The 89,227-nt window shown below is 60.5% G+C and carries 80 protein-coding genes, 1 tRNA gene and 2 pseudogenes; 39 read left to right on the top strand and 44 right to left on the bottom strand.

Features of this window, described 5'->3' with window-relative positions; all coding sequences use genetic code 11:
• Positions 1 to 205: 205 nt before the first annotated feature.
• From nadA to HX875_RS23180, 3 genes are all read right to left on the bottom strand, one after another.
• Complete coding sequence (gene nadA, locus HX875_RS23190) at positions 206 to 1,264, bottom strand: quinolinate synthase NadA (protein WP_177046069.1); 1,059 nt, start codon at positions 1,262 to 1,264, stop codon at positions 206 to 208.
• A gap of 219 nt (positions 1,265 to 1,483) precedes the next feature.
• Positions 1,484 to 3,058 carry a lactate dehydrogenase gene (locus HX875_RS23185; protein WP_256348157.1) on the bottom strand — a complete coding sequence of 525 codons (1,575 nt, stop codon included), beginning with the start codon at positions 3,056 to 3,058 and terminating at the stop codon, positions 1,484 to 1,486.
• Between the two features lie 128 nt (positions 3,059 to 3,186).
• The gene (locus HX875_RS23180) at positions 3,187 to 4,473 is read right to left on the bottom strand and encodes an OmpP1/FadL family transporter (protein ID WP_177046067.1); all 1,287 of its coding nucleotides are present in this window, start codon (positions 4,471 to 4,473) and stop codon (positions 3,187 to 3,189) included.
• Positions 4,474 to 4,855: 382 nt separating this feature from the next.
• Between HX875_RS23180 and HX875_RS23175 the strand changes: the two genes are divergently transcribed.
• Complete coding sequence (locus HX875_RS23175) at positions 4,856 to 6,814, top strand: hybrid sensor histidine kinase/response regulator (RefSeq protein WP_177046065.1); 1,959 nt, start codon at positions 4,856 to 4,858, stop codon at positions 6,812 to 6,814.
• Here the strand turns inward: HX875_RS23175 and HX875_RS23170 are convergent.
• Complete coding sequence (locus HX875_RS23170) at positions 6,780 to 7,706, bottom strand: LysR family transcriptional regulator (RefSeq protein WP_177046063.1); 927 nt, start codon at positions 7,704 to 7,706, stop codon at positions 6,780 to 6,782. The genes HX875_RS23175 and HX875_RS23170 overlap by 35 nt on opposite strands.
• A gap of 108 nt (positions 7,707 to 7,814) precedes the next feature.
• Between HX875_RS23170 and lldD the strand changes: the two genes are divergently transcribed.
• The 5 genes from lldD (at position 7,815) to pstB (ending at position 12,855) form a co-directional block, all read left to right on the top strand.
• Positions 7,815 to 8,957 carry an FMN-dependent L-lactate dehydrogenase LldD gene (gene lldD, locus HX875_RS23165; RefSeq protein WP_177046061.1) on the top strand — a complete coding sequence of 381 codons (1,143 nt, stop codon included), beginning with the start codon at positions 7,815 to 7,817 and terminating at the stop codon, positions 8,955 to 8,957.
• Positions 8,958 to 9,127: 170 nt separating this feature from the next.
• Complete coding sequence (gene pstS, locus HX875_RS23160; RefSeq protein ID WP_177046052.1) at positions 9,128 to 10,144, top strand: phosphate ABC transporter substrate-binding protein PstS; 1,017 nt, start codon at positions 9,128 to 9,130, stop codon at positions 10,142 to 10,144.
• A 67-nt stretch (positions 10,145 to 10,211) separates the two neighbouring features.
• Complete coding sequence (gene pstC / locus HX875_RS23155; RefSeq protein ID WP_177046050.1) at positions 10,212 to 11,207, top strand: phosphate ABC transporter permease subunit PstC; 996 nt, start codon at positions 10,212 to 10,214, stop codon at positions 11,205 to 11,207.
• Positions 11,204 to 12,076 (top strand): phosphate ABC transporter permease PstA, encoded by an 873-nt coding sequence (gene pstA, locus HX875_RS23150; RefSeq protein WP_177046048.1) that lies wholly within the window; start codon positions 11,204 to 11,206, stop codon positions 12,074 to 12,076. The genes pstC and pstA overlap by 4 nt, the downstream gene beginning before the upstream one ends.
• Positions 12,076 to 12,855, top strand: a complete 780-nt coding sequence (pstB, locus tag HX875_RS23145; protein ID WP_177046046.1) for a phosphate ABC transporter ATP-binding protein PstB — start codon at positions 12,076 to 12,078, stop codon at positions 12,853 to 12,855. The genes pstA and pstB overlap by 1 nt, the downstream gene beginning before the upstream one ends.
• A gap of 119 nt (positions 12,856 to 12,974) precedes the next feature.
• On the opposite strand, the gene HX875_RS23140 is transcribed toward pstB, so the two are convergent.
• From HX875_RS23140 to HX875_RS23055, 18 genes are all read right to left on the bottom strand, one after another.
• Positions 12,975 to 13,050 (bottom strand) — tRNA-Lys (locus tag HX875_RS23140).
• Positions 13,051 to 13,113: 63 nt separating this feature from the next.
• The gene (gene queC, locus HX875_RS23135; protein WP_177046044.1) at positions 13,114 to 13,791 is read right to left on the bottom strand and encodes a 7-cyano-7-deazaguanine synthase QueC; all 678 of its coding nucleotides are present in this window, start codon (positions 13,789 to 13,791) and stop codon (positions 13,114 to 13,116) included.
• A gap of 1 nt (position 13,792) precedes the next feature.
• Positions 13,793 to 14,440, bottom strand: coding sequence for a 7-carboxy-7-deazaguanine synthase QueE (gene queE, locus HX875_RS23130; protein ID WP_177046036.1), 648 nt, complete (start codon positions 14,438 to 14,440; stop codon positions 13,793 to 13,795).
• Positions 14,441 to 14,604: 164 nt separating this feature from the next.
• Entirely contained in the window at positions 14,605 to 15,438 is an 834-nt protein-coding gene (gene ybgF, locus HX875_RS23125; RefSeq protein ID WP_177046034.1) for a tol-pal system protein YbgF, read from the bottom strand.
• 6 nt (positions 15,439 to 15,444) lie between these two features.
• Complete coding sequence (gene pal, locus HX875_RS23120) at positions 15,445 to 15,945, bottom strand: peptidoglycan-associated lipoprotein Pal (protein WP_003209827.1); 501 nt, start codon at positions 15,943 to 15,945, stop codon at positions 15,445 to 15,447.
• A 55-nt stretch (positions 15,946 to 16,000) separates the two neighbouring features.
• Positions 16,001 to 17,281, bottom strand: a complete 1,281-nt coding sequence (tolB, locus tag HX875_RS23115) for a Tol-Pal system beta propeller repeat protein TolB (protein ID WP_032881902.1) — start codon at positions 17,279 to 17,281, stop codon at positions 16,001 to 16,003.
• A gap of 17 nt (positions 17,282 to 17,298) precedes the next feature.
• On the bottom strand, positions 17,299 to 18,372 hold the full coding sequence (gene tolA, locus HX875_RS23110) for a cell envelope integrity protein TolA (protein ID WP_177046032.1): 1,074 nt from the start codon (positions 18,370 to 18,372) through the stop codon (positions 17,299 to 17,301).
• Positions 18,372 to 18,824 (bottom strand): protein TolR, encoded by a 453-nt coding sequence (gene tolR / locus HX875_RS23105; protein ID WP_161635741.1) that lies wholly within the window; start codon positions 18,822 to 18,824, stop codon positions 18,372 to 18,374. The genes tolA and tolR overlap by 1 nt, the downstream gene beginning before the upstream one ends.
• 23 nt (positions 18,825 to 18,847) lie before the next feature.
• Entirely contained in the window at positions 18,848 to 19,543 is a 696-nt protein-coding gene (gene tolQ / locus HX875_RS23100) for a protein TolQ (RefSeq protein ID WP_003209819.1), read from the bottom strand.
• A gap of 1 nt (position 19,544) precedes the next feature.
• Positions 19,545 to 20,000, bottom strand: coding sequence for a tol-pal system-associated acyl-CoA thioesterase (gene ybgC, locus HX875_RS23095; protein WP_177046030.1), 456 nt, complete (start codon positions 19,998 to 20,000; stop codon positions 19,545 to 19,547).
• A 139-nt stretch (positions 20,001 to 20,139) separates the two neighbouring features.
• Positions 20,140 to 21,198: a Holliday junction branch migration DNA helicase RuvB gene (gene ruvB, locus HX875_RS23090; protein ID WP_071484352.1), complete on the bottom strand. Its 1,059-nt coding sequence runs from the start codon at positions 21,196 to 21,198 to the stop codon at positions 20,140 to 20,142.
• Complete coding sequence (gene ruvA, locus HX875_RS23085; protein WP_010169952.1) at positions 21,199 to 21,810, bottom strand: Holliday junction branch migration protein RuvA; 612 nt, start codon at positions 21,808 to 21,810, stop codon at positions 21,199 to 21,201. It abuts the gene before it with no gap.
• A gap of 115 nt (positions 21,811 to 21,925) precedes the next feature.
• Positions 21,926 to 22,450, bottom strand: a complete 525-nt coding sequence (gene ruvC / locus HX875_RS23080; protein WP_003209812.1) for a crossover junction endodeoxyribonuclease RuvC — start codon at positions 22,448 to 22,450, stop codon at positions 21,926 to 21,928.
• A 170-nt stretch (positions 22,451 to 22,620) separates the two neighbouring features.
• On the bottom strand, positions 22,621 to 23,367 hold the full coding sequence (locus tag HX875_RS23075) for a YebC/PmpR family DNA-binding transcriptional regulator (protein WP_010169954.1): 747 nt from the start codon (positions 23,365 to 23,367) through the stop codon (positions 22,621 to 22,623).
• A gap of 151 nt (positions 23,368 to 23,518) precedes the next feature.
• Positions 23,519 to 25,294, bottom strand: a complete 1,776-nt coding sequence (gene aspS / locus HX875_RS23070; protein ID WP_177046029.1) for an aspartate--tRNA ligase — start codon at positions 25,292 to 25,294, stop codon at positions 23,519 to 23,521.
• A 108-nt stretch (positions 25,295 to 25,402) separates the two neighbouring features.
• The gene (locus tag HX875_RS23065; protein WP_003209804.1) at positions 25,403 to 25,624 is read right to left on the bottom strand and encodes an FmdB family zinc ribbon protein; all 222 of its coding nucleotides are present in this window, start codon (positions 25,622 to 25,624) and stop codon (positions 25,403 to 25,405) included.
• Positions 25,625 to 25,833: 209 nt separating this feature from the next.
• Positions 25,834 to 26,187 (bottom strand): ribbon-helix-helix domain-containing protein, encoded by a 354-nt coding sequence (locus tag HX875_RS23060; RefSeq protein WP_177046026.1) that lies wholly within the window; start codon positions 26,185 to 26,187, stop codon positions 25,834 to 25,836.
• 214 nt (positions 26,188 to 26,401) lie between these two features.
• Complete coding sequence (locus HX875_RS23055) at positions 26,402 to 26,875, bottom strand: Dps family protein (RefSeq protein ID WP_003209800.1); 474 nt, start codon at positions 26,873 to 26,875, stop codon at positions 26,402 to 26,404.
• A 428-nt stretch (positions 26,876 to 27,303) separates the two neighbouring features.
• Here HX875_RS23055 and HX875_RS33020 point away from each other — a divergent pair, with 428 nt between their 5' ends.
• On the top strand, positions 27,304 to 27,906 hold the full coding sequence (locus HX875_RS33020) for a cold-shock protein (protein ID WP_177046024.1): 603 nt from the start codon (positions 27,304 to 27,306) through the stop codon (positions 27,904 to 27,906).
• Between the two features lie 83 nt (positions 27,907 to 27,989).
• Here HX875_RS33020 and HX875_RS23045 read toward each other — a convergent pair whose 3' ends face one another.
• Positions 27,990 to 28,196 carry a SlyX family protein gene (locus HX875_RS23045; RefSeq protein WP_169386128.1) on the bottom strand — a complete coding sequence of 69 codons (207 nt, stop codon included), beginning with the start codon at positions 28,194 to 28,196 and terminating at the stop codon, positions 27,990 to 27,992.
• Positions 28,197 to 28,199: 3 nt separating this feature from the next.
• Positions 28,200 to 28,625 carry an HIT domain-containing protein gene (locus HX875_RS23040; protein ID WP_177046022.1) on the bottom strand — a complete coding sequence of 142 codons (426 nt, stop codon included), beginning with the start codon at positions 28,623 to 28,625 and terminating at the stop codon, positions 28,200 to 28,202.
• Positions 28,626 to 29,508: 883 nt separating this feature from the next.
• Here HX875_RS23040 and HX875_RS23035 point away from each other — a divergent pair.
• A complete protein-coding gene (locus HX875_RS23035) occupies positions 29,509 to 30,780 on the top strand; it encodes an OprD family porin (RefSeq protein WP_177046020.1) in 1,272 nt (423 codons plus the stop codon).
• Positions 30,781 to 30,971: 191 nt separating this feature from the next.
• On the opposite strand, the gene HX875_RS23030 is transcribed toward HX875_RS23035, so the two are convergent.
• Together HX875_RS23030 and HX875_RS23025 are read right to left on the bottom strand one after the other, a co-directional pair.
• On the bottom strand, positions 30,972 to 31,814 hold the full coding sequence (locus HX875_RS23030; RefSeq protein ID WP_177046018.1) for a mechanosensitive ion channel family protein: 843 nt from the start codon (positions 31,812 to 31,814) through the stop codon (positions 30,972 to 30,974).
• Between the two features lie 135 nt (positions 31,815 to 31,949).
• A complete protein-coding gene (locus HX875_RS23025; protein WP_093205682.1) occupies positions 31,950 to 32,435 on the bottom strand; it encodes a YajQ family cyclic di-GMP-binding protein in 486 nt (161 codons plus the stop codon).
• A gap of 125 nt (positions 32,436 to 32,560) precedes the next feature.
• Here HX875_RS23025 and HX875_RS23020 point away from each other — a divergent pair, with 125 nt between their 5' ends.
• Genes HX875_RS23020 through HX875_RS23010 form a run of 3 tightly spaced genes read left to right on the top strand, consistent with a single transcriptional unit; the run spans position 32,561 to position 36,142 of the window.
• A complete protein-coding gene (locus HX875_RS23020; RefSeq protein WP_177046015.1) occupies positions 32,561 to 33,478 on the top strand; it encodes a putative 2-dehydropantoate 2-reductase in 918 nt (305 codons plus the stop codon).
• A 46-nt stretch (positions 33,479 to 33,524) separates the two neighbouring features.
• Entirely contained in the window at positions 33,525 to 35,561 is a 2,037-nt protein-coding gene (locus tag HX875_RS23015) for a sensor histidine kinase (RefSeq protein ID WP_177046014.1), read from the top strand.
• 2 nt (positions 35,562 to 35,563) lie between these two features.
• Entirely contained in the window at positions 35,564 to 36,142 is a 579-nt protein-coding gene (locus HX875_RS23010; protein ID WP_177046012.1) for a cob(I)yrinic acid a,c-diamide adenosyltransferase, read from the top strand.
• 156 nt (positions 36,143 to 36,298) lie between these two features.
• On the opposite strand, the gene HX875_RS23005 is transcribed toward HX875_RS23010, so the two are convergent.
• The 3 genes from HX875_RS23005 to secA form a co-directional block, all read right to left on the bottom strand.
• Complete coding sequence (locus HX875_RS23005; protein ID WP_177046010.1) at positions 36,299 to 37,243, bottom strand: Nudix family hydrolase; 945 nt, start codon at positions 37,241 to 37,243, stop codon at positions 36,299 to 36,301.
• Between the two features lie 153 nt (positions 37,244 to 37,396).
• The gene (gene argJ / locus HX875_RS23000; protein WP_003209777.1) at positions 37,397 to 38,614 is read right to left on the bottom strand and encodes a bifunctional glutamate N-acetyltransferase/amino-acid acetyltransferase ArgJ; all 1,218 of its coding nucleotides are present in this window, start codon (positions 38,612 to 38,614) and stop codon (positions 37,397 to 37,399) included.
• Positions 38,615 to 38,735: 121 nt separating this feature from the next.
• Positions 38,736 to 41,471: a preprotein translocase subunit SecA gene (gene secA / locus HX875_RS22995; RefSeq protein WP_177046008.1), complete on the bottom strand. Its 2,736-nt coding sequence runs from the start codon at positions 41,469 to 41,471 to the stop codon at positions 38,736 to 38,738.
• A 305-nt stretch (positions 41,472 to 41,776) separates the two neighbouring features.
• Here secA and HX875_RS22990 point away from each other — a divergent pair, with 305 nt between their 5' ends.
• Positions 41,777 to 42,232 carry a DUF721 domain-containing protein gene (locus HX875_RS22990; protein WP_177046006.1) on the top strand — a complete coding sequence of 152 codons (456 nt, stop codon included), beginning with the start codon at positions 41,777 to 41,779 and terminating at the stop codon, positions 42,230 to 42,232.
• Between the two features lie 60 nt (positions 42,233 to 42,292).
• Here HX875_RS22990 and HX875_RS22985 read toward each other — a convergent pair whose 3' ends face one another.
• Positions 42,293 to 43,771 (bottom strand): helicase HerA-like domain-containing protein, encoded by a 1,479-nt coding sequence (locus HX875_RS22985; protein ID WP_177046004.1) that lies wholly within the window; start codon positions 43,769 to 43,771, stop codon positions 42,293 to 42,295.
• 196 nt (positions 43,772 to 43,967) lie between these two features.
• Here HX875_RS22985 and HX875_RS33225 point away from each other — a divergent pair.
• Positions 43,968 to 44,999, top strand: a pseudogene (locus HX875_RS33225) (HAMP domain-containing protein); the annotation flags it as partial.
• A 93-nt stretch (positions 45,000 to 45,092) separates the two neighbouring features.
• Positions 45,093 to 45,857 (top strand): methyl-accepting chemotaxis protein, encoded by a 765-nt coding sequence (locus HX875_RS33220; protein ID WP_371318589.1) that lies wholly within the window; start codon positions 45,093 to 45,095, stop codon positions 45,855 to 45,857.
• Positions 45,858 to 45,867: 10 nt separating this feature from the next.
• On the opposite strand, the gene HX875_RS22975 is transcribed toward HX875_RS33220, so the two are convergent.
• Complete coding sequence (locus tag HX875_RS22975; protein ID WP_177046000.1) at positions 45,868 to 46,068, bottom strand: hypothetical protein; 201 nt, start codon at positions 46,066 to 46,068, stop codon at positions 45,868 to 45,870.
• An 86-nt stretch (positions 46,069 to 46,154) separates the two neighbouring features.
• Positions 46,155 to 47,003, bottom strand: a complete 849-nt coding sequence (gene purU / locus HX875_RS22970; protein WP_177045998.1) for a formyltetrahydrofolate deformylase — start codon at positions 47,001 to 47,003, stop codon at positions 46,155 to 46,157.
• Positions 47,004 to 47,354: 351 nt separating this feature from the next.
• Between purU and mvaT the strand changes: the two genes are divergently transcribed.
• Complete coding sequence (mvaT, locus tag HX875_RS22965; RefSeq protein ID WP_005790963.1) at positions 47,355 to 47,729, top strand: histone-like nucleoid-structuring protein MvaT; 375 nt, start codon at positions 47,355 to 47,357, stop codon at positions 47,727 to 47,729.
• A 90-nt stretch (positions 47,730 to 47,819) separates the two neighbouring features.
• Here mvaT and sbcB read toward each other — a convergent pair whose 3' ends face one another.
• Positions 47,820 to 49,247, bottom strand: a complete 1,428-nt coding sequence (gene sbcB, locus HX875_RS22960) for an exodeoxyribonuclease I (RefSeq protein ID WP_177045996.1) — start codon at positions 49,245 to 49,247, stop codon at positions 47,820 to 47,822.
• Positions 49,248 to 49,436: 189 nt separating this feature from the next.
• On the opposite strand from sbcB, the gene HX875_RS22955 reads away from it, so the two are divergent.
• The 6 genes from HX875_RS22955 to HX875_RS22930 are packed head-to-tail and all read left to right on the top strand — an operon-like array spanning position 49,437 to position 56,089.
• Positions 49,437 to 50,129 carry an RDD family protein gene (locus HX875_RS22955; RefSeq protein WP_177045994.1) on the top strand — a complete coding sequence of 231 codons (693 nt, stop codon included), beginning with the start codon at positions 49,437 to 49,439 and terminating at the stop codon, positions 50,127 to 50,129.
• The gene (locus tag HX875_RS22950; RefSeq protein ID WP_177045992.1) at positions 50,126 to 51,106 is read left to right on the top strand and encodes a stage II sporulation protein M; all 981 of its coding nucleotides are present in this window, start codon (positions 50,126 to 50,128) and stop codon (positions 51,104 to 51,106) included. The genes HX875_RS22955 and HX875_RS22950 overlap by 4 nt, the downstream gene beginning before the upstream one ends.
• Complete coding sequence (locus HX875_RS22945; RefSeq protein WP_177045989.1) at positions 51,093 to 52,619, top strand: DUF4129 domain-containing protein; 1,527 nt, start codon at positions 51,093 to 51,095, stop codon at positions 52,617 to 52,619. Before HX875_RS22950 ends, HX875_RS22945 begins: the two co-directional genes overlap by 14 nt.
• Positions 52,616 to 53,773, top strand: a complete 1,158-nt coding sequence (locus tag HX875_RS22940; protein WP_177045988.1) for a DUF4350 domain-containing protein — start codon at positions 52,616 to 52,618, stop codon at positions 53,771 to 53,773. Before HX875_RS22945 ends, HX875_RS22940 begins: the two co-directional genes overlap by 4 nt.
• On the top strand, positions 53,770 to 54,750 hold the full coding sequence (locus HX875_RS22935; protein ID WP_177045986.1) for an AAA family ATPase: 981 nt from the start codon (positions 53,770 to 53,772) through the stop codon (positions 54,748 to 54,750). The genes HX875_RS22940 and HX875_RS22935 overlap by 4 nt, the downstream gene beginning before the upstream one ends.
• Positions 54,751 to 54,757: 7 nt before the next feature.
• The gene (locus HX875_RS22930; protein WP_177045983.1) at positions 54,758 to 56,089 is read left to right on the top strand and encodes a DUF58 domain-containing protein; all 1,332 of its coding nucleotides are present in this window, start codon (positions 54,758 to 54,760) and stop codon (positions 56,087 to 56,089) included.
• Between the two features lie 27 nt (positions 56,090 to 56,116).
• Here HX875_RS22930 and HX875_RS22925 read toward each other — a convergent pair whose 3' ends face one another.
• Together HX875_RS22925 and HX875_RS22920 are read right to left on the bottom strand one after the other, a co-directional pair.
• A complete protein-coding gene (locus tag HX875_RS22925) occupies positions 56,117 to 56,476 on the bottom strand; it encodes a PilZ domain-containing protein (protein ID WP_177045981.1) in 360 nt (119 codons plus the stop codon).
• 225 nt (positions 56,477 to 56,701) lie between these two features.
• Positions 56,702 to 57,076 (bottom strand): tetratricopeptide repeat protein, encoded by a 375-nt coding sequence (locus HX875_RS22920; protein WP_177045979.1) that lies wholly within the window; start codon positions 57,074 to 57,076, stop codon positions 56,702 to 56,704.
• 175 nt (positions 57,077 to 57,251) lie between these two features.
• Here HX875_RS22920 and pyk point away from each other — a divergent pair, with 175 nt between their 5' ends.
• Positions 57,252 to 58,703, top strand: coding sequence for a pyruvate kinase (pyk, locus tag HX875_RS22915; protein ID WP_177045977.1), 1,452 nt, complete (start codon positions 57,252 to 57,254; stop codon positions 58,701 to 58,703).
• Between the two features lie 196 nt (positions 58,704 to 58,899).
• Here the strand turns inward: pyk and HX875_RS22910 are convergent, their stop codons facing one another.
• Both HX875_RS22910 and HX875_RS22905 read right to left on the bottom strand, forming a co-directional pair.
• A complete protein-coding gene (locus HX875_RS22910; RefSeq protein ID WP_177045975.1) occupies positions 58,900 to 59,649 on the bottom strand; it encodes an enoyl-CoA hydratase-related protein in 750 nt (249 codons plus the stop codon).
• Between the two features lie 30 nt (positions 59,650 to 59,679).
• Positions 59,680 to 60,612 (bottom strand): iron-sulfur-binding ferredoxin reductase, encoded by a 933-nt coding sequence (locus tag HX875_RS22905; RefSeq protein ID WP_177045973.1) that lies wholly within the window; start codon positions 60,610 to 60,612, stop codon positions 59,680 to 59,682.
• Between the two features lie 299 nt (positions 60,613 to 60,911).
• On the opposite strand from HX875_RS22905, the gene HX875_RS22900 reads away from it, so the two are divergent.
• The 6 genes and pseudogenes from HX875_RS22900 to HX875_RS33215 all read left to right on the top strand — a co-directional run.
• Positions 60,912 to 62,435, top strand: coding sequence for a fumarate hydratase (locus tag HX875_RS22900; protein ID WP_003214142.1), 1,524 nt, complete (start codon positions 60,912 to 60,914; stop codon positions 62,433 to 62,435).
• Between the two features lie 231 nt (positions 62,436 to 62,666).
• A complete protein-coding gene (locus HX875_RS22895; protein WP_177045971.1) occupies positions 62,667 to 64,433 on the top strand; it encodes an ATP-binding protein in 1,767 nt (588 codons plus the stop codon).
• Complete coding sequence (locus HX875_RS22890) at positions 64,427 to 65,752, top strand: sigma-54-dependent transcriptional regulator (protein WP_177045969.1); 1,326 nt, start codon at positions 64,427 to 64,429, stop codon at positions 65,750 to 65,752. Before HX875_RS22895 ends, HX875_RS22890 begins: the two co-directional genes overlap by 7 nt.
• Positions 65,753 to 66,038: 286 nt before the next feature.
• Positions 66,039 to 67,358 (top strand): MFS transporter, encoded by a 1,320-nt coding sequence (locus HX875_RS22885; protein ID WP_177045967.1) that lies wholly within the window; start codon positions 66,039 to 66,041, stop codon positions 67,356 to 67,358.
• A gap of 123 nt (positions 67,359 to 67,481) precedes the next feature.
• Entirely contained in the window at positions 67,482 to 68,099 is a 618-nt protein-coding gene (locus HX875_RS22880; RefSeq protein ID WP_177045965.1) for a flavin reductase family protein, read from the top strand.
• Positions 68,100 to 68,116: 17 nt separating this feature from the next.
• Positions 68,117 to 68,194: pseudogene (locus HX875_RS33215) on the top strand (outer membrane lipoprotein carrier protein LolA); the annotation flags it as partial.
• Here the strand turns inward: HX875_RS33215 and HX875_RS22875 are convergent.
• Complete coding sequence (locus HX875_RS22875) at positions 68,190 to 68,435, bottom strand: hypothetical protein (RefSeq protein WP_177045963.1); 246 nt, start codon at positions 68,433 to 68,435, stop codon at positions 68,190 to 68,192. The pseudogene HX875_RS33215 and the gene HX875_RS22875 overlap by 5 nt on opposite strands.
• 43 nt (positions 68,436 to 68,478) lie before the next feature.
• Positions 68,479 to 68,820 carry an antibiotic biosynthesis monooxygenase family protein gene (locus HX875_RS22870; protein ID WP_177045961.1) on the bottom strand — a complete coding sequence of 114 codons (342 nt, stop codon included), beginning with the start codon at positions 68,818 to 68,820 and terminating at the stop codon, positions 68,479 to 68,481.
• 327 nt (positions 68,821 to 69,147) lie between these two features.
• On the opposite strand from HX875_RS22870, the gene HX875_RS22865 reads away from it, so the two are divergent.
• Positions 69,148 to 70,077: an AraC family transcriptional regulator gene (locus HX875_RS22865; protein ID WP_177045959.1), complete on the top strand. Its 930-nt coding sequence runs from the start codon at positions 69,148 to 69,150 to the stop codon at positions 70,075 to 70,077.
• Between the two features lie 135 nt (positions 70,078 to 70,212).
• Here HX875_RS22865 and HX875_RS22860 read toward each other — a convergent pair whose 3' ends face one another.
• From HX875_RS22860 to edd, 4 genes are all read right to left on the bottom strand, one after another.
• Positions 70,213 to 71,682 carry an ATP-binding protein gene (locus tag HX875_RS22860; RefSeq protein WP_177045957.1) on the bottom strand — a complete coding sequence of 490 codons (1,470 nt, stop codon included), beginning with the start codon at positions 71,680 to 71,682 and terminating at the stop codon, positions 70,213 to 70,215.
• A complete protein-coding gene (locus HX875_RS22855) occupies positions 71,672 to 72,403 on the bottom strand; it encodes a response regulator (protein ID WP_010169994.1) in 732 nt (243 codons plus the stop codon). Before HX875_RS22855 ends, HX875_RS22860 begins: the two co-directional genes overlap by 11 nt.
• Before the next feature lie 141 nt (positions 72,404 to 72,544).
• Positions 72,545 to 73,501 carry a glucokinase gene (locus HX875_RS22850; protein WP_177045955.1) on the bottom strand — a complete coding sequence of 319 codons (957 nt, stop codon included), beginning with the start codon at positions 73,499 to 73,501 and terminating at the stop codon, positions 72,545 to 72,547.
• A complete protein-coding gene (gene edd / locus HX875_RS22845) occupies positions 73,498 to 75,324 on the bottom strand; it encodes a phosphogluconate dehydratase (RefSeq protein ID WP_177045954.1) in 1,827 nt (608 codons plus the stop codon). Before edd ends, HX875_RS22850 begins: the two co-directional genes overlap by 4 nt.
• A gap of 221 nt (positions 75,325 to 75,545) precedes the next feature.
• Here edd and gap point away from each other — a divergent pair, with 221 nt between their 5' ends.
• The 7 genes from gap to HX875_RS33340 all read left to right on the top strand — a co-directional run bounded on the left by gap (position 75,546) and on the right by HX875_RS33340 (position 84,555).
• On the top strand, positions 75,546 to 76,547 hold the full coding sequence (gap, locus tag HX875_RS22840; protein ID WP_003214117.1) for a type I glyceraldehyde-3-phosphate dehydrogenase: 1,002 nt from the start codon (positions 75,546 to 75,548) through the stop codon (positions 76,545 to 76,547).
• A 193-nt stretch (positions 76,548 to 76,740) separates the two neighbouring features.
• Positions 76,741 to 77,259, top strand: coding sequence for an RNA polymerase sigma factor (locus HX875_RS22835; RefSeq protein WP_177045946.1), 519 nt, complete (start codon positions 76,741 to 76,743; stop codon positions 77,257 to 77,259).
• A gap of 61 nt (positions 77,260 to 77,320) precedes the next feature.
• Positions 77,321 to 78,289 (top strand): FecR family protein, encoded by a 969-nt coding sequence (locus tag HX875_RS22830; protein ID WP_177045944.1) that lies wholly within the window; start codon positions 77,321 to 77,323, stop codon positions 78,287 to 78,289.
• A 118-nt stretch (positions 78,290 to 78,407) separates the two neighbouring features.
• Positions 78,408 to 80,987, top strand: coding sequence for a TonB-dependent receptor (locus tag HX875_RS22825; RefSeq protein ID WP_177045942.1), 2,580 nt, complete (start codon positions 78,408 to 78,410; stop codon positions 80,985 to 80,987).
• 131 nt (positions 80,988 to 81,118) lie between these two features.
• Positions 81,119 to 81,727: a biliverdin-producing heme oxygenase gene (locus HX875_RS22820; protein WP_177045940.1), complete on the top strand. Its 609-nt coding sequence runs from the start codon at positions 81,119 to 81,121 to the stop codon at positions 81,725 to 81,727.
• A 165-nt stretch (positions 81,728 to 81,892) separates the two neighbouring features.
• Positions 81,893 to 82,294 (top strand): YbaN family protein, encoded by a 402-nt coding sequence (locus HX875_RS22815; RefSeq protein ID WP_177046072.1) that lies wholly within the window; start codon positions 81,893 to 81,895, stop codon positions 82,292 to 82,294.
• Between the two features lie 122 nt (positions 82,295 to 82,416).
• Positions 82,417 to 84,555, top strand: a complete 2,139-nt coding sequence (locus HX875_RS33340) for a methyl-accepting chemotaxis protein (RefSeq protein WP_177045938.1) — start codon at positions 82,417 to 82,419, stop codon at positions 84,553 to 84,555.
• A 122-nt stretch (positions 84,556 to 84,677) separates the two neighbouring features.
• Here HX875_RS33340 and HX875_RS22805 read toward each other — a convergent pair whose 3' ends face one another.
• Positions 84,678 to 85,241, bottom strand: coding sequence for an NAD(P)H nitroreductase (locus tag HX875_RS22805; RefSeq protein ID WP_177045936.1), 564 nt, complete (start codon positions 85,239 to 85,241; stop codon positions 84,678 to 84,680).
• A 139-nt stretch (positions 85,242 to 85,380) separates the two neighbouring features.
• Between HX875_RS22805 and HX875_RS22800 the strand changes: the two genes are divergently transcribed.
• The 3 genes from HX875_RS22800 to HX875_RS22790 are packed head-to-tail and all read left to right on the top strand — an operon-like array spanning position 85,381 to position 89,004.
• Entirely contained in the window at positions 85,381 to 86,808 is a 1,428-nt protein-coding gene (locus HX875_RS22800; RefSeq protein ID WP_177045934.1) for a di-heme oxidoreductase family protein, read from the top strand.
• Between the two features lie 31 nt (positions 86,809 to 86,839).
• Positions 86,840 to 87,904, top strand: a complete 1,065-nt coding sequence (locus HX875_RS22795; RefSeq protein ID WP_177045932.1) for an imelysin family protein — start codon at positions 86,840 to 86,842, stop codon at positions 87,902 to 87,904.
• Between the two features lie 2 nt (positions 87,905 to 87,906).
• A complete protein-coding gene (locus HX875_RS22790; protein WP_177046071.1) occupies positions 87,907 to 89,004 on the top strand; it encodes a DUF1513 domain-containing protein in 1,098 nt (365 codons plus the stop codon).
• Positions 89,005 to 89,227 lie beyond the last annotated feature (223 nt).

Raw genomic sequence — 89,227 nt, 5'->3', positions numbered from 1 at the left:
CCGGTTTAGCCGCGACGGGGCAGGGACGCCCCGTCGCGGCGGCCCGCGGAGCAATCCCGGAGTGAGGGAACGCCGAGCCTAGGCGAGGCGCCGACAGGCGGGGCAGAGCGTTTTGGTTACTTTTGCGCTTTTCAAAAGTGACCCGCTGTAAGAGCGGAACCAATAGCGGCCGTTACCGAAGAAACGGATATGTACCCAACCCAGATCAAGCGTTCCCAGCCAACCTCAACCGCGCAGCCTGAGTAAAATCCAGCATCCGCTTCAGCGGTCTAACAGCCTGCGGAATCACCGACGGCTCAACAAAAATCTCATTACTCCCCTCACGCAAACACTGCAGCGTACGCTCCAGGGTGTTCATCGCCATCCACGGGCAATGCGCACAACTACGGCACGCCGCCCCATTCCCAGCCGTCGGCGCCTCGACAAAAATCTTGTCCGGACACAACTGCTGCATCTTGTAAAAAATCCCGCGGTCGGTAGCCACGATAAACGTCTTGTTAGGCAACCGCTGCGCCGCCGCAATCAACTGACTGGTAGACCCCACCGCATCCGCCAGCTCGATCACCGACGTCGGCGACTCCGGGTGCACCAGGATCGCAGCGTCCGGGTACAGCGCCTTCATGTCCTCCAACTGCTTGGACTTGAACTCTTCGTGAACGATGCACGCACCGTCCCACAGCAGCATATCCGCGCCGGTCTGACGCTGGATGTAGGTACCCAGATGCTTGTCCGGCCCCCAGATGATCGTCTCGCCGTTATCCATCAGGCTTTCAACGATCTCCAGCGCACAACTGGAAGTCACCACCCAATCGGCCCGGGCCTTCACCGCCGCCGAGGTGTTGGCATACACCACCACCGTGCGCTCGGGATGCTGATCGCAGAACGCCGAGAACTCATCCACCGGGCAACCAAGGTCCAGGGAGCACGTAGCTTCCAGGGTCGGCATCAGGATGCGTTTTTCAGGGGTGAGGATCTTCGCGGTCTCGCCCATGAAACGCACGCCAGCCACCAATACGGTCTTGGCCGGGTGCGCCGCGCCGAAGCGGGCCATTTCCAGGGAGTCGGAGACACAGCCGCCGGTTTCTTCGGCCAGGGCCTGAATCACCGGGTCGCAGTAGAAGTGAGCCACCAGCACCGCGTCCTGAGCCTTGAGCTCGGCGGCAATGGCGGCACGGTAGCCCGCCTCTTCCTCGGCACTCAGCACCTTGGGCTGCTTGGCGTCGAGATGGGCTTGGACCAGAAGGCGTTCGGAAATTTGCGTCATGTTCGCAAGACCTGCAGGCGCAGTTGCGCGAAAGTCGAGTGTACCACCGGCTCTGGAGCCTTTCGGGCGCCGCCGGACGAAGTGATTGTGTTCATCAAGCACGGTGAAGCTGCGCAAGGCTACAGAATATCGAATGGATTCAAAAGCCTAATCTGGGAATCGGCGAGGCATAAAAAAGGGAAACCCACGCCGGGGTTTCCCTTTTTTACAACGTCCGGTTTAGCGCGGCAACGCGCCAGGATCGTCTTGCAGCAACACGCCCTGATGCATGTTCGCCAGCGCACCCTTCAGGATGGTTTCATCGGCGCCCTGGACCCTCTTGCCCTCCCGCGCCGCGTATTCCAGCAATATCAGGTAGTCGCGATGGCTGCTGGCCTGGTTGGGTTCCAGGGTGTCCTTAACCAGATTAGCCATCTCGTAACGCTGGGTGCGGGTGTTCTGGCTGGCGCTTTGATCGACGGAGGCGTTGGTCAGGAATCCATCCTTGTAAGTGATATTCGCCGCGCTGCTGGCCTTGTCGTCGACCTGTACATAGAGATAGTTCTGTGACTCGCGGCGGGTGTCGAAAGCCGGCGGGTTCCCACCATTGAGGTCCCGATGGAAACTGGCTTTGAGGCTTGATTGCTGGACCTGATCGATCGTGCGATTCGAGATGTCACTGCCGCCCACGCGAGTTTTCTGGGACACCGTATAGGCAAACGTGTCGGTTTCCCCAGGGCGCGCCGGGTTGGGGGAGCTGGCCGTCTGGCTGATGGAGGCCTTGAAATCTGCCAAACCCGTCAACAGGCCTTGATCCGCGGCATTGCGGGTCAGCGCCTGTGGCGCTTTGACGCCCTGCGGGTAGTTGCTGTTCATGGCGGTAAACGCATCCTTGAACATCGCCATCAGGTCCGCATCGGCTTTGCCCCGCGCCTGGGCCTTGTCGAACTGGGCCAGGTAGCTTTTCAGCGCGATTGCCTGCTGCTTGGCGTTGCCGAGGATGCCGGCGTTTTTCAGGTCGACCGAGAGATTCACCTCTCCCGCCGGGCTTTTCATGCGGGTGGTACGGCTCTGGCTGTCCGCATGAAACGCGAGGGTGATGTCATCCACTGCCCCCACTTTCAATTTGCCGCTGAGGTCTACCGAGGACAACACACGGGAATCAAACTGCGTCAGCTTGCTCAAATCGAGTTTCGGCGGCTGGGCAGCCAGGCCGTCGATGGCGCCTTGGAAGGCTTCGCCCAACTTGGCGATCTCCTTGAGCTCGGCGGCGCTGAGGGTACCGCCGTCCACCTTGGCCTGCGCGGCCAGGCCACCGGGCTGGCTGGCCAGGCTGAAGGTGACGGTCTTGCCGCTGGCGGTCTTGACGGTAAGGCTGACCCGGTTATCGGCTTCGCTGTGCAGCAGCGCTTGCTGAACCTTGAGTTCGGCCGGGCTTTGGATCTTGGACGACGCGGTGCCGAGCGCCGACTGGGAAATGTCCGTACCGCTCTTGGCGAATTGCTCGATCAGGGTAGCGCCCAAGCCGCTGAACCCGGTGGCTCTGGGCGTTGAGTCGATATTCGCGCCAATCGCCCGTGTCACGGCATCCTGGCTGTCATTTTCCCAGACCGTGATCGGTTCATGGACGGGTAATTGGCCGTTTCGGGAATAGGTCTGGGCCTGGACATCAACCGCCACGTTGCCGAGGCTCACCACCGAGGAGGGCCGCACGAGCGTGGCGTCCGTTTCTGGCGTCAGCGTCGTCGCTGGCGGCGTAACGGCCGGCCGATTGATAAGGGCAATGGCTGAGCTGATGGGAGAAAGCGTAGTCATGACGATCCCTGTCTTGAGCTGGATTGCTCCTAATTTAACCAAGACAGGGAGGGTTTAATAGCGCGATGGATACAATTGCTAGCAAAGAGCCATGTCAGAAAAATGACTCTTTGCCCTCTTTCAGTGCATCAGAAGCGGTAAGTTACCGAACCGCCAAAGCCGTTGGCGCTGTTTTCATACTTGGCGTCGTAGGTCAGTGCCAACTGCGGATTATTGTCGCGGACCTTGATCGGCTCTTCCTTCAGGTAGGAATAAGCGACGTCGAAGGTCAGGTTATCGACTGGCGTCCAGCCGGCACCCAGGCTGAATACCGTGCGGTCGCCAGTAGGAATACGCACGGAACGGTCGGTGTTGTTGGTAGGTGTCTGATCCACCGAGAAGCCGGTACGCAGCACCAGTTGTTTGTTCAACTGGTACGACAGGCCAATGGCGTGGGACCAGGTGTCATGCCAGTTCTGCTGCTCGGTGATGGAATTCAAGCCGCCAAACTGGGCCGCAAGCGCCGACACACCGTCGTTGTTGACGGTGATCTTCTTCAACTGGCTCCAGCGGGTGTAGGTACTGCCCAGGTATAAGGTCCAGTCGTCGTTCAGTTGATGAGTGACCGAGAAGTCCACCGACGATGGCGTCGTCACGTTCAGGCTTGCGTCATAGCGTTGCGGGCCGCCATCAAAGGCATCGGAAACCAGGCCCGAGGCATTGGTCTTGCCGGTCAGGTGGTAAACCACTTGCGAGTGGTAGGTCACACCGAAGCGCGTACTCTCAAACGGTTGCACCAGGATGCCTGCGTTAAAACCGGTGGCGGTGTCATTCCCCTTGATCTTGACCTGTTCACCGGCGCCGCCGCCCAGCGGCACGTTGGAATCCAGTTCACCCGAGATGCGGTTGAAGGTGGGCCCGAAGCCTACCGAGACCTTGTCGTTGAAGGCATAGCTGACGGTTGGCTGGACAGTGACGACCTTGATCACGCTTTTGCTGCCAAAGCCGTTGCCCTGGAAGGCGTTCTCATAATCGGTTTCGAGGCCGAATGGCGCATAAACACCCAGGCCGAACGCCCAGTGCTCATCAATCGGCGTCACCAGGTAGCCCATCGGCACGGCAATGCCAGGCACCATGTCGCCCTTGTCGGTGCCCGGGTTGTTGGCACCAAATTGTGAGGAACTGGCATTCTTGATGTTCGATTTGGCATCCAGGTAGGTCGCCCCGATGCTCACTTCATTCTGCTTGATGCGGGCCATGCCGGCCGGGTTGCCGTACACCGTGCTGGCGTCATCGGCGGAAGAGGAACGCCCGGCGTAACCGGTGCCCATTGAACTGATACTTTGTTCATTGAGGGCAAAACCACCGGCAAACAGGGAAGTGGAGGCAAGGGAGATCGACAGCGCCAAAGCGCTCTTGAAGAGTTTTTTATTCATTATTAGAACTCGAATTATTGGGCTGCACGAGGAAGCTACCAATCTTCGAGCGGGCGAATTATGAAGAGTTTTTCATGCGAATAATTGTCCTACAATTCTACTGATTTCAAAGACTTCGGCGGTTTTTACGGTATTTATTCAGACCTGAAAACCGGAATGTGACTGATGGGTTTTAACCTTGATTTCCCCGTGACCATTGACCATCTGGCCAGGCTTGAAACATTACAGGCGACTACCGCCGAAAAAGCGTCAAGTCGCTGGTGATAAAGATGTCGCAATGACATGATAAAGGCCATTTAACACGCGCGGCCGCACTCAAATGAATAGCACTGTCGGGAAGGGTTCAGAGACAAACAGCCCATCCGATTCGGGTGCGAGCGATTTGTCCGCCGCCGGCCTCAACCATAGCGAAGCCTTCACCGAACGGGTGCTTGCCAGCATCAACGACTGCATCAAGGTGCTGGACCTCGACGCACGCCTGACTTTCATGAGCGAAGGCGGCAAGCAGATCATGGAGGTCAGCGACTTCAATGCGATTCGCGGCTGCCCCTGGCCCGACTTCTGGCAGGACCAGGGCAACGTCGACGCCAAGGCCGCCGTTGCCGCCGCCAAGGCTGGGCGCAACGCCAGCTTTGTCGGCGCCGCCAATACCTTGGCCGGCAACCTGAAATGGTGGCACGTGAATGTCAGCCCGATCATGGGCAGTGACGGCCTGCCAGAGAAAATCCTCTGCGTGTCCCGGGACATCACGCCCCTGCGCGAGGCCGAAGAGTCCCTGCGCAAGCTCAACGAATCCCTGGAACAGCGGGTGGTGGAACGCACCCGCGACCGCGATCGCATCTGGCGCCTGTCGCCGGACCTGATGCTGGTGGCGCAACTCGACGGCGTGATCTCTGCGGTGAACCCGGCCTGGACCCGCATGCTCGGCCACGCCGAAGGCGACCTGGTGGGCAGCCAGTTGCTCGCGCTGGTTCACCCCGACGACCTGGCCGTCTCGTCATCGGCCGTCAGCCGTTTGGGCGACGGTAAAAACTTCCCCAACTTCAAGAACCGCTACCGTCACCAGGACGGCAGCTACCGCATGATCGCCTGGACGGCTGTGCCCGACAGCGACTACATCCATGCCGTGGGCCGCGACATCCAGGCCGAGGAAGAAGCCAAGGAAGCCTTGCGCCTGTCGGAAGATGCCCTGCGCCAGTCGCAGAAACTGGAAGCCATCGGCCAACTTACCGGCGGTGTCGCACACGATTTCAATAATCTGCTGACGGTGATCAAGTCCTGCGCCGACTTGCTGAAGCCGCCCTCCCTGAACGAAGCGCGCCGCATCAAATACGTGGAAGCCATCGCCAGCACTGTCGACCGCGCAGCCCGCCTGACTGCCCAGTTACTCACGTTCGCCCGTCGCCAGGCCTTGCGGCCAGAGGTGTTCAACGTCGGCGAAAGCGTCATGCGAGTTGGCGAGATGATGGACAGCCTGACCGGTTCACGGGTCAAGGTGAGCATCCAGGTGCCGGACGATGCCTGCTTTATCAACGCCGATGAAAGTCAGTTCGATACAGCGCTGGTCAATATGGTGGTCAACGCCCGGGACGCCATGGCCGGCAATGGGCATTTGACGATCAGCGTCTCGACGGCAAGCTGGCTACCATCGGTTCGCGCGCATCCGGTGCGCATCGCCGATTACGTGACGATCGAACTGGCCGACACCGGCTCCGGTATTCCGCCGGAAAAACTCGACGCGATCTTTGAGCCCTTCTACACCACCAAAGGCATCGGCCAGGGCACGGGGCTGGGCTTGTCCCAGGTGTACGGTTTCGCAAAGCAATCGGGAGGCGAGATCCTGGTGCAAAGCGAGTGCGGCAAAGGCAGCGAATTTACCCTGTACCTGCCCAAGGTCGAGCCAAGCGCCATGCCGGTACTTCAAGACACCAGCGCCTCGCCCATCGTCTCGAACCTGGGCGTATTGATGGTCGAAGACAACGCCGATGTCGGCCTGTACACCTCGCAAACCCTGGAACAGATGGGCTTTCATGTGCTGTGGGTGCCCGATGCCCAAAGCGCGCTGGAAGCGCTGGCCCCCAACCCGGAAAGTTTTCAGGTGGTGTTTTCCGATATCTCCATGCCCGGCATGAGTGGCCTGGAGTTACTGGACGCCATCGAAGCCCTGTATCCGTGGCTGCCGGTGGTGCTGACTACCGGCTACAACGACGAGTACGCGCGTATTGCCCAGGAAGAAGCCAGTCGCTTTGTCCTTCTGCAAAAACCCTACTCCACCGAGGCGCTGGCCCTGCTGCTGCAAAAAGTCGTCAAGAGTCGTCTGACGCTGATAGCCCAAGGCTAGGCCGGGTGCCGGGAACGTTACCCATTTCCAGGGCCAGATCCAGCCAGGCCCGTGCAGCCGGTGGCAAATGTGCCTGCCGTCGCCAGGCCAGGGCGATGTGCCAATCAGTCTGGGGCTCATCCAGCTGAATCAAGGCAATGCCGGCATGCAGGTGCTTGTAAGCCAGCATGCTCGGCAAAAACGCGACGCCCAGTCCTGCGGCAACCAGGTCGACGATAAAGTCGATCTGGGCGCTGCGCGCGGTGATGCGTGGGACTACGCCTCTGCGCTCACAGGCCGTGAGAATAATCCGGTTAAGCGCAAACCCGGCTTCGAACAGTATGAAGGGTGAGTCGGCGAGGTCGGAAAAATCGACGCTTTTACGTCCAGCCAATGGATGGTCGATCGGCATCACCACCATCAGCGGCTCCACCCGCACATCCTGATATTCAAATTCCCCCGCCACCGGCACCAGCAACGCGGCCACATCCACCTCACCGGCTTCCAGGCATTCGCCCAGCTTCTTGCTGCCGTGCTCGATCAGCTCGATCTCAATCTCTGGATAACGCTGTCGGTACAGGGCGAACATCGCCGCAAACAACACACCACTGCCCACCGGCGGCAAACCGATGCGCAATACACCGCGCTTGAGCCCCAGCAAGTCATTGATCTCGGCCACCAGGTCACTGCGCTCGGCGAGCAACACCAAGGCGCGACGGTAGGCGATTTCGCCAGCAGCCGTCAGCTCGCTCTTGTGGCCGATGCGATTGAAGAGCGGCGTGCCCAATTCATCTTCCAGAGTCTTGACCGCCTTGCTGACGGTAGACTGGGTAAGTGACACCACCTCGGCCGCCTGTGAGAAGCTGCCTTGGCGTACCACTTCGACGAAGGCCAGCAACGTGCGAAGGTTCATGAGTATTCCATTTGCGACTTGAATCAAGTTGGAAAAGTTGTTTTTACCATGAAAGGCCTTTGTCTATCCTCACCCCACCGTTTTCTTCATTCCGGGGCATCACTGTTCATGATCATTTCGTCCGCATCGGATTACCGCGAAGCCGCCCGCCGCAAACTGCCACGTTTCCTGTTCGACTACATCGACGGCGGCGCCTACGCCGAACACACCCTCCGGGCCAACAGCTCGGACCTGTCGGATATCAGCCTGCGCCAGCGCATCCTGCGCAACGTCGAGAGCCTGAGCCTTGAGACCACCCTGTTCGACCAGCCGCTGGCAATGCCGGTGGTGCTGAGCCCGGTGGGCCTGACCGGCATGTTTGCCCGGCGCGGCGAAGTCCAGGCGGCGAAGGCAGCCGCGAACAAGGGCATTCCGTTTTGCCTGTCGACCGTTTCCGTGTGCCCGATCGAGGAAGTGGCGTCCCAGAGCCCACAGTCCATCTGGTTTCAGCTGTACGTGCTGAAAGATCGCGGCTTCATGAAAAACGCCTTGGAACGGGCCCAGGCCGCCGGGGTGAAAAATCTTGTGTTCACCGTCGACATGCCCACCCCGGGCGCGCGTTATCGCGACGCCCATTCGGGGATGTCCGGGGCCTACGGGCCGCAACGCCAAATCCTGCAGGCCATGACCAAACCGGCCTGGGCCTTCGACGTCGGTGTGATGGGCCGCCCCCACGACCTGGGCAACATCTCCAAATACCTGGGCAAGCCCACCCAGCTGAAGGACTACATCGGCTGGCTGGCCAACAACTTCGACCCGTCCATCAGCTGGAAAGACCTGGAGTGGATCCGCGAGTTCTGGAAAGGCCCGATGATCATCAAAGGCATCCTCGACCCCCAGGACGCCAAGGACGCGGTGAGCTTCGGTGCGGATGGCATCGTCGTCTCCAACCATGGCGGGCGGCAACTGGATGGCGTGCTGTCCACTGCCAAGGCACTGGCGCCTATCGCACAAGCCGTGGGCAGCGATCTGACGGTGCTGGTGGACTCCGGCGTACGCTCGGGGCTGGACGTGGTGCGCATGCTCGCCCTTGGCGCCAAAGGCGTGCTGCTGGGCCGTGCACAGGCATACGCACTGGCCGCTGACGGGCAGCGCGGGGTGGAGAACCTGCTGGATATCTTCGCCAAGGAAATGCGTGTGGCGATGACACTGACGGGTGTGACATCGATCGCCCAGATCGATGAGTCGATTCTGGTGCGCAGCCAGGGTTGATGAGTGCTGCGACCTCAGAATTCCCCCTTCTGAGGTCGCCGGCAGATATTTCTAAATGTTTCTTCATAAAGCCAAACGGTCATCAAACAGAAACATCCCGGGAATTAAATCGTCACGTCTTAGACAGGTGGACCCTTCCACTTACCCCCTTCTTTTGAGGTGTCGTCGTGATGTTGCTGACCAAAAAGAGTCTGTCAGTCTTGTTGACCGCCCTGTGCCTGAGTGGTGTCGCTCACGCCACTGACGTAACGGGCGCTGGCTCCAGTTTCGTCTACCCGGTGCTGTCCAAGTGGTCCCAGGAATACAGCAAGAGCTCCAGTGACCGGATCAACTACCAGTCCATCGGTTCCGGTGGCGGCATCGCCCAGATCAAGGCAGCAACCGTAGACTTCGGTGCCTCCGACGCGCCGCTGTCGGCCGATGAACTGAAGGCCGGCGGCCTGGGCCAGTTCCCAAGCGTGATTGGCGGCATCGTGCCGGTGATGAACGTAGAAGGCGTCGCGGCCGGCCAGTTGAAACTCGATGGCGATGTCCTGGCGAAAATCTTCCTGGGCGACATCAAGGCCTGGAACGACCCGGCGATCGCCGCACTCAACCCTGGCCTGAAACTGCCGGGCGCGAACATCACCGTGGTCCACCGCTCGGACGGCTCGGGTACCTCGTACAACTTCACCAACTACCTCGCCAAAGTCAGTGACGGCTGGAAAACCAAGGTCGGTTTCGGCACCACCGTGCCATGGCCAGTGGGCGTGGGCGGCAAGGGCAACGAAGGTGTTTCGGCCTACGTGAAGCAGATCAAGAACTCCATCGGCTTTGTTGAATACGCCTACGCCCTGCAGAACAAAATGACCTACGCCTCGCTGAAGAACGCGTCGGGCAAGTTTGTCGAGCCCAACGCGAAGGCCTTCCAGGCGGCTGCAGATACCGCCGACTGGGCCAACGCCAAGGACTTCAACCTGATCATGACCAACGCCCCGGGTGAGAACGCCTGGCCGATCACGGCGACCACCTGGATCATCATGTACAAGCAGGCGAAGAACGCCGAGCAAAGCCAGGCGGCCTTCAACTTCTTCAAATGGTCGCTGGAAAAAGGTCAGCAGCAGGCTGCGGCATTGGACTACGTAGCGTTGCCCGATTCCCTCGTGACGCGGATCGAAGGTTACTGGAAGTCTGACTTCGCCCACTGATCCGCCCTCCCATGATCCCCTTGCCCAGGCAGCGTCGTGCTTGAGCAAGGGGATGAGCACATCCGATATGAATGAAACTGTCCACCCCCTGGCCATGACCACTCACGCGAGCGATGTATCGGGTGACAGCCGCGCCGCTCGTGATCAACGCAACGACCTGTGGTTCAAACGCTCAATGTTCGGCGCGGCCATGCTCGTCCTGCTGTTGCTGGCAAGTATTGCCGCCTCGACATTGTGGGGCGGTGGCCTGGCCTTCAAGACCTTCGGTTTCGGCTTTATTACCAGCACCGAGTGGGATGCGGTCAACAACCACTTTGGCGCCCTGGTGCCGATTTACGGCACGCTGGTCACCTCCTTCCTGGCGCTGCTGATTGCGGTGCCGGTGAGTTTTGGCATAGCGATTTTCCTCACCGAAGTGGCGCCGCCCTGGCTGAGAATGCCAGTTGCCTCCGCCGTCGAATTGCTCGCGGGCATTCCCTCGATCATCTATGGCATGTGGGGATTGTTTGTTTTCGGGCCATTCATGGCCGAGTACCTGTCACCCTGGATCAACGACTACCTGGGCGCACTTCCATTGATTGGCTCGCTGTTCCAGGGGCCGCCACTGGGCATCGGGATGCTGACCGCCGGCATCGTCCTGGCGATCATGATTACGCCGTTCATTACCTCGGTGATGCATGAAGTTTTCCGCAGCGTGCCGACTCAATTGAAAGAGTCTGCCTACGCACTGGGTAGTACGACCTGGGAAGTGGTGTGGGACATCGTCCTGCCCTACACCCGCTCGGCAGTGGTCGGCGGTGTGTTTCTCGGCCTCGGTCGCGCCTTGGGCGAAACCATGGCCGTCACCTTCGTGCTGGGTAACGCCCAGCAGTTCTCCGCGTCGTTGCTGATGCCCAGCAGCTCCATCGCCTCCGTCATCGCCAACGAGTTCAGCGAGGCCTATACCGACCTGCATCGCTCAGCGCTGATTGCCTTGGGCTTCCTGCTGTTCATCGTGACATTCGTGGTGCTGGCATTGGCGCGACTGCTGCTCATGCGCCTGTCCCGCAAGGAGGGCTTATGAATAGCAGCGAACGCCTGTACCGCAGGCGTGCCTTCAAGAACCGCGTGGCCATGGTGTTGAGTTGTGGCGCCACGGTCTTTGGCCTGCTGTGGCTGGCGTGGATTCTGCTGACCACCATCATCAACGGCTTCCAGGCGCTCAACCTGCGCTTGTTCACTCAGATGACGCCGCCACCCGGAACCGACGGCGGCCTGGCCAACGCCTTTTATGGCAGCGCCCTGATGTCCGGGATTGCGCTGCTGATCGGCACACCCATCGGGCTGATGGCGGGCATCTGGCTGGCTGAGTTCGCACGTCACTCGCGCCTGGGTACCACGGTGCGTTTCATCAACGACATCCTGCTGTCTGCGCCATCGATCGTGCTGGGCCTGTTCATCTATACCGGCGTGATCCTGCCGCTGAACCTGCTGACCAATCACCAGGTCGGCTTCTCCGCCATTGCCGGCGCCCTGGCGCTGGCGCTGCTGGTGATTCCGGTGGTGGTGAGGACGACGGACGAAATGCTCCAGTTGCAACCCTCCACCATGCGCGAGGCCGCCCTGGCCCTGGGCGTACCGCAATGGAAGCTGACGTTGCAGATTGTATTGAGAGCGGCCAAGGCCGGGGTGGTGACCGGCATCCTGCTGGCGCTGGCGCGGATTACCGGGGAAACCGCCCCGCTGCTGTTCACCGCCTTCGGCAACCAGTTCTGGAGCAGCAACCTGCTCAAGCCGATTGCCAGTGTGCCGGTGGTCATTTTCCAGTACGCCATGAGCCCCTTCGATGACTGGCACGCCCTCGCCTGGGCCGGTGCCCTGGTGCTGACGATGTTCGTGCTGGTGCTGAGCTTGCTGTCTCGCCTGATTCTTTTGCGCAATAGGTCCCACTGATGCAATCGACCCGACTTGAACCTGAAAAAACCAAAATCCGTGTGCGTGGCTTGGAGTTTTTCTACAACAACCAGCGTTCGCTGAAATCCATCGACATCGATATTCCGGAAAAACGCATCACCGCGATCATCGGCCCGTCGGGCTGTGGGAAGTCGACCTTGCTGCGGGTATTCAACCGTATCTACTCGATGTACCCGAAGCAGGAGGCGCGCGGCGAGGTGCTGCTGAACGGCGAGAACATCCTGGCTCCCGGCTACTCGATGAACCGCCTGCGCAGCCACGTCGGAATGGTCTTCCAGAAGCCGGTGCCGTTTCCGATGTCGATCTACGACAACATCGCCTATGCCGTGCGCCACCATGAAAAACTGACACGCCGGGAAATGGATGACCGTGTCGAGCAGGCCCTGCGCGGCGGCGCCCTGTGGGACGAGGTGAAAGACAAACTCAAGCAAAGCGCCCAGAGCCTGTCAGGCGGGCAGCAACAGCGCCTGTGCATCGCGCGCACCATTGCACTGCGCCCGCAAGTATTGCTGCTGGACGAACCGACCTCGGCGCTCGACCCGATTTCCACCGGGCGCATCGAGCAGTTGATCACCGAGCTGAAAGAGCACTACACGGTGATCATCGTGACCCACAACATGCAGCAGGCCGCGCGGGTATCGGACAGCACCGCGTTCATGTTCATGGGGGAGCTGATTGAGCACGGCAATACGGATGAGATCTTCACCAAGCCGAAGATGAAGCAGACCGAGGACTATATAACCGGGCGGTTTGGCTAGGTTTAACGAAAAAAGCCGATCACTCCCTGCCTTGGGAATGATCGGCTTTTTACCGGGCAAAAAAAAACCCGGAAATCCTCACTTGCGTGGGCCTTCCGGATTTTCTAAACCGCCAAAAATGGTGGGTCGTGTGGGATTCGAACCTACGACCAATTGGTTAAAAGCCAACTGCTCTACCAACTGAGCTAACGACCCGCTGTGTGGTGGCGCGTATAATACTGATTTCTAAGGATTATTCAACACCTTATTTGAAATAAATCAGAAATAACGCGTTGGGTCAGTAATTCCGGCCGCCTGGAAGCCTTCTGCACGCAGTCGGCAGCTGTCGCATTTCCCACAAGCACGACCGTCATTGTCTGCCTGATAGCAGGAAACAGTCAGCGAGTAATCGACGCCAAGTCCTACGCCAGCCTTCACGATATCGGCCTTGCTGCGGTTCTGCAGCGGCGCCAGGATGCGAAAGCCCTGCCCTTCTACACCGGCCTTTGTCGCCAGGTTGGCCATGCGCTCGAATGACTCGATGTACTCGGGACGGCAGTCCGGGTAGCCGGCATAGTCCAGGGCGTTGACGCCGATGAAGATGTCACGGGCATTGAGCACTTCAGCCCAGCCAAGGGCCAGGGACAGGAAGACGGTATTGCGCGCCGGCACATAGGTCACCGGGATGCCTTCGCTGGGGCCTTGCGGTACATCAATGGAGCTGTCGGTCAACGCCGAGCCGCCAATGCCGTCGAGGTTCAGGCCAATCACCTTGTGCTCCACCACGCCCAGGTCGCGCGCGACGCGGGCGGCGGCGTCGAGTTCGGCGCGGTGGCGCTGGCCGTAGTCGAAGCTCATGGTGTAGCAGCTGTAGCCTTCAGCCCGGGCCATGGCGACCACGGTGGCGGAGTCGAGGCCGCCGGACAGCAGGATGACCGCACGCTTTTGTTCAGTCATCTCAGCGCCCCGGCTCGTCGTTCCACAGGTATTTGTGCAGTTGCAGTTGCAGGCGTACCGGCAGGTTGTCCGCGACAACCCAGTCGGCCAGGTCGCGAGCATTCAGGTCGTGATGGCTTGGGGAAAACAGCACTTCGCCGGCGCGGCGGTCCAGACCATATTGGATCAGCTTGGAGGTCGCCCAGTCGTAGTCTTCACGGGAACAGATGACGAACTTGACCTGATCGTTGGGCGTCAGCAACTCGATGTTCTCGTAGCGGTTGCGGTGCACTTCCTTGGAGCCTGGGGTCTTCAGGTCGACGACCCGACTGACCCGAGGGTCGACCGCAGCAATATCCAGAGCGCCGCTGGTTTCCAGGGACACTTCGTAGCCGGCATCACACAACTGCTTGAGCAAGGGAATGGCGTTAGGCTGCGCCAGTGGCTCGCCACCGGTGACACAGACATAACGCGGCCGGTAACCGGCCACTTGCTCGAGGATGTCTTCAAGGGTACGCACGGTGCCGCCGCTGAAGGCGTAGGCGCTGTCGCAGTACTGGCAACGCAGCGGGCAACCGGTCAGGCGCACAAATACAGTGGGCAGCCCGGCAGTGCGCGTTTCACCCTGCAACGAGTAAAAAACTTCGGTGATACGTAATGTGTCTTGCATAGTCGCCACGGGCGTAACAGCTAAACAGGCTGTCCGCCTCCGTCAGGCACTTCAAGGAATTGCGCCAACGCGTAAATCCCAGGAAGCGTGTTTCATAAAAGGGCGTGGATTCTAACGAAAAAACCCGCGCAGGGCGCGGGTTTCTTCTGAACGGGTTGCGACGCTTACATGCGTTGCAGATCCCGCTGGGCCAACTGGGCAGCGGAGGTACCCGGATACTGGGCCACCACCTGCTGCAGAATGCCTTTGACCTTGTCGGTATGACCCAGGCGGCGTTCTACGTCAGCGAGTTTGTACAGTGAGTCCGGCACCTTGGCGTGCTTGGGGTACAGCTGGCTGACCTTGGCAAAGGCCTGGCCTGCGCCCTGCAGATCGCCCTTGGCCAGGTTCACCTCACCCAACCAGTACTGGGCGTTACCCGCGTACTGGCTGTTGGGGTATTTGCGCAGGAATGCGGTAAAAGCCTGGCTGGCCTTATCGAAATCCTTGGCTTTGATCAGGTCGAAGGCTGCGTCGTAATACAGCTTCTCCTTCGCCGGATCACCCGGTTCGCTGCTGGCGGCAGGGGCTTGGCTGGCAGCCGCGCCTGCTGCTGCACCACCGGCGGCCGCACTTGGCGCGCCACCGGCAGAAGAATTATCAGGAGTAGCGGCTGGTGTAACGCCGGCTCCAATGCGTCGATCAAGATCCTGGTATCGCTCCAGGCCTTCTTGCTTCAGCTGGTTCACTTGATTCTGCAGAACTTCAATCGTGCCTTGTTGCTGCGACAATTGATCCTGCATGCGTTGCAGCTGGTTGAACAGCTCGCCCTGTGCCGAAGGTGCGGCCGTAGCCGCACCCCCGACATAGGCGCCGTTCGTGCCATAACCCGCTGGCGGATAACTGCTCCCGCTATTGTTATAGCCAGAGTTGCTATCTTCCACAGGAACCGCAGCCCACACCGCAAGCGGTGCCAGGCTGAGAGCCAATACAGTTAGAGCACGACGGCACGTTCGCATGACGAATTACTTACGCAGTTCGACGCGACGGTTTTGAGCCCAGGACTGCTCGTCGTGGCCAGTAGCAACTGGACGCTCTTTACCGTAGGAAACCAGTTCCAGTTGGCCTGGAGCAACACCTTGCAGTACCAGGTAGCGCTGAACGGCTTTCGCACGACGCTCGCCCAGTGCCATGTTGTACTCACGAGTACCACGTTCGTCGGTGTTACCTTCCAGAACAACGCGAGCGCCGTTAGCTTTCAGGTCCTTCGCGTGAACGTCCAGAGCGCGCATGGCTTCTGGCTTCAGGTCCGAACTGTCGTATTCGAAGTAGAAAGTGGTGATAGCGCGCAGAGCAGCTTCTTCGCTCAGGGAGCCGTCAACTGCACCAGTGTTAGCGCCGTAACCAGCGTTTGGATCAACAGCTGCGCCTTCACCGGCATTGTCGCCGCCTTTAGACGAGCAACCAACGGCTACGGACAGAGCCAGAGCCAGAGCAGCAAACTTACCAAACTTCAGCATTTCCATCGTGAAACTCCTAATGAACCCCAGTGTGTTAAGTACTTCTTTTTGTAGCGCCGCGTCAGTTCAGGTAAGGGGACCAGGACGGTTCTCTGACTTCGCCTTGTGCGGTAGGAAGCGGGAGCCTTACGCGTCCATTAATGGACACGAGCATCAAGACTCCCCGGCCCTGCTGGCGGGTGGCGTAGATTACCATGGTGCCGTTGGGCGCAACAGTGGCTGACTCATCAAGGTTGGTATCTGTGAGGATTTTTACGGTTCCGCGCTGCAAATCCTGGGCCGCAACCCGGAAATTAGTGAAACCATCCTGACGGTGAATCATCACCAACGTCTTTTCATCGGCCGAAAGCTTCGGTGCAGCGTTGTAGTTACCAATAAAGGTCACACGTTCGGCGCCGCCGCCGTTGACGCTGGTTTTGTAGACTTGCGGCTTGCCGCCACGGTCGGAGGTGAAGTAGATGGTCGAACCATCCTTACCCCAGAACGGTTCGGTGTTGATGCCCGGGCCGCTGGTCACACGGCTCAGCTGGCGCGAGGCCATGTTCATCACGTAGATGTCCGGGTTGCCATCTTTGGACAGTACGAACGCCAGGCGCGAACCATCGGGCGACCAGGCTGGCGCGCCGTTCAGGCCTTCAAAGTTGGTGATCTGCTCACGGCGACCGGTATCGATGTGCTGAACGAAGATCCGTGGACGCTTCTGTTCAAAGGACACGTAGGCGATACGTTTGCCATCCGGTGCAAAGCGTGGCGACAGGATCGGCTCACGGGATTGCAGCAACGTCACTGCACGAGCGCCGTCATAGTCGGAACGCTGCAACGTGTAACGAGTGTTATCTACCGAAAAACGCTCGGCCGTTACATAAAGCAGGCGAGTCGAGAAGGCACCCTTGATCCCGGTCAGTTTTTCAAACGACTGGTCGGAGATGTAGTGCGCCATGTCCCGCAGTTGGTCCGTGGTGCCCGACACGCTGCCGGTCAGCACTTGCTGCTCGGTCGCGACGTTGAACAACGCGTACTGGATCTGCAGGCGACCGCCGGCCGGCGTGATGCTGCCCACCATCAGGTACTGGGCGTTCAACGCTTTCCAGTCGCGGAAGATGACTTCGCTGGCCTGGGTCGGCTGGCTGATCATGTTGCCTTTGTCGATCGGTGCGTAGTAACCGGAGTTACGCAGGTCATCGCTGATGATCTGCGCCATGTCGTCCGGCAGCACGCTGCCGCCCTGCCAGCCAAACGGTACAACGGCGATCGGGGTGGCCCGATCGCTACCGCTGGTGACCAGAATGTTCTTTTCATCCGCCGCCGCTATCCCTGCCATGCAGCAAATAACGACAAGCATTCCTCGAAGAAGGTTTCTCACAAGGCTAGATCCTCAGGTGTGAATGTCATCTTGAATGAACGGTAGGGAGCGAAGTCGCTTGGTTTCATTCCCTGCATCTCGGTCAACCGGCCAATGTTCTTGACCGCTGCTACCGCCGAACTGTCGAACGAACCATCGCCACTGGACTTGGCCACGCTGACCGAAGTCACCGTACCGTCCGGCAACATGCCGATCTGCAGCACTACTGTCATGCCTTTGCGTGCCGAAGGAGGACGGGTCCACCCTTCTGCTGCCCGTGAGCGAATCAGGTCATCGAAACTGCCCGCGACTTCATCACCACGTTCATCGGCCAAGGCTTGCTGGCGCTGCGGCGTGTCGGAAAGCAAATCGGCCAAGGCCTGGGCCTTTTTGTCTTCGGTCGATTTACGTGCTGCTTCCTGAGCCTTTTTCTTGGAGGCATCGGCGGCAGCTTTCTTCTTCGCATCGTCGGCGATTTTCTTCTTCGCCTCGTCAGCTTCAGCTTTCTTCTTGGCGTCGTCCGCAGCTTTCTTCTTCGCGTCTTCGACGATCTTTTTCTTCGCGTCTTCAGCGGCCTTTTTCTTGGCCTCTTCTTCGGCAGCCTTCTTGGCTTCTTCTTCAGATTTCTTCTTGGCTATATCAGCCAATTGTTTCTCTTCGGCCTTTTTGGCTTCGGCAGCTTTATCGGCTTTCTTGGCTTCATCAGCCTTCTGCGCCTCTTCCGCTTTCTTCGCCTCGTCAGCCTTTTTCGATTCCTCGGCCTTTTGAGCCGCCTCTTCTTTCTTTTGTTCCGCAGCAGCCTTCACCGCTTCCTGCTCGACCTTCTTCTGTTCCATCTGCTCGACTTCAGTCTGGCGCGCAGCCGACTTCTGGGCCTCACCCGCAATCTTCTGATTGGTCTGGGTGGTGGCCTGGCTTTTCGATTTCAGCTGATACAGGGTCGCCTGCACGATCGGCTTGGCTGGCGGCAGGTCCGGGGTCATGGCAAAGCTGACGAACAGCAGGCCAAACACCAGGACGTGCAGGGCAATTGCCCAGACGCTAGGCCAGAAGAAGCTTTCCGAGGCGGACGGCTCTCGCTGTTGGTGCATCAGGGCGCCTCGGTAATCAAGCCAACATTACCGACTCCGGCCTTCTGCAGCCCGCCCATGGCGCCCATCACGGAGCCATAGTCGACAACCTTGTCGCCGCGAATGAACACCTGGGTGTGCTTGCCGCCTTCGTTGCCGGCGCGAATGATCTTGGTCACGGCATCAGTCATCTGCGGCAAGGTCATGGCCTTGTCCTGCTGTTTCTGAGTGTCGACTTCGCTGCCAAGGTTCCAGTAATAGGTCTTGTCAGCCTTGATCGAAATGGTCAGGACCTGGGTGTTGTTGTCCTGCGGCAAGGCTTCGCTGGAAACCTTGGGCAGATCAACCTTCACGCCCTGATTGAGCATCGGCGCGGTCACCATGAAGATAACCAGCAGCACCAGCATCACGTCGATGTAAGGCACTACGTTCATCTCGGCGACCGGCTTGCGCTTTTTGCGAGCTCGAGCGATTAAAGCCATTGGGAATTACCTGCTTATTCTTCGCTGGTGTGCACTTTACGGTGCAGGATCGCCTGGAATTCATCGGCGAAGGTGTAGTAACGGCTGATCAAGGTTTCGCCACGAGCGGCAAAACGGTTGTAGGCGATTACTGCGGGAATAGCTGCGAACAGGCCGATGGCGGTGGCGATCAGCGCTTCGGCGATACCCGGGGCCACGGTGGCCAGGGTCGCTTGCTGGGCCTGGGCCAGGCCGCGGAAGGAGTTCATGATGCCCCATACGGTACCGAACAGGCCGATGTAAGGGCTCACGGAACCTACGGTGGCGAGGAACGGCAGGCTTTGCTCAAGCTTTTCCTCTTCGCGGGAAATCGCGACGCGCATGGCACGGGCCACGCCTTCCATGACCGCTTCCGGGTCAACACCTGGCTGCTGGCGCAGACGGGAGAATTCCTTGAAGCCGGCGCGGAAGATCTGCTCGACGCCCGAATCCGGGTCCGGGTTGCTGCCCGCCTGGCGGTACAGCTTGGACAGGTCGATACCCGACCAGAAGCGCTCTTCGAAGCTCTCCAGGGCACGTCGACCGGCACGCAGCAAGTTGCTGCGCTGAAAAATCATGACCCAAGAGGTAACCGATGCGGCTACCAGGACCAGCATCACCAGTTGAACCACGACACTGGCATTGCTGACCAGGCTCCACATGGAGGAATGGTCGACGACGGTAGGTTCCACGCTAAATCTCCTGCTCTGAATGTTTACCCGCGCCGCTCACGCCGGCAAAGGCCGTGCGTAGAGTTTCGGGAATGGCCCGGGGTTTCAAACTATTGGTGCGAACACAGGCCACCAGGAACTGCCCCTCACAGAGCAGCGTTGCATCCGTAGCCCGCCTGACCTGCTGTTTAAAGCGCAGGCTGGCACGGTTCAATTCGGTTATTTCTGCGCTGACCAGCAGTTCGTCGTCCAGTCGCGCCGGCGCGTAGTAGCGCGCCTCGCTGGAATGCACGACAAACAACAGGTCCTCCCCTGCAAGCGTGGATTGGGCAAAGCCCAGCTCCCGTAGCCGCTCGGTTCGAGCCCGTTCCATGAACTTTAGGTAATTGACGTAGTAAACGATGCCGCCAGCATCGGTGTCCTCGTAATAAACGCGACAGCGATGTGCGAACGACTGATCCCCGTTTTGCGCGCGCATACTCTAGTGCTTACTCCTCAGGTTGCCAATCCGGCCAGGCAACTGTTTTTCATTCTCTGGCACATTTCTAACGAAAGAATGACGACGCCAGCCACTAGGACAGCACAAACGCCGAATAAATCGAATCGCCAAGCCTTTTTTAATCGTCTACTGCATCGAGGAATTCGTCTACTACGGGCATCTCGCCCAATCGTGACGGAATGTTTAACCCAAAGTGCAGATAGGCATGCCGGGTGACCACGCGGCCCCTCGGCGTACGCATGATGTAGCCCTGCTGGATCAGGTACGGTTCCAGCACATCCTCAATCGTGTGTCGCTCTTCACTGATGGCTGCCGCGAGGCTGTCCACGCCCACCGGACCGCCGTCGAACTTCTCGATCATGGTCAACAGCAGACGCCGGTCCTGGTGATCAAAGCCATGTTCGTCCACATCCAGCAGGTTCAGCGCCAGGTCTGCCACGGGCTTGGTGATATGCCCCTTGGCCCGCACCTCGGCAAAGTCGCGTACCCGGCGCAGCAAACGGTTGGCAATCCGTGGTGTACCCCGTGCGCGGCGGGCGATTTCAAACGCACCTTCCGGGTCCAGGGGCAAGCCAAGGATGTTCGCCGAACGGCTGACGATGGTGGCCAGGTCCGCCGTGCTATAGAACTCCAGACGTTGAACAATCCCGAAACGGTCTCGCAGCGGGTTGGTCAGCATGCCTGCCCGGGTGGTGGCACCCACCAGCGTGAACGGTGGCAGGTCGAGCTTGATCGAGCGCGCCGCCGGGCCTTCGCCGATCATGATGTCCAGCTGGAAGTCTTCCATGGCCGGGTACAGCACTTCCTCGACGATGGGCGAAAGCCGGTGAATCTCGTCGATAAACAGTACGTCGTGAGGTTCGAGGTTGGTCAGCAGCGCCGCCAGGTCGCCCGGGCGCTCCAGCACGGGGCCGGAGGTGGACTTGATCGACACGCCCATTTCCTGGGCGATGATGTTGGCCAGGGTGGTCTTGCCCAGACCCGGAGGGCCGAAGATCAACGTGTGGTCCAGTGACTCGCTGCGCCCGCGCGCGGCCTGGATGAACAGCTCCATCTGCTCGCGCACGGTGGGCTGGCCGATGTATTCGGCAAGGCTCAGGGGGCGGATGGCCCGGTCCTGGACTTCTTCACGATCACGCGGGCCGGTGGCCGCGATCAGACGATCAGCTTCAATCACTTAAATCATTCCCTTCAGGGCGCGGCGGATCATGTCTTCGCTGCTCAGGTTCTTGTCCTTGATGGCCGACACGGCCTTGCTCGCCTCTTGCGGTTTGTAGCCCAGGGAGATCAGCGCACTGACCGCATCGCTTTCCGCGCTGGCCACCGGCACACCCGGTGCGTCCGGCTGGTTAGGCACCAGGGCGAACATGCTCGGCACCACTTCCCAGGCCTTGAAGCGGTCCTTGAGTTCCACCAACAGACGTTCGGCGGTTTTCTTGCCGACACCCGGCACCTTGGTCAGCGCCGACGTATCCTGGGCCGACACACAGCGCACCAGCTCATCCACTTCCAGGCTCGACATCAGCGCCAGCGCCAGCTTCGGCCCCACGCCATTGAGACGGATCAGTTCGCGGAAGAAATCCCGGTCACGCTTGCCAATGAAACCATAGAGCAATTGTGCATCTTCGCGCACCACCAGGTGGGTGTGCAGGGTCAGCGGCTCACCGACCGACGGTAGGCGGTAGAGGGTGGTCATGGGCACTTCCAGCTCATACCCCAGCCCGTTTACATCCAGAATCAGGTGCGGCGGCTGTTTCTCAGCCAGGGTGCCGCGCAAGCGTCCAATCACGTTCGAATCCTTAAGAATCGGCTCAGATCAAGGCCTGGCCGGTAATAACGCGGGCATGTCAGCCGACAGCACAGGCCGTTCATGCACCCCACGCAGAATGATTGCGCTGATGCTATCAGAGACGCAGCCGGCCGCCACGACTGCGTGCCGTACCCAAGCCATGGGGCATCAGGCTGGAGCGGGTGTGGGCGTGGCAAATGGCAATGGCCAGGGCGTCGGAGGCGTCGATTTGCGGCTTGGCGGTGAGCTTGAGCATGTGCATGACCATCATCATCACTTGCTCCTTGTTGGCCGCACCGGTGCCGACCACGGCTTGCTTGACCTGGGTCGCGGTGTATTCAGCGATTTCCATGCCCTCCTCGGCACCGGCAACGATGGCCGCACCACGGGCCTGGCCGAGCTTGAGGGCCGAGTCGGCGTTTTTTGCCATGAACACCTTTTCGATGCCCATGGTGACCGGGCCGTAGGTCTGGATCACTTCACGCACACCGCGGTAAACGATCTGCAAGCGCTCGGCCAACTCGCCGGCGCCGGTACGGATACAGCCCGAGGCCACGTACACGCAGCCTCGCGGGGTCTGTTGGACCACGCCAAAGCCGGTGATTCGCGAACCGGGGTCGATACCTAGGATTAGAGTCATAACGCCTGCGAGATGGGTTTAAAGCGGATGCGCCAGGCACATGGTTTGTGTAACAGCATAGAACCCTGTAGGCGCTGGCTTGCCTGCGATACAGACACCTCGGTACATCAGTTACACCGAGTTGATGCCATCGCAGGCAAGCCAGCTCCCACATTGGATCTCCGGCGCTCTTAAGTGAGCTGTTCGGCAACCGACTCCGGGATATCGGCGTTGGAATAGACGTTCTGCACGTCATCAAGGTCTTCGAGCATATCGAGCATCTTGAGCACCTTCTGCGCACCGTCCAGGTCCAGTTCGGCACTGGTGGTCGGCAGCATCACGATTTCCGCGTCGGTGCCTTTGAAACCGGCTGCTTCCAGCGCGTTACGCACAGAATAGAAACCCGCGAACGAGGTAAACACGTCGATGGAGCCGTCTTCGTTGGTCACCACGTCGTCGGCATCCGCCTCCATCGCCGCTTCAATCAGCGCATCTTCATCAACGCCCGGCGCGAAGGAAATCTGCCCCTTGCGCTCAAACAGGTACGCCACCGAACCGTCAGTGCCAAGGTTGCCGCCACACTTGCTGAACGCATGGCGCACAGCCGCCGCGGTACGGTTGCGGTTGTCGGTCATGCACTCGACCATCACCGCCACGCCACCCGGGCCGTAACCTTCGTAGCTCAATTCGACCATGTCATCGGTATCGGCCGCGCCGGCACCACGAGCCACGGCGCGATCGATGATGTCACGGCTCATGTTGGCACCGAGAGCCTTGTCCAGGGCCAGGCGCAGACGCGGGTTGGAACCCGGGTCACCGCCACCCTGGCGCGCGGCAACAGTCAGCTCGCGAATCCACTTGGTGAATATCTTGCCTTTCTTGGCATCCTGACGCTCTTTGCGGTGCTTGATGTTCGCCCACTTGGAATGGCCAGCCATAACACAACTCCGAAATTCTGTAGAAACCTGTCGATCCCGCCCCAGGCGGGACTTCCCTCTTAAACGTACAGCCCTTGTAACGCAAAGGCGCATCCGAAGATGCGCCCTTAGCTGACAATGTAAAACCTTATCGCGCTTTCACGCTGCGGCCTTACTCAGCCTTTGGTGTCTCGCGCAGACGGATATGCAGCTCGCGCAGTGCCTTGGCGTCCACCACACCCGGTGCTTGCGTCATCACGTCGGCAGCACTTTGGGTTTTCGGGAAGGCAATCACTTCACGGATCGACTGGGCACCGGTCATCAGCATCACCAGACGGTCCAGGCCGAAGGCCAGGCCGCCATGGGGTGGTGCGCCGTACTTCAGGGCGTCGAGCAGGAAGCCGAACTTCTCTTGCTGCTCATCTTCGTTGATGCCCAGCAGGCGGAAGACCGATTGCTGCATTTCCTTGCGGTGGATACGGATCGAACCGCCACCCAGCTCGGTGCCGTTCAGAACCATGTCGTAGGCACGGGACAGAGCGCCAGCCGGGTTGGCTTCCAGCTCTTGCGGCGTGCACTTGGGCGCGGTGAACGGGTGGTGCAGCGCACTGAAGCTGCCGTCGTCGTTCTCTTCGAACATCGGGAAGTCGACCACCCACATCGGTGCCCACTTGCAGGTCAGCAGGTTCAGGTCGTTACCGACCTTGATCCGCAATGCACCCAGCGCTTCGCTGACGATCTTGGATTTGTCGGCGCCGAAGAACACGATGTCGCCGTCGACCGCGCCAACACGATCCAGGATCACGTTGAGGTTGGCTTCGGGGATGTTCTTGACGATTGGCGACTGCAGGCCTTCAACACCCTTGGCGCGCTCGTTGACCTTGATGTACGCCAGGCCCTTGGCACCGTAGATACCGACGAACTTGGTGTAGTCGTCGATCTGCTTGCGCGGCATGCTCGCAGCGCCAGGAACGCGCAACGCGGCAATACGGCATTTAGGGTCGTTGGCCGGGCCGCTGAACACCTTGAAGTCGACATCTTTGAGTTGGTCTTCAACGTCAACCAGTTCCAGCGGGTTACGCAGGTCCGGCTTGTCGGAACCGTAACGACGCATGGCTTCTTCGAAAGTCATGTGCGGGAATTCGCCGAACTCCAGGTCCAGCACTTCCTTGAACAGGTTGCGGATCATCTGCTCGGTGATGCCCATGATCTCTTTTTCATCGAGGAAGCTGGTCTCGATGTCGATCTGGGTGAATTCCGGCTGGCGGTCAGCCCGCAGGTCTTCGTCACGGAAGCATTTGGCGATCTGGTAGTAACGATCGAAGCCGGCAACCATCAGCAGTTGCTTGAACAGCTGTGGCGATTGCGGCAACGCGAAGAAGGAACCGGCGTGGGTACGGCTCGGCACCAGGTAGTCGCGGGCGCCTTCCGGGGTTGCACGGGTCAGGATCGGCGTCTCGACGTCGAGGAAGCCGTTCTCGTCCAGGAAGCGACGGATGCTGGTGGTCATGCGCGAACGCAGGCGCAGCTTCTCGGCCATTTCCGGGCGACGCAGGTCGAGGAAGCGATAACGCAGGCGGGTTTCTTCGCCCACATCAGAGAATTCGTTCAGCGGGAACGGCGGGGTTTCCGACTCGTTCAACACTTCCAGCTCGTAGCCCAGCACTTCGATCATGCCCGACGCCATGTTGGCGTTGGTGGCACCGGCCGGACGCAGGCGAACCTTGCCGGTGATCTTCACGACGTACTCGCTGCGCACGCGATCGGCGGCGGCGAAGCTCTCGGCGCGGTCCGGATCGAACACCACCTGGGCCAGACCATCACGATCACGGATATCGAGGAAGATCACCCCGCCGTGGTCGCGGCGACGGTGAACCCATCCGCAAAGGGTGATTTCCTGACCTTCCAGGGTCTCGTTCAGTTGGCCGCAATAGTGGCTGCGCATCATGATAGTGGTTTCGCTTCTCGTAATTCGAAATTCGGTGGAGGCCTGCCTCATCACCGTACAGCTAAGTCAGGTGACGGATAATGCAGGAGCCTGCGCGTAGAGTTCAACTCAGTCTGCTTTGTCGCCGCCGGCCAGATTCTTCTTCGACCCGGTCTTGAAGTCGGTCTCGTACCAGCCATTGCCACTCAGGCGAAAGCCCGGCATGGACAACATCTTTTTAAGCTCCGGTGCCTGGCAGGCAGGGCAATCGACCAGCGGCGCGGCGCTGATCTTTTGAATGGCTTCCAACTGATGACCACAGGAAGCGCATTGATAGTCGTACATGGGCATGAAGATGTCTCGGCGATCAGATCACGACGTACGCCGCGCCCTGCCCTGACTCCAACCCTTGGGAAAGTCCCGGCATGCGCAGCAAAGCCCGGGATTATATCTGGTAAATCGAGGCTGTGCAGCCGTGGCGGCGCGCTGCTCTTTATATAGGTGCCTGCGACAGGCTCCTGCCGGGCGCCAGACCCGGGAGAAGCCCGGGCCCGACAGGATCACGCCTGCCCCGGATGCACAGTGGGCGCGGTAATACGCCCTTTCAATACATGAACCACGCAAACCACCCTGACCAGGCCGCTGAAGTTCTTTACACCGCCATAACGCAAGTGCACTTCCCGGTCCACGTAAGACAGCAGCGCGCTGACCGAACAGGTATTGATCCTGGCTATCTCCGCAAGGATATTCCAATAAACCTCTTCGAGTCGCAAACACGTCGAAAACCCATTAAGCCGAACGGATCGGGACAATGGCCTGGCCAGGTTCATATCAAACCCTTTAGCAAAAGGATCCACCTTTATTTTGTGCAAGCCGCACGTTTCCATAACTCCATTACCTGTTCCGCGAGACATACACTTGACACTCCATTGCCTGACGGCCACCCATCAATCGTTGTTGTTGGCCGTTGGGCCTATAAAACATCAAGAAGACAAGTGCAGCCAGAAGACGGGGAGCCGAGCGCCGTAGGACAAGCCAACGCGCGTATCGGGAAGCTCGCAAGGGAAGGGAGTCGCAGAGGAACAAGCACGCGAGGGGCGTCAGCTAGACGCCCACCCGCATCCGGTGTTACTTGTTTTCGAGCAGGGAACGCAGCATCCACGCGGTCTTTTCATGAACTTGCATACGCTGGGTCAGCAAGTCGGCAGTCGGCTCATCGCTGACTTTATCCAACAACGGGAAGATGCCGCGTGCGGTACGGGTAACCGCTTCCTGGCCTTCGACCAATTGCTTGATCATGTCTTCAGCGCTCGGTACGCCCTCTTCTTCCTTGATCGAAGAAAGTCGCGCGTATACCGAGTAGGCACCCGGTGCCGGAAAGCCCAGGGCACGAATGCGTTCGGCAATGGAGTCCACCGCCAGCGCCAGTTCGTTATATTGCTCTTCAAACATCAAGTGCAGTGTACGAAACATGGGGCCCGTTACGTTCCAATGGAAGTTATGGGTCTTCAGGTAAAGTACATAGGTATCGGAAAGCAGTCGCGAAAGTCCATCAACGATTGATTTACGATCTTCTTCACTGATACCAATATCGATTGCCATGTTTTTCCCCTTCAATTGATAAAAAATTCATTGATCAGGTGCTGGACCACTCTAGCAAGAGTGCCTGCCTTGCGCAGCCCGCACGGGCCTCCCGAGGTGCGGCAAATCGCCCCTTGCAGAGCGAATCTACACAGCAGGCCGGGCTTCACGCCCAGCGAGAAAAATTACCCAACACCTGCGAAAAGGCCTGCACCTGTCTAGGACAAGCGTTTGCCGCAGAAATGCCGTGCCCCTTGTAACAGCCTGAAATGCTTGATTTGAGTAGGCACAGGCTTTGCTGTTAAATAGGCAGCGTGTCGCCACCGTTATTTTTCACGGCAGCGACATAGGCTGATACCCGCGCACGTGCCCAACGCCTCCCATTGTTCAGAAGCGAACCGTGCCAGTCAGCTCTTCCTTGTGATCCGTCTTAACGTGAGTTAATCAAAATGTTGAAAATCGTCCACCTGCTAACGGGCGCAGCAGCTTTGCTGCTGTCCTTTATCCCCAGCCTGCGATCAGAAACCCTGCCTTACCTGCAACAACCTGACGCTCTCTACCTGACCTTCTTTGGTCTTCTTAACCTGACACTGGCTCCAGTCATTCCTTACTGGAACAAAGGCCCGCGTCATCAACTGCAAAACCTGGTCAGCGCCCTGCTGGTCCTGGCTGTTGTCGTGCAAACCCTCACCCTGCTGGCGCCTATGCCTGAAGTCGGTGGCCACCCGGCCGTCCTGCTCAGCCTGGCAATAGCACTGATTGCCATCGTTCTTCATCTGGCCATCAGTTTTTACCGCTCCTCCCCGGCCGCTGCGTCGCAAAGCTACGACATGACCAACCGGGATACCGGTACCGTCAAGTGGTTCAACACCTCCAAGGGCTTCGGCTTCATTTCCCGGGATTCGGGCGACGATATCTTCGTCCACTTCCGGGCGATTCGCGGCGAAGGCCATCGCGTCCTGGTGGAAGGCCAGCGCGTGGAGTTCTCCGTGATGAACCGTGACAAGGGCCTGCAAGCTGAAGATGTGATCGCCGCGTTGCCGCGTCGCTGATTCCAGCACCCCGAAAAAAGAAACCGCGATGCAGCCTGGCTGCATCGCGGTTTTTTTATGCCCGGGGATTTCCCCCTGCCTCATTAATAATGAGGCGGTGGCGCTTCTTCCTCGGAGGACTCGAACTGGCCGCCCATTTCTTCCTGGCGCTTGAGTAGCGCCGTCATCTGCATCTGCAGGCGTTCGACCGCCCGTTGCTGGGTAACCAGGATGTCATTGAGGGTCTCGATGGTGTCGTCTTGAAAGGCCAGGCGACTCTCCAGGTCCATCACACGGTCTTGAAGATCCATGGCTCAAGCCTCCAGGAACGTAAAGTCAGCCGGCAGGATCTCGCGCAGACGTGCACGAATCACCGCCACTTGCTCGTCGCTGTAAGGCTTCGCCGGATGCTTGCCCCAGACCGGCGCCGGCCAGGCGGCGTCGTCGCGCTTGCGTACGATCACATGCACGTGCAGTTGGCTGACAACATTACCCAGGGCGCCAATGTTCATCTTGTCGGCGCCGAAGCCTTCATTCAGCAACTGCGCCAGCGCTGTGCTTTCCTGCCACACCCGCTGCTGGTCAGCGACATCCAGTTGAAACACTTCGCTGATAGCTTCTATGCGCGGCACCAGGATGAACCATGGGTAATTCGAGTCATTGGACAGCAGCAGCCGGCACAGGGGGAAATCCCCGATGGGCAAGGTGTCTTGTTGAAGACGTGGATCTAAGGCGAACACAGCAGTCACTCCCGTTCGGCGGGTCAGGTTTCAGGCGCCCAGCATACCTGCGAATGTCCGGCGCTTCACGGCGAATGCACCGGGCCAAATACGCGCCCTAACAGGACGCCACGAAAAAAAGCGCACCATTTCGAGACAGGCTAATATTTCGGCTACGCTAAATGACCAATGCAACCGAACCTGGTCAAAGCCGGAACACAGAACCCGCTTCAAGACCCTGATCCAGAGGGCTTGCAAGGTACAAATAGAGAGTTGGAGCAAAAAACCCGGCCGGGAACAACTGCACCAAAATGACCCATTTGTGCCTCAAAGGGATCCGCCGACTACCCACCGATCGGGGTGAACCGGTAACGTTTTGCCCTGGTGCAGGTTTTATGCACCACCGAACAGGAGTACAGCAGGCGAGTCAAGGCCAAACCAAACGGCGTAAAAAGCCCGTGCTTATGCGGTTTTTACAGGGCTTTGACAATTTTCACGAAAAAATCACATTCGGTTTCCGGTTTGTGCACGCTTGTTGCATTCACACCCATATGGTCGACAACAGCACCGGCGGGAAGCAGGTGTTTCGCGACAGAAAACAACAGCGGGTCAATGCTTTTCAGGGAAGTGTTAAAACTTTTAAGGGTGACTTTTCCACCCTGATTCCAAGGTTTTAAAACAGTATTGAAGTTGTCAGTTCGGTTACATTCGGACTGTAAATTTGCGACATGGACATAGCAATTTACGACAGGCTCGTAAAGAAGCTGAAAGGATAGATGGGCAAGTATCGCCAATATTGTCAGCGTGATATAAGTTTGCGCCGACACAAAAAAGAAAGAGCCGCCCAGACAAAAATATAGGTGGGACGGCAGTACTCTTCCTAAAACCAAAGGAGCAAATCACGATGCGCGTGATGAAGTGGAGCATGATCGCCCTGGCTGTTTCAGCAGGCACCTCGCAGTTCGCAATGGCGTCCTCCCAGGACGATTCCAAGGGCTTTGTTGAAGACAGTACCTTCAGCATCAACACTCGCCTCCTGAACTTTAGCCGCGACTTCCGTAACAATGACACCGGCAAAAGCCGCGTCGACGAAACCGGCCTGGGCTTCAACGGCCTGTACCAGTCGGGCTTCACCCAAGGCACCATCGGTGTGGGTGTCGACGTGATCGGTCTGTTGGGCGTCAAACTGGACAGCGGCAAGGGTCGTTCCGGTACCGGCCTGTTTCCTACCGGCTCCGACGGTCGCTCGCAGGATGACTACTCCAAAGGCGGCGGCGCAGTTAAGTTCCGTATCTCCGATACGGTCCTGAAAATCGGCGACCAGTACACCACCGCGCCTGTATTCGCTTCCGACGACAGCCGTCTGCTGCCTGAATTGCCACAGGGTATCTCGCTTGTCAGCAACGAGATCAAAGGCCTGAAACTGGAAGGCGGTCACTTCACGTCGAGCGTGGCGCAAGCCCAGACCTACCGCGACAGCCTGGGCCTGACAAAAACCGACTTCATCGGTGGCGTCTACGCCCTGACTCCAGAAGTCAGCGCCAGCCTCTACTACGCGAAGACCGAAGACTACTGGAAGAAAACCTACGCCAACCTGAACTGGACCCATGCGCTTAGCAATGAACAGTCCCTGGCGGTCGACTTCAACATCTACAGCACCAAAAGTGATGGCGCTGGCCTGCAACGGGCTGAGAAAGACGGCACCACCAAGCTGGATAACCGTGCCTACAGCTTGCAAGGCGCGTACACCATCCAGGCTCACACTTTTACCCTGGCCTACCAGAAGGTTAGCGGTGACGGTGACTACGGCTACGGCGTAGACGGCGGCGGCACGATCTTCCTTGCCAACTCCATCGCTCGTTCCGACTTCAACGCTGAAGACGAGAAGTCCTTCCAGGCTCGCTACGACCTGAACATGGCGACTTTCGGCGTACCAGGCCTGAGCTTCATGACTCGCTACGTTAAAGGTACCGGCGCCAACACCGCCGACACCTCGAACGGTAAAGAGTGGGAACGTGACATCGAAGCCAAGTACGTGATCCAGAGCGGCCCAGCCAAAGACCTGAGCCTGCGCGTACGTCAAGCCACTTATCGCTCCAGCGATGGTGTGTACTACGGTTCGGCGTCCATCGACGAACTGCGTCTGATCGCACAATACCCGCTGAACATCTTGTAATTGGCAGTTTGATTACAACGATGACTTAGGGCTTCGGCTCTAACTAAAAAGCCGCTCACTTGTTCGCAAGTGAGCGGCTTTTCTATTGCAACTTGATCTCAACAACCACATAACTAGCAAGCTAACTATCTAGTTTAATCCTACACATCAAACCTGACACATCGGACAAGTTTGATCCGCAAGTCACACCCTCACTTCGTAGCGCTTTCCTGCATTACTCGAATAACCCGCTGGGGAAACGGAATATCGATTCCCGCGCCTTTCAAACGATCACGTGCCAGTTCATTGAACATGAACATCACATCCCAATAATCCGAAGTCTTGGTCCAGACTCGCAGGGAAACGGTGATTGAACTGTCGCCCAGGGTCGAAACCACGGCTGCCGGCGCAGGATCAGCCAGTACCCGTGGGTCCTTGGCCAGTTCCAGCAGCACTTCGCGCGCTTTCTGCAGGTCGGCTTCGTAGTCGACACCCACATCAAACACCACTTTGCGGGTCGGCTGACGGTTGGTGTTGGTGATGAGGCCGTTGGACAGGCTGCCGTTCGGGATGATCACCGTCTTGTTGTCGCCGGTGCGCAACACGGTGTGAAAGATCTGGATGCTGTCGACGGTACCGGAAGTGCCCTGGGCTTCGATCCAGTCACCAATGCGGAACGGACGGAACAACAGAATCAGCACACCGCCGGCGAAGTTCGCCAGGCTGCCTTGCAATGCCAGACCGATGGCCAGGGTAGCGGCACCAATCGCGGCAACGAACGATGTGGTTGCGACGCCGATCATCGAGGCCACGTTAACCACCAGCATGACCTTGAGCGCAATGTTCGCAAGGCTGGTAATGAAGTGTTGCAGCGCCAGGTCAGCATTACGCAGTGCCAGCAAACGCCCCACTCGGTGGGTCAAGACGTTGATCAGCCACCAACCGATGGCCAGGGTGACCAAGGCCAGCAAAAACCGGCTGCCGTATTCCATGATCATCGGTAACCACGACTCCGAGGTCTTGATCAGGTGATCCACTTCAGCGTTCAAATCCATCTACATTCTCCTGTTTACCGGATGCTCGGCATATTGAGTGGCCATAAATGCAATTGAGCCCCGTAGGGCTCAATGGTGGGCGCAGGCTCTGGGGCGTGGGACGTCAAAAACGCCCGCAGGTTCCCCAAAGAGCCATCAGTCGCGGAAGTTATTGAACTGCAGCGGCATGTCGAAAGTCTTGGCGCGCAAGGCGGCAATGGCCTCTTGCAAGTCATCACGCTTCTTGCCGGTGATACGCACCTGCTCGCCCTGGATCGCGGCCTGGACCTTGAGCTTGGCGTCCTTGACATGAGCGACGATTTTCTTCGCCAGCTCCTTGTCGATGCCTTCTTTGAACACGACTTCCTGTTTCATCAACTTGCCGGAGGCATAAGCGTCCTTGATTTCAAGGCACTGTGCATCGATCTTGCGCTTGACCAGCGACAGCTTGAGGATCTCAATCATCGCTTCAAGCTGGAAGTCGGCTTCTGCGGTGAGGTTGACGGCGAGGTCTTTTTCCTTGAACTCGAAGCTGCCCTTGCCCTTCAAGTCATAGCGACGATCCAGCTCCTTGACGGCGTTCTCGACGGCGTTGGTGAGTTCGTGCTTGTCCAGTTCGGATACCACGTCGAACGACGGCATGTAATTTCTCCAATAAAAAGGGGCGCGGCTCAGTAGAGATGGAGCACGCCCAGGCTAAAATGCCCGGGCATTATAGCGGTTCTTTCGCCTCGTTCACTGCGGGCAGCCTTACGGAGTAAAAACTGATGTCGACCACCTGGCATGTCCTCGGTGCTGGCAGCCTCGGAACACTCTGGGCCACCCGCCTGGCCCGTGCCGGGCTGCCCGTAAGGCTGATCCTGCGGGACCACGCGCGGCTGGCGAGCTATCAGGTGGCTAATGGCCTGACCCTGGTTGAGCAAGGCGTGGCCCACACCTACCCGGTCGTTGGCGAAACCTGCGACAGTCCTGGGCCGATTCATCGCCTGCTGGTGGCGTGCAAAGCCTACGACGCCCAAGAGGCCGTCGCACAGCTTGAACACCGGCTGGCGCCCGACGCCGAACTGATCCTGCTGCAAAACGGCCTGGGCAGCCAGGACGCGGTCGCCGCCCAACTGCCCCAAGCCCGCTGTATTTTTGCCTCCAGCACCGAAGGCGCGTTTCGCGAAAGCGACTGGCGGGTAGTGTTTGCCGGCCACGGTTATACCTGGCTCGGGGACGCGAGCCACCCTACTCCACCGATATGGCTGGATGACCTGCAAGCCGCCGGCATTCCCCACGAGTGGAGCACCGACATCCTCACCCGCCTGTGGCGCAAACTGGCGCTGAACTGCGCAATCAACCCGCTGACCATGCTGTATGAATGCCGCAATGGCGACCTGCAAGCCCATCAATGCGAGGTCGCCACCCTGTGCGCCGAACTCGCCGAGCTGCTTGAGTGCTGCGGCCAACCGGCTGCCGCACAGGATTTGCAAAACGAAGTGGAGCGTGTGATCCAGGCCACCGCAGCCAATTACTCGTCGATGTACCAGGACGTGGCCAGTGGCCGACGCACCGAAATCAGCTACCTGCTGGGGTACGCCTGCCAGGCGGCCGCACGCCATCAACTGAGCTTGCCGCACCTGCAGCAACTCCAGGTGCGATTGGTGCAGCGACTGTCTGCACGCGGATTGCCCAGCGACTGAAGCACGCGCTACCCTGCCTGCTTGTTCCTTTGCAGCGAAAACCTTGATGCCACTGCGCCAGCGTCTCGAAAATCTACCGGTTGGCCAGAAACTGCTGGCGGCCCTGCTGGTTTTGTTGACCACCGTGTTGCTGGTGGCCAACCTTACCTTTATCAGCGCCGCCTACTGGATCTCCCAGGAAAGCATGGCGCCCCAGGCCTTGCAGGCCATCGGTCGGCTGGTGTCCAACCCGTCACTGTCTGCCGAGGCACTGGACTCACCGCTCAAGGCGCAAACCCTGCTGGATGAACTCACCAGTTATTCGCCATTAAGGGCTGCGGCCTTGTATGACGGCGACGGGACACGCCTGGCCCAGTTGCAACACGCCAATCGCCTGCACCTGCCAGACAACTACCACGAGATTGAAATCTGGCGCGCCACCGAGTTTCGCAGCAATCAAGTGATCACCATTCCCCGGGCCGGCCAACCGTCCGGGCATCTGTTGCTGGTGGCCAGCAGCGAACTGCCGGTGGCGTTCTACACCGGCACCTTCACCGCCAGCCTGGGCATCCTGATTTTCAGCGTACTGCTATGGCTGGTGATTGCCCGGCAGATCAAGCGCCTGATTACCCGGCCGATCCATGAGCTGGAAGAGTTGTCGCGCCAGGTCACCCGGGAAGAGAACTACGCCCTGCGCGCCGGTCGCGGTAACCATGACGAAATCGGCAGCCTGGCCGAAGCCTTCAATACCATGCTCTCGCGCATTGAAGCCCGCGAACAGCAACTCAAGCGCGCGCGGGACGATTCCCAGGCCGCCTACGATCAAGCCCAGGGCCTGGCGGAAGAAACCCGCCACACCAACCGCAAGCTGGAGCTGGAAGTGCAGGTGCGCAGCAAGATCGAGAAAAAACTCACCGGTTTCCAGAATTACCTCAACAGCATCATCGACTCGATGCCCTCGGCGCTGATCGCCCTCGATGAACAGCTCTACGTCACCCAATGGAACCAGGAAGCCAGTGCGCTTTCCGGCACCCGCTTGGACGAGGCGCTGAACCAGCCGATCTTCCTCGCCTTCCAGCCGCTCAAGCCCTTCCTGCCGCAGATCAAGGCCACGGTAGAGCAACACACCGTGGAACGGATCGAGCGGGTAACCTGGGTCAAGGATGACGAGGCCAAACACTACGCCCTGACGTTCTACCCGCTGATGGGCGGTGCCGGGCGCGGCGTGGTGATCCGGATCGACGACATCACCCAGCGCCTGTCCCTGGAAGAAATGATGGTGCAGTCCGAGAAGATGCTCTCGGTCGGCGGCCTGGCCGCCGGCATGGCCCACGAAATCAACAACCCGCTGGGGGCGATCCTGCATAACGTGCAGAACATCCGCCGCCGGCTGTCCAACGAACTGCCTAAAAACCTCGAGCATGCCGAGCAGGTGGGCATTGACCTGGACACGGTCAACCGCTACCTGCAAAGCCGCGAAGTGCCGCAATTGCTCGACGGCATCCAGCAAGCCGGCGCCCGAGCGGCAAAAATCGTCACCCATATGCTCAGCTTCAGCCGCCGCAGCAACCGCCAGATGGCGCCCTGCGACTTGCCGGCCTTGATCGACCAGGCGGTGGAAATTGCCGGCAACGATTTCGACCTCACCGTGGGCTTCGACTTCAAGGGCCAGGCGATCATCCGCCAGTTCGATCCGCAGTTGGGCCCGGTGCCCGGCACCGCCAACGAACTGGAACAGGTACTGCTCAACCTGCTGAAAAACGCCGCCCAGGCGATTCACCAGCGCGAAGACGACAGCGAGCCCGGGCGCATCATCCTGCGTACCCGGCTCAACCCGCCCTGGGCGGAAATCCAGGTGGAAGACAACGGCATCGGCATGAGCGAAAACGTGCGCAAACGCACCTTCGAACCGTTCTTCACCACCAAGGAAATCGGCCAGGGCACCGGGCTTGGGTTATCGGTTTCGTATTTCATCATCACCAACAATCACAAGGGGCAGATGGAGGTCCAGTCGACCCTCGGCCAAGGCACCTGCTTCACCCTGCGGCTACCTTTGGCGGGCAGCCAATTGCCCCCCAACGAACTCACTCAACTGGAGCGCTAACCATGGGCTTTCGCCTGTCGAAGATTTATACCCGTACCGGCGACAAGGGCGAAACCGGCCTGGGCGACGGCCGCCGCGTGCCCAAGGACCATCCACGGGTGGAGGCGATTGGCGAAGTGGATGCGCTGAACAGCCAACTTGGTTTGCTGTTGGCGGGTCTGGAGGAACAGAGCGGGCAACATCCGGCGCTTAAGGATGTGATCGAAGTGCTGACGCCTTGCCAGCATCGACTGTTTGATCTGGGCGGTGAGTTGGCGATGCCCGTGTATAAGGCGCTGAATGCGGCGGAAGTCGACCGTCTGGAAGCGGCGATCGATCGCTGGAATGAAGAGGTCGGGCCGCTGGAGAACTTCATTCTGCCAGGTGGTTCGGCGTTGATTGCCCAGGCCCATGTATGCCGCAGCCTGGCTCGCAGTGCAGAACGGCGGTGTCAGCACCTGAATGCGGTGGAACCGCTGGAAGGCGTGGGGTTGGCGTATATCAACCGGCTGTCGGACTTGCTGTTCGTGGCGGCCAGGGTGATTGCCAGGCGCCAGGGCGTTGCGGAGATTTTGTGGCAGGCGGCCGCAAAGCCGCACTAATGCTTACTGACTGATTGAACCTGTGGTGAGGGAGCTTGCTCCCGCTGGAGTGCGAAGCGCTCCCAATATTTTGGGTCTGCTGCGCAGCCCAGCGGGAGCAAGCTCCCTCGCCACAACAAGCTGCCTTGGCCATTGGCCATTGGCCGAGGTTATGCCTCAAACCTCAGGCCAGAACGCCCGAATCCCCGCCACACCTTGAGCCCCGGCTTCCCAGGCCTTTTCCAGCTCGGCAGGCCCAACCCCACCAAGCAAGAACACCGGCTTGCTGAACCCGCTGATCAACTGCTGCGCCTGCTCCCAACCCAACGGCTGCGCGTCAGGATGAGTCTGCGTCGGCTGCACTGGCGACAGCGTGACGAAATCCACGTCCATCAACTCCGCCAACGCCAGCTCTTCAGCATTATGGCAAGACGCCGCCAACCAACGATCCTTGGGTAAAGGTCGCCCCTTGCTGGCGTACTTGCGCAGTTGCGCCGAGGTCATATGCCAACCGGCCGCGGGGAAATCCCCCAGCCACTCAAACGGCCCCTTGAGCATCAACTGAGCCTTGCCCGCACACAGGCCCACGGCGTCCACCGCCAGGTCACGGTACTTGGGGTCGTAACCGTTGGGAGCACGCAACTGAACCAGCTTGATGCCGCCCGCGATGGCTTTTTGAATGCCGCGCAACAGCACCGGGGTTTCCAGCTCACCGGGCGTGATGAGGTATTGCGCCGGCAACCGCGCCGCCGCAACGATCGGCGCATTGGCCGCCGGAAACTCATAGTTCGGCAGGTCCCGCGGGGCGACCCATTCAAGGGGCTGGCCTTCGGCACCGTGGGGCTCGCCGGTAAAGGCCGAGACTTCCCAGACATCCAGCAACACCTGCTTGTCCGGGTAATCATGTTGCACCTTGATCAACGGGCGAGCCGTGGTGACCTGGATGCCCAGCTCTTCCTGCAATTCACGGGACAGCGCGGTAGCGACCGATTCATCGGCCTCCACCTTGCCACCGGGAAACTCCCAGAGGCCGCCCTGATGCTGGGTATCGGCGCGGCGCGCCAGCAGAATCCTGCCGTCGACACCCCGGATGACCGCTGCTGCTACATGAACTCGTTTCACCGCACTATTTCCTCTAAACGTAAATCCACCTGTAGGAGCGAGCTTGCTCGCGAAAGTCGTTAACGATAACGCGGGCTTGCTGGTTCAAAGAGGCGCCCTCTGGTTTTTCGCGAGCAAGCTCGCTCCTACAGTGATCCCCGCCATACCTGTGTATCAGGTGCGGTATTCCGCGTTGATCTTCACGTACTCGTGGGACAGGTCAGTGGTCCAGATGGTTTCGCTGCACTCGCCGCGACCCAGCTCGATACGGATGGTGATTTCTTCCTGCTGCATCACCGCAGAACCCTGGGCTTCGGTGTACGTCTCGGCACGGGCGCCACGGCTGGCGATGCACACTTCGCCGAGGAACACGTCGATCTTGCTCACATCCAGGTTCGGCACACCGGCACGGCCAACAGCAGCCAGGATACGGCCCCAGTTCGGGTCAGAGGCAAACAGCGCAGTCTTGATCAACGGCGAGTGAGCCACGGTGTAGCCCACATCCAGGCATTCCTGGTGGTTGCCGCCGCCGTTGACCTCAACCGTCACAAACTTGGTGGCGCCTTCGCCGTCACGCACGATGGCCTGGGCCACGTCCATGCAAACTTCAAACACCGCCTGCTTCAAGGCTGCGAAATACGCGCCGTTGGACGAGGTGATTTCCGGCAGGTCGGCCTGGCCGGTAGCGATCAACATGCAGCAATCGTTGGTCGAAGTGTCGCCGTCGATGGTGATGCGGTTGAACGACTTGTTGGCGCCATCGAGCATCAGGTTTTGCAGCACATCGCGGGAGACTTTGGCGTCGGTGGCGATGTAGCCGAGCATGGTCGCCATGTTCGGGCGAATCATGCCGGCGCCTTTGCTGATGCCAGTGACGGTAACGGTCACGCCTTCGTGCACAAACTGGCGGCTCGCGCCTTTTGGCAGGGTGTCGGTAGTCATGATGCCGGTCGCCGCGGCCGCCCAGTTATCCACCGACAGGTCATCCAGTGCAGCTTGCAGCGCGCCTTCGATTTTCTCTACCGGCAGCGGCTCACCGATCACGCCGGTGGAGTACGGCAGCACCTGGCTGGCGTCCACGCCGGTCAGCTCGGCCAGCTTGGCGCAGGTGCGGGCAGCGGCAGCCAGGCCTGGCTCACCGGTGCCGGCGTTGGCATTGCCGGTGTTGGTCAGCAGGTAACGCACCGGGCCTTCAACCCGCTGCTTGGCCAGGATCACGGGAGCTGCGCAAAACGCGTTCAGGGTGAACACACCCGCGACGGTCGAGCCTTCGGCACAGCGCATCACCACCACATCCTTGCGCCCCGGGCGTTTGATGCCGGCCGAAGCGATACCGAGTTCAAAACCGGCAACCGGGTGCAACGTGGGCAAAGGACCAAGACCAACAGCCATGAATGCGCTCCTAAAAATATTGGATGTGTACCCCGTCGCTATCGACGGTGATGAAATGGCAAAACGCCGCGACGGCTGATGCCGGTCGCGGCGCGGGGTGTTGCAGCGTCAGGCGAAAATCTTAGTTGATTTCGCCGTGGCAGTGTTTGAACTTCTTGCCCGAACCGCACCAGCACAGCTCGTTGCGACCCAGCTTCTGCTCATTGCGCACCGGAGCTTGGGCCAGGGCCACATCGACCTCTTCGCCCAACACTTCCGGAGCCTCAAGACCAGGCGCTTCGTCGTGCTGGAACTGCATGCGCGCAGCCAGTGCCTCGGCTTCCTGACGCAGGCGAGCTTCTTCCTCGATCGGGTCTTCGCGACGCACCTGAACGTGGGACAGCACACGAATCGAATCGCGCTTGATCGAATCCAGCAGCTCGGAGAACAGCGTGAACGACTCGCGCTTGTACTCCTGCTTCGGGTTCTTCTGGGCGTAGCCACGCAAGTGGATGCCGTGACGCAGGTGGTCCATGGTCGACAGGTGGTCTTTCCACAGGTCGTCCAGCACGCGCAGTACGATTTGCTTCTCGAAGGTGCGCAGTGCTTCGGCACTCGCCTGCTCTTCTTTTTCGTTGTACGCGGCCAGCAGCTCGGTCATGAGCTTCTCGCGCAGGGTTTCTTCGTACAGGTGATCGTCTTCGTCGAGCCACTGCTGGACCGGCAAGTCGACACCAAAGTCGCTCTTCAAGGCCGCTTCCAGGCCGGCAACATCCCACTGCTCAGGCAGGGATTGTGGCGGAATGTGAGCGCTGACTGTGGCGTTGAGCACGTCCTGGCGGAAATCGGCAATGGTCTCGCCGATGTTGGTGGCGGCCAACAAACTGTTACGCATGTGATAAATCACTTTACGCTGTTCGTTGTTGACGTCATCGAACTCAAGCAGTTGCTTACGAATGTCGAAGTTGCGGCCTTCTACCTTGCGCTGGGCCTTCTCGATGGCGTTGGTCACCATGCGGTGTTCAATCGCTTCACCGGACTGCATGCCCAGGGCTTTCATGAAGTTCTTCACCCGGTCCGAGGCGAAGATGCGCATCAGGCTGTCTTCCAGGGACAGGTAGAAACGGCTGGAACCGGCGTCGCCCTGACGACCGGCACGACCACGCAGCTGGTTGTCGATACGGCGCGATTCATGGCGCTCGGAAGCGATCACCTGCAAGCCACCGGACTCCAGCACTTGCTGGTGACGCTTCTGCCAGTCGGCCTTGATCTGTGCGATTTGCTCAGGCGTTGGATCTTCCAGGGAAGCCACTTCCACTTCCCAGTTACCGCCCAACAGGATGTCGGTACCACGACCGGCCATGTTGGTGGCGATGGTCAATGCACCCGGGCGACCGGCCTGGGCGATGATCTCGGCTTCTTTTTCGTGGAACTTGGCGTTGAGGACCTTGTGCTCGATGCCTTCCTTGTTCAGCAAGCTGGACATGTGCTCGGAAGTTTCGATGGTGGCCGTACCCACCAGCACCGGACGGCCCTGGGCCATGCATTCCTTGATGTCGGCGACGATGGCCGCGTATTTCTCGTCGGCGGTCAGGAACACCAGGTCGTTGAAGTCTTTACGCGCCAGTGGTTTGTTCGGCGGGATAACCATTACCGACAGACCGTAGATCTGGTGGAATTCGAACGCTTCGGTGTCGGCTGTACCGGTCATGCCGGACAGTTTGTTGTACAGACGGAAGTAGTTCTGGAAGGTGGTCGAGGCCAAAGTCTGGCTTTCAGCCTGGATGTTCAGGACTTCCTTGGCTTCGATCGCCTGGTGCAGGCCTTCCGACAAACGGCGGCCCGGCATGGTACGACCGGTGTGTTCGTCGACCAGTACGACCTGGCCGTCCTGCACGATGTATTCAACGTTGCGATGGAACAGCTTGTGAGCGCGCAGGCCTGCATACACGTGGGTCAACAGGCCCAGGTTGTGCGCCGAGTACAGGCTCTCGCCTTCAGCCAGCAGGCCGATCTGGGTCAGCATGTCTTCGACGAACTGGTGACCGGCTTCGTTGAGCTCGACCTGACGGGTCTTCTCGTCGATGGTGAAGTGACCTTCTTTGGTCACCACGCCTTCCACTTCCTCGATGTGTTGCTCAAGGCGCGGGATCAGCTTGTTGATCTCGGTGTACAGGCGCGAGCTGTCCTCGGCCTGACCGGAAATGATCAGCGGGGTACGGGCTTCGTCGATCAGGATGGAGTCGACTTCGTCGATCACGGCAAAGTTGAGTTCGCGCTGGAATTTTTCTTCCATGCTGAACGCCATGTTGTCGCGCAGGTAGTCGAAACCGAATTCGTTGTTGGTACCGTAGGTGATGTCGGCAGCGTAGGCGGCGCGTTTCTCTTCCGGCGGCTGGAACGGCGTGACAACACCGACGGTCAGGCCGAGGAATTCATACAGCGGACGCATCCAGTTGGCATCCCGGCGAGCCAGGTAGTCGTTCACCGTCACAACGTGCACGCCCTTGCCGGACAGTGCGTTGAGGTAAACGCCCAGGGTTGCCACCAGGGTCTTGCCTTCACCGGTACGCATTTCGGCAATCATGCCTTCATGCAAGGTCATGCCGCCGATCAACTGGACGTCGAAGTGGCGCATGCCCATGACACGCTTACCGGCTTCGCGGGCGACCGCAAAGGCTTCGGGAAGCAGCTTGTCGAGGGTTTCACCTTTGGCTATGCGGGCCTTGAACTCTTCGGTCTTGGCGCGCAATTGCTCGTCCGAAAGGGCAACCATCTGCTCTTCGAAGGCATTGACCAGCTGCACCGTCTTGAGCATGCGTTTGACTTCGCGCTCATTCTTGCTTCCAAAAAGTTTCTTTAACAAAGGCGCAAACATATCGGCAGGTTCTTCCACACATAGGGATGGAGGGCGCCCCGTGAGTCGCCCGAGCAGCCCTCACGGCCGCATGCGAACGAGCATTCTACCCGGAAACGTGGGTGAGGAAAGTGGCGTTATTCCACGATGCTGGCACGGCGCTCTTAGAGGGCTTGTTTAAAATAAGGGCTTTTTGCTGAACTTCAACCCATTCGGGTAATAAGTTACTCGTTGATTTAATGGATAAACTGCCGGCAATGCAATGGCCGCGGCGTCGCAGACGCTTTCTGCTACCATGGCCTCTCTGTTACTTAAGGTGTCCAGTCATGGCATTTCGCCCTCTTACGGCCCGTGCTCCCGCCGTGTTGCTTCGCGAAGCCAAGCCTTTAAAAGCCATCTTCGGCCATGCGCAACGTCTTGGTCATCTGCAACGCCTGGTAGAAAGCCAACTGCAACCCGCCGCCCGCGAACACTGCCATGTGGCCTCGTGGCGCGAAGGCAATCTGCTGCTGATCGTCACCGACGGTCACTGGGCGACACGCCTGCGCTATCAGCAAAAGCGGCTGCAGCGCCAGTTGATGGCTTTCGACGAATTCGCCAGCCTGACGCGCATCCAGTTCAAGGTGCAGCCGCCTACCGTGCAGCAAGGTGCGGTGGGGCATACCATGGACCTGTCGGAAGTTGCGGCCGAAACCATTCAGGCCACCGCAGACGGGATTACCGATCCGAACTTGCGCGCTGCGCTGGAGCGGCTGGCTGCTCACGCCAAGCCCAGAACCTGAAACCTTACACAAAACTCATTGTGGGAGCGAGCAACCCCGCTCCCACATTTGACCGCGTCGCTATTTACGCTTGCTGCCGCCCAACAACGACCCCAACAACCCGCGCACCAACTGCCGGCCCATCTGATTGGCCGCCTGCTGCATCGCTGATTTCAGCGCCTTGCCTGCTGTAGTCCCCAGGAACGCACCAGCCTTGTCGGTGAAGCTCGGTTCTTCAGCCGCGGGCGTCGCTTCGGCTTGCGGCCCCAGGTCCTTGCGGGCCATCAACACTTCGTACGCCGACTCCCGGTCTATCGGCTTGTCATAGCGCCCCAGCAACGGCGAACCGGCAATCAACGCTGCCCGCTCGGCTTCGCTCAGCGGCCCGATCCGCGATTGCGGCGGCGCCACCAGTACGCGTTGGACTACTTCAGGCGTCCCCTTTTCCTGCAAGGTTCCCACCAATGCCTCACCTGTACCCAACTCGGTCAGCACCGCCAGCGCATCAAACGCCGGGTTGGGTCGGAAGCCATCGGCCACGGCCCGCAGAGACTTCTGCTCTTTGGTGGTGAACGCCCGCAGCCCATGCTGGATACGCAAGCCCAACTGCGCCAGCACGGTGTCCGGCAAGTCTCCCGGAGACTGGGTGACGAAATACACACCGACGCCTTTCGAGCGAATCAGCCGCACCACTTGTTCCAGGCGATCCTGCAGGGCCTTGGGGGTGTCGGCGAACAACAGATGCGCCTCATCGAAAAACAACGCCAGCAAAGGCTTGTCGGCATCACCGCGTTCCGGCAATTGCTCGAACAGTTCGGCCAGCAGCCAGAGCAGGAACGTCGCATAGACCTTCGGCGCCTCATGCACCAGGCGGCTGGCATCCAATAGATGAATACGCCCGCGCCCATCACTGGCCGGTTGCAGGATGTCTTCCAGTTGCAGCGCCGGCTCGCCGAACAACGCTTCGGCGCCCTGCTGCTCCAGCACCGCCAGGCGCCGCAACAGTGCCTGACTGGAACCGGTGGTCATCAAGGCCGCGTCCTCCCCCAGCAATTCCGGGTGGTAGCGCAAATGATTCAGCAGTGCCTTGAGGTCCTTGAGGTCCAGCAACAACAAGCCTTCGCGGTCTGCCACCTTAAAGGCGGCGTAGAGGGCCGATTGCTGGCTGTCGGTGAGTTCCAACAGACTGCCGAGCAACAGCGGGCCCATTTCACTCATGGTGGTACGCAACGGATGACCGGACTGGCCGTGGATATCCCACAACGTCACCGGATAAGCCTTGGGCGTGTAATTAAGGAACGGCATGCCGGCAATGCGCTCGGCGACCTTGCCCTGAGGGTTGGCCGCCGCGCCCAGGCCACACAGGTCGCCCTTGATGTCGGCGGCAAATACCGCCACGCCTGCATCACTGAAGGCTTCCGCCAGGCGCTGCAAAGTGACGGTCTTGCCGGTACCGGTGGCACCCGCGATCAGCCCATGGCGGTTGGCCAGGCGCATCGCCTGGGCGATCGGCTGACCTTCGAGATCTGCACCAATAATGAGTTGCGAGGAGTCAGGCATTTTGTCACCCATGGTTAATCTTTAGCACTGCATGGTCGATACAGTTAACGCGAGAGACCCAAAAAGTCTTAGAAAAATGGGCCGGATAATTCCTGCAGGAGCAGATGGAAATATCACACTTTTTTTGACGCAGCCATTTTGCGCGCCTCAAAAGGACGCGCATCGGATATTAAGACCATAGCGGACACCACAAGCCATGAATAAAAATCTGCGTTTCAGCCATAAAATCCTGCTTGCCGCCGCTCTTATCGTCATAGCCGCCTTTGCGTTGTTTACCCTCTACAACGACTACTTGCAGCGTAATGCGATTCGCGACGACCTGAACAACTACCTGCATGAAATGGGCGATGTCACCGCCAGCAATATCCAGACCTGGCTGGCCGGGCGCATTGTGCTGATAGAAAGCGCCGCGCAGAACATCGCCATCAACCCCGACTCAAGCACCGTCGCCAACCTTCTGGAACAGAAAGCCCTGACGTCTTCATTCATGGCGACCTACCTTGGCGACAGCAAAGGCGGCTTCGTGATCCGCCCCGACACCAAGATGCCCGACGGCTTCGACCCGCGTGTGCGCCCCTGGTACAAGGGCGCCCAGAGCAGCAACGGCTCGACCCTCACCGAACCTTATATTGATGCGGCCACCGGCCAGTTGATCATCTCCATCGCCACCCCCAGCAGCAAAGCGGGCCAGAGCGTCGGCGTGGTGGGCGGCGACCTGAGCCTGCAAACCCTGGTGGACAACATTGGCGCCTTGAACTTCGGCGGCATGGGGTATGCCTTCCTGGTCAGCGCCGACGGCAAAGTGCTGGTGCACCCCGACAAAAGCCTGGTGATGAAAACCTTGGCCGATGTCTATCCAACCAACACCCCGAAGATCAGCAGCGACTTCAGCGAGGTCGAGGTCAACGGCAAAACCCGTATCGTCACGTTTACCCCGATCAAGGGCCTGCCCTCGGTGAACTGGTACCTGGGCCTGTCGGTGGATAAAGACAAATCCTTCGCAATGCTCAGCGAATTCCGCACCTCGGCGATCATTGCCACGATCATCGCGGTGGTCATCATCATCGCCCTGCTGGGCATGCTGATCCGCATCCTCCTACAGCCACTGCACATCATGACCCGCGCCATGGAAGACATCGCCGACGGAGAAGGCGACCTGACGCGCCGCCTGACCATCCAAAACCATGACGAGTTCGGTGTACTTGGCAGCGCGTTCAATCGCTTCGTGGAGCGCATTCACACCTCGATTCGCGAAGTGTCCTCGGCCACCGAGCAGGTCAATGAAGTGGCCCTGCGGGTAGTCAGCGCCTCCAACTCCTCGATGGTCAATTCCGACGAGCAGGCCAACCGTACCAACAGCGTCGCCGCCGCCATCAACGAACTGGGGGCCGCCGCCCAGGAAATCGCCCGTAACGCCGCACAAGCCTCCAACCAGGCAAGCGATGCCCGGCACCTGGCAGAAGACGGCCAGCAGGTGGTCGAGCGCAATATCAAGGCAATGAACCAGTTGTCGCAGATGATCAGCGCCTCCAGCACCAATATCGAAGCGCTTAACAGCAAGACGGTGAACATCGGGCAGATCCTGGAAGTGATCACCAGCATTTCCCAGCAAACCAACCTGCTGGCCCTCAACGCGGCGATTGAAGCTGCACGGGCCGGGGAAGCCGGGCGCGGGTTCGCGGTAGTGGCCGATGAAGTGCGCAACCTGGCGCACCGCACCCAGGAGTCGGCGCAGCAGGTGCAGAAGATGATCGAGGAGTTGCAGGTCGGCGCCCGGGATTCGGTCAGTACCATGAGCGAAAGCCAACGTCACAGCCTGGACAGTGTGGAAATCGCCAACCTGGCGGGCGAACGCCTGAACAGCGTGACCCAGCGAATCGGCGAAATTGACGGGATGAACCAGTCGGTGGCCACCGCCACCGAGGAACAGACCTCCGTGGTGGAGTCGATCAACATGGACATCACCGAGATCAACACCCTCAATCAGGAAGGCGTGGAAAACCTGCATTCGACCTTACGGGCCTGCTCCGACCTGGAACAGCAGGCGGCGCGGCTGAAACAGCTGGTGGGCAGTTTCCGGATCTGATCCGGCCGGGTCAGTCGCTGCCTTGCGCAGTGGCTGACGTCTTTTCTTCCGGTGACTCGGACGTTTCCTGCAACTGCTCCCACAACTCGACGGCGCCAGGAAACTCGGTGCCGTCCTCACTGCTCAGGTCATCCGGGTCATAGCGACTCAAACAACCTTCTCCCAACGTCGCGGGGGCTTTGGAAGTGGCTTTATCCAGCGGATCGCTCATTCTCCACTCCTCACCTGTCGCCAAAGAAAAAGGGCCTGTCGCGATTTAACGCCCAGGCCCTTCATTCTTCAATCAAAACACTTCAATCAGAAGACGACAGTCTTGTTGCCGTGCACCAGCACCCGGTCTTCCAGGTGATAGCGCAGGCCGCGTGCCAGCACCATCTTCTCGACGTCACGGCCAAAACGCACCATGTCTTCGATGCTGTCGCTGTGGCTGACGCGCACCACGTCCTGCTCGATGATGGGGCCCGCATCCAACTCTTCGGTGACGTAATGGCACGTTGCGCCGATCAGCTTCACACCTCGCAGGGACGCCTGGTGATACGGCTTGGCGCCTACAAACGAGGGCAGGAAACTGTGGTGAATGTTGATCACCTTGCCGGCATATTCGCTGCACAGGTCCGGCGGCAGAATCTGCATGTAGCGCGCCAGTACCACTACGTCCGCGTCGTGCTGCTTGACGAGGCGCGAGACCTCGGCAAACGCCGGTTCCTTGTCCTGCGGGTTGACCGGGACGTGGTAGTACGGGATGCCGTGCCATTCGACCATGCTACGCAGGTCGTCATGGTTGGAAATCACGCAGGAGATCTCGCAGTCCAGCTCGTCGCTGTGCCAGCGGTGCAGCAAGTCAGCCAGGCAGTGGGACTCACGGCTGGCCATTAGCACCACGCGTTTTTTCTGCTCTGTGTCGGTGATGCACCAAGTCATCGAGAACTCTTCAGCGATCGGCGCAAATGCCTCGCGAAATGCTTCAAGACCAAAGGGCAGCGTGTCGGCACGAATTTCGTGACGCATGAAAAACCAGCCGCTGAGATTGTCCGAGTGATGGCTCGCTTCGGTGATCCAGCCGTTGTGGGAAGCCAGAAAGTTACTGACCTTGGCAACGATGCCAACCCGGTCCGGGCAAGCAATCACCAGCCGAAAAGTGCGCATTAGGGGGAAACTCCAGAACTTCGCAAAGGCCGCCATTCTAGCGATTGCGCAGAAAAACTGCAGTATTCCTCCACGCTTATTCTGATCCCGGGCGTCAGCCCTGCCCCTTAATAGCGTAAGGCTTTACCCACTATATGTGTGCAAGCCGATGGACTGGGGCAGTAAGCCAAGACTTAACGAGAGTATCTTTAAGGCCTTAAGCCTTACTAATTAACTCAATTCCACGCTTTTGCCACAAACAACCAAAGTAAATTACATAAATGCGGCCTTAAATGTTTACTTGGGCAAACCGTCTGACTATTATTGGGCCACTATCCCCTTTCACCCAGCGCCCTACATAAGGTAGTCCCCATGTCCCTGATCAACGAATACCGCGCCACCGAAGAAGCTATCAAAGAGCTGCAAGCCCGTTTGAAGAACCTGTCCCAAGACGACAAACTGCAAACCGAGCTGGAATTCGAAGGCAAACTGCGCACCCTGATGGGCGAATACTCCAAATCCCTGCGTGACATCATCGCGCTGCTGGATCCAGAGTCGAAAGTTAAGGCTCCACGTGGCGCCGTGAAAACTACCGGCACCAAGCGCGCACGCAAGGTTAAACAATACAAAAACCCGCACAACGGCGAAGTGATTGAAACCAAAGGTGGCAACCACAAGACTCTGAAAGAGTGGAAAGCCAAGTGGGGCGGCGACGTGGTTGAAGGCTGGGCTACCCTGCTGGGCTAAGCCTCGCCAGGACGCTGCGTGATACGCAACGCAATAAAAAACGCCAGCTTGCTGGCGTTTTTTATTGTCCATCTTTTACCCTGGCACCGATTACAGGCTCATTCGAGCTGCTAAAGCGTCAACATACTCCTGCCACTCATCAAGCACCTGCCGCTGAAACGGTGTAGCACTAACAGCCAACTCAACACGCGCCTGTTTAAAATCCTCAAGGGTGTTTGGTGCGCCCCATTGCGGGTCTGACAAACGCTGCTGACAGAAAACTCTCCAGCGCTGTTGCTCCTCACTACTCAAGGTTTCAGGGAAGTTACGGGCGCGATAGCGAAATAATAATTCAGGCAAACGTTCGTCATCAAAAGGCCATTGCTGCCGTGCTAATTGCTCAGGCTCGGCGACTCTCACTTGTTCACATAAACGTCGATCACGATCACCGATAAAACCATCGTACAACTGCTGCTCCGGATCGGCACTCGACGCAAAATCTTCCTCGGCATAAATCGCCGCTAATTTATCGCGCCATAGTTCTTGTGCGTCGCTTAGCCGCAGGGCGCGCGCCGCATACTCATCCATATCCAGTTGCAGCCGCTCGCGGTCTTGCGCCCGAAGCACACTTAACGGCGCGACCACCGGGCAGCGATTGATGTGCAGCAATTTGAGCGGTACCGGCAACTCACCTTCGGCAAGGTCGTCACGACGGGTATATAGACGCTGGCGCAAGGTCTGCGCGTCCTCGTCCAACAGGCCCTGGGGATCGAGCCCCAGGTCGCAGACGATCAATGCATTGCGATTGCGCGGGTGCCACGCCAAGGGCAGCACCACGCCCAGGTAATGACGCTCTGCAGAAAAACGCCCGGAAATATGCACCATCGGCTGCAACAACCGCACCTGGTCCATGACCCGCTGCTTGCTGCGCAGTTGAAACAGCCAGTCATAGAGCTTGGGTTGCTTCTCGCGGACCAACCGGGCCAATGCGATGGTGGCGCGCACATCGGACAAGGCATCGTGAGCCTGCCCGTGGTCGATACCATTGGCGGCGGTCAACCGCTCAAGCTTGAGGGTGACGCGCCCGTCCTGTTCCGGCCAGACGATTCCGTCCGGGCGCAGGGCATAGGCGGTGCGCACCACGTCGATCAGGTCCCAGCGGCTGTTACCGCCTTGCCACTCGCGGGCATAAGGGTCAAAAAAGTTGCGATACAAGCTGTAGCGCGTCATCTCATCGTCAAAACGCAAGGTGTTGTAGCCGGCCCCGCAGGTGCCCGGGGCTGCCAGTTCAGCGTGCACCCGGGTCATGAAGTCGGCTTCGGCCAGGCCCTTCTCCGCCAGCACGCCAGGGGTGATGCCGGTGATCGCGCACGCTGCCGGGTGCGGCAGGATATCGTCGCCGGGCTGGCAATAGAGGTTGACCGGCGGCCCTACCTCTTTGAGTTCAAGGTCGGTGCGAATACCGGCTACCTGCAGCGGGCGGTCGGTACGCGGGTTGATGCCGGTGGTTTCATAGTCGTACCAGAAAATGGTGGTCACGGGCTATTCCTGTGCTGAAGACCGACAAAGTCTAGGCGCTGGAAGGCACCGGCGGCCAGCGCTGTGTTCACTGTACAAACATTCAGTAAATCGTTGGGTGGTTGCTTCCACCGTCGACACTGCTAGCATCGGTCTTTCCAACCCCGCCGCTGCCGCCCAGGCGCCAGCGCAGCACTGCCAAGGAACGCGATGCCACCTGCGCCACTGGATACCCGCTACCAGATCGAGACCCCGGAGGGCATCGACCTGCCCCTGCGCCCGGCCGGCCTGCTGGTCCGCTCGCTGGCCTTTGCCTTCGACCTCGGGTTGCGCGGCCTGATTCTCGGCATTCTTTTTATTGCGCTGGCCTTCCTCGGTAACCTGGGCATAGGCCTGGGTTCGCTGCTGCTGTTTCTCGTCAGCTGGTGGTACATGGTGCTGTTCGAGGTGCTCAACCAGGGATGCTCGCCCGGCAAGCAGATAATGGGCCTGCGGGTGGTACAGGACGATGGCACGCCCATCGGCTGGTCCGCCTCGCTAATCCGTAACCTGCTGCGTTTTGTCGACATGCTGCCGTTCGGCTACTTCCTCGGCGCCATCAGTTGCCTGCAACACCCCAACTTCAAGCGCCTGGGCGACCTGGCCGCCGGGACCCTGGTGATCTATCGCGAACAGCCGCTTCCCCGCCCGCAAGTACCACAAGCCCCCGCGCTGCGCCTGCCGTTCGCCCTTGAGCTGAACGAACAACGAGCCATTCTCAGCTTCGCCGAACGCCAGGGCGAACTGTCCGCCGAACGCGTCAACGAACTGGCCGCGATCCTGGCTACGCCCCTGCAGGTCTCCCCTGCCCGCGCCGTGGCGGAACTCAATGGCGTGGCCCGCGGACTGTTGGGGCCAGCATGAAGCAGAGTCTTTTCGAAAGCCGTCACCAACCACAATGGCAAGCCTTTGCCGAGCAGTTGACGCAGTTGGAGAAAGGCAAAGCCAAAGGCACCGACTTCGCCGACTTCCCTCATCAATACCGGCAGCTGTGCCAGCACCTCGCCCTGGCCCAGGAACGCGGCTACAGCAGTTATCTGGTGGACCCGCTGCAGCAACTGGCCTTGCGCGGCCATCAACAGTTGTATCGAAATCGCAGCCAACTGGGAGCAAACGTGCTGAGCTTCCTGCTGGCCGACTTCCCCAGGCTGGTTCGCGCGCAATGGCCATTCGTGTTGGCCGCCAGCCTGCTGTTCTTTGGCAGCCTGATCGGCATCGCCTTGCTGGTGTACCTGTTTCCGGACTTGATCTACAGCATCGTCGGCCCCCAACAGGTGGCCGAGATGCAGGGCATGTACGACCCCGATGCCAGCCGTCTGGGCCGGGCCGCCGAACGCGCCTCCAGCGAAGACTGGATGATGTTTGGCTACTACGTGATGCACAACATCGGCATCGCGTTCCAAACCTTTGCCGCGGGGCTGCTGTTTGGCCTGGGCAGCGTATTTTTCCTGTTCTTCAACGGCCTGATCATTGGTGCCGTCGCCGGGCACCTGACTCAAATCGGCTACGGCCAGACCTTCTGGTCATTCGTGATTGGCCATGGCGCCTTCGAACTCAGCGCTATCGCCCTCGCTGGTGCCGCGGGCCTGCAACTGGGCTGGGCATTAATTGCGCCGGGGCAACTGACAAGAGGCGAATCCCTGCGACTGGCCGCGCGCAAAAGCGTGCAAATGATTTGTGGGGTAATGGTGTTCCTGCTGATCGCTGCGTTTATCGAAGCGTATTGGTCCTCCACCACGGCCGTGGCGCCGTGGATCAAGTACCTGGTGGGCGCCGCCCTGTGGTTGCTGATGGCCACCTACCTGCTGTTTGCCGGACGCAATCGCCATGCGCCTGAGTGATGCCAGCGTCGTGATCCGCCCACGCAACGCCTGGGAAGCCATGGACCTCGGTATCCTGCTGGCCCGCGAACACCGGCTGCTGCTGATGAGCAGTTGGGCCCTCGTGACCTTGCCGGTCTTCGCCCTGTTCAGCCTGCTGCTGTGGAATCACCCGTCCACCGCACTGCTGCTGTTCTGGTGGTTGAAACCGGCATTCGACCGCCTGCCGCTGTATATCCTGTCCAAGGCCCTGTTCGGCGAAACACCCAGCCTCAAGCAGGCCCTGCGCCAATGGCCGCGCCTGCTCAAGGGCCAATTGCTGGCCAGCCTGACCTGGCGGCGCTTCAGCCTGAGCCGCAGCTTCGTGATGCCGGTGGTCCAGCTCGAAGGCCTGCGAGGCCAGGCACGCCAGCAACGTCTTGGGGTACTGCAACAACGCAACGCCAGCGCCGCCCGCTGGCTGACCCTGATCGGAGTGCACCTGGAAATCGCCTTGTGGTTCGGGCTGATGGCGGTGTTCTATTTCTTCCTGCCGCAAGAGGTCGAACGGGACTGGGATTGGCAACAGCTGGTACTCACCGCCGGGCACGACTGGCTATGGCTGGAGCACCTGACCAACGCTTTCTATGCCTTGATCCTGGTGTTCTGGGAGCCTATCTACGTCGCTTGTGGTTTCAGCCTGTACCTGAACCGCCGCACCGTACTGGAAGCCTGGGACCTGGAGTTGGTGTTCCGCCGACTGCGCCAGCGCCTGAGTGGCGTGGCACCGGCCCTGCTGCTGGTGATCGGGCTGATGCTGGTCCCGGCGATTCCACCGGTGTGGGCCGATGAGCCGCCGCAAAAGCCCCTGAGCACGCAGTCGGCCAATCAGTCGATCAAGGCGCTGCTGGAGCAGCCACCGTTCAAGAATCCGGAAACCGTCACCCGCTACCGGTTCGGTGACGAAAAAACAGCAGACAAAAACAAGCCCGCATCTGACGCCAAGCTACCGGCCTGGCTGGAAGCATTGCTGAAAAACCTCAACAGCGACTCGTTCAAGCACATCGCCAAAGCCCTTGAAGTACTGCTCTGGGGATTGCTGGTGGGTGGGCTGGCACTGGTGATCTGGCGTTATCGCGACTGGCTGCATGCATTTGTCAGCCGACGCAGCCCGCGCCAGCCCAAGACAGCCACACCTGCTCCCGCTCAAATGTTCGGCCTGGAACTGGGCGCAGAAACCTTACCCGAAGATATCGCCAGCACCGCCGAACAGCTCTGGGCCACTCAGCCCCGGGAAGCCCTCGGTTTGCTTTACCGGGGCTTGCTCAGCCGCCTGCTGTATGACTTCAACCTGCCACTGAAAAACGCCGACACGGAAGGCCAGGTCCTGGAGCACATCCGCCAATTGCAACAACCGCAATTGCTTGCATTCAGCGATGAGCTGACCCGTTCTTGGCAAAACCTCGCCTATGGCCACCGCCTTCCGCCGGCCCTGGCGCAACAACAGCTATGCAGCCGTTGGCGAAGCCTGTTCGGCCCGGGAGCAGCACAATGAACCGGCCACTGCTGTGGGTCGCAGTGCTTGTGGCGTGTTTGCTGGCCGCAGGCGGTTTTTATGCCTGGCACAAGGCGATTCCGTATCAGGAAGTGGTGGATCGTGGCGCTTCGCCCGAGGCCCTGGCCAATCCTTACCTGGCAGCGGAACACTTTCTGCGCAGGCAAGGCCTGGTGGTGGAACACGCCAACAGCCTGGAGCGGCTGGCCAGCCTTTCGCCCATAGGTAACAGCCTGCTGTTGCTCGGCGAGCGCAGCAACATGAGCCCGCCCCAGGTGGATCAACTGCTGCAATGGACCCGGGCGGGCGGCCATCTGTTGCTGGTAGCCGAAGCGCTGTGGGATGAGGACACCGGCAAAAGTGGCGACCTGCTGCTGGATCGCGTGCAGATACACCAGTCCTTCAGTGAAACGTTCGATGCTCCGGCACCCGCGCGCAAAAAGAAAACGCCGGACCTGACCAAGCTCTATGTGGACAACGAAACGGCCCCGGCCTACTTCAGCTTCGACACCGACTTCAATCTCACCGACCCCAAACACCTCGCGCAATTCTCGGCCAACAGTGCCAAGTCGACGCATCTGATGCAGGTCAACCTCGGGCAAGGCCGTGTGACGGTGGTCACCGACAGCGATCTGTGGAAAACCCCGGCCATCGGCCTGCACGATAACGCCTGGCTGCTCTGGTACCTGAGCCAAGGCACCCACGTCACACTGCTGTCCAACACCGATGTCGAGGATCTGTTCAGCCTGCTGCTGCGCTACTTCCCCCAGGCACTGGTGGCACTTGCCGCACTGATTGCCCTGGGGTTGTGGCACGCCGGCATGCGCCAGGGCCCGATCCGGCAGCCGGCCCCCAAGGCGCGCCGGCAACTGCAGGAACACTTGAAAGCCAGTGCCGACTTCCTGCTGCGCCGCAGCGGGCAAAACAGCCTGCTGCTCGCCTTGCAGCACGACATCCAGCGCACAGCCCGACGCCGTCATCCCGGGTTCGAATACCTCGACGCCACCGAACAATTGCGGGTTCTTGAACACCTGACTCGCCAACCCTCCCTCGTCATCAGCCAGGCCCTCGGCCCACTCCCGGTGAAGCGGCTCTCCAGCGCCGATTTCAGCCGCCAGGTGGCCTGCCTGCAAACCCTCAGGAATGCCCTATGAGCGAATTTCCCGCCACTGACCCGCTTCAGCGCGCCAGCCAACTGGCCCAGGCTTTGCGCATCGAACTGCGCAAGGCGGTCATCGGCCAGGATCAGGTGATCGATGACGTGCTCACCGCGTTGATCGCGGGCGGCCATGTGCTGCTCGAAGGTGTTCCCGGCCTGGGCAAGACCTTGCTGGTACGTGCCCTGGCGCGCTGTTTTGGGGGCGAATTCGCGCGCATCCAGTTCACGCCGGACCTGATGCCCAGCGACGTGACCGGCCATGCCGTATACGACCTGCATACCGAGCAGTTCAAGCTGCGCAAAGGGCCGCTGTTCACCAACCTGTTGCTGGCCGACGAGATCAACCGCGCCCCGGCAAAAACCCAGGCCGCTTTGCTGGAAGCCATGCAGGAGCGCCAGGTAACCCTCGAAGGCGAGGCACTGCCCATCGGCCAACCGTTCATGGTGTTGGCCACCCAGAACCCCATCGAGCAGGAAGGCACTTACCCTTTGCCTGAAGCCGAACTGGATCGTTTCATGCTCAAGGTGCGCATGGACTACCCCGAGGCGCAGCAGGAACTGGACATGGTGCGCGAAGTCACCCGCTCGTCCCGGGCCGACATGCTCGACGTACAACCGCTGCGCACGGTGCTGCACGCTGAAGATGTGCTGCTGTTGCAACAGATCGCCAGCGAGCTGCCCCTGGACGAACAAGTACTCGACTACGCCGTGCGCCTGGCCCGTACCACCCGCAGTTGGCCGGGCCTGACCATCGGTGCCGGGCCCCGGGCCTCCATTGCCCTGGTTCGTGGCGCACGGGCACGGGCCCTGCTGCGGGGCGGCGAATTCGTGACTCCGGACGACATCAAGGGCTGTGCCCTGGCAGTGTTGCGCCATCGGGTGCGCATTGCCCCGGAGCTGGATATCGACGGGCTGGAAGTCGACCAGGTGCTCAGGCAACTGCTGGACCAAGTCCCGGCGCCACGGCAATGACACGCCCATGAGACCGACTCGCCTGCTATTGATCTGGCTCGGTGTGCTGCTGGGCCTGGGTATTCTGCTCGGCACGTTGATGGCGCTGCAGGTCAAGGTGCCAGACACCCTGCACTCCGTGACCTGGGGCTTGCTGCTGGCTCTGTTGCTGCTGGCCCTGCTGGATGCCATCCGCCTGCGCCGCCGGCCGTCCCCGCGCGTGCGACGGCAGATGCCCGGCAGCCTGGCGTTGGGGCGCTGGGGAGACGTGCGGGTGACACTGGAGCACGATTATCCCCAGCCGCTGATGGTCCAGGTATTCGATCATGTGCCCGAGGGTTTGGCGGTGGAGAACCTGCCCCAATCCATCGAACTTCGCCCGGGTGAGCACAGTGAGCTGGGCTACCGGCTGCGGCCGCTAAGACGCGGGCATTTCAGTTTTACCCGATGTGAAATCCATCTTCCCAGTGCCCTGGGGCTGTGGTCCGCACGGCGCCTGATAGACGTCAACGATGCCACCCGCGTCTACCCGGACTTCGCACGCCTGTACGGTGCGCAGTTGCTGGCAGTGGACAACTGGCTCAACCAGCTTGGTGTACGCCAGCGGCAACGACGCGGGCTGGGCCTGGAGTTTCATCAACTGCGCGAGTTTCGCGAGGGCGACAGCCTGCGCCAGATCGACTGGAAAGCCACCGCCCGGCAACGCACGCCAATCGCCCGGGAATATCAGGATGAACGTGACCAGCAGATTATGTTCATGCTCGATTGTGGAAGGCGCATGCGCAGCCAGGACGCCGAACTGTCGCATTTTGACCACGCCCTCAATGCCTGCCTGCTACTCAGTTACGTGGCGTTGCGCCAGGGCGATGCCGTGGGGCTCTGTACGTTTGCCTGCGACCAGCCGCGCTACCTGGCACCGGTCAAAGGCAGTGGCCAGCTCAACTTGCTGCTGAATGCGGTGTATGACCTGGATACTTCTCGTCGTACCGCTGATTACCAGGCGGCCGCCAGCCAACTGCTGGCCCGGCAGAAACGTCGCTCGCTGGTGATCGTGGTAACCAATTTGCGCGATGAGGATGATGAAGAGTTGCTGAGCGCCGTCAAACGCATCAGCCGCCAGCACCGGGTGTTGGTTGCAAGCCTGCGGGAGGAAGTTCTTGACCAGTTGCGCCAGGCCCCGGTGCAAACCCTGCCCGAAGCCCTGGCCTATTGCGGCAACATCGACTATCTCAATACCCGGGATGAACTCCACGGCCGCTTGAACGCCCATGGTCTGTCGGTTCTGGACACACTGCCTTCGGAACTCGGAGCCTCCCTGGTGACCCGCTACCTGGGCTGGAAAAAAGCCGGAGCGCTATGAAACCTCGCGCGCAGCACTGCACAGAACCTAGGCAGAGGCCTGCAATGGATCAAAGCTGAAGTAATTCAACAGGGCGCTGATCACCTCCCCATATTCGGCGGGCGCCTGTGACACGCTGAACCCGGAGTCGTAATGCTGCGGGTTTATATCCTCATGGCACCACAGGCAGGTGGCCGTGAGGTCTACCGCCTGTACCTCGCCCTCGGGGCCGGGAATTTTCAGGCGCAGCTCGAATGCCACATCGACCATCATGGGCAATTGGCTGATCAACATCAGCCCTTTCTCGGAAACATTGCCCAAATAGCCAATGGGTTTGTCCGTCAGGCGATTGAAGACCTGAAGGAAGCAAGGTAACTGATGTCGCTCGATCCGCCGCTGCGTAAACATGATGAGGTCGCCATCCAATGGCCATGAGTGTGGCCGCTCCAGTGATTCGGAACGAGCCCAAAGGCCCGCTCTCCCCGGATATCGGTGCGACAACAGCCAATGCTTTGTCACCTTACAGCTGCCAAATCCGGGTATTCCATCCGTTCGAATAGAAACCTATACAAACCGATATTCAAAGATTAGCCCAAGACTGGCAACGAGCCAGCCATAGCATGACAAATATCATCAGAGTGACGCCGGACGCGGCTGGGCGGTACTGGCGCCGGGGTAATGCCCCAGCTGTTGCAGGGTATCCAGGCGTGCACGAGCGCGAAACGCGTACTCGCTCGCCGGGTACTGGCTGATGATGAACTGATAGGTTTGCGCCGCATCGACGAACAGTTTCTCCCGCTCCAGGCACTGCCCGCGCAACATCGAGACCTCCGGTTGCACGTAGCGCCGGGAACGGCTTTCACGGTCGACCTGGGACAACTCAAGGGTGACCCGCTGGCAATCGCCTACGCCGTAAGCGCGGTACGCATTGTTCAAATGATGGTCCATCGACCAACGGGTGCAGCCGACAACACTGACGGCCAGGGCAGCAATGATCACGATTCGCATGGGGGTTCTCCTGTCTTGTGCAGTGTATCGACCCTTCATCGAAAATCTTCAAGGTTGTTCATCTGTTCATGCAGAGTGAAAACAAGCGAATCATCGATAAGTAGTGCAAACGAACAATGACTACAACCAAAGAGCATAGTAGCCTTCCTCAGCGCTTGAACTCAGGAGTCCGTGCATGTCCGTCCGTCGTACCAAAATCGTCGCCACCCTTGGCCCGGCCAGTAACTCGCCGGAAGTCCTCGAACAGCTGATTCTGGCTGGCCTGGACGTTGCCCGTTTGAACTTCTCCCACGGCACCCCGGACGAGCACAAGGCTCGCGCCAAGCTGGTGCGTGACCTTGCCGCCAAACACGGCCGCTTCGTTGCACTGCTGGGTGACCTGCAAGGCCCGAAAATCCGTATCGCCAAATTCGCCAACAAGCGAATCGAGCTGAAGATCGGTGACAAGTTCACCTTCTCCACCAGCCACCCGCTGACCGAAGGCACTCAGGACGTAGTGGGTATCGACTACCCCGACCTGGTGAAAGACTGCGGCGTCGGCGACGAACTGCTGCTGGACGACGGTCGCGTGGTCATGCGCGTCGACACCGCCACCCCAACCGAATTGAACTGCACCGTGATCATCGGCGGCCCGCTGTCGGATCACAAAGGCATCAACCGCCGCGGCGGTGGCCTGACCGCTCCTGCCCTGACTGAAAAAGACAAGGCCGACATCAAGCTCGCCGCCGAAATGGAAGTGGACTACCTCGCGGTTTCCTTCCCGCGCGACGCTGCCGACATGGAATACGCCCGTAAACTGCGCGACGAAGCCGGCGGTACTGCCTGGCTGGTGGCGAAGATCGAACGCGCCGAAGCCGTGGCCGATGACGAAACCCTCGACGGCCTGATCAAGGCTTCCGACGCCGTGATGGTTGCCCGTGGCGACCTCGGTGTGGAAATCGGCGACGCCGAGCTGATCGGCATCCAGAAGAAAATCATCCTGCACGCACGTCGCCACAACAAAGCGGTGATCGTTGCGACCCAGATGATGGAGTCGATGATCCAGAACCCGATGCCAACCCGTGCCGAAGTGTCCGACGTGGCCAACGCCGTGCTCGACTACACCGACGCCGTGATGCTCTCGGCTGAAAGTGCTGCAGGCCCGTACCCGCTGGAAGCTGTGCAGGCCATGGCGCGCATCTGCGTCGGCGCTGAAAAGCACCCGACCAGCAAGACCTCCAGCCACCGCATCGGCAAAGTGTTCGAAAGCTGCGACCAGAGCATCGCCCTGGCCGCCATGTACACCGCCAACCACTTCCCGGGCGTGAAAGCGATCATCGCCTTGACCGAAAGTGGCTACACGCCGTTGATCATGTCGCGCATTCGTTCCTCGATCCCGATCTACGCATTCTCCCCGCACCGCGAAACCCAGGCCCGCGCGGCCATGTTCCGTGGTGTCTACACCGTACCGTTCGACCCGGCATCGCTGCCGCCTGAGCAAGTCAGCCAGGCCGCGATCGACGAGTTGCTCAAGCGCGGCGTAGTAGAGAAAGGCGACTGGGTCATCCTGACCAAGGGCGACAGCTACCACACCATCGGCGGCACCAACGGCATGAAGATCCTGCACGTTGGCGACCCAATGGTCTGAGTGACACGCTGAAAAACAAAAGCCCCGCCATGTGAATGGCGGGGCTTTTTGCATTGCAGATCGGGATGTTCCATTGGCTGGCAGGGCCTCATCGCAGGCAAGCCAGCTCCCACAGTTAATCGCGCTTCTTCAAGTCAACTCGGTCAACTGTGGGAGCTGGCTTGCCTGCGATGAGGCCCGTTCCCACAACACTTCTTCATCGCCTGGCGATAAACCCCGACAACGCCGCAATCGCCTCCGGCGACTTCAACCGCTGGGTAAACAACGCCCCCTCCTCCTCGATCACCCTGCGCAACTGCTCACGATCAACGCTTTTCATCAGATGCTTGCTGACCTGCACCGCGCCCGGCGCCAGGGTTTCGAACCGTCCGGCGACTTCCCGCGCCTTGGCCAAGGCAGATTCACCGCTGCCCAGTGCTTCGGTTGCGATGCCCCAGATAGCCGCCTGCTCACCGCTGAACCCTTCACCCAGCAGTAACAATTCCGCCGCCTTGGCATGCCCCAACAAGCGCGGCAGGATCAAGCTGGAGCCAAACTCCGGGCACAGTCCCAGGTTGACGAACGGCATGCGCAACCGCGCATCCCGGCTCACATACACCAGATCACAATGCAGCAGCAGCGTGGTACCAATCCCCACCGCCACGCCTGCCACCGCCGCAATCACCGGCTTGCGGCAATTGAGCAAACTGCGCATGAAGTGAAACACCGGGCTGTCGAGATCCGCCGGTGGTTGTTCAAGGAAGTCGCCGATGTCATTACCGGCGGTGAAGCATTCGCTGCTGCCCTGGATCAACACGGCATTGACGCCGTTATCGGCATCGGCCTGTTCCAGCGCCTCGGCCAGCTGGCTGTACATGGCGCGGGTCAGGGCGTTTTTCTTGTCCGGGCGGTTGAGCTGCAGGATCAGCAACCCGCGTTCGCGTTGCTGCAGGATGGCATCGGTCATGGCAAATCTCGCGGCTGGAAAATTCAGCGCTCAACCACGGGGCAGGAACACATCGGCCAGCAGTTGATTGCGCGGCAGTCCGGCCAGGAACAGGCGCTTGGAGAAGGCCTCGACGCTGGCAGGGTGCCCGCAGAGTAAGGCCAGAGTTTGCCGGGAAACAAGCCGCAGTTGCGCCAAAGCCTCGGTTGCCTCAGCCGCTGTCCACAGCTCAACCGTCACGTTCGGATGCGCCGCAGCCAGCTGCGCCAAAGGCCCGGCCAGATAATGACCGTTTGCGTCATGAGCCAGGTGAATGACCCGGATGGCGCCCTGGTGATCCTGGCGCAGGGCCTCGCGCAACACGCCCCACAGCGGGCCAAGTCCGGTGCCCGAGGCCAGCAGCCACAGCGGCCGGGATTGCCAGTCGGGATCGTATTGCAACGCGCCGCCCCGCAGTTCACCCAGGCGCAGGCTGTCGCCAACCTTTAACCGGCGGGCAGCATCGCTGAATTCACCGGGCAGGCGGCAATCGATGTGAAATTCGAGAAACGGGTCTTCCTGGGGCAGGCTGGCCAATGAGTAAGGTCGCGCAACGCTGCCCGCCCACAGCACCAGATGCTGCCCCGCCCGGTAGCGCAGGCCGCGTTCGGGTTGCAGCCGCAGGCGCAGTACGCTCGGGTTCAACCAGTCGACGCCCAGCACCGTCGCCGGCAGCCCGTCACGCAGCGGGTCAAACGCCTCGACCTGCACGTCCCCCGTGACCTGGCACTGGCAGGCCAGGCGCCAGCCGTCCTGGCGTTGCGCCGGGCTCAGGGCATCCGGTTGATTGTCCTGGATATCGCCCTGGCAACGCACCAGGCAGGCATGGCAACTGCCGGCGCGGCAGCTATAGGGCACGGCCACACCCGCCTGGTTCAGGGCATCCAGCAGGTTGCTGCCGGTGGCTACCGACCAGTGGCGTTCGCCGACGTGAAGTTCAGGCATAAAACTCTTCAACTGTAGGAGCGAGCTTGCTCGCGAAGGTCGCTAACGATAACGCGGGGCGCCTGACGAAACCCATCAGATTCACGTTTTTCGCGAGCAAGCTCGCTCCTACGGTGAATCGGGCCTGGCATTCATGACCATAGTCGGGTGTATCGGCCACCGCGGCGGGTTATACTGCCGCGCCTTTTTAGCGTCGCGCCTGCACCATACGGCGTGCCTTGGAAAGGTGCCTTCAGCCGACCGATTCACCTTACTGAAGACACCTTTATTGAATGTTCCCTTATAGAGGAGCGCGACTCATGACCGTGATCAAGCAAGACGACCTGATTCAGAGCGTTGCCGACGCCCTGCAATTCATTTCCTATTACCATCCCGTTGACTTCATCCAGGCGATGCACGAAGCCTACCTGCGCGAAGAATCGCCAGCGGCCCGTGACTCCATGGCACAGATCCTGATCAACTCGCGCATGTGTGCCACCGGCCACCGCCCGATCTGCCAGGACACCGGGATTGTCACCGTGTTCGTACGTGTGGGCATGGACGTGCGCTGGGATGGCGCCACCATGAGCCTGGACGACATGATCAACCAAGGCGTGCGCCAGGCCTACAACCTGCCGGAAAACGTCCTGCGGGCTTCGATCCTCGCCGACCCGGCCGGTGCGCGTAAAAACACCAAGGACAACACCCCTGCGGTGATCCACTACTCCATCGTCCCGGGTAACACCGTGGAAGTGGACGTGGCCGCCAAGGGCGGTGGTTCCGAGAACAAGTCGAAAATGGCCATGCTCAACCCGTCCGACTCGATCGTCGACTGGGTACTCAAGACCGTTCCGACCATGGGCGCCGGCTGGTGCCCACCGGGCATGCTCGGCATCGGCATCGGCGGCACCGCCGAGAAAGCTGCGGTGATGGCCAAGGAAGTGTTGATGGAATCCATCGACATCCACGAGCTGAAAAAGCGCGGCCCGTCCAACCGTATCGAAGAGATGCGCCTGGAGCTGTTCGAGAAGGTCAACCAACTGGGCATCGGCGCCCAGGGCCTGGGTGGCCTGACCACCGTGCTCGACGTGAAAATCATGGACTACCCGACCCACGCGGCCTCGCTGCCGGTGTGCATGATCCCCAACTGCGCCGCCACCCGTCACGCGCACTTCGTGCTCGACGGTTCGGGCCCTGCGTCGCTGGAAGCGCCACCGCTGGACGCCTACCCGGAAATCGTCTGGGAAGCCGGCCCGTCGGCCCGTCGCGTCAACCTCGACACCCTGACCCCGGAAGACGTGCAGAGCTGGAAGCCGGGCGAAACCGTGTTGCTCAACGGCAAGATGCTCACCGGTCGCGACGCGGCGCACAAGCGCATGGTCGAGATGCTGAACAAGGGCGAAACCCTGCCGGTGGACCTCAAGGGTCGCTTCATCTACTACGTCGGCCCGGTTGATCCGGTGCGCGAAGAAGTGGTTGGGCCTGCCGGTCCGACCACCGCCACGCGGATGGACAAGTTCACCCGCCAGATCCTCGAGCAAACCGGCCTGCTGGGCATGATCGGCAAATCCGAGCGCGGCCCGACCGCTATCGAAGCGATCAAGGACCACAAGGCGGTTTACCTGATGGCAGTGGGCGGCGCGGCTTACCTGGTGGCCCAGGCCATCAAGAAATCCCGCGTGGTGGCGTTCGCCGAACTGGGCATGGAAGCGATCTACGAGTTCGACGTCAAAGACATGCCGGTCACCGTTGCCGTTGATAGCAAGGGCGAGTCGGTACACATCACAGGTCCTGCCATCTGGCAGAAAAAGATCAGTGAAAGCCTGGCGGTAGAAGTGCAGTAAGCATTTCCCCTGTGGGATAAAAGGCGACCAATGCGGTCGCCTTTTTTATGCCATACACCTCTTACTGTGGCGAGGGAGCTTGCTCCCGCTGGACCGGGCTGGCGCTCCAGTGCGCAGCGCTCCCATTTTTTTGGGGCCGCTACGCGCCCCAGCGGGAGCAAGCTCCCTCGCCACAACAGCCATGCGCCTCATGCTATGGTGCTCGCCCCCAATTGCACTGTTCATCTTCGTATGATCGCGATCCCCCGCCCGTTGCGTTTGACCTTCTACTCCCTGCTGATCATTGCCGGTGCGATGCTGGCTGCCGCCTTGGCCACCCGCCACGCCGAACGCCTGGCCCTGGTGGACGACGCCGCCCGCGCCAATCAGCAGCTCATGCTCTATGGCAACTCGCTGCACACCCTGATCGAACGCTACCGCGCCCTGCCCGCCGTGCTGGCCCTCGACTCGGAGATGATCAGCGCCTTGAAAGGCCCGCTGGACACCGCCACCCAGGATTTGCTCAACCGCAAGCTGGAGCGCATCAACGGCGCCGCCCAATCTTCCACCCTGGAATTGATGGACCGCAACGGCCTGGCCGTGGCCGCCAGCAACTGGAACCTGCCCAGCAGTTATGTGGGACACAACTACGCGTTTCGCCCCTACTTCAGCCAGACCCTGAGCCAGGGCACCGGGCGCTTCTATGCGGTGGGGGTGACCACCGGGATTCCAGGGTATTTCCTGTCCAGTGCGGTGGTGGGCGAGAACGAACAGTTCCTCGGCGCCATGGTGGTCAAGCTGGAATTCCCCGAACTGGAGCGCGAATGGGCCCAGGGCAATGACCTGCTGCTGGTCAGCGATGCCCGGGGCATTGTGTTTATCGCCAACCAGCCGGGCTGGCGCTACCGCGCGCTGCGCCCGTTGTCGGACAGCGACCACGCCGAACTCAAGGCCACGCGCCAATACGACAAGAAACAACTGCTGCCGCTGGACGCCGAAGCCTTGCAGCGCTTTGACGAAAACAGCCACCTGATGCGCGTCGACGGCCCCGACGGCAAGGCCAACTACATTTGGGAATCCCTGCCGCTGAAGGCCGAAGGCTGGACCTTGCACCTGCTGCGCAAGCCACAGGTTGCCTTTGAAGACCAACGCAACGCCGGCCTCGCTGCCGCCGGTTCGTGGCTGGCGCTGGTGTTCCTGGTGCTGTTCCTGACTCAACGCTGGCGCCTGGCCCGCTTGCGCCAGCGCAGCCGTGAAGAACTTGAACAACTGGTGGAAGAACGCACCCGCGCCTTGCGCACCGCCCAGGATGGCCTGGTGCAGTCCGCCAAGCTCGCGGCGCTGGGGCAGATGTCTGCCGCCCTGGCCCACGAGATCAACCAGCCTTTGACCGCCCAGCGCATGCAGTTGGCAACCCTGCGGCTGCTGCTGGACCACGGCCGGGTGGACGACGCCTACCAGGCCCTGACCCCGCTGGACGACATGCTCACGCGCATGGCCGCCCTCACCGGCCACCTCAAGACCTTCGCCCGCAAGAGCCCCAGCGGCCTGCGCGAACGCCTCGACCTGGCCACAGTGGTGGACCAGTCCCTGCACTTGCTCGACGCCCGCCTGCGGGACGAAGCCATCGGCACAGTCCTCGACCTGACCCGCCCGGCCTGGGTCCGCGGCGACGCGATTCGCCTGGAACAGGTAATGATCAACCTGCTGCGCAACGCCCTCGACGCCATGGCCGACAAGCCGCGCAAGCGCCTGGAGATCCGTCTGCACGCCGACCAGCAACTGTGGCGCCTGACCGTCAGCGACAGCGGCGGCGGGATCGCCGAAGAACACCTCAACAGCGTGTTCGACCCGTTCTTCACCACCAAACCGGTGGGCGACGGGCTCGGCCTCGGCCTTGCAGTGTCGTACGCTATCGTCCACGAACTCGGCGGCCGCCTGAGCGCCGGCAATCAAGGTGACGGAGCGATCTTTACCCTGACCTTGCCCATCGCCCTGGAGACGCCAGAACTATGTTGAATGCGGTGATTGTGGTCGACGACGAAGCCAGCATTCGCACGGCCGTCGAGCAATGGCTGAGCCTGTCGGGCTTTGAGGTGCAGCTGTTCAGCCGTGCCGAGGAATGCCTGGCGCAATTGCCCAGGGATTTTCCCGGGGTGATCCTGAGCGATGTGCGCATGCCCGGCCTCAGCGGGCTGGAGTTGCTGGCCGAAGTGCAGCGGCGCGACGCCGACCTGCCGGTGATTCTGCTCACCGGCCACGGCGATGTGCCGATGGCCGTCGAAGCCATGCGCGATGGCGCCTACGACTTCCTCGAAAAACCCTTCAGCCCCGAAGCCCTGCTCAGCAGCCTGCGCCGGGCGCTGGACAAGCGCGGCCTGGTGCTGGAAAACCGCCGCCTGCATCAACAGGCCGATCACCGGGCCCAACTGGAATCCAGCCTGCTGGGGGTGTCCCGGGGTTTGCAGAACCTGCGCCGGCAAGTGCTGGACCTGGCAGGTCTTCCGGTCAACGTGCTGATTCGCGGCGAAACCGGCAGCGGCAAGGAACTGGTCGCCCGTTGCCTGCATGATTTCGGCCCCCGTGCGAAGAAGCCGTTTGTGGCGCTGAACTGCGCAGCGATTCCCGAGCAGCTGTTTGAAGCCGAGCTGTTCGGCCATGAAAGTGGCGCGTTTACCGGCGCCCAGGGCAAGCGCATTGGCAAGCTGGAATACGCCGACGGTGGCACGCTGTTTCTTGATGAGATCGAAAGCATGCCCCTGGCCCAGCAGGTGAAATTGCTGCGGGTGTTGCAGGAGCAGAAGCTGGAGCGGCTCGGCTCCAATCAAAGCATCAAGGTGGACTTGCGGATCATCGCCGCCACCAAGCCGGACCTGCTGGATGAAGCCCGTGCCGGACGCTTTCGCGAGGATTTGGCCTACCGCCTGACCGTCGCGCAACTGCGCCTGCCACCGCTACGCGAGCGCCGGGAAGACATTCCGCTGCTGTTCGAGCACTTTGCACACAGCGCCGCCGAACGCCTGGGCCGCAACTTTGCACCGTTGAGCGGGCCGGCGCTGGGCCGCCTGCTCAGCCATGACTGGCCGGGCAATGTGCGGGAACTGGCCAACGTCGCCGAGCGCCAGGTACTGGGGCTGGGTGAACCGGAGCCGGAAGGCATCGAAGCCGGGCAATCCCTGGCGGCCCAGCAGGAAGCATTTGAAGCCCACTGCCTGAAAGCCGCGCTGACCCGGCACAAAGGCGATATCAAGGCGGTGCTGGCCGAACTGCAACTGCCCCGGCGCACCTTCAATGAAAAGATGCAGCGCCATGGCTTGGCGCGGGACTCGTTCCTCTAAACCGGTTCTTGTATCGCCGGGTGGGGCGCCATCGCAGGCAAGCCAGCTCCCACCTTTTGATTTGTGAATACATTCAAAGGTGGGAGCTGGCTTGCCTGCGATGAGGCCCGCAACCATAAGCGGATTTCCGCTCACGCCCCTTGATTCATCAGCAACTTTCCGCTCAAAAATTTCCGCAAACCCTTCTAGACCGGGCCTTCACCTGTTTGGCACAGCTCCTGCTATAGCCCCGACCAGGCTGCGCTAGCGCGCGCTCCACAAAAACAATTAGATGAAGGATCCTTAAATGGATAACTCCAACTCCCTGCCTCTGGGGTCGGCGGCTGCGCCGGCAAAAGCACGCACCACCTCCAGCCGGATCAAGTCGATCTTCAGCGGATCGGTCGGCAACATGGTCGAGTGGTACGACTGGTACGTCTACGCCGCATTCTCGCTGTACTTCGCCAAGACCTTTTTCCCGAAAGGCGACACCACCGCCCAACTCCTGAACACCGCCGCGATCTTCGCCGTGGGTTTCCTGATGCGCCCGATCGGTGGCTGGCTGATGGGCCTGTACGCCGACAAGGTTGGCCGCAAAAAAGCCTTGATGGCCTCGGTGTACCTGATGTGCTTCGGCTCGCTGCTGATTGCCCTGAGCCCGGGCTATGAAGCCATCGGCATCGGCGCACCGATCCTGCTGGTGTTTGCCCGCTTGCTGCAGGGCCTGTCGGTTGGTGGCGAATACGGTACCTCCGCCACTTACCTCAGCGAAATGGCGACCAAGGAACGTCGGGGTTTCTACTCCAGCTTCCAGTACGTAACCCTGATCTCTGGCCAGCTCATCGCCCTTGGCGTGCTAATCGTGCTGCAACAGACCCTCACCACCGAGCAGCTGTACGACTGGGGCTGGCGTATCCCGTTTGCCATCGGCGCGCTGTGCGCGGTAGTGGCGCTGTACCTGCGTCGCGGCATGGAAGAGACCGAGTCGTTCACCAAGAAAGAAAAGGCCAAGGAAAGCGCCATGCGCACCTTGATGCGCCACCCCAAGGAACTGATGACCGTGGTCGGCCTGACCATGGGCGGCACCCTGGCGTTCTACACCTACACCACCTACATGCAGAAATACCTGGTGAACACGGTCGGCATGAGCATCTCCGACTCCACCACCATTTCGGCGGCGACGCTGTTTCTGTTCATGTGCTTGCAACCCATCATCGGCGGGCTGTCGGACAAGGTTGGCCGTCGGCCGATCCTGATTGCCTTCGGCGTCCTCGGCACCCTGTTCACCGTGCCGATCCTCACCACCCTGCACACCATCCAGACCTGGTGGGGCGCGTTCTTCCTGATCATGGCGGCGCTGATCATCGTCAGTGGCTACACCTCGATCAACGCGGTGGTGAAGGCTGAGCTGTTCCCTACCGAAATCCGCGCCCTGGGCGTTGGCCTGCCGTATGCACTGACCGTGTCGATCTTCGGCGGCACCGCTGAATACATCGCGCTGTGGTTCAAGAGCATTGGCATGGAAACCGGCTACTACTGGTACGTCACCGCGTGTATTGCAGTGTCGCTGTTGGTGTATGTGACCATGAAGGACACCCGCAAGCATTCGCGGATTACCACGGACTAAGGGTTCTGCAGGTGTAAAAAAGGGGCCGTGTCAGTAGATGACACGGCCCCTTTTCATTGGCTAAGACTTCGCCTCAGTGCACTATGATGCCCTCCCCCGAACCGCGCAGCAGGAACCCCGGCCATGTCCGACGATATCCATTTCTACGAACCCGCCAACGGCCACGGCCTGCCCCATGACCCGTTCAATGCGATTGTCGGCCCGCGCCCGATTGGCTGGATTTCGTCCCACGACAGTCAGGGCCGCCTGAACCTCGCGCCCTACAGTTTCTTCAACGCCTTCAACTACATTCCGCCGATCATTGGGTTTTCCAGTGTCGGGCGCAAAGACAGCCTGAACAATATCGAACAGACCGGCGAATTCGTGTGGAACCTGGCCACCCGCCCGCTGGCCGAGCAGATGAACCAGAGTTGCGCGCCGGTATCGCCCGAGGTCAACGAGTTTGAATTGGCCGGCTTGACGCCGGTGGCGTCGAAGGTGATCGCCGTGCCTCGCGTGGGTGAGAGCCCGGTGTCGTTCGAGTGCAAGGTGACGCAGATCATTCAGCTGCAGCGCGCCGACAAGGAGCTGGTGCCAAGCTGGCTGGTGCTTGGCGAGGTGGTTGCGGTGCATATCGCCAAATGGCTGCTGAAAGACGGGGTGTACGACACCGCTGCCGCCGAGCCGATCCTGCGTGGAGGCGGCCCGGCGGATTATTTTCAGTTGGGGCCAGAGGCCTTGTTCAAGATGTACCGACCGTAGGAGCAAGCTTGCTCGCGATGGTCGTTAACGATAACGCGGGGAGCCTGACACCCAACGGCGCTCTCCGGTTTTTCGCGAGCAAGCTCGCTCCTACACGACCGCCGCCCAGGTCAACTGGCCTTCTTCGTCAACATCGACCAGGCGCTCCAGTTGCCGGGCAGCCGCATCATCAGCGTCATCGGCAGTCTTGAAGGTTTGTCCATCGAGGATCTTGTGAAAGCGCGGTGCACCCATGCCATCCAGCGCCTTGACGGCGATGGCGGCGCTATAGCCACCCTCATCTTCACGCACCAAGGCGGAAACGGCTTCGTGGTGGGCAAACTCTTTACGTGCCATGTTGCAGGTCCTGGCCAATGGGAAAGGCGGCCATTCTAAAGCACTAGCCCGCCAGTTGCAGGTACTCACCATAGGCGTTGACGGCCGAAGCGTCGGTAAAGGTCTGGAAGTCCATGCTGCGCACTACCATGTCATTCAACAACTCGGTGAAGACCATCAGCGCCGGCGAGCTGAAGTAGGCGCTCATCGCCTGCTGGCTGCTCCAGAAGCCCGACACCAACCACACATCCGGGTCGGCCAGGGAGTGCTGCAACGAGAATTGCAGGCAGCCCGGAGCCTGACGGCCCGGTTCGATCAAACTGCTCAAGCGTGCACCCAGTTCGGTGCTGTACCCGGTACGGGCACGGATAAAGGCCATATGGCTCGCGGGAATGGGGGTGGACATGTTCGACTCTCCCGTTGAGAAGTGATGCTCGGCAAGCACTGTGAGGGCGTGTTGCCACAGGATCAAAGATACGGGCGCAGGTGCGTATACGGTTAGTCGATTCCTGCCGGCTTATTGCACAATCCTGCGAGATGCGTAGATATAGCAATCGGCCTGCGGATTTTATTCCCGGCATGACTGCCGTATTTCAGGGGCATGACAGCCTCCGGCTTGCCTGATTCACGAATTTTCGCAGGATCAGGCAAGGATTGTGCAGAATCGAAGTACCGCTTTTTGCAAAGCCGCCTTTAAGCTGTGCCCATCGTCAAAAGCACCCGAGGATGTCCCATGTCGTCGCCAGAACTTCGCTCCACACCCCTCGACGCCGATATGGAAAAGCAGCGCGCAGAACTCGCCGGCATCGTGCGCCGGCATACCTGGGAGGATGGTTCCTACGGCACGGCGATCACTTCGCTGTACCTCAACCGCCACAACACCCCACGGGATTTCATGCCGGTCCTGGTGGAGCCTGCACTGTGCATTCTCGCCCAGGGCAGCAAGGAAGTGCGCCTGGCGGATGAGGTCTTCGCCTACGACCCGCTCAATTACCTGGTGTTCTCGGTGTCGATGCCGGTGGCCGGGCGTATCCTCGATGCCACGCCGGAAGACCCCAACCTGTCGATTCGGGTCAACATCGACCCGGCGCAAATCACCGCGCTGATTGCCGAGGCCGGCCCCATGGGTGTGCCTACTCGCCCGACGTCCCGGGGGATGTATGTCGACCGCCTGGACAACCAGTTGCTCGACGCCGTGTTGCGCCTGACGCGGTTGCTGGACACACCGAAAGACATCGCGATGCTGGCGCCGTTGATCAATCGCGAAATTCTCTATCGCCTGTTGCGTGGCCCACAGGGTTATCGGCTGTATGAAATCGCCGTCGCCAACAGTCAGAGCCATCGGGTCAGCCAGGCGATCACCTGGTTGAACGGCAACTACGAACAGCCCTTGCGCATTGATGACCTGGCCAAGGAAGTGAACCTCAGCGTCTCGACCTTGCACCACCGCTTCAAGGCGATGACCGCCATGAGCCCGTTGCAGTATCAGAAGCAGTTGCGCTTGCAGGAGGCTCGGCGGCTGATGATCGCCGAAGGCCTGGAAGCCTCGGCGGCGGGCTATCGGGTGGGCTATGAAAGCGCCTCGCAGTTCAGCCGCGAATACAGCCGGCTGTTTGGCGCGCCGCCGTTGCGCGATCTGGCCCGGCTGCGCCAGAGCGTCTAGCCCAATCCTGAAAACAGCACAGATCAAATGTGGGAGCTGGCTTGCCTGCGATAGCGGCGGGTCAGGCAATGAGTCTGTATCTGGCAGGCCGCCATCGCAGGCAAGCCAGCTCCTACCGTGAATCGCGTTGCACGTTTAATCGAGGCTGCGGGGCAGTTGCAAGGTCACCCGCAACCCACCCTCGCGCAAATTCTGCAAACTCACTTCTCCCCCGTGGCTGTGGGCAATGTTGCGGGCAATGCCCAGCCCCAGCCCATACCCCTGCTGCTGCCCGGCCAAACGGAAGTGCGGTTCAAAGACTTGCTCCAGGCGCTGCTCCGGCACACCCGGGCCTTCGTCATCGACGTGAAGGATGAATTCCGCACCATCGTCTTCGATATGCAAATGGGCGTTCTGCCCGTACTTCAAGGCGTTGTCGATCAGGTTGCCGATGCAGCGCTTGAGCGCCAGCGGCTTGCCCGGATAGGTGGTGAGCGCACGGCCATGCTGGGTCACGCGGCCGTTGCCATTGGGCGCCAGGTACGGCTCCACCAGGCAGTCGAGCACGTGGTTGAGGTCCACCGGTTCGATGTTCTCGTGGATGTCCGTGTCTTTCACACACTGCAACGCGCCCTTGACCAGCAACTCCAGCTCATCCAGGTCGCGACCGAATTTGGTTTGCAGGTTCTCGTCTTCCAGCAACTCCACCCGCAACCGCAAGCGCGTGATGGGTGTGCGCAAGTCGTGGGAAATCGCGCTGAACAGCTGGCTGCGTTCGGTCAGGTAACGACTGATGCGTTCGCGCATCGCATTGAACGCACGACCCACTTCCACCACTTCGCTGCCGCCGCCTTCGGCCACCGGCTCCACGTCGGCGCCCAGGGACATGTCACGCGCGGCCCGTGCCAGGCGCTTGAGCGGCCGGCTCTGCCAGTGCACCAGCAGGCCGATAAACAGCAGCAGGAAGCCGCTGGTGAGCACGATGAACCACACCTGCTGGGACGGCAGGCCTTGTTCTTCAAGGCTGGTGTAGGGTTCGGGCAACAAGGACGCGATGTACAGCCATTCGCCCTGGGCCAGCTGGATCTGAGTCACCAGGACCGGCGGATTGACCGGCTCCAGGGTCAGCGCGTAATGCGCCCAGGAACGCGGCAGTTCATCGAGTTTCAAGCCGGCGTTGAAGATGCGCAGGTCTTCGGCGCTGACGAATTCCACCGAGACATGCACGTCGCTGCCCAGGGTCTGGCGCAACACTTCTTCGACCGCACCGAGCACCGCCTGCTTGCGCGGGGTTTGCGGCAACACGGCCATGTCCAGGGGCTTGTCATTGAGGGTCACGACAAACCGCGTACCGCCCATGCTGCGCAACTGGTCCAGCACCAAGGGCCGAAACGCCACCGGCAAGGACCGGAAATAACTGACGCTGGCGGTCATCGAATGCGCCAGGCTGCGGGCGGCCGTCACCAGGCCTTCGAGCTGGGTGGCGCGCAGTTGCGACACCCAGATCACGCTGGACAACGTCTGGGCAAACAGCACCGCCAACAGGGTCAGCAGTAACATCCGCCCCAGCAGCGAGCGCGGTACCGGGATCCGCCGGCGCAGTTCACGCAGGCGCTCAGTGGGCATTGCCGGCAACCACGCTGGCTGCCAATTGATAGCCACTGCCGCGCACGGTGCGGATCAGCCGGGGTGGTTTTTCGGTGTCGCGCAGGCGTTGGCGCAGGCGGCTGACGGCCATGTCGACAATCCGGTCCAGGGGCATCAGGTCACGGCCACGGGTGGCGTTGCCGATGGTGTCGCGGTCGAGGATTTGCTGGGGATGGTCGAGAAACAGTTTGAGCAGGGCAAAGTCGGCACCGGAGAGGATCACTTCCTCGCCGTCGACGTGGAACAGCCGGTGGCTGACCATGTCCAGGCGCCACTCGCCAAATACCAGCACCTCGCCACCACTGCGCTCCTGGCCAAACTGGGCACGGCGCAACAAGGCCTTGACCCGCGCCTGCAACTCGCGGGGGCTGAAAGGTTTGCCGATGTAATCGTCGGCGCCCAGCTCCAGGCCGATCACGCGGTCGGCCTCGTCGGAACTGGCGGTGAGCATGATGATCGGCACCTGGGCCTGGCGCGGGTGCTGGCGGATCCAGCGGCAAAGGCTGAAACCGTCTTCGTCCGGCAGCATTACATCAAGGATCACCAGGTCGCAGGGCGCTTCGTTCATCGCCTGGCGGAACCCCGCACCATCCGGCACGCCACGCACCTGGAAACCGGCGCGGCTGAGGTAGGTTTGCAGCAACTCGCGGATTTCCTGGTCGTCGTCGACCAGGAGAATGGATTTACTGATAACGCTCACGGGGGTCGTCCTTGTTGTTAGGGATGGGACGGGCTTAATAATTCGTTGTTATGGAGGGCCTCATCGCAGGCAAGCCAGCTCCCACATTTGGAATGCATTCCCCTGTGGGAGCTGGCTTGCCTGCGATGGCGCCATCACTGCCTACGCAAATGCCTGCTCCAGCGCTACACCTGCCCCGGTCAAACCGGAATACGGTGCCGTCACCAGCCACACCGGAATACCTTTGAAGTAGTCGCTCATGCAGCCTTTGTCGCAAAAACTCTTGGCAAAACCACTCTTGATAAAGAAATCGGCAAAGCGCGGGATCACGCCGCCAACAATGTACACCCCCCCACGACCGCCGGTGGTCAGCACGTTGTTACCGGCCACGCGACCCAGCCAGATGCTGAACTGGTCCAGTACCTCCAGGGCAATCGGGTCGCCCGCCAGGCCAGCGGCAGTGATGGCCTCGGGGGTTTCCAGTACCGCCTCATGGCCGTCCACCGCGCAGATCGCCCGGTACAACCTGGGCAAACCGCCACCACTCAAGGCGGTTTCCGCGCTGACATGGCCGATCTCAGTGTAGATGTGCTGCCACAGCTGGGCTTCGCGCGGGCTGCTCACCGGTAGGTCGACATGGCCGCCCTCCCCCGGCAATGCGGCCCAACGGCCATGGCCGAGGTCGAGCAAGGTGCCCACACCCAGGCCAGTGCCCGGGCCGATCACCACCGCCGGGCGCAACGGCTCCGGCGTACCTTCGCACACCACACGGAATTCGTCGGGTTTGAGGCGGGTCATGCCCAGGGCCATGGCCGAGAAATCATTCACCAGCAGCAACTCGTCCACCTGCAAGGTCTTGCAGAAAGCAGTCTTGCTCAGGCGCCAGTGATTGTTGGTGAATTTAAATTCATCTCCACTCACTGGCCCTGCGACCGACAGGCACACCGCGCCAATCGAGCCGATGGCCAGGCCTTCTTCCTTGAGATAGACCTGGATCGCCTCTTCCGGGCTGGCATGATCCGCCGTCGCGTGGACGCGGATCGAATGCAGCTCCTGATCCCGCCACAACGCAAAACGGGCGTTGGTACCACCGATGTCACCGACCAGCGCAAGCTTCACTTAAGTGTCTCCAAGGCAGAGGTAAAGGCGCTGGCGCCCTGCTCTGCGGAGCTTGCGGCCAAACGCATAAACGCAAACAGCTCGCGACCGGCCCCCACGTTATTGCCCAGGAGGCCCGTGGCAGGCGCGCGCGCTGCAAATTCTTCAGCGTCCACCTTAAGCTCCAAGGTGCCTTTGACGCCATCCACGCGAATGATATCGCCATCGCGCACGCGTGCCAGTGGCCCGCCGCTCTGGGCTTCAGGGTTGACATGAATCGCGGCAGGGATCTTACCCGAGGCGCCGGACATACGCCCGTCTGTTACCAGGGCAACCTTGAAGCCACGGTCCTGCAGCACGCCGAGGAACGGGGTCATCTTGTGCAATTCCGGCATGCCGTTGGAGCGCGGGCCCTGGAAGCGCATCACGGCGACGAAGTCTTTTTCCAACTGGCCGGCCTTGAATGCATCGGCCAGGTCTTGCTGGTCCTGGAACACCACGGCCGGCGCTTCGACGATCTGATGCTCAAGGGCCACGGCGGAGACTTTCATCACACCACGGCCAAGGTTGCCTTCCATCACGCGAAGACCGCCTTCCGGGGAAAACGCACGGGCCACGGGGCGCAGGATGGTTTCGTCGAGGCTTTCGATCGGGCCTTCACGCCATACCAGCTCGCCGTCCACCAGGAACGGTTCCTGGGTGTAGCGGCTCAGGCCATGACCCGCCACGGTGTTGACGTCATTGTGCAGCAGGCCGGCTTCCAGCAGCTCGCGGATCAGGAACGACATGCCGCCCGCCGCCTGGAAGTGGTTGATGTCGGCCTTGCCGTTTGGATACACGTGGGACAGGGTCGGCACCACCTCGGAGAGGTCAGCCATGTCATCCCAGGTCAGGATGATGCCCGCCGACATGGCGATGGCCGGCATGTGCAGGGTGTGGTTGGTGGAGCCGCCGGTGGCATTGAGGGCGATGATGGAGTTGACGATGGATTTTTCGTCGACGATCTCGCCGATCGGCGTGAAGTTGCCGTTGGCCTTGGTCAGGCGCGTGACCTGGTGCGCGGCTTCGCGGGTCAGGGCGTCACGCAGCGGCGTGTACGGGTTGACGAACGAAGCACCCGGCAAGTGCAGGCCCATCACTTCCATCAACAGCTGGTTGGTGTTGGCGGTGCCGTAGAAGGTGCAGGTGCCCGGGCTGTGATAGGACTTCATCTCCGATTCCAGCAGCTCTTCGCGGGTGGCCTTGCCTTCGGCATAGCGCTGGCGTACGTCGGCTTTCTGTTTGTTGGAGATCCCCGACGGCATCGGGCCGCCCGGGACGAAGATCATCGGCAGGTGGCCGTAGCGCAGGGCGCCCATCATCAGGCCGGGGACGATCTTGTCGCAGATGCCCAGCATCAGCGCGGCGTCGAACATGTTGTGGGACAGCGCTACCGCCGTCGACATCGCAATCACTTCGCGGCTCAGCAGGCTGAGCTCCATGCCCGGCTCGCCCTGGGTCACGCCATCGCACATGGCGGGGGTACCGCCGGCGAACTGGCCAACGGAGCCGACTTCACGCAGGGCTTTTTTGATTTGCTCGGGGAAATGTTCGTACGGCTGGTGGGCCGAGAGCATGTCGTTATATGACGAAACAATTGCCACGTTGGCGGCGTTCATCATGCGCAGGCTGTTTTTGTCTTCGGTGCCGCAACCGGCCACGCCGTGGGCAAAGTTGGCGCATTGCAGCTTGCCGCGCATCGGGCCGTCGCTGGCAGCGCCGCGAATGAGCGCAAGGTAGGCCTCACGGGTTGCACGGCTACGGGCGATAAGCCGTTCGGTGACCTCAAGAACGCGGGGATGCATGTATAGAACTCCAGGCTAACGGATGTGGCGACCCTCGTTCCTATGCTGGTCAAACGCCCGCCGCGAAGAGGTTGGCAGGGTGTTGCTTGACCAATCGGACCAGTTGATTCAGGTCACTCGTTGTTGATTGAACAAAATATTGCCACTAAAAAGGCTTGTTTTCTATTTTTATGCGAATAATCTTGTAATTCTTACAACAAATCGACGACAGGCACCTTCCAATGACTCTACGTATCGCTATCAATGGTTTTGGCCGTATTGGCCGTAATGTCCTGCGCGCACTTTATACCCAAGGCTACCGTCAGGATTTGCAGATCGTCGCCATCAACGATCTTGGCGACAGCTCGATCAATGCCCACCTGCTTAAATACGACACCGTCCACGGTACTTTCGATGCAGAGGTCGCCCACGATCAGGAAAGCCTGACCGTCAATGGTGACCGGATTGCCGTGAGTGCCATTCGCAACCCGGCCGACCTGCCGTGGGCTGCACACAAGGTGGACGTGGTCTTTGAATGCACCGGTCTGTTCACCGACCGTGACAAGGCCGCCGCCCATATTACCGCCGGCGCGCGCAAGGTGATCATCTCGGCCCCGGCCAAGGGCGCCGATGCCACCGTGGTGTACGGGGTAAACCATGACATTTTGCGTCAATCCCACCAGATCATCTCCAACGCTTCCTGCACCACCAACTGCCTGGCGCCGGTGGCCCAGGTGCTGCACCGTGAGCTGGGCATCGAAAGCGGCTTGATGACCACCATCCACGCCTACACCAACGACCAGAACCTGACCGATGTCTACCACACCGACCCGTACCGCGCGCGTTCGGCCACCCAGAACATGATCCCGAGCAAGACCGGCGCCGCCGAAGCCGTAGGCCTGGTGCTGCCGGAACTGGCAGGCAAACTGACCGGCATGGCCGTGCGTGTGCCGGTGATCAACGTGTCGCTGGTGGACCTCACCGTGCAACTGAAAAAAGAAGCCAGCGCCGAGCAAGTCAACGCGCTGCTGAAAGAAGCCAGCCAGCACTCGAAAATCCTCGGCTACAACACCCTGCCGCTGGTTTCCAGTGACTTCAACCATAACCCGCTTTCGTCGATCTTCGACGCCAATCACACCAAGGTCAGCGGCAAACTGCTGAAAGTGCTGGCCTGGTACGACAACGAGTGGGGCTTCTCGAACCGTATGCTGGATAACTGCCTGGCGCTCTGCAACGCCGAATAACTTGGCATTGATATCCCCTGTGGGAGCTGGCTTGCCTGCGATTGCATCACCTCGGCCTGACTGAAAGACCGAGTTGCCTGCATCGCGGGCAAGCCCGGCTCCCACAGGGATCTTCATCGCATCTCAATGTGCCACTTGCCATTTGCGTTGATGATAAGCATTATCATTTGCTGCAAATCGGTCTGGTATCACTGTGAGCCAATCTCGCTTCAACCAAGTCTTCCTCACTCAGCGTGTGATTCTGCTGCGCACCTTGCAGCGGATGGTGAATAACCACAGCACCGCCGAGGACCTGCTGCAGGAAACCTACCTGCGCGTCACCCGGGCCTTGAGCGAACGGCCGATCGACCACCTCGAACCCTTCGTGTACCAGACGGCGCGCAACCTCGCGCTGGACCACCTGCGTGCCCGCAGGATCCAGGCCCGCACCCTGCAGGAAGACGTCCCGATGGACATCCTGCAAAGCGTCGCCTCCCCCGTCAGCACCCCCGAAGACACGATCCAGGCCGAGCAGTTGCTGGAGCAACTCAGTGTCAGCCTCGGCCAGTTGAGCGCCCGCCAGCAGCAGATCTTTATCCTCAGCCGCCTGCACGGTTGCAGCTATCAGGAAATCGCCGACAAGCTCGATGTGTCCCTGAGCACCGTACAAAAGGAACTGAAATTGATCATGGCCATCTGCATAGGTGTGGCCGAAAGACTGGATCGCCCTTAAGCTTTGTCGGCACAGTCTGTAGGACTATTGATTAAAACGTGGCGAAGACCCGAGGAACACCGTGACGGATCCGAATAAACTGCACCCCCATGAGCTGGCTCATGAGGTGTTGCAAGACACGGCTATGGACCAAGCCCTCGACTGGCTGATCGCCTTGCAGTGCCCGCAACCCGGGCAGCAGGCCGAGTTTGAAGCCTGGCTCGCCAGCGACCCGCTGCACGCCGAAGCCTTCATCAAGGCCCAGACCGCCTGGGGCGGCGCGCCCGTGCACAGCGCGGCCGTCGCCCTGAATGCGCCACGCAAACCCGGCGCCTGGCGCCGCATCAAACCCCATTGGAAGCCCCTGGCCACCGCCGCAGTGTTGCTGCTGGGCCTGTTCAGCTTCAGTAACCTGCCAATGCGCCTGCAGGCCGACCACCTGACCGTGGTGGGCGAGCGCCAGCGCCTGCAACTGGACGACGGCTCCAAAGTCCTGCTTAACACCAATTCCGCGTTCTCCAGCAGCATCAAGGACCACCAGCGCATCGCCCGCCTGTATCAGGGTGAAGCGTTTTTCGAGGTGCTGCCCAGCCGTGGCCTGCCCCTGGAAATCGACGCCGGCCCGGTACGCGCCAGTGTGCGCGACACCGCCTTTGCCGTGCGCTACCTGAACGGTGAAGCCCAGGTTCAGGTGCAACGCGGCGATGTGGACCTGAGCAACACCTTTGACGACGCACGGGTGCGCCTGAGCGCCGGTGAAAGTATCCGCATCGGGCCCAAGGGCTTCGGCCAACCCGCCAAACTCGATGCCACCAAGGACCTGGCCTGGATCGACGGCCGGCTGATTTTCGAAAACTGCCCGATGAGCGAAGTACTGGCCGAGTTACGCCGCTACTACCCCGGATGGATCGTCAACAACAACGACAAGCTCGCCAGCGTCGCCGTCACCGGCAATTACCGCCTCGACCAGCCGCTGGACGTGGTGCGCTCCCTGGCCCACATCACCTCGGCCAAGCTCTCGGAATACCCGGCGCTGGTGATCCTGAACTAAATGAGAATTATTTTTACTCGATAGCCCAAGGCGGTACGTCTCGTTATAGCCAATGCAACTGATTCCTATTTGATTCAGTGTCGCAACTATAAGATTCGTACCTTCCGGAGCGCTCTCGATGTCCTCTCGTTTCAACCGCCGGTCCTCTTCGCCCGTTCGCCGCCACGGCTTGTCGCTGCTGACCGCCGCCATCCTGATGGCCGGTGCGCCCGTCATGGTCGCCAGTGCCGCGGAGCCTGCCACCCGCAGCCAGGGCAATTACAGCTTCAGCATCGAGCAACAATCCCTGGTCTCGGCGCTGAACGCCTTCACCGCCGTGACCGGCTGGCAAATCGGCCTGCCCGCCGAGTTGGGCCAGGGTGTGTCATCCCCTGGCGTACGTGGCTCGTTGCCGGCAGATAAAGCCCTGGACCGGCTGTTGGTGGGGACCAACCTGGGCTATCGCAAACTGAGCAACAACAATATCGTGCTGGAAAAACGCGCCGCCGCCGGCGCCATCACCCTGCAACAAATGACCATCAGCGCCACCCGCCAGGAACAGGCCGTGGACAGCGTGCCCAGCACCGTGAGCGTGCATGACCGCGAGGAGCTGGACCGCCAGAACGTCAACACCATCCGCGAACTGGTGCGCTACGAGCCGGGCGTGTCGGTGGGCGGGGCCGGTACCCGCTCCGGCAATGCCGGCTACAACATTCGCGGCATCGACGGCGACCGCATCCTCACCCAGGTGGACGGCGTCGAAGTTCCGGACAACTTCTTCAACGGTCCGTACGCCAAGACCCGCCGCAACTACGTCGACCCGGAAATCGTCAAGCGCGTGGAGATCCTGCGCGGCCCGGCCTCGGCCTTGTACGGCAGCAGCGCCATCGGTGGTGCGGTGAGCTACTTCACCCTCGACCCGGACGACATCATCAAGCCCGGCCAGGATTTTGGCGCACGCCTGAAGACCGGCTACAGCTCCGCCGACGAGAGCTGGCTGACCTCCGGCACCGTCGCCGGCCGCGTGCAGGACTTCGATGGCTTGCTGCACCTGAGCCAGCGCAACGGCCACGAAATGGAATCCTACGACGGTAACAACGCCACCGGCCTGGCGCGTACCGGCGCCAACCCGGAAGATGCGCGCACCACCAACGTGCTGGCCAAACTGGGCTGGAACTACGGTGACGAGAACCGCCTGGGCCTGACCTACGAGAAATTCAAGGACGATCGCGACACCAACCTGAAAAACGCAGTGGGTGGCCCGTTCGTCGGTGGCCGGGGCTTTAACTATTACCGCAGCCGTACAGGCAACGACACCATCACCCGTGAACGTTTTGGCATCGAAAACAAGTTCGCCCTCGACTCGCCGATTGCCGATCACATCAAGACCAGCCTCAACTACCAGATCGCCAAGACCGACCAGACCACCGCCGAAATCTACCAGCCTTCGCGCAAGGTGTTGCGCACCCGCGAGACCCTGTACGAAGAGAAACAGTGGGTATTCGACGCGCAACTGGACAAGGCTTTCAGCATCGGCGAAACCAATCATGTCGTGACCTACGGCACCACCCTCAAGCAGCAGAAAGTCACCGGTTCCCGTGAAGGCGCCGCGACCTGCCTGGCGGTCGGCGGCGGCTGCACGGCCATCGGCGCACCAAGCCCGTCGGCCAGCGACAGCGTGAAAAAAGCCAGCGACTTCCCCGACCCGACCATCAACTCCTACGCACTGTTTGCCCAGGACCAGATCGCCTGGGACAAGTGGACCTTCCTGCCGAGCGTGCGCTACGACTACATCCAGCTCAAACCCAAGCTGACCCAGGAATTCCTCAATACCGTCGACCCGACACGCATCTACGACCACAGCGATTCGGAAAAGAACTGGCACCGTGTAACGCCCAAGTTCGGCATCACTTACGCGTTGACCGAGCAATACACCTGGTTCGGCCAATACGCCGAAGGTTATCGCACGCCGTCGGCCAAGGCCTTGTATGGCCGCTTTGAAAACCTGCAACAGGGCTACACCGTGGAACCCAACCCGGACCTCAAGCCGGAAAGCAGCCGCGGTGTCGAAACCGGGATTCGCGGCAACTTCGACTCGGGCTCGTTTGACGTGGCGGTGTACTACAACAAATACCGTGATTTCATCGATGAAGACGCCTCGGTCGCCGGCGGCACCGTCCAGCAGTTCGAAGCCAACAACATCAAGCACGCCACCATCAAGGGCGTGGAAGCCAAGGGCCGCTTGAACCTCGACGTGTTTGGCGCACCGCAGGGCCTGTACACCCAAGGCTCCGTTGCCTACACCTACGGGCGCAATGACGACAACGGCGAACCGCTGAACAGCGTCAACCCGCTCAAGGGCGTGTTCGGCCTGGGTTACGACCAGCAGAACTACGGTGCACTGGTCAGCTGGACCCTGGTCAAGAAACAGGACCGCGTCGACAGCACCACCTTCTTCGCCCCCGACGGCAACAGCGCCAACGGCCCGTTCAAGACCCCGGGCTTCGGCATCGTCGACCTGACCGGTTTCTACAAGGTCACCAACGACGTGACCATCAACGGTGGCCTGTACAACCTTACCGACAAGAAATACTGGAACTGGGATGACGTGCGCAGCTACGACAGCGTGGGCGAAGCCGGCGTGACCGGCCCGGCCAACCTGGACCGCCTGACCCAGCCAGGCCGCAATTTTGCGATCAACCTGATCTGGGACATCTGATCAATGGAGCCTCACCCCGCCGGAAATTTATCTGCGCCGGGGTGAGGATTTTTTACTGTGACGCGTCTTCTGGTTCGTCTAGTTCATAACAGCCTGGCAACCAGACGCTTCCTCTTCTCAAGGACATCTTCATGACTGCTTCTCCTACTGCTGAACGCCCAAGCCTGCGCTCCCAACGCCTGAACCAGATCACCAACGAGCCGCATACCAAGCTCGACGCCTTGGTGAAGGCCCATGCACCGTTTGAAACCCAGGCCAACTTCGCCCGCTTCGTGGTCGCGCAGTACCTGTTCCAGTCGGAACTGGTGGCGCTGTACAACGACCCCGAGCTGATCAAGCTCGTCCCCGACCTGGCCGAACGCTGCCGCGCCGAGGCTGCCAGGCTGGACCTGGGCGACCTGGACACCGAAGTCCCGGCCCCGGTGGCCGGCGCTGTGAAAAACCCGAGCAAGGCCGAAGCCCTGGGCTGGCTGTTCGTGTCTGAAGGCTCCAAGCTGGGCGCTGCGTTTCTGATCAAGCGTGCGGTGGGCCTGGGCTTGAGCGAAACCTTCGGTGCCCGCCACCTGGGCGAGCCGGCAGGCGGTCGTGCGGAAGGCTGGAAAAGCTTCACCCGCACCCTCGACGCGCTGGAACTCACTGCCGAAGAAGAAGCCGAAGCGGAAAAAGGCGCGGTGGATGCGTTCGTGCGCTTCACCGTGTTGCTGGAACAGGCGTACGCTAGCGCCCCTGAACTGGCCTGATTTTTCTGTAGAAACCCAATCAATGTGGGAGCTGGCTTGCCTGGGATGCAGTCACCTCGGTGTATCTGAAAGACCGAGTTGATGCTATCGCAGGCAAGCCAGCTCCCACATTTGATCGGGTTTCACTTTGAATCCTTCGTAAGTCCATCCATGCAAACTGCACCCATGACCGGCAAAACCCAATCCTCGTCCAAAATCGCCCGCGTCCTGTTCGGCCTCCTGGCCTACGTCAGCCTGGGCATCGGCCTGGTTGCGATTGTGGTACCGGGCTTGCCCACCACCGAATTCATCCTGCTGGCCGCCTGGGCCGCCACCAAAAGCTCCCCGCGCCTGAGTGCCTGGCTGGAAAACCACCGGCTGTTCGGGCCGATCCTGTTCAATTGGCGCAACGGCAAGATCATCGCCCGCCGGGCCAAAGTCAGCGCTACCGTGAGCATGTTGCTCTGCGCCGGCCTGATGCTCGTGATGCTCGACCACGGCTGGCCGATCTACCTGGCCATCGCCGGCATGAGCCTGGGCAACCTGTGGATCTGGTCACGTCCGGAACGCCTCCCACACCCCGCCTGACAACGTCCTACCGCTCATCGGCTCCCCCTCATGAACCGCCGGCCCAAGCCGATGTTCCGGGCATAGCGCCGAATGGACTCGCGTGAGCTTGCAGACCAATAAGTCCATTCGCGGGTACACCTATGTTCGACACCCTCTCCATTCGCTTGAAAATCGTGCTGCTGTCCGGTCTTTGCCTGCTGGGGGTGATCGCCCTGGTGGTCGGCATGAACCTCTACCAGACCAACCAGAACGATGAACTGATCAGCGATTCAAGCTCGCGAATGCTCACCGACAGCGTGCAGAACCTGTTGCAGGCCAAGGCCGCCGAACAGGCGGTGCAACTGCAAAAGACCTTCGGCGAAAGCCTGTTGGTGGTCACCGCCCTCGCCGACCAGATCAAGGACCTGCGCAGCCTGGCGGGCAAGCGCTCGCTGGACGCCGGGGCCTTGCGTGAAGAACTCAACCACAGCCTGAAAACCGCCTTCGACCGCAACAGCAAGGTGCTCGGCATCTGGCTGTCGTTCGAGCCAAATGCTCTGGACGGCAAGGACAGCGAATTTCTCAACGATGCCGCCCGGGCTTCAAACGAAAAAGGCCGCTTTTCCAGCTACTGGAGCCGTGCCGGCGGTGAAGGCCTGAACACGGTGATGGTCGAGGACGACCTGACCAAGACCAGCCTCAACCTCAGCGGCACGCCCTACAACATTTGGTACACCTGCCCGCGGGATACCCGCAACACCTGCCTGCTGGACCCGTACGAAGACACCGTGGCCGGTAAACCGGTGTTGATGACCACCATTTCCCTGCCCCTGCTGGTCGACGGCAAAGTGATCGGCGTAGTGGGTGTCGACCTTGCCCTCAACACCCTGCAAGCCGCGACCGATGCAGCGCAAAAAGAGCTGTTCAACGGTGCCGGGCACCTGGAGATTCTCTCCAGCACGGGCCTGATCGCCGGCTACAGCGGCGAACCCGCCAAAGTCGGCAAGAACCTGATCGACACCCTCGGCGCCGAAGGCAAGGAGATCGTGCAACTGTTGGCCAGTGATACCCGCAAGATTCGCGAGGAAGACGGCACGATCCGCGCGGTGTACCCGGTCAAGCCGATTGCCGACGCCAAGTCCTGGGGCATCGTCATCAAACTGCCCAAGGAAGTGTTGCTGGCTGACGCTCACAAACTCCAGGCCGTACTCGACAAGGCTCAGGCCAGTGGCACCGTCAAGGCGCTGCTGGTGGGCGCAGCCGCCGGCCTGCTGGGCCTGCTGCTGATCTGGCTGACCGCCACCGGCGTGACCCGGCCGATCAACAGCGTGGCCGCCATGCTCAAGGAAATCGCCAGCGGCGATGGCGATCTCACCCAGCGCCTGGCCTACGCCAAAAAAGACGAGCTGGGCGAACTGGTGAACTGGTTCAACCGCTTCCTGGACAAGCTGCAGCCGACCATCGCGCAGATCAAGCAAAGCATCACCGAAGCCCGTGGCACCGCCGACCAGTCTTCGGAAATCGCGCGCCAGACCAGTGAAGGCATGCAGGTGCAGTTCCGTGAGATCGACCAGGTGGCCACGGCCTCGAATGAAATGAGCGCCACCGCCCACGATGTGGCCAACAGCGCCTCCAACGCCGCCAGCGCGGCCCGCGGTGCCGACCAGTCAGCCCGTGAAGGCATGCAGATTATTGAACGCAGCACCCGCGACATCACCACCCTGGCCGAAGAAGTCAGCAAGGCCGTGACCGAGGTCGAAGCCCTGGCGGTGAACAGCGAGCAGATCGGCTCGGTACTGGAAGTGATCCGCAGCATTGCCGAACAGACCAACCTGCTGGCCCTGAACGCCGCGATTGAAGCCGCACGCGCCGGGGAAAGCGGGCGCGGTTTTGCGGTGGTGGCCGATGAGGTGCGCAACCTGGCCAAACGTACCCAGGATTCGGTCGAGGAGATTCGCCTGGTGATCGAACGCATCCAGACCGGCACCCGCGGGGTGGTGGCGACCATGCATTCGAGCCAGAGCCAGGCGCAGAACAATGCCGGGCAGATTCACCAGGCGGTGCAGGCCCTGGGCAAGATCAGCGATGCGGTGACGGTGATCAGCGACATGAACCTGCAGATCGCCAGCGCCGCCGAGCAACAGAGTGCGGTGGCCGAGGAGGTCAACCGCAACGTCTCGGCGATCCGCACCGTGACCGAAACCCTGACCGGCCAGGCCACCGAGTCGGCGGCCATCAGCAGCCAACTCAATGCGCTGGCCAGCCAGCAGATGAAGCTGATGGATCAGTTTCGGGTTTAAACCGTGAGGCCCCAATGTGGGAGCTGGCTTGCCTGCGATAGCATCACCTCGGTGTAACTGACACACCGAGGCGCCTGCATCGCGGGCAAGCCCGGCTCCCACACAAAGCAGATTTGTGCTGCTTATTGACCCGTCCAGGCGCTGACAAACGGCGCCAGGTCTTCTTTCGGAGCGGTGCGCGGCGGGTTTTGTGGGGTGCCCAGATAGAGGAAGCCAATCACTTCCTCATCCGCTGTCAGACCCAACCCTTTGGCGACGTGGGCCGAATACGACAACTCACCGGTGCGCCACACCGCACCGATCCCCTGGGCGTACGCCGCCAGCAGAATCCCATGGGCCGCACAGGCCGCCGCCAGCAGTTGCTCGGACTTCGGCACCTTGAAGTGTTCTTGCAGACGAGCGATTACGACAACAACCAACGGCGCACGCAGCGGGCCATTTTGCGCCTTGTCGATAAACGCCTGGGGCGCGTCGGCGTCTTGCAGGCGAGCGGCTTCAGCCAGCAGCGTGCCCATGCGCTCACGTGCCGCACCTTCCACCGTCAGGAAGCGCCAGGGCCGCAATTGACCATGGTCCGGGGCGCGCATGGCAGCGGCGAACAACAGGTCGCGCTGCTCCTGGGTCGGTGCCGGGTCCAGCAGTCGCGGCACGGAAACACGGTTGAGCAAAGCGTCGAGAGCCTGCATTGGCCACCTCCAGAGAAAAATGTGCGGTCATTCTAGCGGGAATGAATCGGATACCACCAAACGATAATTGCTCTTATTCAATCCGCCCCGCCCTGTTAGACTTTGCGGCCTTATTTTCAGCCCAGGTTCAGGAAGACTGATGCCCCGTTCGCCCCTTCGCCTGTCTGCACTGTTGATGGCCCTGAGCCTGAGTGCCTGCGATGACGCGCCCCGCTTTACCAAGGCGGAGCCGGGCGAAGCGCGCGCGGGCGGTGCGACAACGGTGAGGAAGACCGATCAGAACGCCTTCTCCCTGCCCTCGGCCAACCTGTCGCCCACCCGGCGCCTGGACTTCAGCGTAGGCAACAGTTTCTTCCGCAGCCCCTGGGTGATTGCCCCGTCCACCACCACCGCCCGCGACGGGTTGGGGCCGCTGTTCAATACCAACGCCTGCCAGAACTGCCATATCAAGGATGGCCGTGGTCATCCGCCGTTGCCCGATGCGCCCAACGCGGTGTCGATGCTGGTGCGCCTGTCGATTCCCGATGCGCCGCCCTATGCCAGGGTCATCGAACAACTGGGTGTCGTCCCCGAGCCCGTCTACGGTGGGCAATTGCAGGACATGGCCGTGCCCGGCGTTGCGCCGGAAGGCAAGGTGCGGGTCGACTACACACCGGTCAATGTCAGCTTCAAGGACGGCACCGTGGTGGAGTTGCGCAAGCCGGCGCTGCAGATCACCCAGCTCGGCTACGGCCCGATGCACCCCGACACGCGCTTCTCCGCACGGGTGGCCCCGCCGATGATCGGCCTGGGCTTGCTGGAAGCGATTGCCGACGCCGACATCCTTCGCAACACCGACCCGAAAACCGCCGACAAGGAAGCCATCGTCGGGCGTGCGAACCGGGTCTGGGACGACGCGCAACACAAGACCGTCCTCGGACGATTTGGCTGGAAAGCCGGGCAACCGAACCTCAATCAACAAAATGTTCACGCGTTCTCTGGTGATATGGGCCTCACCACGTCCCTGAGACCGTTCGATGATTGCACCGATGCACAAGTGGCCTGCAAACAGGCGCCCAACGGCAATGGCCCGGACGGCGAGCCCGAGGTCAGCGACAACATCCTGCGCCTGGTGCTGTTCTACACCCGCAACCTGGCCGTGCCCGCCCCCCGCGACGTCAACGCGCCACAGGTGCTGGCCGGGAAAAACCTGTTCTACCAGGCCGGTTGCCAGGGCTGCCACACCCCGCAATTCACCACGGCGCCAACGGCTGCCGAACCTGAATTGGCCAATCAGGTGATTCGCCCCTACAGCGACTTGCTGCTGCACGACATGGGCGACGGCCTGGCCGACAACCGCAGCGAATTCAAGGCCGGTGGTCGCGACTGGCGTACGCCGCCGTTGTGGGGCATTGGCCTGACGCAAGCCGTGAGTGGCCACACCCAGTTTTTGCATGATGGCCGCGCCCGCAACCTGTTGGAGGCCGTGCTGTGGCACGGCGGTGAAGCCCAGGCGGCGCAGCAGCATGTGTTGTCGTTCAATGCCGAGCAGCGCGCCGCGTTGCTGGCATTTCTGAATTCTTTATAAGCTTTGTCCTAATTACAGAAGGGAGCTCGACATGTTCCGTCCCAAGTTGTTGTTCACCAGCCTGGCCGCCCTCGCCCTGGGTGCGTGCTCGCCCCAGGACCCGCAAGCGGTGACCTCGGCGGCCATCGCCAAGCAAGTGATCCTGCCGACCTACAGCCGCTGGGTTGAAGCCGACCGCCAACTGGCCGTCAGCGCCCTGGCCTACTGCCAGGGCAAGGAAAGCCTGGAGACCGCCCGCGCCGACTTCCTGCACGCGCAAAAAGCCTGGGCCGAGTTGCAACCACTGCTGATCGGCCCGCTGGCCGAGGGCAACCGCTCGTGGCAGGTGCAGTTCTGGCCGGACAAGAAAAACCTGGTGGGCCGTCAGGTCGAACAACTGGTGACCGCCCAACCGCAAATCGATGCCGCCGCACTGGCCAAATCCAGCGTCGTGGTGCAAGGCCTGTCGGCCTACGAATACATCCTCTACGACGCCAAGACCGACCTGGCGGACGAGACGCAAAAAGCCCGCTACTGCCCGCTGCTGGTGGCCATCGGCGAACGCCAGAAACTGCTCGCCGAAGAGATCCTGTCGAGCTGGAACAGCACCGACGGCATGCTGGCGCAGATGACCAAGTTTCCTAACCAGCGCTACGCCGATTCCCACGAAGCCATCGCTGATTTGCTGCGGGTTCAAGTGACCGCGCTGGACACCCTGAAGAAAAAACTCGGCACCCCGATGGGCCGCCAGACCAAGGGCATCCCGCAACCGTTCCAGGCCGATGCATGGCGCAGCCAGTCGTCCCTGCAAAGCCTGGAGGCCAGCCTGGCTGCCGCCCAGACCGTGTGGGTCGGCGTCGACAACAAAGGCCTGCGCGGCCTGTTGCCTGCCGATCAAAAGCCGTTGGCTGACAAGATCGACGCCGCGTATGCCGCGTCCCTGAAACTGTTCGCCAGCAACCAGCGTACGTTGAATGAACTGCTGGCCGACGATGGCGGGCGCCAGCAACTCAACGATATCTACGACAGCCTCAACGTGGTCCACCGCCTGCACGAAGGCGAGCTGGCCAAGGCGCTGGGCATCCAACTGGGCTTTAACGCCAACGACGGTGACTGATGATGCTCAGGCGACAGGCTTTGGCGATCGGTAGCGTGCTGCTCAGTGCAATCACCCTGGGTGGCTGGACGCTGTTCAAGCAGAAGGGCAAAAGCCCGCTGCTGCTCTCGGCGCGGGATGACAGTGATGGCAAGCACTACGCCGTCGGCTTCCACCTGGACGGCAAGCAAGTGTTTGCCACCCAGGTTGGCCAGCGCTGCCATGACATCATCAACCACCCGATGCTGCCGATTGCACTGTTTGTCGCCCGTCGGCCGGGCACCGAGAGTTATCTGATCGACTTGCGTGATGGGGCGCTGCTGCAAACCATTACCTCCAAATCCAATCGCCACTTCTATGGGCATGCGGTGGTGCACAAGGACGGCGAGTGGCTGTATGCCACGGAGAACGACACGTCCGATCCGGGCCGCGGTTTGCTGGGTGTGTATCGGTTTGAGGGTGAGCGGTTGGTGCACACCGGGGAGATTTCTACCCATGGGATCGGGCCGCATCAGGTGTCGTGGATGCCTGACGGTGAGACGCTGGTGGTGGCTAACGGCGGGATTCGCACCGAGGCTGAGAGCCGGGTGGAGATGAACCTGAATGCCATGGAACCGAGTCTGGTCCTGATGAAGCGTGACGGGACGCTGCTGAGCAAGGAGACCTTGGGCCAGCAGATGAACAGTGTGCGGCACATGGGGATTGCCAGCGACGGGACGATCCTCGCGGGGCAGCAGTTCATGGGGCCTTCTCATGAGCGATCGGAGTTGCTGGCGATCAAGCGGCCGGGGCAGGCGTTTGTGGCGTTTCCGGTGGCGGATGAGCAGTTGCAGGCCATGGGGCATTACACGGCCAGTGTGGCGGTGCACAGTGAGTTGCGGCTGGTGGCGCTGACGGCGCCCCGGGGGAATCGGTTCTTTATCTGGAACATGGACAGCGCGGAGTTGCTGCTGGACGGGCCCTTGCCGGATTGTGCGGGGGTGGGTGCGGTGGCGGGCGGGTTCGTGGTGACTTCGGGTCAGGGGCGTTGCCGGTTTTATGATTGTCGGCAGGTGCCGTTGGTGGGTAAGCCGCTGGAGTTGCCGGCGGGGCTTTGGGATAACCATCTGCACCTGGTTTGATCGGGGGCATATCCGTTATTTAGGTAACGGCTGCGTAGGGTTCCGCTCTTACAGCGGCTCACTTTTGAACAGCGCAAAAGTAAGCAAAACGCTCTTGCCCCACCACTCGGCACCTCGCTAGGGCTCGGTGTGCCCGCACTCCGGCAGCACTCCGCCGGCCGCCGCGACGCGGCGCCCCTGCCCCGTCGCGGCTAAACCGGCGCCCTGCCGGCTTACCCGCTCC

Origin of the sequence: Pseudomonas yamanorum (genome assembly GCF_013386765.1) — a bacterium.
Taxonomy (GTDB): domain Bacteria; phylum Pseudomonadota; class Gammaproteobacteria; order Pseudomonadales; family Pseudomonadaceae; genus Aquipseudomonas; species Aquipseudomonas yamanorum_A.
This window is presented reverse-complemented; position numbering and strand designations above follow the sequence as displayed.

What these genes read in the sequence shown, in the direction of transcription:
- HX875_RS22890 (WP_177045969.1), top strand. Translation starts at nt 64,427, where the DNA reads ATGTTGAATGCGGTGATTGTGGTCGACGACGAAGCCAGCATTCGCACG.
- HX875_RS22805 (WP_177045936.1), bottom strand. Translation starts at nt 85,241, where the DNA reads ATGCAGGCTCTCGACGCTTTGCTCAACCGTGTTTCCGTGCCGCGACTG.
- HX875_RS22870 (WP_177045961.1), bottom strand. Translation starts at nt 68,820, where the DNA reads ATGTCCACCCCCATTCCCGCGAGCCATATGGCCTTTATCCGTGCCCGT.
- tolA (WP_177046032.1), bottom strand. Translation starts at nt 18,372, where the DNA reads ATGCACCAACAGCGAGAGCCGTCCGCCTCGGAAAGCTTCTTCTGGCCT.
- HX875_RS23010 (WP_177046012.1), top strand. Translation starts at nt 35,564, where the DNA reads ATGGGCTTTCGCCTGTCGAAGATTTATACCCGTACCGGCGACAAGGGC.
- pstA (WP_177046048.1), top strand. Translation starts at nt 11,204, where the DNA reads ATGAATAGCAGCGAACGCCTGTACCGCAGGCGTGCCTTCAAGAACCGC.
- HX875_RS23075 (WP_010169954.1), bottom strand. Translation starts at nt 23,367, where the DNA reads ATGGCTGGCCATTCCAAGTGGGCGAACATCAAGCACCGCAAAGAGCGT.
- HX875_RS22825 (WP_177045942.1), top strand. Translation starts at nt 78,408, where the DNA reads ATGTCCTCTCGTTTCAACCGCCGGTCCTCTTCGCCCGTTCGCCGCCAC.
- HX875_RS22975 (WP_177046000.1), bottom strand. Translation starts at nt 46,068, where the DNA reads ATGAGCGATCCGCTGGATAAAGCCACTTCCAAAGCCCCCGCGACGTTG.
- HX875_RS22905 (WP_177045973.1), bottom strand. Translation starts at nt 60,612, where the DNA reads ATGCCTGAACTTCACGTCGGCGAACGCCACTGGTCGGTAGCCACCGGC.
- HX875_RS22925 (WP_177045981.1), bottom strand. Translation starts at nt 56,476, where the DNA reads ATGTTTACGCAGCGGCGGATCGAGCGACATCAGTTACCTTGCTTCCTT.
- HX875_RS22950 (WP_177045992.1), top strand. Translation starts at nt 50,126, where the DNA reads ATGAAGCAGAGTCTTTTCGAAAGCCGTCACCAACCACAATGGCAAGCC.
- HX875_RS23055 (WP_003209800.1), bottom strand. Translation starts at nt 26,875, where the DNA reads ATGGCAATCGATATTGGTATCAGTGAAGAAGATCGTAAATCAATCGTT.
- pstB (WP_177046046.1), top strand. Translation starts at nt 12,076, where the DNA reads ATGCAATCGACCCGACTTGAACCTGAAAAAACCAAAATCCGTGTGCGT.
- HX875_RS22910 (WP_177045975.1), bottom strand. Translation starts at nt 59,649, where the DNA reads ATGACCGATGCCATCCTGCAGCAACGCGAACGCGGGTTGCTGATCCTG.
- HX875_RS22860 (WP_177045957.1), bottom strand. Translation starts at nt 71,682, where the DNA reads ATGCCCACTGAGCGCCTGCGTGAACTGCGCCGGCGGATCCCGGTACCG.
- ybgF (WP_177046034.1), bottom strand. Translation starts at nt 15,438, where the DNA reads ATGCGAACGTGCCGTCGTGCTCTAACTGTATTGGCTCTCAGCCTGGCA.
- HX875_RS22935 (WP_177045986.1), top strand. Translation starts at nt 53,770, where the DNA reads ATGAGCGAATTTCCCGCCACTGACCCGCTTCAGCGCGCCAGCCAACTG.
- HX875_RS23170 (WP_177046063.1), bottom strand. Translation starts at nt 7,706, where the DNA reads ATGAACCTTCGCACGTTGCTGGCCTTCGTCGAAGTGGTACGCCAAGGC.
- pstS (WP_177046052.1), top strand. Translation starts at nt 9,128, where the DNA reads ATGTTGCTGACCAAAAAGAGTCTGTCAGTCTTGTTGACCGCCCTGTGC.
- lldD (WP_177046061.1), top strand. Translation starts at nt 7,815, where the DNA reads ATGATCATTTCGTCCGCATCGGATTACCGCGAAGCCGCCCGCCGCAAA.
- mvaT (WP_005790963.1), top strand. Translation starts at nt 47,355, where the DNA reads ATGTCCCTGATCAACGAATACCGCGCCACCGAAGAAGCTATCAAAGAG.
- HX875_RS22990 (WP_177046006.1), top strand. Translation starts at nt 41,777, where the DNA reads ATGGCATTTCGCCCTCTTACGGCCCGTGCTCCCGCCGTGTTGCTTCGC.
- gap (WP_003214117.1), top strand. Translation starts at nt 75,546, where the DNA reads ATGACTCTACGTATCGCTATCAATGGTTTTGGCCGTATTGGCCGTAAT.
- HX875_RS22985 (WP_177046004.1), bottom strand. Translation starts at nt 43,771, where the DNA reads ATGCCTGACTCCTCGCAACTCATTATTGGTGCAGATCTCGAAGGTCAG.
- HX875_RS23035 (WP_177046020.1), top strand. Translation starts at nt 29,509, where the DNA reads ATGCGCGTGATGAAGTGGAGCATGATCGCCCTGGCTGTTTCAGCAGGC.
- HX875_RS22955 (WP_177045994.1), top strand. Translation starts at nt 49,437, where the DNA reads ATGCCACCTGCGCCACTGGATACCCGCTACCAGATCGAGACCCCGGAG.
- pyk (WP_177045977.1), top strand. Translation starts at nt 57,252, where the DNA reads ATGTCCGTCCGTCGTACCAAAATCGTCGCCACCCTTGGCCCGGCCAGT.
- ybgC (WP_177046030.1), bottom strand. Translation starts at nt 20,000, where the DNA reads ATGCGCGCGCAAAACGGGGATCAGTCGTTCGCACATCGCTGTCGCGTT.
- HX875_RS23065 (WP_003209804.1), bottom strand. Translation starts at nt 25,624, where the DNA reads ATGCCCATGTACGACTATCAATGCGCTTCCTGTGGTCATCAGTTGGAA.
- HX875_RS22790 (WP_177046071.1), top strand. Translation starts at nt 87,907, where the DNA reads ATGCTCAGGCGACAGGCTTTGGCGATCGGTAGCGTGCTGCTCAGTGCA.
- queE (WP_177046036.1), bottom strand. Translation starts at nt 14,440, where the DNA reads ATGCAAGACACATTACGTATCACCGAAGTTTTTTACTCGTTGCAGGGT.
- HX875_RS22900 (WP_003214142.1), top strand. Translation starts at nt 60,912, where the DNA reads ATGACCGTGATCAAGCAAGACGACCTGATTCAGAGCGTTGCCGACGCC.
- HX875_RS23030 (WP_177046018.1), bottom strand. Translation starts at nt 31,814, where the DNA reads ATGGATTTGAACGCTGAAGTGGATCACCTGATCAAGACCTCGGAGTCG.
- HX875_RS23020 (WP_177046015.1), top strand. Translation starts at nt 32,561, where the DNA reads ATGTCGACCACCTGGCATGTCCTCGGTGCTGGCAGCCTCGGAACACTC.
- HX875_RS22940 (WP_177045988.1), top strand. Translation starts at nt 52,616, where the DNA reads ATGAACCGGCCACTGCTGTGGGTCGCAGTGCTTGTGGCGTGTTTGCTG.
- argJ (WP_003209777.1), bottom strand. Translation starts at nt 38,614, where the DNA reads ATGGCTGTTGGTCTTGGTCCTTTGCCCACGTTGCACCCGGTTGCCGGT.
- HX875_RS22920 (WP_177045979.1), bottom strand. Translation starts at nt 57,076, where the DNA reads ATGCGAATCGTGATCATTGCTGCCCTGGCCGTCAGTGTTGTCGGCTGC.
- HX875_RS23185 (WP_256348157.1), bottom strand. Translation starts at nt 3,058, where the DNA reads ATGACTACGCTTTCTCCCATCAGCTCAGCCATTGCCCTTATCAATCGG.
- edd (WP_177045954.1), bottom strand. Translation starts at nt 75,324, where the DNA reads ATGCATCCCCGCGTTCTTGAGGTCACCGAACGGCTTATCGCCCGTAGC.
- nadA (WP_177046069.1), bottom strand. Translation starts at nt 1,264, where the DNA reads ATGACGCAAATTTCCGAACGCCTTCTGGTCCAAGCCCATCTCGACGCC.
- pal (WP_003209827.1), bottom strand. Translation starts at nt 15,945, where the DNA reads ATGGAAATGCTGAAGTTTGGTAAGTTTGCTGCTCTGGCTCTGGCTCTG.
- HX875_RS22880 (WP_177045965.1), top strand. Translation starts at nt 67,482, where the DNA reads ATGTCCGACGATATCCATTTCTACGAACCCGCCAACGGCCACGGCCTG.
- pstC (WP_177046050.1), top strand. Translation starts at nt 10,212, where the DNA reads ATGAATGAAACTGTCCACCCCCTGGCCATGACCACTCACGCGAGCGAT.
- HX875_RS22795 (WP_177045932.1), top strand. Translation starts at nt 86,840, where the DNA reads ATGTTCCGTCCCAAGTTGTTGTTCACCAGCCTGGCCGCCCTCGCCCTG.
- HX875_RS22800 (WP_177045934.1), top strand. Translation starts at nt 85,381, where the DNA reads ATGCCCCGTTCGCCCCTTCGCCTGTCTGCACTGTTGATGGCCCTGAGC.
- queC (WP_177046044.1), bottom strand. Translation starts at nt 13,791, where the DNA reads ATGACTGAACAAAAGCGTGCGGTCATCCTGCTGTCCGGCGGCCTCGAC.
- HX875_RS22945 (WP_177045989.1), top strand. Translation starts at nt 51,093, where the DNA reads ATGCGCCTGAGTGATGCCAGCGTCGTGATCCGCCCACGCAACGCCTGG.
- HX875_RS33340 (WP_177045938.1), top strand. Translation starts at nt 82,417, where the DNA reads ATGTTCGACACCCTCTCCATTCGCTTGAAAATCGTGCTGCTGTCCGGT.
- HX875_RS23015 (WP_177046014.1), top strand. Translation starts at nt 33,525, where the DNA reads ATGCCACTGCGCCAGCGTCTCGAAAATCTACCGGTTGGCCAGAAACTG.
- HX875_RS22875 (WP_177045963.1), bottom strand. Translation starts at nt 68,435, where the DNA reads ATGGCACGTAAAGAGTTTGCCCACCACGAAGCCGTTTCCGCCTTGGTG.
- aspS (WP_177046029.1), bottom strand. Translation starts at nt 25,294, where the DNA reads ATGATGCGCAGCCACTATTGCGGCCAACTGAACGAGACCCTGGAAGGT.
- HX875_RS23060 (WP_177046026.1), bottom strand. Translation starts at nt 26,187, where the DNA reads ATGTCTCGCGGAACAGGTAATGGAGTTATGGAAACGTGCGGCTTGCAC.
- HX875_RS22885 (WP_177045967.1), top strand. Translation starts at nt 66,039, where the DNA reads ATGGATAACTCCAACTCCCTGCCTCTGGGGTCGGCGGCTGCGCCGGCA.
- HX875_RS22815 (WP_177046072.1), top strand. Translation starts at nt 81,893, where the DNA reads ATGACCGGCAAAACCCAATCCTCGTCCAAAATCGCCCGCGTCCTGTTC.
- purU (WP_177045998.1), bottom strand. Translation starts at nt 47,003, where the DNA reads ATGCGCACTTTTCGGCTGGTGATTGCTTGCCCGGACCGGGTTGGCATC.
- HX875_RS22895 (WP_177045971.1), top strand. Translation starts at nt 62,667, where the DNA reads ATGATCGCGATCCCCCGCCCGTTGCGTTTGACCTTCTACTCCCTGCTG.
- HX875_RS22930 (WP_177045983.1), top strand. Translation starts at nt 54,758, where the DNA reads ATGAGACCGACTCGCCTGCTATTGATCTGGCTCGGTGTGCTGCTGGGC.
- HX875_RS23025 (WP_093205682.1), bottom strand. Translation starts at nt 32,435, where the DNA reads ATGCCGTCGTTCGACGTGGTATCCGAACTGGACAAGCACGAACTCACC.
- HX875_RS22820 (WP_177045940.1), top strand. Translation starts at nt 81,119, where the DNA reads ATGACTGCTTCTCCTACTGCTGAACGCCCAAGCCTGCGCTCCCAACGC.
- HX875_RS22865 (WP_177045959.1), top strand. Translation starts at nt 69,148, where the DNA reads ATGTCGTCGCCAGAACTTCGCTCCACACCCCTCGACGCCGATATGGAA.
- secA (WP_177046008.1), bottom strand. Translation starts at nt 41,471, where the DNA reads ATGTTTGCGCCTTTGTTAAAGAAACTTTTTGGAAGCAAGAATGAGCGC.
- HX875_RS33020 (WP_177046024.1), top strand. Translation starts at nt 27,304, where the DNA reads ATGTTGAAAATCGTCCACCTGCTAACGGGCGCAGCAGCTTTGCTGCTG.
- HX875_RS33220 (WP_371318589.1), top strand. Translation starts at nt 45,093, where the DNA reads ATGGTCAATTCCGACGAGCAGGCCAACCGTACCAACAGCGTCGCCGCC.
- ruvC (WP_003209812.1), bottom strand. Translation starts at nt 22,450, where the DNA reads ATGACTCTAATCCTAGGTATCGACCCCGGTTCGCGAATCACCGGCTTT.
- HX875_RS23180 (WP_177046067.1), bottom strand. Translation starts at nt 4,473, where the DNA reads ATGAATAAAAAACTCTTCAAGAGCGCTTTGGCGCTGTCGATCTCCCTT.
- tolB (WP_032881902.1), bottom strand. Translation starts at nt 17,281, where the DNA reads ATGCTTGTCGTTATTTGCTGCATGGCAGGGATAGCGGCGGCGGATGAA.
- HX875_RS23045 (WP_169386128.1), bottom strand. Translation starts at nt 28,196, where the DNA reads ATGGATCTTCAAGACCGTGTGATGGACCTGGAGAGTCGCCTGGCCTTT.